Annotated in this window: 102 protein-coding genes and 1 tRNA gene (1 of these 103 only partly in view); 35 read left to right on the forward strand and 68 right to left on the reverse strand. The window is 71.3% G+C overall.

Annotation, left to right across the window (positions count from 1 at the left end; translation table 11 throughout):
• The 3 genes from ACAX67_RS10360 to ACAX67_RS10370 all read right to left on the reverse strand — a co-directional run.
• Positions 1-224 carry the beginning of a DUF4192 family protein gene (locus ACAX67_RS10360; RefSeq protein ID WP_370703768.1) on the reverse strand. It extends 574 nt beyond the left edge of the window, so the window shows 224 of its 798 coding nt (coding positions 1-224); it begins with the start codon at positions 222-224; its stop codon lies beyond the left edge, outside the window.
• Between the two features lie 23 nt (positions 225-247).
• Positions 248-628, reverse strand: coding sequence for a single-stranded DNA-binding protein (locus ACAX67_RS10365; protein ID WP_370703769.1), 381 nt, complete (start codon positions 626-628; stop codon positions 248-250).
• Positions 629-1684: 1056 nt separating this feature from the next.
• A complete protein-coding gene (locus ACAX67_RS10370; RefSeq protein WP_370703770.1) occupies positions 1685-2083 on the reverse strand; it encodes a hypothetical protein in 399 nt (132 codons plus the stop codon).
• Positions 2084-2370: 287 nt separating this feature from the next.
• Here ACAX67_RS10370 and mobF point away from each other — a divergent pair, with 287 nt between their 5' ends.
• From mobF to ACAX67_RS10395, 5 genes are all read left to right on the forward strand, one after another.
• Positions 2371-4221, forward strand: a complete 1851-nt coding sequence (gene mobF, locus ACAX67_RS10375; RefSeq protein ID WP_370703771.1) for a MobF family relaxase — start codon at positions 2371-2373, stop codon at positions 4219-4221.
• Between the two features lie 395 nt (positions 4222-4616).
• Positions 4617-11804: an RHS repeat-associated core domain-containing protein gene (locus ACAX67_RS10380; RefSeq protein WP_370703772.1), complete on the forward strand. Its 7188-nt coding sequence runs from the start codon at positions 4617-4619 to the stop codon at positions 11802-11804.
• Entirely contained in the window at positions 11801-12202 is a 402-nt protein-coding gene (locus tag ACAX67_RS10385; RefSeq protein ID WP_370703773.1) for a hypothetical protein, read from the forward strand. Before ACAX67_RS10380 ends, ACAX67_RS10385 begins: the two co-directional genes overlap by 4 nt.
• A gap of 20 nt (positions 12203-12222) precedes the next feature.
• Entirely contained in the window at positions 12223-12906 is a 684-nt protein-coding gene (locus ACAX67_RS10390; protein WP_370703774.1) for a hypothetical protein, read from the forward strand.
• Complete coding sequence (locus tag ACAX67_RS10395) at positions 12906-13217, forward strand: hypothetical protein (protein WP_370703775.1); 312 nt, start codon at positions 12906-12908, stop codon at positions 13215-13217. The genes ACAX67_RS10390 and ACAX67_RS10395 overlap by 1 nt, the downstream gene beginning before the upstream one ends.
• A 1015-nt stretch (positions 13218-14232) precedes the next feature.
• Here ACAX67_RS10395 and ACAX67_RS10400 read toward each other — a convergent pair.
• Together ACAX67_RS10400 and ACAX67_RS10405 are read right to left on the reverse strand one after the other, a co-directional pair.
• Positions 14233-14409, reverse strand: coding sequence for a hypothetical protein (locus tag ACAX67_RS10400; RefSeq protein ID WP_370703776.1), 177 nt, complete (start codon positions 14407-14409; stop codon positions 14233-14235).
• A 319-nt stretch (positions 14410-14728) separates the two neighbouring features.
• Positions 14729-15004 carry a hypothetical protein gene (locus ACAX67_RS10405; protein WP_370703777.1) on the reverse strand — a complete coding sequence of 92 codons (276 nt, stop codon included), beginning with the start codon at positions 15002-15004 and terminating at the stop codon, positions 14729-14731.
• Positions 15005-15476: 472 nt separating this feature from the next.
• Here ACAX67_RS10405 and ACAX67_RS10410 point away from each other — a divergent pair, with 472 nt between their 5' ends.
• Positions 15477-16034 carry a GNAT family N-acetyltransferase gene (locus ACAX67_RS10410; RefSeq protein WP_370703778.1) on the forward strand — a complete coding sequence of 186 codons (558 nt, stop codon included), beginning with the start codon at positions 15477-15479 and terminating at the stop codon, positions 16032-16034.
• A 397-nt stretch (positions 16035-16431) separates the two neighbouring features.
• Positions 16432-17028: a hypothetical protein gene (locus ACAX67_RS10415; RefSeq protein WP_370703779.1), complete on the forward strand. Its 597-nt coding sequence runs from the start codon at positions 16432-16434 to the stop codon at positions 17026-17028.
• Positions 17029-18021: 993 nt separating this feature from the next.
• On the opposite strand, the gene ACAX67_RS10420 is transcribed toward ACAX67_RS10415, so the two are convergent.
• Positions 18022-18342 (reverse strand): helix-turn-helix domain-containing protein, encoded by a 321-nt coding sequence (locus tag ACAX67_RS10420; RefSeq protein ID WP_370703780.1) that lies wholly within the window; start codon positions 18340-18342, stop codon positions 18022-18024.
• Positions 18343-18482: 140 nt separating this feature from the next.
• On the opposite strand from ACAX67_RS10420, the gene ACAX67_RS10425 reads away from it, so the two are divergent.
• Positions 18483-19904, forward strand: a complete 1422-nt coding sequence (locus ACAX67_RS10425; protein WP_370703781.1) for a hypothetical protein — start codon at positions 18483-18485, stop codon at positions 19902-19904.
• On the forward strand, positions 19901-21814 hold the full coding sequence (locus ACAX67_RS10430; RefSeq protein ID WP_370703782.1) for a hypothetical protein: 1914 nt from the start codon (positions 19901-19903) through the stop codon (positions 21812-21814). The genes ACAX67_RS10425 and ACAX67_RS10430 overlap by 4 nt, the downstream gene beginning before the upstream one ends.
• Before the next feature lie 265 nt (positions 21815-22079).
• Here ACAX67_RS10430 and ACAX67_RS10435 read toward each other — a convergent pair.
• The 6 genes from ACAX67_RS10435 to ACAX67_RS10460 all read right to left on the reverse strand — a co-directional run bounded on the left by ACAX67_RS10435 (position 22080) and on the right by ACAX67_RS10460 (position 27659).
• A tRNA-Met gene (locus ACAX67_RS10435) sits at positions 22080-22153 on the reverse strand.
• A gap of 63 nt (positions 22154-22216) precedes the next feature.
• Positions 22217-25234, reverse strand: coding sequence for a UPF0182 family membrane protein (locus ACAX67_RS10440; RefSeq protein ID WP_370703783.1), 3018 nt, complete (start codon positions 25232-25234; stop codon positions 22217-22219).
• A complete protein-coding gene (locus ACAX67_RS10445; protein ID WP_370703784.1) occupies positions 25231-25779 on the reverse strand; it encodes a PPA1309 family protein in 549 nt (182 codons plus the stop codon). Before ACAX67_RS10445 ends, ACAX67_RS10440 begins: the two co-directional genes overlap by 4 nt.
• Before the next feature lie 23 nt (positions 25780-25802).
• Complete coding sequence (locus tag ACAX67_RS10450) at positions 25803-26852, reverse strand: YlbL family protein (protein WP_370703785.1); 1050 nt, start codon at positions 26850-26852, stop codon at positions 25803-25805.
• 44 nt (positions 26853-26896) lie between these two features.
• Positions 26897-27196 (reverse strand): hypothetical protein, encoded by a 300-nt coding sequence (locus ACAX67_RS10455; protein ID WP_370703786.1) that lies wholly within the window; start codon positions 27194-27196, stop codon positions 26897-26899.
• Between the two features lie 34 nt (positions 27197-27230).
• Positions 27231-27659, reverse strand: a complete 429-nt coding sequence (locus ACAX67_RS10460) for a molybdenum cofactor biosynthesis protein MoaE (protein ID WP_370703787.1) — start codon at positions 27657-27659, stop codon at positions 27231-27233.
• 22 nt (positions 27660-27681) lie between these two features.
• Here ACAX67_RS10460 and ACAX67_RS10465 point away from each other — a divergent pair, with 22 nt between their 5' ends.
• Together ACAX67_RS10465 and ACAX67_RS10470 are read left to right on the forward strand one after the other, a co-directional pair.
• Positions 27682-29037: a zinc-dependent metalloprotease gene (locus tag ACAX67_RS10465; RefSeq protein WP_370703788.1), complete on the forward strand. Its 1356-nt coding sequence runs from the start codon at positions 27682-27684 to the stop codon at positions 29035-29037.
• A complete protein-coding gene (locus tag ACAX67_RS10470) occupies positions 29034-29597 on the forward strand; it encodes an NUDIX hydrolase (RefSeq protein ID WP_370703789.1) in 564 nt (187 codons plus the stop codon). The genes ACAX67_RS10465 and ACAX67_RS10470 overlap by 4 nt, the downstream gene beginning before the upstream one ends.
• Here ACAX67_RS10470 and ACAX67_RS10475 read toward each other — a convergent pair.
• The 3 genes from ACAX67_RS10475 to ACAX67_RS10485 form a co-directional block, all read right to left on the reverse strand.
• Positions 29574-30122: a M48 metallopeptidase family protein gene (locus ACAX67_RS10475; RefSeq protein ID WP_370703790.1), complete on the reverse strand. Its 549-nt coding sequence runs from the start codon at positions 30120-30122 to the stop codon at positions 29574-29576. The genes ACAX67_RS10470 and ACAX67_RS10475 overlap by 24 nt on opposite strands.
• 9 nt (positions 30123-30131) lie before the next feature.
• Positions 30132-31181, reverse strand: coding sequence for a PHP domain-containing protein (locus ACAX67_RS10480; protein WP_370703791.1), 1050 nt, complete (start codon positions 31179-31181; stop codon positions 30132-30134).
• A gap of 350 nt (positions 31182-31531) precedes the next feature.
• Positions 31532-32332: an enoyl-CoA hydratase/isomerase family protein gene (locus ACAX67_RS10485; RefSeq protein WP_370703792.1), complete on the reverse strand. Its 801-nt coding sequence runs from the start codon at positions 32330-32332 to the stop codon at positions 31532-31534.
• A gap of 140 nt (positions 32333-32472) precedes the next feature.
• Here ACAX67_RS10485 and ACAX67_RS10490 point away from each other — a divergent pair, with 140 nt between their 5' ends.
• Positions 32473-32631, forward strand: a complete 159-nt coding sequence (locus ACAX67_RS10490; protein WP_170126064.1) for a DUF5679 domain-containing protein — start codon at positions 32473-32475, stop codon at positions 32629-32631.
• Between the two features lie 162 nt (positions 32632-32793).
• Positions 32794-33660, forward strand: coding sequence for a hypothetical protein (locus ACAX67_RS10495; RefSeq protein ID WP_370703793.1), 867 nt, complete (start codon positions 32794-32796; stop codon positions 33658-33660).
• A gap of 25 nt (positions 33661-33685) precedes the next feature.
• Here ACAX67_RS10495 and ACAX67_RS10500 read toward each other — a convergent pair whose 3' ends face one another.
• From ACAX67_RS10500 to ACAX67_RS10520, 5 genes are all read right to left on the reverse strand, one after another.
• Complete coding sequence (locus ACAX67_RS10500) at positions 33686-33850, reverse strand: hypothetical protein (protein ID WP_370703794.1); 165 nt, start codon at positions 33848-33850, stop codon at positions 33686-33688.
• Between the two features lie 153 nt (positions 33851-34003).
• Positions 34004-34195, reverse strand: a complete 192-nt coding sequence (locus tag ACAX67_RS10505) for a putative WhiB-interacting protein (RefSeq protein ID WP_370703795.1) — start codon at positions 34193-34195, stop codon at positions 34004-34006.
• A gap of 38 nt (positions 34196-34233) precedes the next feature.
• On the reverse strand, positions 34234-34545 hold the full coding sequence (locus ACAX67_RS10510) for a WhiB family transcriptional regulator (protein ID WP_370703796.1): 312 nt from the start codon (positions 34543-34545) through the stop codon (positions 34234-34236).
• A 157-nt stretch (positions 34546-34702) separates the two neighbouring features.
• Positions 34703-34957, reverse strand: coding sequence for a hypothetical protein (locus ACAX67_RS10515; RefSeq protein WP_370703797.1), 255 nt, complete (start codon positions 34955-34957; stop codon positions 34703-34705).
• A 169-nt stretch (positions 34958-35126) separates the two neighbouring features.
• Positions 35127-37163 carry an ATP-dependent helicase gene (locus ACAX67_RS10520; protein ID WP_370703798.1) on the reverse strand — a complete coding sequence of 679 codons (2037 nt, stop codon included), beginning with the start codon at positions 37161-37163 and terminating at the stop codon, positions 35127-35129.
• Positions 37164-37264: 101 nt separating this feature from the next.
• On the opposite strand from ACAX67_RS10520, the gene ACAX67_RS10525 reads away from it, so the two are divergent.
• Complete coding sequence (locus ACAX67_RS10525; protein ID WP_370703799.1) at positions 37265-37522, forward strand: mycoredoxin; 258 nt, start codon at positions 37265-37267, stop codon at positions 37520-37522.
• Between the two features lie 16 nt (positions 37523-37538).
• On the opposite strand, the gene nudC is transcribed toward ACAX67_RS10525, so the two are convergent.
• Positions 37539-38465: an NAD(+) diphosphatase gene (nudC, locus tag ACAX67_RS10530; RefSeq protein ID WP_370703800.1), complete on the reverse strand. Its 927-nt coding sequence runs from the start codon at positions 38463-38465 to the stop codon at positions 37539-37541.
• Positions 38466-38506: 41 nt separating this feature from the next.
• Here nudC and ACAX67_RS10535 point away from each other — a divergent pair, with 41 nt between their 5' ends.
• Positions 38507-39010 (forward strand): OsmC family protein, encoded by a 504-nt coding sequence (locus ACAX67_RS10535; protein WP_370703801.1) that lies wholly within the window; start codon positions 38507-38509, stop codon positions 39008-39010.
• Here the strand turns inward: ACAX67_RS10535 and ACAX67_RS10540 are convergent.
• From ACAX67_RS10540 to ACAX67_RS10550, 3 genes are all read right to left on the reverse strand, one after another.
• Positions 38991-42224, reverse strand: a complete 3234-nt coding sequence (locus ACAX67_RS10540) for an ATP-dependent helicase (RefSeq protein WP_370703802.1) — start codon at positions 42222-42224, stop codon at positions 38991-38993. The genes ACAX67_RS10535 and ACAX67_RS10540 overlap by 20 nt on opposite strands.
• Positions 42225-42232: 8 nt before the next feature.
• Entirely contained in the window at positions 42233-45472 is a 3240-nt protein-coding gene (locus tag ACAX67_RS10545) for an ATP-dependent helicase (RefSeq protein WP_370703803.1), read from the reverse strand.
• Positions 45473-45596: 124 nt separating this feature from the next.
• Positions 45597-46268 (reverse strand): lysophospholipid acyltransferase family protein, encoded by a 672-nt coding sequence (locus tag ACAX67_RS10550; RefSeq protein WP_370703804.1) that lies wholly within the window; start codon positions 46266-46268, stop codon positions 45597-45599.
• A gap of 529 nt (positions 46269-46797) precedes the next feature.
• On the opposite strand from ACAX67_RS10550, the gene ACAX67_RS10555 reads away from it, so the two are divergent.
• Both ACAX67_RS10555 and tpx read left to right on the forward strand, forming a co-directional pair.
• On the forward strand, positions 46798-49284 hold the full coding sequence (locus tag ACAX67_RS10555; RefSeq protein ID WP_370703805.1) for an SCO7613 C-terminal domain-containing membrane protein: 2487 nt from the start codon (positions 46798-46800) through the stop codon (positions 49282-49284).
• A 44-nt stretch (positions 49285-49328) separates the two neighbouring features.
• On the forward strand, positions 49329-49820 hold the full coding sequence (gene tpx / locus ACAX67_RS10560) for a thiol peroxidase (RefSeq protein ID WP_370703806.1): 492 nt from the start codon (positions 49329-49331) through the stop codon (positions 49818-49820).
• Positions 49821-49836: 16 nt separating this feature from the next.
• Here tpx and ACAX67_RS10565 read toward each other — a convergent pair whose 3' ends face one another.
• Positions 49837-50148 carry an MGMT family protein gene (locus tag ACAX67_RS10565; RefSeq protein WP_370703807.1) on the reverse strand — a complete coding sequence of 104 codons (312 nt, stop codon included), beginning with the start codon at positions 50146-50148 and terminating at the stop codon, positions 49837-49839.
• A 193-nt stretch (positions 50149-50341) separates the two neighbouring features.
• Entirely contained in the window at positions 50342-51541 is a 1200-nt protein-coding gene (gene moeZ, locus ACAX67_RS10570; RefSeq protein ID WP_370703808.1) for an adenylyltransferase/sulfurtransferase MoeZ, read from the reverse strand.
• 188 nt (positions 51542-51729) lie between these two features.
• Between moeZ and ACAX67_RS10575 the strand changes: the two genes are divergently transcribed.
• The 4 genes from ACAX67_RS10575 to ACAX67_RS10590 all read left to right on the forward strand — a co-directional run bounded on the left by ACAX67_RS10575 (position 51730) and on the right by ACAX67_RS10590 (position 53929).
• A complete protein-coding gene (locus ACAX67_RS10575; protein ID WP_370703809.1) occupies positions 51730-52365 on the forward strand; it encodes a TetR/AcrR family transcriptional regulator in 636 nt (211 codons plus the stop codon).
• 45 nt (positions 52366-52410) lie between these two features.
• On the forward strand, positions 52411-52638 hold the full coding sequence (locus ACAX67_RS10580; protein WP_370703810.1) for a DUF3107 domain-containing protein: 228 nt from the start codon (positions 52411-52413) through the stop codon (positions 52636-52638).
• 89 nt (positions 52639-52727) lie between these two features.
• Positions 52728-53537: a PP2C family protein-serine/threonine phosphatase gene (locus ACAX67_RS10585; protein ID WP_370703811.1), complete on the forward strand. Its 810-nt coding sequence runs from the start codon at positions 52728-52730 to the stop codon at positions 53535-53537.
• A 53-nt stretch (positions 53538-53590) separates the two neighbouring features.
• The gene (locus ACAX67_RS10590) at positions 53591-53929 is read left to right on the forward strand and encodes a hypothetical protein (protein WP_370703812.1); all 339 of its coding nucleotides are present in this window, start codon (positions 53591-53593) and stop codon (positions 53927-53929) included.
• Here the strand turns inward: ACAX67_RS10590 and ligD are convergent.
• The 6 genes from ligD to ACAX67_RS10620 are packed head-to-tail and all read right to left on the reverse strand — an operon-like array spanning position 53926 to position 59169.
• The gene (gene ligD / locus ACAX67_RS10595; protein ID WP_370703813.1) at positions 53926-54831 is read right to left on the reverse strand and encodes a non-homologous end-joining DNA ligase; all 906 of its coding nucleotides are present in this window, start codon (positions 54829-54831) and stop codon (positions 53926-53928) included. The genes ACAX67_RS10590 and ligD overlap by 4 nt on opposite strands.
• Complete coding sequence (locus tag ACAX67_RS10600; RefSeq protein ID WP_370703814.1) at positions 54828-55769, reverse strand: ATP-dependent DNA ligase; 942 nt, start codon at positions 55767-55769, stop codon at positions 54828-54830. The genes ligD and ACAX67_RS10600 overlap by 4 nt, the downstream gene beginning before the upstream one ends.
• Positions 55766-56971 (reverse strand): L-2-hydroxyglutarate dehydrogenase, encoded by a 1206-nt coding sequence (gene lhgD, locus ACAX67_RS10605; RefSeq protein WP_370703815.1) that lies wholly within the window; start codon positions 56969-56971, stop codon positions 55766-55768. Before lhgD ends, ACAX67_RS10600 begins: the two co-directional genes overlap by 4 nt.
• On the reverse strand, positions 56968-57609 hold the full coding sequence (locus tag ACAX67_RS10610; RefSeq protein ID WP_370703816.1) for a response regulator: 642 nt from the start codon (positions 57607-57609) through the stop codon (positions 56968-56970). Before ACAX67_RS10610 ends, lhgD begins: the two co-directional genes overlap by 4 nt.
• Positions 57584-58780: a sensor histidine kinase gene (locus ACAX67_RS10615; RefSeq protein ID WP_370703817.1), complete on the reverse strand. Its 1197-nt coding sequence runs from the start codon at positions 58778-58780 to the stop codon at positions 57584-57586. The genes ACAX67_RS10610 and ACAX67_RS10615 overlap by 26 nt, the downstream gene beginning before the upstream one ends.
• Entirely contained in the window at positions 58777-59169 is a 393-nt protein-coding gene (locus tag ACAX67_RS10620) for a hypothetical protein (RefSeq protein WP_370703818.1), read from the reverse strand. The genes ACAX67_RS10615 and ACAX67_RS10620 overlap by 4 nt, the downstream gene beginning before the upstream one ends.
• A 163-nt stretch (positions 59170-59332) precedes the next feature.
• On the opposite strand from ACAX67_RS10620, the gene ku reads away from it, so the two are divergent.
• Entirely contained in the window at positions 59333-60238 is a 906-nt protein-coding gene (gene ku / locus ACAX67_RS10625) for a non-homologous end joining protein Ku (RefSeq protein ID WP_370703819.1), read from the forward strand.
• 84 nt (positions 60239-60322) lie between these two features.
• Here ku and rodA read toward each other — a convergent pair whose 3' ends face one another.
• The 14 genes from rodA to ahcY form a co-directional block, all read right to left on the reverse strand.
• Positions 60323-61543, reverse strand: a complete 1221-nt coding sequence (gene rodA / locus ACAX67_RS10630; RefSeq protein ID WP_370703820.1) for a rod shape-determining protein RodA — start codon at positions 61541-61543, stop codon at positions 60323-60325.
• Positions 61543-63672 carry a penicillin-binding protein 2 gene (gene mrdA, locus ACAX67_RS10635; RefSeq protein ID WP_370703821.1) on the reverse strand — a complete coding sequence of 710 codons (2130 nt, stop codon included), beginning with the start codon at positions 63670-63672 and terminating at the stop codon, positions 61543-61545. Before mrdA ends, rodA begins: the two co-directional genes overlap by 1 nt.
• Positions 63672-64241: a rod shape-determining protein MreD gene (gene mreD / locus ACAX67_RS10640; RefSeq protein ID WP_370703822.1), complete on the reverse strand. Its 570-nt coding sequence runs from the start codon at positions 64239-64241 to the stop codon at positions 63672-63674. Before mreD ends, mrdA begins: the two co-directional genes overlap by 1 nt.
• Positions 64238-65185 (reverse strand): rod shape-determining protein MreC, encoded by a 948-nt coding sequence (gene mreC, locus ACAX67_RS10645; protein WP_370703823.1) that lies wholly within the window; start codon positions 65183-65185, stop codon positions 64238-64240. Before mreC ends, mreD begins: the two co-directional genes overlap by 4 nt.
• Positions 65185-66216, reverse strand: coding sequence for a rod shape-determining protein (locus ACAX67_RS10650; RefSeq protein ID WP_370703824.1), 1032 nt, complete (start codon positions 66214-66216; stop codon positions 65185-65187). The genes mreC and ACAX67_RS10650 overlap by 1 nt, the downstream gene beginning before the upstream one ends.
• A 224-nt stretch (positions 66217-66440) precedes the next feature.
• Positions 66441-66848: a nucleoside-diphosphate kinase gene (gene ndk / locus ACAX67_RS10655; RefSeq protein ID WP_370703825.1), complete on the reverse strand. Its 408-nt coding sequence runs from the start codon at positions 66846-66848 to the stop codon at positions 66441-66443.
• Between the two features lie 10 nt (positions 66849-66858).
• Positions 66859-68070 (reverse strand): winged helix-turn-helix domain-containing protein, encoded by a 1212-nt coding sequence (locus ACAX67_RS10660; protein WP_370703826.1) that lies wholly within the window; start codon positions 68068-68070, stop codon positions 66859-66861.
• Between the two features lie 61 nt (positions 68071-68131).
• Entirely contained in the window at positions 68132-68773 is a 642-nt protein-coding gene (locus tag ACAX67_RS10665; RefSeq protein WP_370703827.1) for a response regulator, read from the reverse strand.
• A 59-nt stretch (positions 68774-68832) separates the two neighbouring features.
• Positions 68833-69462 (reverse strand): ribosome hibernation-promoting factor, HPF/YfiA family, encoded by a 630-nt coding sequence (hpf, locus tag ACAX67_RS10670; RefSeq protein WP_370703828.1) that lies wholly within the window; start codon positions 69460-69462, stop codon positions 68833-68835.
• A gap of 345 nt (positions 69463-69807) precedes the next feature.
• Positions 69808-70563, reverse strand: a complete 756-nt coding sequence (locus ACAX67_RS10675) for a ComF family protein (RefSeq protein ID WP_370703829.1) — start codon at positions 70561-70563, stop codon at positions 69808-69810.
• A 58-nt stretch (positions 70564-70621) separates the two neighbouring features.
• Positions 70622-72355, reverse strand: a complete 1734-nt coding sequence (locus tag ACAX67_RS10680) for an LpqB family beta-propeller domain-containing protein (RefSeq protein WP_370703830.1) — start codon at positions 72353-72355, stop codon at positions 70622-70624.
• Complete coding sequence (gene mtrB / locus ACAX67_RS10685; protein WP_370703831.1) at positions 72352-74028, reverse strand: MtrAB system histidine kinase MtrB; 1677 nt, start codon at positions 74026-74028, stop codon at positions 72352-72354. Before mtrB ends, ACAX67_RS10680 begins: the two co-directional genes overlap by 4 nt.
• Before the next feature lie 3 nt (positions 74029-74031).
• Positions 74032-74739, reverse strand: coding sequence for an MtrAB system response regulator MtrA (gene mtrA / locus ACAX67_RS10690; protein WP_370703832.1), 708 nt, complete (start codon positions 74737-74739; stop codon positions 74032-74034).
• A gap of 163 nt (positions 74740-74902) precedes the next feature.
• Positions 74903-76342 (reverse strand): adenosylhomocysteinase, encoded by a 1440-nt coding sequence (gene ahcY, locus ACAX67_RS10695; protein ID WP_370703833.1) that lies wholly within the window; start codon positions 76340-76342, stop codon positions 74903-74905.
• A 267-nt stretch (positions 76343-76609) separates the two neighbouring features.
• On the opposite strand from ahcY, the gene ACAX67_RS10700 reads away from it, so the two are divergent.
• Positions 76610-77560: a putative endonuclease domain-containing protein gene (locus ACAX67_RS10700; RefSeq protein ID WP_370703834.1), complete on the forward strand. Its 951-nt coding sequence runs from the start codon at positions 76610-76612 to the stop codon at positions 77558-77560.
• 16 nt (positions 77561-77576) lie between these two features.
• Here the strand turns inward: ACAX67_RS10700 and ACAX67_RS10705 are convergent, their stop codons facing one another.
• Genes ACAX67_RS10705 through ACAX67_RS10730 form a run of 6 tightly spaced genes read right to left on the reverse strand, consistent with a single transcriptional unit; the run spans position 77577 to position 82711 of the window.
• Positions 77577-78554 carry a DUF808 domain-containing protein gene (locus ACAX67_RS10705; protein WP_370703835.1) on the reverse strand — a complete coding sequence of 326 codons (978 nt, stop codon included), beginning with the start codon at positions 78552-78554 and terminating at the stop codon, positions 77577-77579.
• On the reverse strand, positions 78551-79657 hold the full coding sequence (locus ACAX67_RS10710; RefSeq protein ID WP_370703836.1) for an acyltransferase family protein: 1107 nt from the start codon (positions 79655-79657) through the stop codon (positions 78551-78553). Before ACAX67_RS10710 ends, ACAX67_RS10705 begins: the two co-directional genes overlap by 4 nt.
• 56 nt (positions 79658-79713) lie before the next feature.
• Positions 79714-80739, reverse strand: a complete 1026-nt coding sequence (locus tag ACAX67_RS10715) for an SIS domain-containing protein (RefSeq protein WP_370703837.1) — start codon at positions 80737-80739, stop codon at positions 79714-79716.
• A 16-nt stretch (positions 80740-80755) separates the two neighbouring features.
• The gene (locus ACAX67_RS10720) at positions 80756-80941 is read right to left on the reverse strand and encodes a Trm112 family protein (protein ID WP_527891012.1); all 186 of its coding nucleotides are present in this window, start codon (positions 80939-80941) and stop codon (positions 80756-80758) included.
• Positions 80938-82308, reverse strand: a complete 1371-nt coding sequence (locus ACAX67_RS10725; protein WP_370703838.1) for a phosphomannomutase/phosphoglucomutase — start codon at positions 82306-82308, stop codon at positions 80938-80940. The genes ACAX67_RS10720 and ACAX67_RS10725 overlap by 4 nt, the downstream gene beginning before the upstream one ends.
• A gap of 46 nt (positions 82309-82354) precedes the next feature.
• Complete coding sequence (locus tag ACAX67_RS10730) at positions 82355-82711, reverse strand: DUF3499 domain-containing protein (protein WP_370703839.1); 357 nt, start codon at positions 82709-82711, stop codon at positions 82355-82357.
• A 51-nt stretch (positions 82712-82762) separates the two neighbouring features.
• Here ACAX67_RS10730 and ACAX67_RS10735 point away from each other — a divergent pair, with 51 nt between their 5' ends.
• Positions 82763-83227, forward strand: coding sequence for a metallopeptidase family protein (locus ACAX67_RS10735; RefSeq protein ID WP_370703840.1), 465 nt, complete (start codon positions 82763-82765; stop codon positions 83225-83227).
• Positions 83228-83255: 28 nt separating this feature from the next.
• Here ACAX67_RS10735 and ACAX67_RS10740 read toward each other — a convergent pair whose 3' ends face one another.
• Genes ACAX67_RS10740 through ACAX67_RS10750 form a run of 3 tightly spaced genes read right to left on the reverse strand, consistent with a single transcriptional unit; the run spans position 83256 to position 87916 of the window.
• Positions 83256-84725 carry a DUF5719 family protein gene (locus tag ACAX67_RS10740; RefSeq protein ID WP_370703841.1) on the reverse strand — a complete coding sequence of 490 codons (1470 nt, stop codon included), beginning with the start codon at positions 84723-84725 and terminating at the stop codon, positions 83256-83258.
• Complete coding sequence (locus ACAX67_RS10745) at positions 84718-87603, reverse strand: glycosyltransferase (protein WP_370703842.1); 2886 nt, start codon at positions 87601-87603, stop codon at positions 84718-84720. The genes ACAX67_RS10740 and ACAX67_RS10745 overlap by 8 nt, the downstream gene beginning before the upstream one ends.
• A gap of 55 nt (positions 87604-87658) precedes the next feature.
• Positions 87659-87916 carry a WhiB family transcriptional regulator gene (locus tag ACAX67_RS10750; protein WP_149749477.1) on the reverse strand — a complete coding sequence of 86 codons (258 nt, stop codon included), beginning with the start codon at positions 87914-87916 and terminating at the stop codon, positions 87659-87661.
• Between the two features lie 236 nt (positions 87917-88152).
• Between ACAX67_RS10750 and cofD the strand changes: the two genes are divergently transcribed.
• The 3 genes from cofD to ACAX67_RS10765 are packed head-to-tail and all read left to right on the forward strand — an operon-like array spanning position 88153 to position 90930.
• Positions 88153-89163, forward strand: a complete 1011-nt coding sequence (gene cofD, locus ACAX67_RS10755; protein WP_370703843.1) for a 2-phospho-L-lactate transferase — start codon at positions 88153-88155, stop codon at positions 89161-89163.
• Complete coding sequence (gene cofE / locus ACAX67_RS10760) at positions 89163-90119, forward strand: coenzyme F420-0:L-glutamate ligase (RefSeq protein WP_370703844.1); 957 nt, start codon at positions 89163-89165, stop codon at positions 90117-90119. Before cofD ends, cofE begins: the two co-directional genes overlap by 1 nt.
• Positions 90120-90162: 43 nt before the next feature.
• Positions 90163-90930 (forward strand): DUF3105 domain-containing protein, encoded by a 768-nt coding sequence (locus tag ACAX67_RS10765; protein ID WP_370703845.1) that lies wholly within the window; start codon positions 90163-90165, stop codon positions 90928-90930.
• A 17-nt stretch (positions 90931-90947) separates the two neighbouring features.
• On the opposite strand, the gene ACAX67_RS10770 is transcribed toward ACAX67_RS10765, so the two are convergent.
• A complete protein-coding gene (locus tag ACAX67_RS10770; protein ID WP_370703846.1) occupies positions 90948-91475 on the reverse strand; it encodes a hypothetical protein in 528 nt (175 codons plus the stop codon).
• Positions 91476-91623: 148 nt separating this feature from the next.
• Between ACAX67_RS10770 and ACAX67_RS10775 the strand changes: the two genes are divergently transcribed.
• Complete coding sequence (locus tag ACAX67_RS10775; protein ID WP_370703847.1) at positions 91624-92856, forward strand: hypothetical protein; 1233 nt, start codon at positions 91624-91626, stop codon at positions 92854-92856.
• Entirely contained in the window at positions 92853-93494 is a 642-nt protein-coding gene (locus ACAX67_RS10780; protein ID WP_370703848.1) for a hypothetical protein, read from the forward strand. The genes ACAX67_RS10775 and ACAX67_RS10780 overlap by 4 nt, the downstream gene beginning before the upstream one ends.
• A gap of 6 nt (positions 93495-93500) precedes the next feature.
• Here the strand turns inward: ACAX67_RS10780 and ACAX67_RS10785 are convergent, their stop codons facing one another.
• Complete coding sequence (locus ACAX67_RS10785) at positions 93501-94595, reverse strand: mannose-1-phosphate guanylyltransferase (RefSeq protein WP_370703849.1); 1095 nt, start codon at positions 94593-94595, stop codon at positions 93501-93503.
• Between the two features lie 85 nt (positions 94596-94680).
• Between ACAX67_RS10785 and ACAX67_RS10790 the strand changes: the two genes are divergently transcribed.
• Complete coding sequence (locus tag ACAX67_RS10790) at positions 94681-95403, forward strand: TIGR03089 family protein (RefSeq protein ID WP_370703850.1); 723 nt, start codon at positions 94681-94683, stop codon at positions 95401-95403.
• A gap of 55 nt (positions 95404-95458) precedes the next feature.
• Here ACAX67_RS10790 and ACAX67_RS10795 read toward each other — a convergent pair whose 3' ends face one another.
• From ACAX67_RS10795 to ACAX67_RS10810, 4 genes are all read right to left on the reverse strand, one after another.
• Positions 95459-97570, reverse strand: a complete 2112-nt coding sequence (locus tag ACAX67_RS10795) for an FG-GAP-like repeat-containing protein (RefSeq protein WP_370703851.1) — start codon at positions 97568-97570, stop codon at positions 95459-95461.
• 239 nt (positions 97571-97809) lie between these two features.
• The gene (locus tag ACAX67_RS10800) at positions 97810-98604 is read right to left on the reverse strand and encodes an ABC transporter ATP-binding protein (protein WP_370703852.1); all 795 of its coding nucleotides are present in this window, start codon (positions 98602-98604) and stop codon (positions 97810-97812) included.
• 4 nt (positions 98605-98608) lie between these two features.
• Entirely contained in the window at positions 98609-99934 is a 1326-nt protein-coding gene (locus tag ACAX67_RS10805; RefSeq protein ID WP_370703853.1) for an ABC transporter permease, read from the reverse strand.
• Positions 99931-101964: a glycosyltransferase gene (locus ACAX67_RS10810; RefSeq protein ID WP_370703854.1), complete on the reverse strand. Its 2034-nt coding sequence runs from the start codon at positions 101962-101964 to the stop codon at positions 99931-99933. Before ACAX67_RS10810 ends, ACAX67_RS10805 begins: the two co-directional genes overlap by 4 nt.
• Before the next feature lie 176 nt (positions 101965-102140).
• On the opposite strand from ACAX67_RS10810, the gene ACAX67_RS10815 reads away from it, so the two are divergent.
• On the forward strand, positions 102141-103544 hold the full coding sequence (locus ACAX67_RS10815) for a hypothetical protein (protein ID WP_370703855.1): 1404 nt from the start codon (positions 102141-102143) through the stop codon (positions 103542-103544).
• Here ACAX67_RS10815 and ACAX67_RS10820 read toward each other — a convergent pair.
• Together ACAX67_RS10820 and ACAX67_RS10825 are read right to left on the reverse strand one after the other, a co-directional pair.
• Entirely contained in the window at positions 103528-104583 is a 1056-nt protein-coding gene (locus ACAX67_RS10820) for an iron-containing alcohol dehydrogenase family protein (RefSeq protein ID WP_370703856.1), read from the reverse strand. The genes ACAX67_RS10815 and ACAX67_RS10820 overlap by 17 nt on opposite strands.
• Complete coding sequence (locus ACAX67_RS10825) at positions 104571-105314, reverse strand: phosphocholine cytidylyltransferase family protein (protein WP_370704529.1); 744 nt, start codon at positions 105312-105314, stop codon at positions 104571-104573. The genes ACAX67_RS10820 and ACAX67_RS10825 overlap by 13 nt, the downstream gene beginning before the upstream one ends.
• A 77-nt stretch (positions 105315-105391) precedes the next feature.
• Here ACAX67_RS10825 and ACAX67_RS10830 point away from each other — a divergent pair, with 77 nt between their 5' ends.
• From ACAX67_RS10830 to ACAX67_RS10840, 3 genes are read left to right on the forward strand one after another with little or no spacing between them, the layout of a single operon-like run.
• On the forward strand, positions 105392-105637 hold the full coding sequence (locus tag ACAX67_RS10830) for a DUF6752 domain-containing protein (protein ID WP_370703857.1): 246 nt from the start codon (positions 105392-105394) through the stop codon (positions 105635-105637).
• A 13-nt stretch (positions 105638-105650) separates the two neighbouring features.
• On the forward strand, positions 105651-106766 hold the full coding sequence (locus ACAX67_RS10835; protein ID WP_370703858.1) for a hypothetical protein: 1116 nt from the start codon (positions 105651-105653) through the stop codon (positions 106764-106766).
• Entirely contained in the window at positions 106763-108349 is a 1587-nt protein-coding gene (locus ACAX67_RS10840) for a class I SAM-dependent methyltransferase (RefSeq protein WP_370703859.1), read from the forward strand. Before ACAX67_RS10835 ends, ACAX67_RS10840 begins: the two co-directional genes overlap by 4 nt.
• 33 nt (positions 108350-108382) lie before the next feature.
• Here ACAX67_RS10840 and ACAX67_RS10845 read toward each other — a convergent pair whose 3' ends face one another.
• Both ACAX67_RS10845 and ACAX67_RS10850 read right to left on the reverse strand, forming a co-directional pair.
• Positions 108383-109612, reverse strand: a complete 1230-nt coding sequence (locus ACAX67_RS10845; RefSeq protein ID WP_370703860.1) for a polysaccharide pyruvyl transferase family protein — start codon at positions 109610-109612, stop codon at positions 108383-108385.
• A gap of 30 nt (positions 109613-109642) precedes the next feature.
• Entirely contained in the window at positions 109643-110632 is a 990-nt protein-coding gene (locus ACAX67_RS10850; protein WP_370703861.1) for an endonuclease/exonuclease/phosphatase family protein, read from the reverse strand.
• 348 nt (positions 110633-110980) lie between these two features.
• Between ACAX67_RS10850 and ACAX67_RS10855 the strand changes: the two genes are divergently transcribed.
• Entirely contained in the window at positions 110981-111442 is a 462-nt protein-coding gene (locus ACAX67_RS10855) for a Calx-beta domain-containing protein (RefSeq protein WP_370703862.1), read from the forward strand.
• Positions 111443-111469: 27 nt separating this feature from the next.
• Here ACAX67_RS10855 and ACAX67_RS10860 read toward each other — a convergent pair whose 3' ends face one another.
• From ACAX67_RS10860 to ACAX67_RS10870, 3 genes are read right to left on the reverse strand one after another with little or no spacing between them, the layout of a single operon-like run.
• Positions 111470-112654 (reverse strand): hypothetical protein, encoded by a 1185-nt coding sequence (locus ACAX67_RS10860; protein ID WP_370703863.1) that lies wholly within the window; start codon positions 112652-112654, stop codon positions 111470-111472.
• The gene (locus tag ACAX67_RS10865; RefSeq protein WP_370703864.1) at positions 112654-113796 is read right to left on the reverse strand and encodes a hypothetical protein; all 1143 of its coding nucleotides are present in this window, start codon (positions 113794-113796) and stop codon (positions 112654-112656) included. Before ACAX67_RS10865 ends, ACAX67_RS10860 begins: the two co-directional genes overlap by 1 nt.
• 54 nt (positions 113797-113850) lie before the next feature.
• Complete coding sequence (locus tag ACAX67_RS10870) at positions 113851-115239, reverse strand: phospholipase D-like domain-containing protein (RefSeq protein ID WP_370703865.1); 1389 nt, start codon at positions 115237-115239, stop codon at positions 113851-113853.
• Positions 115240-115343 lie beyond the last annotated feature (104 nt).

Below are 115343 nucleotides of genomic sequence, written 5' to 3' on the forward strand. Positions count from 1 at the left end.
CAGACGATGGCGAGGCGGGCACCGGGCCGGGCGTGGCGGCCGTACGGGCCGCTGAGTGCATCCCAGACCTCCTCGCGATCGGCGGCGGTCAGGGGCAGGTCTACGCGTGTGATCGGCAGTCCGGGCTGGAAGGGCACCAGGACGATCGACTCCTCGGGCTTGAAGCCGAGGACGTGCGGCACCGCGGCGAGCAGTTCGTCCGGGGACTGAACGACGAGATCCATCGGAGCGAGTCTCCTCAACTGGCCTAGGCCGCGTGCGGGGCGTGGTCGATGCACGCGGACACGTACTTGAGCGGGGGGCCGACCTCGCCGAAGCGGTTGTCGACGACCACGACGTCCTTGATGCGTTTCTCGTCGGTCTCCTCGTCCGGCCAGCTCTCGGTGCACTCGAGGCCGTGGACAAAGGTCGGGTCACCGGATCCGCAGCTTTCGTGTACGCGGGTGGCCGCTGAGCCGACGATCTTGACGTTCTGGGAGGTGGGCTCGTCGTTGACCCACTCCCCCTGGTGGTCCTGGATCCGGCGGTTGACCCGGACGCGGCAGGTGACGAACGTCTTGCTCTCCCGGGTGTGGTGCAGCGCCGGTGCCTCGGCCAGGTTGTCGGCGAAGAGGACGGTAGGGGACATGGCTTCCTCCTAGGTGACTGCGAGACGTTGATCTCGCAGTCACCTAGGTGTCATCCGGGCCCGGCAGCGATCACATCGGCCGAAGTCGTTTGCACCGCTCGAGCTCGGCTGCCGGCTCGGCGGGAGATCACCCATGGCCCGAAAAGGCGCCCGATCGGCTCACGGGTACCGGATCGGGGCGCTGGGAAGCACGCGAGAGCGAGGTGCCGACACGGCTGCTGGCGTCGTCCTCGCCGGCTACCGGGCACGCCGGCGCCGCGGCGGCCGGCTGCTGAGCTGCAGCGGTGGCGGCGGCAACTCGCGGGCCAGCCGCTGGCGGGCCTCCCCGGCCCGACGATCACTACCTCCTGGGCGAACGCCGAGCGGGCAAGCATCCGGCCGAGCTCGCGACGGTCGGCTACGAGCGCGTCATCGACTGCCTCGATCGTCGATGCGGGCAGGTTGTGCGTATTGTTGAGCACTTGCGGGTCGCCCTGACCAGGGTGGGATGCTTGTCACCCGCGCTTGTCGGGCGAGCGCCGGGCGTGAAGCTCGAGCGCCTGGGCAAGCCAGCCGCCGAACGAGCCCGGTTAGTCAGCGTCGGTGTCCAGGTCAGCGACGTAGGACGATCGTCCGAGGTCTTAGCCGCCGGGTTTCCAATTGACCCCGACCGGGATCGTGTCCCGCTCGTCACCTGAACACCCCCTGGTCTCGTCCGCCCGCGTCGAGCTACGGGTCCTTACGCGCCAGGTTGCGCAGTTCCCGCGCCCGCCGTCGCGGCCCGCGCGGATCGGGCCAGCGGGCTGTCTCGCAGCCGCCGCTGCACCGACCACTCGGATTCTGCACCGCGCTCGACACCACGACGTGATCCGCTGCGAATCCGCTCACACAGCGGGTTGTGACACCAATGCCCGAGCAGCCGCGCCTCCGCGAGCGTGTCTACTCCGTCCATCACCGCGAACGCGTACGGGTGCGCGATAGTCACCCCCGTCGCTTCCCGGCACCGTGGCCGCCTCCCGGTACCGCGCGAGCACGGCCGGATCGGCATTCGCGGCAGCAACCGCAGCGGGACCGGCGTCATCCAACCGACGAACCGGCACCCGCTCGCCCACTCCCAGCGCCGGCGACCGATGCAGCGTCGCCGGTCTGCGCGCTGTCACGCTCGCGGCCATCGTCGGCCTGGGACTCACTGGCCAGTCGCCGCAGCCGCGTCGCCTCGCGCACGGTGATCGTCTCGCCGCACCACTGGACGGCCTCACCCAGCGGCATGCCCTCACGCTCGGTCAACTCCCGCAGCGCCTCGCCGGCACGCTTCTCGGTCGCAGCCATCGCCGCGTCGCGCTCACCGATCGCGACCATGACACGCTCGGCCAGGTCGATCACCCGGCGCTCCCGCTCCTCGCGTTGCTTGCGCCGCTTTTCGGCCATCTCCCGCGCCGTACGTCGCGCCTGCTGCTTGATCGTCTGCTGACTCATCCGGTCCTCACTCGCGTCGATATGGACTCTGACAGTCACCTACGGCATTTCCCGGACCCCGAGCGGTCACAGAACCGCAGAAACCTTCAGACCCGGTTCCTCGCCCCGTCCACCCCACCCGATCCGAAGCCGACGTCCCAACCGTCACCCACGCCCCTCAGATTGCGCGAATTTCCAAGTGCCACACACCTCTTGCATTCTCGGTTCGCCAAATAGAAAGAACACACCACAACTCCGGCCGGAAGTGATCGCAGCGCACGCCCGCGCGCACGTAGGTGACCGTGACGATGAGCCTTCACAAGCTGACGGCCGGGTCGGGGTACGACTACCTGACCCGCCAGGTCGCAGCTCTGGACGCCACCGACAAGGGCCACACCGGCCTGGCGAGTTACTACACCGAGAAGGGCGAGACCCCCGGCGTGTGGATCGGCTCCGGCTTGGAGGGCCTGGAGGGTCTCGACGCCGGCGACATCGTCACGGCCGACCACATGCAGAGCCTGTTCGGCTCCGGCCATCACCCGCTGGCCACCCAGCGGACCAAAGACCTGGACCTGCGCATCGGCCGCGACGGCGCCGACCAGCTGACCGAGGCCGACTACAAGACCGCCCGCCAACTCGGCACGCCCTACAAGGTCTACGAGAACGACATCAGCCCCTTCCGGATCGAGGTCGCCAAGCGCCTCGCGGCCCTCAACGAGGCCGTCGGCTTGCCCGGCGACTGGCCGGTCCCCGCAGCCGACCGGGCCAAGGCCCGCACCGAGGTCGCAGCCGAGTTCTTCCGCGCCGAGCACGACCGCGAGCCCATTGACGCGCGCGAGCTGGCCGCCACGATCGCCAAGCACTCCCGCCCCAAGACCAACGCGGTGGCCGGGTACGACCTGACCTTCTCGCCGGTCAAGAGCGTCTCGGTCCTGTGGGCGATCGCCGACCCGACAACCGCCGCGGTGATCGAGCGGGCCCACCGGGCTGCAATCAAGGACGCCCTGGATTTCATCGAGTCCAAGGCGCTGTTCACCCGCCAGGGCACCAACGGCGTTCGCCAGGCCGACGTCCGCGGCCTGGTCGCCACCGCGTTCACCCACCGCGACTCCCGGGCCGGCGACCCGGACCTGCACACCCACGTCGCCATCAGCGTCGCGCTCCACGAGCACGGCCGCGACCGCGTCAACGACGCCCTCAGATCTGGGCGCCGGATCCAGCTCGCGCAGAACCGCTCCCCCTACGCGATTGCCCCCACCGGTGTCTGGATCGACCGGATGTCGGCCTGCGAGAACACCGCCCGCAGCTACCTGACCGACCGATTCACCCGAGCCCTTTCCGGCGAGACACTGCTTCCCGTCGATGACCCCTACCGGCTCGCGCAAGCACTGGCCAACTGGGACATCCAGACCCACCGGGCGCTGGCCCGGGACCTCCAACCGTCCAACATTCTGCTCATCACCCGCACCCAAGGGTTGATCGCCGGCGCCAGCATGGTGCTCGTCGACGCGGCAGCTGCAGCCGGCGTGCTCGAGCGTTCCGAACGTCTGGTCCCTGCCATCGCCGAGGCCGGCCGGTCCTGGAGCAACCTGGCGAGCCGCTGGGCTGACCTCTCTCCCCCAGGAGCACGCCTTGAGGAACCACTGGCCCGCGCGGCCGCAGAGGTCCGGGCTGCGTATCGCCAGATCACGCACGACAAGACCACCCTGGCCAACCCCGAGGCCATTGCCGGCCGCCCCGGACTGCCCCAAGCCGTGCATGCCACCCTGCGCGCGATCGAAGCTGGATCCGAGCTCGCGCACGTCGTCGCCGAGAAGGCTGACGCACCCGGCCTCGCCGGCCCGGCCCGCGCCCTGTCGCAACGCGCCCACAACGACGTCGAGGCCCGTGTGGCCACAGCGCCGGCCGAGGGCGACGTCGTCTGGGTCTCCCCCGCCGACATCCTCGCCAAGCGCACCGTCCGCCTCCCCCCGCCTGTCGCGGAAACCCTGCACGCGGCCAGTTCTGCCGCAATCGACGCCACCAGCTCAGCTTCTGCGGTGGCAGCCGTGCACCGTCTGGACCGTGCCGACGCCGACCGACGTGAACCGGCCCAAGCGCGCCGACTGTGGCAGGAATCGTCAACGTCACCATCCAGTGCAAGCGACCACAGGAGATGAGCCGCACCGTTCCTCGCGGGATGCATGACGTACTCATCGACGTCTGGTCACCCGCACATACGACGGATTCCTGGCTCACAGAACCCTTCTAACCGATCGTGCCGCCACGCGATCTGCCAGGCGCTGGAATGCGATGGGGGCGACATCCTCACGATCACCTCGCCGTCGGCACCGACGCAGTCTTAGGCGGGTGGGGCTGGTGGACTGGTGCGCACCGGATTGCAGCCTGGTCGGCGAGATCCGGTGCGTCGTCTCGCCCACCGGCGCGCCCAGACTCCACCCAGTCGCGGCGGTCCCGTCAAGAGTGTGTTGACTACTTTCGTCATTCGGCTGCATGCAGCGGCTCGCGGCGGTAAAGGTTGGCGGCATCACTTTCTCATGGAAGGACTTCGCGGATGCGTCGTCGGCTTGCAGCGTCTTTGTCGCTGGCGGTAATCGCCGCTGGTTTGTCTGTGGCCGAGGACGTCTCTGGCGTCATGGCACCGGCGGCCTTTGCCGCGACGGATCCCACCGTTCCCGACCATGACGTTCCGGGTGCGACTGGAGTTCCAATTCAGGAGCTACCGGTCATCGACGACCCGGCCAACACAGTGGACTCCTTGTCGAATCAGTTGATCGATGTACCGGCGGACCAGGTGTCGCAGGTCGAGGCCGACCCGACGTGGACCGACGTCCCGGATCTGCCGATCGAGGTAAAGGTTCCCGAAGGAGCGGTGTCGGGGTCTTTGAACCCGACGACTCCGACGGAGGGGCCGACTGACACGCCCACCGACGAGCCGACCGACGGGCCCACCACGGAACCAAGCAATCCGGCTCGGGACCCGGCCGGACCGACGGACGTCCCCTCGACGGACAGCACAGACACTGCGGCATCCACTGACCCGGTCGTGCAGGTCTCTTGGGATCGCCCCGAGGACCTTTCTGAGGGTGATCTGCTGCTGTCGGTGACGCCGGAAGATGCCGCAGCAATGGCCCCGGGTGTGGCCGGCGCTAGCGTGCGACTGGACTACTCGAGCTTCGATGAGCTGTTCGGCGGCGGCTGGGCAGACCGGCTCGAGGTACGCGCCTACCCGGCGTGCTACGCGACTACACCAGATGCGCCCGAGTGTGCCCAGAGCGTGCCGGTCCCAGCGACAAACAACACTGCAGAGGAACTGCTGCACTTCGTCACGATCAGCGACCAGGAGCTCGCCGACTCGCTGGCCGAGCAGGCAGGGTCAACCAACGGAGACTCTGCCGACCCCGCGGGTCCCAGCGGCGCTGACGGCCCCGAGGGCTCGGGGTTCTCCGGCGGAGACTCGCTTCCGCTGAACTTCGATGCTCTCGCCACGTCGGCCGTCGCATCGGATCCGGCCGGTGGGGGAGTGGTGTATGCGGTGTCCTCCGCGCCGGGCGCGTACGGCCCGACGCCGATCTCGCCGGCAGGGGAGTGGCAGGTCGGTCCGGGGTCGGGGGAGTTCTCCTATTCCTACGGCTTCCAGGTTCCACCGAGCGTGGGCGGCGCAGCGCCGGACCTGAGCATGGTGTACTCCTCGGCCGCGGTCGACGGGCTGACCGAGGCGACTAACGGGCAGGCCTCACCGGCCGGCGTGGGCTGGACCCTGGACCCCGGTTACGTCTCCCGTTCCTACGCCAGTTGCCGTGACGATCACGGCCTGAACAGCTCCGACAATGACGACTTTTGCTGGCACACCGAGGGCGGTGCCTATGTCGATGAGTTGACGCTGTCCCTGAACGGTCAGGTCGCGCGGCTGATCCCGACCGGGGCTGGGGACCGATTCCGGTTGAAGTCGGACCCAGGCTGGCGCATCCAGCGGTTCAACGGGACAAACGGTCCTTCGAACAGCTCGGTCGACAACGCCGACAACGACGACGAGGGCTTCCGGGTCAACACCCCCGACGGAACGCAGTACTGGTTCGGCTACGCCGAGTCTACCCACTCGGTATGGACGGTGCCGGTGTTCGGCAACGACGTCGGCGAGCCCTGCCACGCCTTAACGTCCTGCTCGCAGGCGTGGCGGTGGAACCTGGACCGGGTAGTGGACCCCTCGGGCAACGTCATCAAATACAGCTACACCCCCGAGACCAACAAGTACTACCTCGGAGGCACCGTCGCCGCTCCGACCTCGTATGTCAGCGGCGGGCTGCTGGACACCGTGGAGTACGGCTTCAAGTCCACCGGAAGCACCCAGCAGCAGACACCGCACATGAAGGTTGTCTTCGACCATGGCAACCGCTGCACCCTCGAGATGCAGACCCCCCCGGTGGCTTGCACGGGCGGCAACGGCCCTACGCAGAACCCCGACGCGTGGCCCGACGTGCCGACAGACCTGATCTGCAACGCTCAGGGAGAACCCGGCTGCGCGACCGGTCCCTCGTTCTTCACCACCCAGCGCTACTCCAAGGTCACCACCAGCGTCCGGCTTCCGGACACGACTTGGGACACGGTGGATGTCTACGACCTTGGCTACAGCCTCCCGGACCCGGACGCAACTGGTGCCGGGACCAGTCCTGCGGACCTGTGGCTGAAGTCGATTACCCTCACCGGCTACACCGGCACCGGATCACAAGCCCTTCCCGCGCTGACGTTCACCGGTGTCGCGAAACCGAACCAGATCCGCGCTTCGGGGGCGGAGTTGTATGAGAAGTTCCGGATCGCGTCGGTGCGCAACGAGACGGGCGGACGACTCGACGTGACGTATGGCCACCAGACCACCAAGGCGTGCACTTGGGCGATCGTTCATCCCAACGGCGTCGACATCGCCCCGGACTCCCCCAACGCAACCACCCGGGAGTGCTTCGCTGAGTTGTCCCACGACCCGGACGCTCCCGCGAGTTCGAACGTGGTGACCAGCTGGTACCAGAAGTATGTCGTCACCCGCGTGGCTGTGGGTGATGACACCCTCGGGCTGAGGGTGGGGACTCCGACCAGCGCGGTGTCGCTGGGCAAGGTCGGCGTCTACGACTATGACTATCAGGGCTCTCCGGCGTGGCGGTTCGCCGGCTCCAAGAACGTTCCCACCGACGTGGAGTCGTGGAGCGACTGGCGCGGCTATCAAAACACGATCATCCACACCCGCGCGGCGAACAACGACGGAACCCTGGTCGGCGACGGCACCTCCGACGTCGCGCGACAGAAGATCACCCGGTTCCGGGGCATGAATCTGGCCCCTAAAACGGTCGCGCAGGTCAACAACCCCGCCTTGCCACGTGACAACGTGCATCTGGACACTGACGAGTTCGCCGACGACGGCACCGACGACGCCACCACCGCTGAGCCGCTCGATCGCAACGACTTCGAAGGCCTGACCGCCGAGACCTCCACCTTCAACGGCGACGGCACCCTCATCGAGCGGACCTACACCGATTACGACTTGATCCTCACCGTCGGCACCGACCAGACCCCAGCCACCGACGCCGCCAGGATCCGAGTGCCCAAGACCGTCAAGACCCACACAGCGGTCTATGACGAGGCTGGCGCGCGCGACGGCTCCCGCACCCACATCATCGACTACGGCTACTACCGCTACAGTTCCTCGGCGCCGGCGGGATGGCCGACGTCGTCACTGGACATCACTAACGGTGCGCTGCGGTCGGTGTGGGACCACGGCGACACCGGCGTTGCTGATGACCGCTGTGAGATGACCCGCTACCAGTCCAACTCGACTGCCTGGATCCGCGTCCCAAACGAGACCAAGGGATACACCGGCAACTGCCCCACCCTGGACACGAGCACCGTCAACATGGTCAGCCGATCCGCCGTCACCTACGACGACGGCACTTCACTGACCCGTGGCCTGCGGACCGCCACCGACACCTGGACCACCCCCAATGGCGATCCTGTCACCGGTAGCGACGTCATTCACACAACCGCCTCCTACGACACCTACGGTCGCCTCACCAAGACCGTCGGCCCCGGGGACACCGAGCATGAACTGACCACCCGCACTGCCTACAACCCCGACCCGAACGACACGGACCCCACCGACGACGACCCCGTCAGTCCCGAGGCCGTCACGTCCATGCGGGTCGCCCAGATAGCGGTACTGAACCCCGCACGGTCGAGCACCCACGAGGTCAGCGTCACGACGGTTGACCCCGGACGCGGCTTCCCGACCGAGGTGGTCGATGCCAACGGCAGCCACACCCAGATCAAGTACAACCCTCTGGGCCAAGCCACAGAGGTCTATAACCCTCGCCAGGTCGGCACCAGCAACCCATCCGTGCAATACATCTATACCAACTCCCCAGCCACGCCCTCGAAGGTCCGCACCCGCACGCTGCGCAGCGTCAACAGCTCCGGCGTCAGTACCTACGACGACTCCTACTCCTTCTACGACGGTTGGGGCCGTCAGGTCGAGACCCACCTCCCGCAACCGGAAGCACCGACCAACACCATCGTGACGGCCACCGGTTACGACGAACGCGGCCTGGCCCGCTACACGATGCCTGCTACCGACGGCGGCACCCACCTCACCGACATCTTCGACGCCGACATGTCCACCGTCGTGCGCTACACCCAAACCAGTTTCGACGGTGCCGGCCGCCCGACCCTCGCGCACGACAAATCCTTCAGCAGCGTCGTTGCTGCCAGCGGCACCCAGTACGGCGGCGACAAAACCATCACGGACCCGCCCACCGGTGGGAACACCCTCACGTCGGTCGATGTGTGGAACCGCCCGACCGCCGTGGAACTCCACGACACCACCGACGTCACCGACACCCCCGACGACGCCGCCAGCTACACCTACACCACCCGCGGCGAGCTCGACCACGCCACCAAAACCATCGATGGCGTGCCCTACCAATGGTCCTACGGCTACGACCTAGTCGGCCGTCGCATCTGGGCCCTCGACCCCGACACCGGCGTCACCACCACCACCTACGACGATGCCGGCAACCCCCGCACCGTGACCACCGGCGAGATCGGAACCAAGGAAGACGCCCTCAGCTTCCCGCCCAACGATGAGTTCCACCCCACGGTCAACCACCCCACATCGGTAATCACGACCAACTACGACGACCTTAATCGGCCCACCCGCGTAGTCGACGAGACCGACCCCAACGCCGACCCACTCCCTGTCCTCACGTCGTGGACCTACGACGACCCCACCGTCGACAACAGCGCTGGCCTGGTGACCAGCATCAGCCACGACGTCGCCGACAGCATCCGCCCACCCCTGGTCCCGCTGGAGACCGCACACACCCACACCAACCAGGTTCTCGAGTACAACACCGAGGGCCTGCCCACCTCGACGAGCGAGAGCTACGCCGGCTGGATCACCGACGAGAACCCCTCCGGCACCATCACCCGTACCACCACCACCACTTACAACGCAGCCGGGCAACCTACGCAGATCAACTACCCCGCCGTCCCGGGCCTGCCCGCGGCCAGCATCGGCTACACCTACACCATGGGCGCCCGCCTGCGCACCATGCGGCTCATCGAGTCCAGCGGCCCCCCGCTCCGGCTCGCGCAGTTCACCTACAGCAACGTCGGCAACGCCGAGACGATCACGTCCGGTGAGTACACCGACACCACCCAGACCGGGACATTGGTCACCGGTCTCACGAGGACCTACAACCTCGCAGCCGATACCGGACGTTTCGACTACATCGGAGCCACCGTGCTGACCCCACCAGACGGCGGCAAACCCAACGCCGCCAGCCTGGCGCTGTCGCTGTCCTACCAATACGACGCCGGTGGCAACCCGACCAGGATCACGGGCTACTCCGAAAGCACTCCTGACTTCGCCAGCCATCCTGGCGTGTGGTGCTACGACTACGACGGACTCAACCGCCTCACCCATGCCCGCACCGGCGCAGACATCAACTGCACCAACCCGCAGAACGCACCTGGCTCAGTAGTCGGCTACATCGACCCCACCATCCTCAACCCGGTGCCGGCCACCTACGACCTCACCTACGACCACCAAGGCGACAGGCTCACCAAGGTCATCGACAACCTCCACACCACCCTCCTCGGCTCCGATTCCCTCGAGGTCAACTACCTCGCCGAGGACGCCAACACCAACGACGATGGCCTACGGCCTCACCACACCACCAAACTGACCCACCAGACGCTCGGCGCAAATTTCAATTGGCCCAACGCCATGCCCATCCCCGGCGTCATCGTCAACGACGACAACGGCCGCATCGAGCACTGGTCACCCGACGAAGGCGCCGGCATCATCAGCGGCCTCCTCAACAACACCGCCTACGCCTACACCTACAACCATCTCGGACAACTCACACGCTCCCAAGCAGAGCGAGGCGTCAACGGCCTGCTCGGCGACGCCGAGTCCTACGCCTACAACGCCGACGGCACCCGCTTCGCCCGACGCATCTTCAGCCCCGACCTGGACGAGGTCGGCCGGGAAGCCACCACCGTCCATTTAGCCGACGGTACCGAGATCACCCGCACCACCGGCATTGGCAAGACCGAGAGTGTCCGGTCCTTCACCACCCCCGGCGGCACACCCATCGCCACCGAAACCACCACCACCGCCAGCAACGCCACCGGCGGCACCAACCACGACGCCCTATGGACCTGGCTCACCGCCGACGCCCAAGACAGCATCCGCCTCACCTACAACCACGGCACCAGCGGCACAGCCGACGGCGACATGGAGCGACCCACCTACTACCCCTACGGCGACCTAACCTCCATCAAGCCTCCTGTCACCGCCAATCAGACCGGTTACCTCAACCACACCCACGACCCGACCGGCGACCTACGCCTCGACCAACGCAACTACACCCCCAACCTCAACACCCTCACCACCCCAGACCCCATGCTCAACCCGGGCGATCCACAGTCGTTCAACCCCTACACCTACTCACGCAACAACCCCATCTCCGGATCAGACCCCAGCGGGCTCAACCGTGCCGAGAACCCCGAGGCGGCGGGAAGCCACCTTCGTTACTGCCGTCGCTTCCCGGCTCTCTGCGAAATCCACGACTCCCAGCCCCTCGGCGACCCGGGAGACTACTTTGGCAGCCTGGCTCAGAATCTCGTCGAGACTGCAGAAGACACCACCGGCATCGGCCTGACCCTTAAGATCGCCGACCTGGTCAACCCGTCCATCACGACGCCTAGCGAGAGGAGCGCCGAGCTCCTCGAAGAGCATGGCGTCGACTTCGACACTGAGTACGCAGACAATGCCCAATTGCATGTTTTCCTCGCCACTCTTGCGGTGCCTGGCGGCTTCGGCACCAAAGCCTCAAGAATGTTCGAAGGAGCCGTCCCCAAACTCGCCCGCATCCTAAAATGGGCACAGAGGTCATCGACCGAAGCGACCGCCGCAGAAACCGTTCCTGAGGCAGCTCAGGTCCTAAAGGGCCCCATCGCGGACGCAATCCCGAAGAACCTTCCCCAACAGATGGCGCTCGACGCCGCTAAGCAAGGCGCTGGTCGGGAGATCATGGACAATCTCGCCGATACACCCAGGCTCGTTGCCAACTACGGCGAGGGCACTTGGGTCAAGATACAGTACGTCCTTCGCGGGAACTATTCGAACGTCACGGTCCACTACTTCCGAAACCTCGACACCGGCCTCGACGTGGAGTTCAAGGTCAAATGATCGTTCGCTGCATCGCCAATACCGGCGCGTCTCTGCCCGCCGCCAACATCGACACGCGCCGTGGCTACGACCGCGCGACCGAGTTCCCCCTCACCATCGGAGACTCCTACGCGGTCTTCGCCTTCACAATCTTCCTCGGCACGGGGTGGTATTACGTCATCGACGACGACCGCCTCGACTGGCCCACCTGGATGCCTGCGAGCCTGTTCGATGTTGTCGACGGGTCGATTCCGGCGGGTTGGAAGCTCGGCTACGTCAGGCTCTCGGCCGATGACCAACGACCGATCGTGTCCTTCCCGGAGTGGGCCGATGATCCAGCCTTCTACGAACGACTTGTGGATCAAGATCCCGTTGCTGTCCAAGTCTTCGACCGCAGGCGCCGCGAGATCGAGGCGTAGTTGCGATGAGGCGTCTCGTCGTGTCCATCGCTGCGGCGCTGGTCGCTCTGTTCGGGCTGGTCGCGCCAGCAACGACGGCGATACAGCAAGCGGTCGGGCAGGTCCCGACCTACGTCTACGACAGCACCGCAACGCCGACGCCGGTGGTCGCCGACCTGCCGGCGCGCGGTCCACCTCGCATCACCGATGACTCCGCCGTACTGCCACCCGCCGTCGCTAATTCGTCGCGCGGCGCTTCCGCGCACCCGCAGTCGAGCTGGGCCTCGACCTACATCGCCTACGACCACCCCGTGCGGTCCGTCGAGACTGACAGCGGCAGCGGTACGACCTGGACGGCATCTGGCGATTCTGCCAGCGACACGCGCGTCGTTCCGACCGCGCGCGTTGCCGCAAACGCGGGTTCCAAGCTGCTGTCACCGAGTTCCCTTGCGGATGAGGTCGCCAGCGCCACTGGCGGAGTCCTCAAGACGAGCAAGAACGGCTTCACAGTCGAGATCCCCAATGGCAGCCGAGGGATCACTGTCCGCGTCATGGAGCGTGGTGGCGAGCGCACGAATTACAACCGAGCGAGCGTCCCAGGGAAGGCGACCTACACCGTCACGGGCGAGGCATCGACCGACGCGGCGCTCACTCACATTGACATTGGCGAATCGTCCTTCGACGACATCCTGTCGACCGTCCAGCGAATCCAGGGAGCTGGCTGATGACGACCACAGACGCCTTGTGGGGCGGTCAACTCAAATGCGTCGGCTTCGACCCGGTTACTCACGACCTAACGCTCGAAATCGAAGTTGTTAACCGGGGCGAGCGAACCACCTACCGCCTGGCCTGCTCCGGAGTGTCCGATCTCCGGTTCACCAACTCGATCCCGGAACCGTGGGCATACGCCGAGGTCACCGAAGTGCATGCCAGCAGGTCCGTCGAAGGGAAGTGGAAGATTGAGCTCGTCCTGTGGAGCGAGGACTGCGAGCTGCTCTGCACCTGCGAAGTGTTCGCAGTGACGGAGCAACCATGAGGCGCGTACTCCTTGTCCTACTCGCGATTCTGATCGGGTGGCTCGGGCTGCCGCACGCATCTTCGGTTACGGCATCGCAGCACTACACCTCACTCCAGCCTCCGACGGGCGGCGCGTAGACCGCGCCTACGGCTTCGGAGCCAAGTATCGGCTCACTCTGACAGAAGTGTCGGAGACATGCCTTGCGTGTGATCCTTAGCCCGGGCACATTGAGCCGTGTAACCGCTCACCAGTTCGAGTATTGTATATATAGACTATTGGCGGTGGGTATAGGTGACTCCTGGCCATCCTCGGCTGCCAGGTTCTCACCGGCTGCCTCGGGTGGCTGTTCCTGGATCGCCGAAGGGAAGACTTCCAGGCCTTCGCGATCATGTACTCCCCGGTCGTAAGACGCTGGTCGGGACCGTCTTGGCGTTCTACTTTAGCTCGCTCGGCGACTGACCTCACCCTCGCCTGGGTCCAGGTGGCTCCTACTGGGAGGGCATCGCGTTCGTGTGCGCACTCGGCTTGCGGGAAACCGGTGACGTCATGGTCCCGCGGCAGTCCGCACCGCTCCCCCGCCGCGACTTCGCGGTTGCAGTTCTCACTCATGTGGCCGGCGCTCCTTCCCGGGCAGGTGGTTCGTCCTCTCATCGTCGCTGACTGCGTCGCCGATGGTCACCGGCTTTCCACAGGCACCCATCGCCGTCCAATACGGCGCGGGATCGACGCCGCTGCGCCCGCACCCGCAAGAGCAGATTCGGTCGATCATCGGCACCGCGCGATCAGCGCATCCGGTTTTGTCGTGCTCGGGCACCGAACAGTTTCCATAGGTCACAGAGGCGCCTTCCTTACTGTCGCCGGGCGCGGCCGGGGTCGTGCTGATGCTTCACTGCTGCGCCATCCGCCTGCCCCGCCGAGGCGCCGCCGGCGGCGGTCCCCCGGGAGGGCCAGCTTGGGCGAGGCCGGCCGCCATCGTGACGCGGCCGTGCCCGGCGGCTTCCAGGGCAGCCGTCGCCGCCGGACTCAACTCAGATCAGGGCGCCTCGGCCGACGCCGGCTGCACCGGTGCGGTCACGGGCTGGGCTTGCCCTGCGAGCTCGGCGTTGACCTGGTCGAGTCGCTCTCTCGCGCTGACCAGGTCGGCGGCGAGGGGAAAGGGTCGGCCGAGCTTGGACTCGACGTCGGCGAGCACCCGGCTCGTTTCGGTCATCCATCGGCTGCGGCGTGTATGGGCAGCCCCGCTAGCAGTGGTGGTGTCCTGCGCCCGGTACGCCGTTGCCGCCACCCAACCCCCTTGCCCCGCGGCCATCAGGTCCTCCGGGCGGTTCGCCCGCCCGACCGTTCCCGACGCGCCGTAGGAGGCAGCCGCAGACCCGCCACCGGTGCCCGCCAGGGCGACCATCGTCGCCCCGGTGGCCAGCATCCCGACCGCTGCGCCGCGGAGAACGCCGGGGAGGAGCCCATCGCTGCTGGAGGCGCGACGAACTTAATCACGGTCGGCAACGCCAAGACGGCCATCAGGATAACTATCAGCCCGCAGATCGCGTTGAAGATCTGCTGTCGGTGTCCGCGCCGTCCGACAGCAGTCTGATCCCGACGCCGTAGACCAACGCGGCGACTGGTTTGTAGAGCACGAACCCCACAATCAGCATCCCGACCCGCTTGAACCGCAGCCAGCCTTGCGCACTCGCCGTTCCCGCGGCGGTCACTCCTTCGAAGGCGAGCAGTGTGATGATCGCCCCGCCGCGCACGATCATGAATATCACCTGCACGATCGAGCCCAAGTTCGCGAGCAGGTAGATCATCAGCAGCGCCCCGGATGCGCCGCCTCCCGGCCGCGAAGGAGAACAGCGCACTGGTCAGCGCCACGGAGGGCACTGGGTAATACAGGTGTCGCCCTATTTCTGGACAACCCTGAATCACAGCTTGAGGCAGGCGCGAATCCGTGTATGTCCAGTCCAGTCCGCCAGGTTCCACCACTATTCGAGCGAAACTTTCGTGGCACGCAATGCCTACAAACTGCCTACAGAGCATTCGCGAGAACGCAGTAGAGGCGGCTCCAGATTTCTCTGGAACCGCCTCTGACCTGGTCTTTCTCTTTGTCGGGTTCCCACACAAGGGTCTGACCTTGACGAACACGACCCGCCAACCCGGTCGGTCCCGCACTAACCACCTCGGCGTCCCCGATATGTCGATGTCGAGCCTTCCGTCGACACCAGGCCGGCCGCGGCGCGGCGGGAGGCTGCCCACGACGCTCGGTGCGACACCCTGGAAACCATGCCCACCGTCACCATCCGGCCAGCCCTCCCGTCCGACCTCCCGGACCTGTCGGCACTGGTGGCTACAGCGCTCCCCGAGCTCAAGCTCGTCAACACCACGCCCTGGTCGCGGCGGCTCGGGTCCGGCGAGCACTGGGACAGCAACCTCCTCCTCGTCGCCGTCGACCAGCAAGGCAGCCTCCTCGGCACCTGCTGGGCAGACTCCGCCATCTACCGCGACTACGGCTGCCCGGTGCCGTGGTGGTGCCTCAACGTGATCGCCGTCAGCCCCGTGACCCGCGGCCAAGGGCTGGGCAGCCGTCTGGTCGACGAAGTCATCGAACGCGCCCAAGCCGTCGGCGTGAGCAGCCTCTACGGACTGTGCGTTCCCGACGTCGTCGGCTTCTACGCCCGCCAAGGCCTCTCGGTGACAGCTCCCGGAGCGCGCCTGACCTCCGACGTCGCGCCCACTGACGCCCCCGACCAACCGCTGGAGCTCACCGCGCCCGAGGACCACTGCTGGTTCGTCACCGACGTCGGCACCACACCCCTCCCCCGGCTGTACCTGACGTCGTGAGACAGTCGACCCCCGAGCCCTACTGTCTAGTGGCAGGTAGACAGTAGACAGTGCCGGTAGACAGTAGGTGTCGCGCGGCTCCAGAAGGCCCCTACCAGCACACCGAGCGCAACACTCGCGGTCATCATCCTGCCAACGTTGGCAGCTTGTGGCACACGTCCTCCATGGGCAGTACTCCTACCGCGCGGGCCGCCGACACCAGGATCACCTCTCCCACGCCGCGCGTCTGTCGACGCTACTCGCAGGCACCTCCTGTGCGATCCGGCCCAGGTGCCGGACAGTTGCGAGAAGATCAGTCGACCGTTCCCCCACCCGAGAGGGCACCATGGCTCCCCCGGCCGGCCCCGGACAGCGCTCCGTGCTCAAGTCGCACTACGACCGCGTCCCCAACAGTCCGGTGGCCTACCTGGACGAGACCTACTCCCTGGAGGCCGGGCGACGTCGGTTCTACGTGATGGCTGCGGTCGTCGTCCTGCCGACAGACCTGGACCCGCTGCGCAACGAGCTCGACAACCTCGTTCCCGACGGCTGGTGGCACACCACAGAGGTGCTTCAAGCTGCTGACGGCCGCACCCGCACCCGCGAGCTCCTGCGGACCTTCCGCACCCCTGACGAGACCTGCATCGTCGTTGACAAAGTCGCCGTGGCCGACCACGACAAAGAAGGATTCCAGGCACGCGAAGCAGTCCTCCGCCGACTGCTGACGGTCCTCCACACCCCCGAAGGGGGAGTCCACCCGCCGGTCCGCCTGGTCATCACCGAAGAGCAGCGGGAGGCACGCAAGAACAACTGGGACCGCTCAGTCCGCAAGGCGCTCATCGAGGACCAGGCCATCGGCGCTGACATGAACATGGTGCACGCCTCCCCCGGGTCCGAGCACCTGTTGTGGCTCCCGGACCTGGTGTGCAGCGCCTACCGACAGAAGGCTTTGCATCAGCGGGGAGACCTCTTCAACGAGATCGAAGACCTGACTCGAGTCATCGAACTGCCCTGAAAAACAGCAACCCCCGGCTGCCGTAGCTACACCGGGGGCCAACCTCGCTCACGAACCTCTGGTAAGGAGCGGAAGCCTTGCTGCTTCGAGGATAGACAGTCCAAGCCCAGGAGTCCAGCGCAACCAGGGCCTGAAACCCGTGAGCGTCGTCACGCTCACACGCCCCGCCGACCAGCCGGTGCCAGCTTTGATCGCTCAGGCCACGTTAGCGGACCGGCGAGCCGCTGAGGACGCCGATCAGTGCTTGAGGCACGGTGTAGGCCACCCGAGGGCAGGAGGCACCCGCCCCCCACCCGCCGGAAGCCCCCGCCCTGTCCACCGGCAACGGCCTCGAGGTCCGCGGCCGTAAGACACGTCGTCAAGACTGCACTGAGCGCAGTCTCCGGCGCTCCTCTTACGGTTCAGTCCCCGATCGTCCAACGCCGGCACCTGCATTCCGACAGATGACCTTCGGCCGCCGCAAAAACAGTGAGGCCGGTCCGCCTCGGCGGGGCCCGGCCTCCGGGACCCCGTCCGCAGAGAGGGTCTCGTTGGTTGCCAAGGGCGCCCGTAGCGCCAGCTAGCCGCAAACGGTGAGCACCCTCAACGATCGCGACCGTGCGCGTTGGTCGGCTTCGGGCAACCCTGTTTCTGTGGCGCCCGTGCGACGCTCGCCCAGTCCTCGACGACGTGGGCACCAAGGTCATCGCCATCCCGTCGGCGGCACCCCCGACGCTGCCCGCCACCTCGCCGCCACCCGCACCCTGAACGACGCCCCGCGGACACCACTGGCAGGCAGTTGCGCAACAGGCTGTTGCGCAACTTCCGCCCGCCCCGCCCAGTTCGTCCAACAACCTGTTGGACACCGTCTGACCTGCAGTTATGGGAACCCAGAGCCACGCCAAGTCGGAAAACTGGAGCGGCCCTACGCGGAAAACTGGAGCAGCCGGCCGGCGGATCCCTGCGGGCTTGTACGGCGTACGGACCGTCGGGCGGCGTGTCCACCCAACCGAGCTACGCCGTCGCGTCCGGCAGTCCCCTGCCGTGCAGCCGCACCCGCGGCCACAGCGGCGTGTCGAGCTCGGCCGACAGCTGCGCCACGGTGGCGAAGTCCGGATACACGTCCCCGCGCAGCAGCGCATACATCGCTGAGCGCGACACCCCGGCCGCGTCGGCAACCTCTACCCGGGTGCGGCCCGAGGACTCCAACGCCTGCGCCAGCCGGCGCGCCACCTCCCGCGCCGCGAACGCAGCCGCCGGGGCGTCCTCGGCCACCTCACCGTCGAGGAACGCGCCTTCGATGAACGTCCGCGGCGAGTGTTGGGCCGGCCTCATGCCCCCAGCATGCCGCACCCGGCCGACCAGCTACCCGCGCCACACCTTGACGCGTGTGCGTTCTGGTGCACACCATCGAGGGACACCTGTGCGTTCTAGCGCACACCAGGCGCGGTCGGACGGGCCGGGAGGAGGCGGGCATGGCTGACACTCCCCCGACGCCCGCCACCCGCCCCACACCGGAGCAGGTCCTCGCCGGCGACCTGGAGGCCCTCGAGGCCACCACCGGAGCCCGAGTCCGCGCCGCACACGCCGAGCTCACACCGGCCGTCGCAGCCAAGGTCGCATCCTGGGCCCCGAACCTGACCGAACGAAGCCTGAGCAGCCGGCAGTGGGCCGCGTGGGCACCGCTGGTGCGTGCCGCCGTCACCCTCACGCGACCCCCGACCCCCACCGCGGCCGCCGCGCTGCTCGGCGACGCGTTGAGCCTGGTCGCCCACGCCGCCGCACGGCGCACCCCGCTGCGCTTGGAGTTCGTCTTCCGCGACACCACCGCAGCCGCCTACCTCACCTACGTGAACCCTGCGTCGGCCGCCACCATCCGCGGGCGCCTCACCACCCTGGTGGCCGCTGTCGCCGACCCGACCCGACACGACCCTGGGCCGGAGGACGCTGCGCTGCGCGACGCTGCACCGCCGAGCGCCACCAGCACCAGCACCAGCACCACGATCGTCACCGGCACGGTGGTCGTGACCGAACCGCTGCTGCTCGACCGGCCCATCGACCTGGCCGCAGTGACCACCGCAGGCCTCGACACACCCGCAGGCCGCGTCGCCCTTGAGGTGCTGCGCAGCATCCGCGGCCAAGTCCGCGTCGTCGAACCAACCGCGTTCACCCCAACGGACCGGCCGCGCGGCCGCGGCCGCGCCGTCCCCTACGGCGACGTCGAAGTCACCGCCCTGCTCGCAGCCGCAGCCTCGCTGCGCACCACCAAACGCCGCCTCCACACCGCTGCCGCCCTCTGCCTGGGCCTCGGCGCCGGCATCACCGGCGAACCAGCAGCCCGCCTCCGCGGCTCCGACATCCACACCGACGCCGACGGCGTCGTCGTCGTCACCCTCGACGGACGCGTCGTGCCGGTCCACGCCGCGTTCGCACCCGCCGTCGTCGCCGCCGCCGCCGCCGCCGGCCCGGGCGGCTGGGTCATCGGCGGCGGCACCGTGCGCCGCACCAGGATGGGTGACCTCGCCGAAGGACTCGCGACCCGCGACCCGCACCTGGTGCGCCTCAACTCCACCCGACTCACCGCGACCTGGCTGTGCCTGCACCTCACCGCCGGCATCCCGCTGCGCGACCTCCTCGAGGCCGGCGGCTGGACCAGCGCCGAACCCCTCACCGCCGTCCTCCCCTACCTGCCCGCCACCACAGCCGGCCGCCGGCTCCTCGCCGGGGCCGCCAACCCCGCAGCAGCAGTGGCAGCAGAAGCAGTAGCAGGAGCAGCAGGAGTAGTAGCGGCCGCTGACGAGGACCAGCAAGACCACGAACACGATGATGAGCAGCAACACGATGAGGATGTTGAACACGACGGCGTAGACCAGCAGCGCGGGCGGGTGGCGTCATGACCACCACCGGCATCGAGACCCCGCTGGAACCCCAGCTGAGGTTCACACCCGCCCAGGTCCGCGAAGTCGAGACCCTCATCGACGCATCCGGCATCGTCGCGCTCCTCGACCCGCTGCTCCCGACCGGCGGCCGGCCCCGCACCCTTCCGCTACGCACCCTGCTCGTCGGCATCGGACTGACCGCCGCCGGCAACACCGCCCTGTACCTCAACCGCATCCACACCATCCTCACCGCGCTCCCCGGCGCCGCCCGGCGACGGCTCGGCATCACCACCACCGACACCCGCGGCCGCGAACACACCCTCACGCTGCGCCAGGTCGAACACCTCTACGACCAGCTCGCCAAGCTCCTCGACGCCAGCCCCCACTTCCACGGCCGCCACCTCGACCACGCCGCCCGCACCGTCGCCGACGAACGGCTCCAGCTCCTCACCCAGCTGCTCCTCGGCGCCAGCCTCCCGCCGGAATGGACACCCAACGGGCACGTCGCCGTCGACGCCACCTTCATCGACGCCAACTCCCGCCCCGAACACACGCTGCGGAAGAAACAGATCAACAAGGCCGCCGCCCGCGCCGTGGCCGCCGGCCGAGCCCGCGACCTCGCATCCCTGCTCGCTGACGACTCCGAACTCGCGAAAGCGCTCGGCATCCCCGACTTCGGCGAAGACCCCGACATCGACGCCAGCCGCCTCAAACGCCTGCGCAAAGCCAGCCGACGCGTCGCCGACCCCGACGCCGCCACCATCGTCCACAAGCAGAACCTCCGCCACGCCTACGCCGCCCACCTCGCCGTCACCATCGGCTCGGAGAGCGACGTCGCCGGACGACTCGCGCACGAAGAAGACCTCCTCGCCGCCCTCGAAGAAGACCGCGACGTGCGGGTCACCCTCCCCGAACCCACCCCGCACCTCATCCTCGGCCTCGCACTGACCGCGTCCACCGCACCCGCCGCCGCGACCGCCGTCGACCTCACCCGCCGCATGACCGACGGCCCCCGCGCCCAAGCCGAGGCTGCTGACGTCGACGCCGGACTCGTCCCCGACCAGGCCGGGCTGCCGGCCGGCGACACCGTCGCGGACCGCGGCTACACCGAAGCCGTCCCCAGCGACTACCACCACCCGCTCCGCGCGATGGGCCGCCGCCTCGTGTTCGACCTCCACCAGAACCGACGCGGCGTGACCGGCACCCACCGCGGCGCCATCGTCGCGTTCGGCAACCTCTACTCCCCGGGCATCACCAACTACCCCGACCTGGTCACCAACGCCGCCCCCTCACCGTTCGCGGCCTGGGAGGAGTGGCAGCGCTACTTCCGCGACGCCCAGCTCCGCGCCGGGTTCAGGCTGAAAACCAACGGCCGCGCGGACACCGACGGCTACGGCCGGTTCGGCTGCCCCGCGCAGCGCCGCGGAGCCACCCTGGCCTGCCCGGTGCGCGACACCCTCGACCTGGTCGGCGGCCGCGGCCTGCTCGAGGTGTTCATCCCGCCGATCGAACCGCGCCCCGACGTGTGCACCCAGACGTCGCTGACCGTACCGCCGGACGTGACCGCGCGGTCGATGGACCTGGAATGGGGCTCCAAGGCCTGGTATGACTCCTACATCCGCCGCCGGCCTCGCGTGGAAGGCATGAACGGCATCATCAAGAACCCGACGTTCTCCGCGCTCGCGCACATGACGGTGCGGGTCCGCGGCCGCGCGAAGGTCGGGCTGCTCACCGTGTTCGCGGCCGCCATCACCAACCTGCGCGCCGGCAAACGGTGGCGCGCCGAGCTCGCGCGGGTCCGCAAGCTCAACGACGCCATCACCGGCGCGCGGAAACGGCGCACCCGGCGGCGCACCCACACCCTCGTGCAGCTGCTGCCCGCCAAGCACCGCGTCAAGAAGGAACCCGCAGCAGCTCGCGCGCCGTAGCCGGCCGCGCAACACCGCTCCCGAGTCCGGACCGCCGGACACCCCACACCTGCACAGTCCGCAGCGCAAGCCTGCCCGGACAGATCCACCAGGCCCTCACGACGACACCGTGAGGGCCTTCGTCATGCCCAGTCCGGCACGATCCAGCCCGGTCCGGGCCGCCGCAGCACGGTCCGGACCGGAGAACGTCAGAAGCCCGGCCCCGAGGAGTCTCGGTGCCGGGCTTCTGTAGGTGATCACGCCACCTTCTGTGGCCACCTGTTTGTAGCGGGGGCAGGATTTGAACCTGCGACCTCTGGGTTATGAGCCCAGCGAGCTACCGAGCTGCTCCACCCCGCGTCGGTGAACCCAACGTTACGGCATGGGGTGAGACCGCACCAAATCGCAGGGGCGCGCCGCGCATCACGGCGTCGCGGTCGGCTTCTGACCCGGTGCTCCCGGGTCGTCCATCAACGCGAGCGCGGCCTCGAAGTGTTCCTGGGCCTTGTCGATCAGGCGCGCCCACTTCGCGATGTTGCCGGCCGCCTTCGCCTCGTCAGCCTGCGTGAAGAAGCGGTCGGCGGCGTCGAGCTCCTCGGCGATCTGCTGCTTGACCGTCCCACCGTCGCCGTCCGGGTTGTCGTTGCCGTCGGGGTTGTCGGTGTTGTCGCCGTCCGGGTTGTCGGTGTTGCCGTCCGGCGGCGTGGTCGTCCCCTTGCTGACGCCCAACGAGTCCGACAGGGCCAGGGCGAGGTTCTCGCCGATCCCGACGTTGCCGTTGTAGCTGACGATGACGAACTGGATGATCGGATAGCTGGAGTCGCCGAGCGTCCGGACGGCGTAGACGGGCTCGATGTAGATCAGGCCGTCGTTGACCGGGAGCGTGAGGAGGTTGCCGTAGATCGGTGGCGTCTGGCCCGAGTTGGAGTACTTCAGCAGCTGCGTGCGGACGTCCTCGTCGGCGCTCATCGAGTTGGCGACCTGACCGGGCGCCGGAGCGTTGGGGTCGTCGAGCTCGAGCAGGTGGATCTTGCCGAACCCCTCGGTGTCGGTGGCATCGGAGTTGACCGAGGCGAACGACGCCACCGTGTCCTTGCCGCGCGGGGTGAAGACCGAGGTCAGGGACCACTCGCTACCGGAGCCGTTGACCGCCGGCGTGAACACCCGGTACGGCGGCTGGAAGCTGTTGGTGAGGTTCGGGTCCTTCGCGACCTCCCACCGCAGGCTGCCCTGGTAGAAGTCGCTCGCGTCGGTGACGTGGTACTTCGCCAGCTGGTAGCGCTGCACCTTGAACAGGTCCTCGGGGTAGCGCAGGTGCGCCATCAGGTCCGGCGAGATCGCCGACCTCGGCTTCACCGAGCCCGGGAAGACGTCCTCCCACGTCTGCAGGATCGGGTCGTCCTCGTCCCAGGCGTAGAGCGTCACGGTGCCGTCGTAGGCGTCGACCGTCGCCTTGACCGCCGACCGCATGTAGTTGATCTCGTCGGTCGGCACCGTCTGCAGTCCGGTGTTCTCCTGCAGCGAGTCGTCGATCATCGACTCGAACGACGCGCGCTGCGAGTTGGGGTAGCGGTCGGTGGTCGTGTAGCCGTCGAGGATCCACTGGATCCGCCCGTCGATCACGGCGGGATAGGGATCCCCGTCGACGGTCAGCCAGGGGGCGACCTGCTCGACGCGGGTCTGCGGGTCGCGGTTGTAGAGCACCTTGGAGTCGCTGTTGACTCGGCCGGACAGCAGGAAGTTGGGCTCGCCGAACTTCACCGCGTACATCAGCTGGCGGAAGGTGCTGCCGATCTCGACACCGCCCTTGCCGTCGTAGGTCGTCTTGTCCTCCGAGGCCTCGTCCTCCGACGTCGCGTCGCTGGGCAGCGTGAGCCCGAGCTCGACGTTGGGGTCGTCGGCACTGGCCTTGCCGACGATGGAGTACGACGGGCTCTGCTCGCCGTAGTAGATCCGCTGCTCGAACCCGCCGTCGGCCTCCGACAACGCGTTGTCGCTCTGCAGGCCCTCGGCCCACACGACCTTCCCGTTGCTGCCGGTGTCGTCGGTGGCGATCTCGTTGGCGTAGGCCGCGATGACGCCCTCGCCATGGGTGTAGACGGTGTGGAGGTTCGACCAGTTCTTGTCGTCGGCGTTGATGCCGCTCTGGTCGAGCTCGCGCACGCCGAGGACGAGCGGCTCGTCCTCGCCGTTGAGCTGGTAGCGGTCGACGTCGAGCACCGGGGCGACCGAGTAGTAGGCGAAGAGCTGCTGGCGCTGGTCGAAGGTGGCGTGCACCTGCTTGGGGTCGATGACCGGCACCTGCTTCAGCTGCGCGAAGAGCTGGTCGGCCGCTGCCTTCCGCTCGGCGGTCGTCTGGGTCGCGGTGGCGGTCTTGTCGGTGACGCCGGCGTACTTGTCGATCTCGACGGTGTCGTCGGAGATGTCGTAGGCCGAACGGGTCGCGTCGATGTTGTTCTGGATGTAGGTCTCCTCCTTGTCCGCCTCGGTCGGGTTGACCTGGAAGTTCTGCACGATGGCGGGCCAGATCATGCCGAGCAGGACGGCGGAGAGGACGAGCAGCGCGAGCCCGACCGAGGGCAGCTGCCAGGTGCGGCGCCAGATGTTGAGGAAGAACAGGATCGCGCAGATGACGGCGACCCCCATCAGGATGTTGCGCGCCGGCAGCAACGCGTTCTCCCCGGTGTAGTTCATCCCGGTGAAGAGGCTGTTGTCGTTGGTGACCAGGTCGAACCGGTCCAGGTAGTAGTCGACCCCCTTGGCCAGCACGAAGACGCCGAGCAGCACGGAGAGCTGTGCCTGGGCCGCGCCCGACAGCCGGTCGTGCTGCACCTGGAGCCGGATGCCGCCGTAGAGGTAGTGGACGACGGCCGTGGCGATGATCGCGACGACGGTCGCGGCCATCACGAAGTCGACGAGGAAGTGCCACCAGGGCAGGTCGAAGACGTAGAAGCCGATGTCCTTGTGGAAGTACGCGTCGGTCTGGTGGAAGGACTTGCCGTGCCGCCACAGCAGGTAGGTGCGCCAGTGACCGAGCGCCGACGTGCCGGCGAAGACGCCGACCACGACCCCGACGCCGGCGAGCAGCCATGCACGGATCGGCGTGACGGCGTCGCGGTAGCGGTCGACGCTGCCGTCGCCCCCGGGCAGCCGGAAGAGTGGGCGGAACCGGTAGGCGAGGTACATGCTCACCGTCACGGTCGCGGCCATCAGCAGGCCGAAGACGACGAAGAGGCCGACGCGGGTCCACAGCATGGTGCTGAACACCTGGCTGTAGCCGACCTCCTGGTACCAGAGCCGGTCGGTGTAGACCGAGGCGAAGGTGGTGAGGGCGAAGAAGCCCAGGATCAGCACGATCCCGGTGATCACCAGCGCGCGGGCGCGACCGCCGCGGCGGCGCGTCTCGATGTCGCCGGGCTCGTCGTCGAACAGCTCGCTCACGGTGTCTCCTCGTCCTCCAGGGTGGCGCGCAGCAGCGCGAGCAGGCTCGGCACCAGGTCGGCACCGCCCATCACCGACAGGTCGTCGTCGTGGGCCCGCAGGCGCAGGGCGCAGTACGACGCCCCGTGGCGGGTCACGCCCGCGACGATCCGGACCTCCTGGCGGTCCGGGTGCTCGCTGGCGAACTCCGCCGCCGCGGTCGGGTCGTCGGGGATCTGGCCGTCGGCCGCCGGCGGCAGCACGAGCCGCTCGACCACCGCAGCGCACCCCACGACGTCGTCGGGCCAGCTGATGGTGGGGAGGAACGCCTCGAGCTCCTGGTCGGCGGCCAGCTCCTCCTGCTCGATCGGCGTGATCGAGCCGCGCTCACGAGGCGTGTCGAGGCCGAGCATCCGGGCCAGGGCGGGCTCGCGCTCGACCAGCTCGGCGGTGTCGACCAGCGCGTAGAGCTTCGCCGGCTGGTCCCAGCCGGCGGCCGCGTGGTGCTGCTCGACCTCCAGCACGGCGGCAGCGAGGGCCGGATCGGTCTCGAGCTCGAAGTCCATGGCAGTCCCTGAAGTCAGCGCCGTCAGCAGCGCGGCAGCTCGGCGTCTCGGTCGGCGTCCCAGGCCTTCAACGACTCGACGGCGCCGTGCATCGTCGTGGCCTTGACCAGCTCCATGTCGGTGTCGACATCCTCGACGTCGTTGCAGTTGTCCTTCGGCACGAAGAAGAGCTGGGCGCCCGCGTCCTGGGCGGCCGCGATCTTCTGCGCGATGCCGCCGATCGGCCCGACCGTGCCGTCGTCGAAGAGCTCGCCGGTGCCGGCCACCGTCTCGCCGTCGGTGAGCGACCCCGGCGTGAGCGTGTCGTAGACCGAGAGCGAGAACATCAGCCCCGCGCTCGGACCGCCGATCGTGGGGTCGACCTGGATGGTCACGTCGAACGGGAAGTAGTAGCCCAGTCCCGGGGTGACGCCGATGCGCATCGCCCGGTCGCCCTGGACCACCGTCTCGACCGGCTCGATCTCCACGGTCAGTCGCTTGTGGTGGCGCTCGATGAGCAACGTCACCGGGTCGCCCTGTCCGTGCCGCTGGATGGCGTCGACGAGCTGCTGGCCGTCCTTCAACGGCTTGCCGTCGACCTTCAGGATCTTGTCGAGCACCCGCAGCTTGCCGTAGGAGGGCGAGTCCTTCTCGACGAAGGCGACCTGGATGCCCGTGGGCACCTTGTAGCCGAGCTCCCGCATCGCCACCGCGACGGCGGTGCCCTGGGAGTTGATCATCGAGACCTGACCCTGGCGCTCCTCGTCCTGCGCCGACTGGTCGTCGGGGTGGGCGCTGTCGTAGGGGACGACCGCCCGGTGCGGGTCGAACCAGGCGCTCATCGCCTCGAAGAGACGTTCCTTCTCCCCGCGGGGGGAGACCGACACCGTCGTGAACCGGATCTCGCCGTCGTCGCGGTAGGTCTTGTGGCCCACCACCTGGATGACCTCGGAGTCGTTGACGTCCTTGCCCAGCACGTTGAACGTCGGGCCGGGGCTGTAGACGGCGTAGGGCAGCGGCACCAGCAGCACCGCGACGAGCAGCAGGAACGTCAACGGCGCGGCGATGGCGAAGGCGGTCCAACGCTGCGTCATGGCGTTACCTTCTCACCCGACGCCAAGGCGCACGGGACCGGCTCTCAGGACGCCTGCCGGCCGCGCTCCGGCGGCTCCTCCGCCGCCGGCGCCTCGACCGGTGGTACGACGGCCGGCCGCACCTTCGACGGCCGGAGCGCCACACCCGTGGACCTGTCCGGCGCGCGACGCGCGACGGCGTAGCCCGGGCGGCGCTTCTGCTCGCGGCTCAGCGCCTCGCCGAGGCGGCGCGCAGCGGTCTCACGGTCGACCTCGCCCCGCCCCTCGCGGCCCCACCAGCCGACCCACAGCATCGTCACGAGCGTGACGACGGCCGCGGGCACGAGCCAGAGGAGGATGTCCACAGCGCGAGGGTACGTCGCCCCGCGGGCGGCCCGGCTACGGCGCGCCGACCCACTCCTCGGTGCCGTCGGCGAAGAGCTGGTGTTTCCAGATCGGCACCTCGGCCTTGAGGGTGTCGATGAGCGCGCGGCTGGCCTCGAAGGACGTGCCGCGGTGCGCGGACGTGGTGGCGACCACCACCGCGAGGTCGCCGATCGCCAGGTCGCCGACCCGGTGGACGGCCGCGAGGCCGCTGACGTCGTACTCCTCGGCGACGCGGGCACAGACGTCGTGCAACCGGTCGAGGGCCGTGGGATGGGCGGAGTAGGCCAGCCCGGTCACCCCCTTGCCGTGGTCGTGGTCGCGGACCCTGCCGACGAAGAGCACCAGCCCACCGGAGGCGTCGTCGTCGAGGCCGTCGACGACCTCGGCCACCGAGAGCGGGGTGTCCTGGATCCCGACGAGACGGACGGCTGGGTGGCTCACACGGGCAGAGTAACTTGGAGGCATGGCCAACGACCCCGAGCCCGACCCCGGATCCGACGAGGGGGCGGGCCAGCCCAACCCCTTCAAGGGCACGCCGTTCGAGCACCTCTTCGGCGCCGGCGGACCGCTCGGCGCCCTCGGTGGCCTGGGCGGAGCCGGTGGTGCCGGAGGCCTCGGCGGCATGGACCTCAACCAGATCATCGGCCAGTTCAAGGCCATGATGGAGCCTCACGACGGTCCGCTGAACTGGAAGGTCGTCAACGACCTCGCCCGCGCGGCCGTCGCCCAGCAGCACGACCCCTCCCCCGCCCGCCGTGACCACGACCGCGTCGCCGACGCGGTGCAGCTCGCCGACCACTGGCTCGACACCGCCACCGAGCTCTCCTCCGGCGTGACGTCGACCGCCGCCTGGAGCCGGGCCGAGTGGATCACCGAGACCCAGCCGGTCTGGAAGGTCCTCGTCGAGCCGGTCGCCGCGCGGTCGGTCGGCGGGCTCAGCAGCGCGCTCCCGCAGGAGATGCAGGCCGCGGCCGGCCCGCTCCTCGGCATCATCGGGCAGGCCGTGGGCGGCATGCTCGCCTCGCAGATCGGGCAGGCGCTCGGCGGCCTGGCCGGCGAGGTGCTCACCGCCTCCGACATCGGCCTCCCCCTCGGCGCCCCGGGCAAGGCGGCCGTCGTGATGACCAACGTCAGGGAGTTCGCCGAGGGCCTCGACGTGTCCGAGGACGACGTCCTCCTCTACCTCGCGCTCCGTGAGGCCGCGCACCAGCGGCTGTTCGCCCACGTGCCGTGGCTGCGCGAGCACCTGGTCGGCGCGGTCACCGACTACGCGCAGGGCCTCGAGCTCAACGTGAAGCAGATGCAGGAGCGCATCGAGGAGCAGATGCGCGGGATCAACCCGATGGACCCCGAGTCGATGGCCGGGCTGTTCGAGGGCGGGCTCTTCGAGCCGCCGGTCTCCCCGCAGCAGGAGGCCGCCCTGGGTCGGCTCGAGATCGCGCTGGCCCTCGTCGAGGGCTGGGTCGACGAGGTCGTCGGGGTGGCCACCGCCGAGCGGATGCCCGCGGCGGTCAAGCTCCGCGAGGCCGTACGACGCCGGCGCGCCGCCGGCGGCCCGGCCGAGCAGACCTTCGCAGCGCTGGTGGGCCTGGAGCTGCGCCCCCGCCGGCTCCGCGACGCCTCGACCCTGTGGGGCGGGCTGCGCAGCCGGTCGGGCGCCGAGGCGCGCGACGGCGTGTGGATGCACCCCGACCTGCTGCCGACGGCCGCCGACCTCGACGACCCGCTGAGCTTCCGCTCCGACGCCACGCCACCCGGCGAGATGACCGACGAGTCCTTCGACGAGGAGCTGCGCAAGCTCCTCGACGGCGAGCAGTGACGCTCCACGCCGACGCGCTCGCCACCCTGCGGGGCTGGGCGGCGCCCGACGCCGCCCAGGAGGCGCTCCGCGCCCGCTTCGTCGCGCACCTGGAGTCCGAGGGCGAGGGGATGTGGCGTTCGTCGTACCCCGACCATGTCACCGCCGGCGCACTCGTCATCGACAGTGCCGGCGAGCGGGTGCTGCTCAACCTGCACAAGAAGGCGGGTCGCTGGTTCCACTTCGGCGGCCACTGCGAGCCCGGCGACGCGACCCTGGCCGGGGTCGCGGCGCGCGAGGCCCGGGAGGAGTCCGGCATCGACGACCTGCACCTGGTGCCGGTGCCGGTCCAGCTCGACGAGCACGCCGTGCCCTTCTGCGACCCGCGCGGACCGGAGCACACCGTGCACCACCTCGACGTCCGCTACGTCGCGGTCGCGCCGGAGGATGCGCGGGAGCGCACGAGCGAGGAGTCGCTCGACGTGCGCTGGTGGCCCGTCGACGTGCTGCCCGAGCTGGAGCAGGGGATGGTCGACCTGGTCCGGATCGCGCGGGCGTCAGTCGGCGTCGCCGGCCGCTAGCTCGGTGCCGGGCGGCGGCTCGACGCGCGCGGCCTCCGACCAGCCGAGGAGGTAGCCCTTCGCCTTGTCCGTGTGCGGGTAGTGCCGGACCCATCCCCAGAACGCCTCGCCGTGCCCCGGTTCGAGCAGGTGCGCCAGCTCGTGCACGATCACGTAGTCGAGCACCCAGTCGGGCATCTGCTGGAGCCGCTCGCTGACCCGCACGGTGCGATCACCCGGGGTGCAGGAGCCCCACCGCGTGCGCTGGTTGGTGACCCACCGCACCGACGTCGGCTCCGCGAGCCCGCCGAGGTAGCGGTCGTTGAGCTCGAGGGCGCGCCGCAGCAGCGCCTCGTCCGTACGGCGGCCGCGCTGCTCGCGGCGCTGCAGCCGCTGCACCATCGTGCGCACCCAGTCGCGCTCCTCGGCGCGCGAGAGGTTGTCGGGCACGAGGACCACGATGTGGTCGTCCTCGACGTAGGCCGACACGGTCCGACGCCGCCGCCCGGAGCGGCGGACCTCGACCGGGGGCGTCGGCTCCGACATGTGGTGACGTTACCGCGCAGCCCACTCCAGGAGCCGCTCCACGGGCCACGTGTTGACGATGCGGTCGGGCTCGATCCCGGCCGCCTCCGCCCGCTCGCACCCCAGCTGGAGGAAGTCCAGCTGGCCCGGCGCGTGGGCGTCGCTGTCGATCGAGAACAGGCACCCGAGGTCGCGCGCGAGCGCGAGCAGCTCGCTCGGCGGGTCGCGGCGTTCGGGACGCGAGTTGATCTCGACGGCGACGCCGTGCTCGGCGCACTCCTCGAAGACCGCGCGCGCGTCGAACTGCGACGGCGGACGCTTGCCGCGGTTGCCCGTGACGAGACGCCCCGTGCAGTGGCCGAGCACGTTGGTCCAGGGGTTGCGGATCGCTCCGATCATCCGTCGCGTCATCGGCCCGCTCTCCGAGCGCAGCTTGGAGTGCACGCTCGCGACCCGCACCTCGAGCCGGCTGAGCATCTCCTCGGTCTGGTCGAGCCCTCCGTCCTCGAGGATGTCGACCTCGATGCCCTTGAGCAGCCGGAAGTCCCCCGGCAGCGCACCCAGGTGCGCGTTGACGGCCTCGACCACGTCGAGCTGCCGGGTGAGGCGCTCCGCGCTGAGACCCCGTGCGATCGTCAGCCGCGGCGAGTGGTCGGTGAGCACCAGGTAGTCGTGGCCGAGCTCGATCGCGGTCATCGCCATCTCCTCGATGGGCGAGCCGCCGTCGGACCAGTCCGAGTGGGAGTGGAGGTCGCCGCGCAGCGCGCTGCGGAGCTGCTCGCCCCCGGCGGCGGGCAGGGCGCCGTACTCCTGCTCCGCCTCGGCCAGGCGAGCCGGCACCCGGCCTGCGACGGCGTCGCTGATGACCCGTGCGGTGCTGGCACCGACGCCGGCGAGGTCGGTCAGCGTGCCGTCGCTCGCCCGCTGCGCCACCTCCTCGGCCGGCAACGGCAGGATCGCCCCGGCCGCCTTCCGGAAGGCCTGCACCTTGTAGGTGTCCGCCCGCCCGCGCTCGAGGAGGAAGGCGATGCGCCGCAGGGCGGCGACCGGGCTGCCGTCGTACGGATCGCCGGGATTCACCGCGACACTCCGAAAAGTTCCTCAGAAATGTTTTGTCCACAGCCGGTGGACGACCACGGGGCCGCGTTGTCGCTGGTCACACGGCGGTACGACGTCCCGGTCGGCCCTCGGCTCCCCAGGTCGTCCACAAGCCTGTCCCACGCCTCTCCACGGCGCTCGCGCATCATCCACATCCTTGTCCACAGCGTTGTCCACAGGGTGGGGCGCCGGCGGATTGACCGGGCTCTCGCGGCTGCCTAGCGTTGCGCGCAGATGGGACCCCCGGGGTCGCCAGGGCCGTTCGCAAGGGGAAGGCAAACGGCCGGAAGCGCTCCGGGGGTCTCCTCATGTCCGCCCGCGGCACGGGGCCCTCACCGCCCCTCGAAGACCGGCGCGCGCTTCTCCTGCACCGCCCGGATCCCCTCCTGCAGGTCGGCGGTCGCCATCGTGATCGGCTGCGCGAGCGCCTCCCAGTCCAGGCACGCCTCCACGCTCGCGTGACCGCGCGCCAGGGCCGTCTTGGTCAACCGGGACGCGACCGGGGCCGTGGCCGCGATCCCGGCGGCCGCGGCGAGGACCTCGTCGGCGAACACTTCGGGCTCGATGACGCGCGAGACCAGGCCGAGGCCGAGCGCCTCGTCGGCGTCGACCAGGCGACCGGTCAGCAGGAGGTCGCGGGCCGCCGAGGCGCCGACGACGTCGGGGAGGAGGTACGTCGTCGCCATGCCCGGGTGGAGCCCCAGCTTGGTGAACGGCACCCCCATCCGGGCCCCGCGGGCCGCGTAGCGGAGGTCGCACGCGAGGGCGACCGCCAGCCCCGCGCCGATCGCCGGGCCGTTGATCGCCGCGATCGTCGGCACCTCCAGCCGACGGATCGAGAGCCAGGCCCGGTAGAAGGGCAGCATCCGCGACCGGATCTCGTCGACGGTCGCGTCGGGCTCGCTCGCCAGCCAGGAGGTGTTGCCGCCGGCGCAGAACGCGCTGCCCTCCCCCGTGACCACCACGGCCCGCACCGATGCGTCGCCGGCGAGGTGGTCGACCGCCCGCACCCACGACGCCGTCATCTCGTCGCTCATCGCGTTGCGGAGCTCGGGGAGGTCCAGGACCAGCATCGCGACCCCCGGAGCGGGCCGTTCGAGCCGCAAATGGCGCAGATCACGGATTTCAGACATACCGGGCACGCTACTGCTCCCGTTGAGCGGCGTGCCGTAGGGTCGGAGAGGTCCGAAGCCACGAGGCGGAGGACCCCGGCGGGCTTCCCCAGTCCTTCCCGTCGCGACGACCGAAGATGAACATGAATGAGGAGGCCGTCATGGCGGAGACCTGGAGCGGTGAGTTCTACTGCGTGAAGTGCAAGGAGAAGCGCGAGGCGAGCGGCGAGGTCAAGGTCAACGACAAGGGCACCCGGATGGCCAAGGCCCAGTGCCCCGTGTGCGGGACCAACCTGAACCGCATCCTCGGCAAGGCCTGAGCACTACCACTCGGACTACCGCAGCGGGCGGCGCCACCCTTCGGGGAGGCGCCGCCCGCGCGTCGTTCCTGCGCCTCCCCGCCCTGCGCCTCCCCGCCCTGCGCTGACGGGTCCTGTGGATGACCGCCGCGCGAGCGGGCCGGTCCGTGCCAGCCTTCGGGCATGCCCGCACCTGGACCCGTGTCCGTCGCAGCGCCCACCGGGCTCCTGCTGAGGCCAGGTGTGCCGGTCCTGCGCCGGGACGCGAACACGATCCAGGTCGGGTTGCACCCGCCGCTCGCCGTACGCCTTCCGGACCGGCCGGAGGTGCGCTCCCTGCTCGATGCCCTGCAGGCGCGCGCCCCGCTGGCCGCTCTCGCGCCCGTGGCAGAACGGGCGCTCGACGCACTGCTCGCCGCCGGCCTGGTCTTCCCCGGCCTGGACGAGCCGGGGCGGCGCGGGCTGGCGGCGGCGCGCGCGCAGTTCGGCGTCGACGGCTCGCGGCGGGTCAGCGCACGCGCGGCTCACGCCGTCGGGCTGCTCGGCGACCCCCGGATGCACGCCACCCTCGCCCCGCTCGCGCTGGAGGCCGGGCTGTTGCTCGACCAGGACTCCCCCGCCGTCTGGGTGGTGGTGGGCTGCGGGCAGCTGTCGCGCGAGGGCATCGACGGCCTGGTGCGCTCCGGTGCGCCCCACCTCGTCGTCAGTGGCGGCGCGAGCGGTCGGCGCATCGGGCCGTTCGTCGAGCCCGGCCGGACGGCCTGCCTGCGCTGCGTCGACGCCCACGAGTCCGAGCCGGATCCCCGCCGGAGCTTCCTGGTGGAGCAAGCGGCGCGGACCACGGGGACCGACGTGCCCGTGGACCCGGTGCTCGACCAGCTCGCTCTCGCCTGGGCGGTGCGCGACGTGTGCCGCTACGTCGAGGGCGAGGAGCCGAGCACCTGGTCGGCCACCGTCGACCTCGGGCCCACCGACGCGCCCGAGGTGAGGCGCTGGCTGCGCCACCCGCACTGCGGCTGCGCCTGGGACCTGCTGCTCGACCTGCCCTGACCACCGCCCGGGAACGGCGCCGAGGTCACCACCACTCGGAGTCGAGCTTGCTCTCCATCGCGCGCAGGTGCTCCCGCGAGCACGTCTCGCAGAAGACCCGGGTGCGGCCACGCTCGACCGACGTGCTCCAGGTGAGCGGCGGGACCTCCTCGGGAGCGGTGCGGCCGCAGAAGTCGCAGGTCGTCGGCACACCTCCAGGCTACGACCGGCACGGGGCGTGCCGCGGGAGCGTGCGCCTGGAAAAAACCGAAGAGCCGGAGTGACGGGTTGCGTCACTCCGGCTCTTCTCCTTGTTCACCCGCGATCAGGTGTTCGGAGGAGGTCCTCCGAATCTTGCCTCTCGTCAGAGAGCGCGAGCGAGGGCGAGGCGAGCCTGCTGCGCTGCGCGCTCAGCCTTGCGGCTGAGACGCCGGGCGCGGGCCACCTTGGCCTCGCGCAGCTGCTGCGCCTCTCCCAGGCGCGCGTACATATGCGCGCGTGCCAGGTCTTCGTGCATGACGTTCATCTTGTTGCTCCAGTTCAGTTCTTGGTTCATCGAAAGATTTCTAGGATCGGTTGTCGGAGGTCGAGCGATTACGCAGCAGTGGCGTCCTTGCGGGGCCGGCCGCGGGGCCGCTTGCGGGGGATGACCGCTCCCTGAAGGAAGAGCTCACCGCCCCAGACACCCCAGGGCTCGCGCCGCTCGAGCGCTCCGGTGAGGCACATGGCCTGCACCGGGCAGTCCTTGCACAGCGCCTTGGCGAACTCCACGTCGTGGGGAGACTCCGCGAACCACAGCTCCGGGTCGTTGACCCGGCACGGCAGCCGGTCGGCCTGCAGCTCGACGAACAGCTCTGCCTCGTCGTGCAGGTTGCTCAGCGTCGGCTCGAGAACACTGGTCGTCATTTTTCACCTCCTCGTCTCTGACCTGATCGCGTTGGTCGTTTCATCGGATCCGGGTCTGCGGCTTTCGTGCTGCTCAGGTGTCCTGAGAAACAAGAAGGCCGCGGATCCCGGTTGTCGGGTTCCGCGGCCTGGAGGCTGCCGAGCTGAGTCTTGTGGACTAGATCGGTGGGCTCCAGGTCGATGAACCCCGGGTGTAGCCGGTAAAACCGACGTGACCCATGCCAGTGGTGGCAGCGAGCTCGCGCACGCGCTTGGCCTGCGGGGCCGGCGCCTGAATCGCCACGTCACCCGTGCGCACGTCGATCCGGACGTCGGACGTCCGGAGATCCGTGACCGGGGTGGCGCACAGGAGCGCGAGCGCGCGCGTGGACCGTGCCGGTGCTGCGGCTGCGATTCGCATGATGTTCTCCACTGTGGCCACCTCCTTCGGGGCATCGGGCGCGGGCCTTGCCAGGGCCTGGTGCGCGGTCTGTTCAGTACGTGGGTGACACGCTATCGGGAGCGCGATGTAATGAGCAAACCATTTTATGACTATTTCTGAAGTTTCTTCGGAAATGGTCTAGAGCGCTGCTCCTCTCGCGCTAGGAAGTCGTGTCGACGAGCGCGATCACGGCGTCGCCGTACTTCTCGATCTTGCTGGGGCCGACACCACTGATGGCCCGCAGCGCCGTCTCGTTGCTCGGCTTGTGCTCGGCGATCAGCTCGAGCGTGGCGTCGGTGAAGACGACGTAGGCGGGCACCTGGTCGTCGTCGGCGCGCTCGCGGCGCCAGGTCTTGAGCCGCTCGAAGAGGTCCTCGTCGTAGCGGACCGGGTGGTGCGCGCACCGGCCGCGCTTCTTCTCCGCCGCCGACCCGAGCGGCTGGCTGCACTCCCGGCAGCGAGCCACCTTGCTCCGCGCCCGACCGCCGGCCGCGGGCTGCTCGCGCTCCGGCAGGAGCGGCGCGAGGAACCGGGAGGGCTGCCTGCGCGCCGCCTGGCCGGGGTTGCGGGCCGCGGCCCAGCTCACGGTGAGGTCGCGGCGGGCGCGGGTCACGCCGACGTAGAGCAGCCGGCGCTCCTCCTCGACGGCCGCCGGGGTGTCGGCGTAGACGATCGGGACCGTGCCGTCCTGGACGCCGGCGCAGAACACCGCGTCCCACTCCAGCCCCTTGGCCGCGTGGAACGTCGCCAGGGTGACCCCGTCGGCCGCCGGGGCGTGCTGCTCGGCAGCGCGGCGGTCGAGGTCGTCGACGAACGCGCCCAGGTCGGACCCGGCGTGCTCGGCGTGGAACTCCTCGGCCTGGGTCGCCAGCGCCTGCCACGACTCCCACCGGTCGCGGACCTGGCCCCGGCCCGTCGGGGGCACCTCGGTCCAGCCCATCCCACCCAGCACGCCGTGCACCGCCTCCACCCACGGCAGGTCGGTGGTCTCCCCCGACCGGGCCGCTCCGCGCAGCCGTACGACGGCCTCGCGCACCTCCGGCCGGTCGAAGAAGCGGGCGGCGCCGCGCACCACGTAGGGGATGCCGCGGTCGCTCAGCGCGTCCTCGAAGTGCTCGGACTGCGCGTTGATGCGGAAGAGCACCGCGACCTGGCCGGGCGCGGAGCCCTTGCGCTGGAGCGCGGCGATCCGGTCGGCGACGGACGCCGCCTCGGCGACCTCGTCGGGGTGCCCCTCGAACCGCACGGCGGCCCCGGCGGGCTGTTGCGAGCGCAGCTCGACCCCCGCGCTGGCACTGCCCGCGAGCAGCGTGTTGGCGGCCGCGACGATCTGCGGCGTGGACCTGTAGTTGCGCACGAGCTCGACCGAGGTGGTGCCGGGGTAGCGCTTCGGGAAGTCGAGGAGGTAGGTCGCGTCGGCACCCGCGAACGAGTAGATCGTCTGCGCCGGGTCGCCCACCACGCAGAGCTCGTCGCGACCCCCGAGCCAGAGGTCGAGGAGCGCCGACTGCAGCGGCGAGACGTCCTGGAACTCGTCGACGACGAACCACTTGTACTGCCGCCGCACCTGGGCGGCGACCCGCTCGTCGGAGGCCAGGACACCGGCGGTCAGGAGCAGGACGTCCTCCATGTCCATGCGACCCTGCTCGCGCTTGACGTCCTCGTAGGCGGCGAACACCTTGCCGACGGTGTCAGCGGGCTGGTCGGAGACGCTGCGCGCCTGCTGGCCGGCGATCCGTGCGTAGTCGTCGGGGCCGACGTTGCTGACCTTGGCCCACTCGATCTCCGAGGCGAGGTCACGGAGCAGCGCCTGGTCGGCCCGCAGCCCGAGCCGGCGCGTCGCCGCCGCCAGCATCGCGAGCTTCGACTCGGTCAGCACCGGCAGGTCGGCCCCGTGGACGTGCGGCCAGAAGTAGCGCAGCTGGCGCAGCGCGGCGCTGTGGAAGGTGCGCGCCTGGACCCCGGGCGCCCCGAGCTGCCGCAACCTCTGCCGGAGCTCGCCCGCCGCACGCGTCGTGAAGGTCACCGCGAGCACCTCGGTGGGGGCGTAGACGCCGCTCAGCACGCCGTGCGCGATCCGGTGCGTGATCGCCCGGGTCTTGCCGGTGCCGGCGCCGGCCAGCACCCGCACCGGCCCGCGCAACGCCTCGGCCACCTGCCGCTGCTCGGGGTCGAGCGCGGACAGCAGGGCCTCCACGGGTGAGCCGTGACTCGTGCTGATCGGGAACAACTCCTCGGACGTGCGGGTTGGGCGGGATGTACGACGGGGACCTTAGACCTTGGAGGCGACACTTCCCGATGAGCTCGTTCACGATGTACACGACCCCCTGGTGCGGCTACTGCCACCGCCTGAAGAGCCAGCTCGACCGGGAGGGCATCGACTACCAGGTCGTCGACATCGAGCAGCAGCCGGAGGCGGCCGCCGTCGTGGAGTCCGCCAACAACGGCAACCAGACCGTGCCGACCCTCGTCTACAGCGACGGTACGGCGATGACCAACCCCTCGGTCGCCCAGGTCAAGGCGCACCTCGCCCTCCTGGAGGAGCGCGCGAGCTGAGCCGGCGGCGTCCCGCTCACCAGCTGCCGGGGAGCGGGCCGCCGTACCAGTGCTCGATGAGGGACCGGCTGATCGAGACGCCGCCGGGAAGCACGAGCGTGCCTGCCTCCGCCTGCGCACGCATCTCGGCGCGCGTGAGCCACCGCGCCTCGGTCACGTCGTCGTCGTCGAGCCGGATCTCCTCGGTGAGCGCGCGGCCGTGGAAGCCGAGCATCAGGCTGCTCGGCAGGGGCCACGGCTGGTTGCCGAAGTACGTCACGTCGCCCACGACGACGCCGGTCTCCTCCAGCACCTCACGGCGCACCGCGTCCTCCAACGTCTCCCCCGGCTCGCAGAAGCCCGCCAGGGTCGAGAAGCGCCCTTCGGGCCACTGGGCACCGCGGCCGAGCAGGCACCGCTCGTCGTCGCTGCCGGGAGCACCCGAGGTGATCAGCATGATGACGGCCGGGTCGGTGCGGGGGAACTGCGGCTTCCCGCACTGCTCGCACACCAGCTCGTGACCGGCGGCACGGGGCACGAGAGTCCCTCCGCAGCGCGGGCAGAAGCGGGTGACCCAGTGCCACTCGGCGAGCCCGAGGGCGTGGAAGACGAGGGGAGCCAGCCCGGCCTGCTCGCCACCGAGGCTCTGCTCCTGAAAGAGGGCGAGCAGGCCACGCAGCGGGAACCACTGTCCCTGCTCCTCCTTGGCCGCCTCCGGACCCGTGATGACCGCCCACCACGTCGTCGCGTCACGCTCACCGAGCAGCACGCGGACGCCGTCGGGCGCCTCGTCGGCCGACACCCACTCCAGTGCTCCGTCCTTGGGCCGCACCCGGGTGCCCGACACCACGAGCACCCGCGCGCCGGACCGGGTCCACCGGTCCTCGAGCCAGGCGTCGTCCGTGCGGTGCAGGCCGAGACGGTCGTGCGGGTCGCGGGCGAGGGCGAGGTGCGCGAAGTCCACGAACCGAGCGTAGGCGGTGCCGCACGCGCCATGATCAGGGCATGGACGCCGCCACCCTGAAGGCCGCTCAGGCCCCGGTCAAGGAGAAGTACCGCACCGACCCCGCCTCCGCGCGTACGCCGACGGCGGCCCGCGGTGACTACCGCGACCCGGACGTCACGGCCACCGTCGAGGGCTTCGCCGGGCCTGTGCGCGCCGGCTTGCACCCCGCTGCAGGTGGCGACGGCTCCGACGCCTGCTCGGCCGACCTCCTGCTCGAGGCGCTGCTGGCCTGCGCTGGGGTGACGCTGCGCGCCGTCGCCACGTCGATGGGGGTCGAGCTCCGGAGCGCAGCGCTGGCGGCCGACGGGTGGTGGGACGCCCGCGGCACACTGGGCGTCGACCGGTCGGCCCCGATCGGTGTCCAGGACATCGTGCTGACGCTGACCCTCGACACCGACGCGTCCGACGCCGACCTGGAGCGGCTCGCGAAGGCCACCGAGCGCTACTGCGTCGTCGGCCAGACCCTCGTGAGTCCCCCGGCGGTCAGGGTGCTGCGGGCCTGAGCAGCGCGGCGAGCTCCTCGCGTCCCTGCAGCCCGCCGGGCTCGACGAGCTCGCCGGTGCGGACGTAGTAGAACGCGGCGCGGACCTGCTCGATCGGCACGCCGGTGAGCTCGGCCCACGCGAGGCGGTAGAGCGCGAGCTGGAGCGGGTCGGCCGTCTGCCGCGCGTTGGTCTTCCAGTCGACGACGAGGTAGCCGCTCTCGCCGTCGTCGTAGACCGCGTCGATGCGTCCTCGGACCACCTGGCCGCCGAGCACCACCGCGAACGGCGCCTCGACGGCGTGCGGCACCCGGCTCGCGAAGGGACCGGCCTCGAACGTCTCGATCAGCTCCTTGAGGTCCGCCTCGTCCTCGATGCCGGCGTCGGCGCGGCCGGCGAGGTCGTCGGGGTCGAAGAGGCCCTGCTGGCCGAACCGCGTCTCGACCCACGCGTGGAACCGGGTGCCGAAGCGGGCCGACGCCGAGGGCTGCCGCGGCATCGGTCGCGCCAGGTCGGCGGCGAACCCCGCCGGGTCGTCGCGCAGCCGCGAGACCGCGGTCGCGGACAGCGCGTCCGGCAGCGGTACGACGACCTCCGCCCCGCGGTCGCGGCGAGCCTCGGCGAGCAGCCGGTCGATCTCGGTGTCCCACTCGGCGACCCGTGCGGCCGCCACGAGGTCGAGCTCGGGATCCGGCGCGGTGGGATCCGACCCGCGCACGAGGTCGGCGGCCGCCAGCCGCAGGCGCGCCTCCTCGCCCCGGCCGTCGACCGGCCACGGGACCGACGGGTCGTCGTCGGCGTAGGGGTGGGGCGCGCCCTTCTCCGGCTTGGCGAGCCACTCCTCCGGCGGCTCGCCCCAGGCGTCCAGCAGGTCGCGCACGACCTCCTGGTAGGCCGACGGCCCGAAGGGCGTCTTGCGCGCTCCCCACAGGTAGGACGTCACCGACAGCCGGTGCGCCGCCCGGGTGAAGGCGACGTAGCCGAGCCGCAGCTCCTCGGCCGCCTCGTGCTCGTTGGCGCGCCGTCGGTAGTCGTCGAGGGCGGCCTTGTCGTAGCCCTCCAGCTGAGGGAGGTCGGCGGCGTCACCGCGCAGCGGAGCAGGCAGCACCGAGGGCGAGGAGGTCCACAGCGTGCGGCCCTGGGCGGAGGGGAAGCGCGACTCGCAGACGCCGACACAGAACACGGAGTCCCACTCCAGGCCCTTGGACCGGTGGACCGTCAGCAGCTTCACCGAGTCGGCCTCCGAGGGCGTGGCCACGTCGAGGCCGTTGCCCTGGTCGTCCTCCGCGGTCAGGTAGGCGAGGAGCGCCGGCAGGGTCACGTCGCCGTCGACGGCGCGGAAGTCGGCCACGGCCTTCACGAAGAGGTCGAGGTTGTCGCGCCGCGCCGCGGCGGCCGGACTCACCGCGGAGGAGAGCTCCACGTCGACGCCGGTCGTGTCGATGATGCGACGCACGAGGTCGAGCAACGGTTCGCCCACAGCGGAGCGCAACGACCGGAGCTCGGCGTGCAGGAGGGCGAAGCGCTCGCGCGCCTCGGTAGAGAACTCGCCCTCCCCCGGGTCGGCGAGAGCGTCGTCGAGGCAGGGGATCTCGGCCGGGTCGATGCCATCGGCGATCGCGACGAGGTGCTCGGAGAGCGAGCCCGCCTGCTCCCCGCGACCACGGCGGCCGGCGATCTCGCCGGCCCGCTGGCCGAGCAGCCGCAGGTCGCGAGGACCGATCGCCCAGCGCGGGCCAGCGAGCAGGGTCAGCAGGGCGGCGTTGTCGGTCACGTCGTGGAGGAGCCGGAGCGTGGCGACCACCTCGGCGATCTCGGGCAGGCGCAGCAGGCCGGAGAGGCCGACGATCTCGACCGGCACCCCGGCCGAGGTCAGCGCGTCGAAGACGTCCTCGGCGTGCGCGTTGTCGCGGGTCAGCACCCCGATCCGTGCCCAGTCGCCCGGCTCGCCTCCCCACGCCTCCTTGACCGCCGCCGGGAGCCAGGCGAGCTCCTCGCGATGGGTCTCGAAGACGCGGACGGTCACCTCGCCGGCCTCGGCCTCCGCGGGCGCGGCGAGGCGCGCCACCTGGACGCCGCGGGCCTCGAGCGCGCCGTAGAGGGGCGCGGCGAGCTCGTTGGCGACGTCGAGGATCCGGCGGTCGGAGCGCCGGTTGATCGTCAACGGGTAGGACTCGACCGCACCCGACGCGGCGGGGAACGTCTCGCCGAAGTTGAGGATGTTGGACACCGAGGCGCCGCGCCAGCCGTAGATCGCCTGGTTGGGGTCGCCGACCGCGGTGACGGCGTGGCCCTCGCCGAACAGCCGCGACAGCATGATCGCCTGAGCGACGGAGGTGTCCTGGTACTCGTCGAGGAGCACGACCTTGTACTTCTCACGCTCGAGCGCGCCGACCTCCGGCCGCTCGGCGGCCAGCCGGGCACCCAGCTCGATCTGGTCGGAGAAGTCCATGAGGCCGAGGTCGGCCTTGAGGCGGCGGTAGGCCGCCACCAGCTGGAGCAGCTCGGCGCGTCGGTCGATGGCCGAGATCGCCTTCTCGATGCTCTCGACGTAGGTCTTGCGCGCCTTGCCGGCCAGCTCCTCGGATCGCGCGCGCTCGAAGCCCCGCCGGGTGTCGGCGTCGAGCTCCAGCACCCGGGCCGGCGTCACGAGGTGCTCGCTCATCGCCGAGTCGAGCGCGAGGAGCGCCTGGATGACGGTCTCGGGGTGGTCGCTCAGCTGCGTGATGTCGCCGGTGAACCGGGCGACGGCGCGCGCGCCCAGCTGGTAGCGCGCGGCATCCGTGACGACCCGGGTGTCGGGCTCGTGCCCGATCCTCAGCCCGTGGTCGGTCAGCAGGCCGGCGGCGTAGGCGTTGTAGGTCGACACCGTGGGCTCGAGGACCTCGTCGCCGTCGTCGCCGACCTGGAGCAGGTCGAGGGCACCGGCGTCGAGGAGGGCCGTGCGGATCCGCTGCCGCAGCTCGGCGGCGGCCTTCGTGGTGAAGGTCAGGCCGAGCACCTCGTCGGGGCGCACCTGACCGGTCAGCACCAGGTGGACGACGCGCGCCGCCATCAGCGTGGTCTTGCCGGACCCGGCGCCGGCGATCACGACCGCGGGACGCAGGGGTGCCGCGATCGCCCGCCACTGCTCCGCGCTCGGCGGGAACTTCGCCCCCATCGCCGCCTGGAGATCGGCCGGCGTCTCGATGCGGATCGCCGGACCGCTCGACGGACCACCCACCCGGCCACTCATGGGGCGACTCATGGGGCGATCACCGATCCACTGCTCCTCGCCGGGCAGAGCGGCACGAACGTGCAGGTGCGGCACTGGACCCCGGGGATCGCGGGGAAGCGCTCGGCCCGCACCATCTCCGCGGCTCGGCCCAGCCGCTCGCGCAGGTCGTCGCGCTCCGGTCCGTCCTCGGCGTGCGCCGGCTGCGGCTGCACGGTGGCCGCGTCGGCCCCGTCGACCAGCCCGAGCTGCACCAGCTCCGCGCCACCGGCCCGGTGCGGCTCACCGCTGCCGTCGGGCTCATCGAGCGCGCCGTGGTCGACGGCGTACTGGTAGAGCGCCAGCTGCACGTGCGTCTTCACCGAGGTGTCGCTCGGCTTGCTGCGCCCGGTCTTGAGGTCGACCACGACCACGGCGCCGGTCGCGGGATCGACCTCGACCCGGTCGGCGTAGCCGGTGATGCGCACCTGCTCGCCGTGCAGGTCGACGACCGTCGCGAACCCCTCCTCGAGGCCGAGGATCGCGCGGGGGTTGGCCTCGTGCCAGTCGACGAACCGCTCGAGGGCGGCACGCACCCGATCGTGCTCGCGCTGCTTGGACCAGGGCGTGCGGAAGTCGAGACGGTCCCAGACGTCGTCGACCAGCGCGAGCAGCGCGTCGGGGTCGGGCGGCGCCTCGCCGCTGGCGACCCGCTGCGCGAGCGCGTGGACCAGCTCGCCGAGGTTGGCCGACTGGTGGGCGCGGGCGACCCCTCCCGCCTCCCGGGTGAGGAACCACTGCGTGGGGCACGTCGCGAGCCCCTCCAGCAGGCTCGCGGAGACCGGCACCGGACCGTCGACCGCACGGATCGGCGTCGGCGACAGCGATGCCGACCGGGTGCCCCACCAGTGCGCCGGATCGGCCGCCGGGACGAGCGCGCGGTGCCCGTCGGGTGTGGTCTCGGCCGCGAGCCGGGCCAGTCGCCGGGCGGCGGCGGCCCGCAGGCCCTCCTCGGAGCCGGGGTCGGCGACGGTGCGGCGGAGCTCGGCCACCAGGCCGGTCAGCGACAGCGGCCGGGGCGGGCGTCCCACGACGTGGCGGACGTCGACGCCGAGCTCGTCGAGGAAGCGCGACGGCTGCTCCCCCTCGTCGTCCGGCGACCGGACCGCGGTGACGTGGAGCTGCTCGCGCGGGCGCGTGCACGCGACGTAGAACAACCGCCGCTCCTCCATGAGCAGCTCGCGGGCGGTGGCCGGCGGGACGAGGCGACCCTCGCCGATGCGGTCGGCCTGCAGCAGCGTGGTGCGGCGGCGCAGGTCGGGCCAGCCCTCGGCCTGGACGTGGGCCACCACGACCAGGCGCCACTCCAGGCCCTTGCTGCGGTGCGCGGTGAGCAGTCGTACGGCGGAGCCGCGCACCCCGCGCTCGGCCAGGGTGTCGGCCGGGATCTCCTGCTGCACGAGGCTCTCGAGGAACGGCGCGACACCGAGGTGCTCGCGCCGGTCGGCGGCACGGCCGGCGACGTCGAACAACGCGCAGACGGCGTCGAGGTCGCGGTGGGCGCGCCGTGCCGCGCCGCCCCCGGCGTCGACGGCTCGCCGTAGCCGCTGGGGCCAGGACGTGCCCGACCACAGCGCCCACAGCAGGTCCTCGGCGTCGGCGCCCTCCTCGAGGCGGGCGCGCGTCGTGGCCAGGAGGCCGGCGAGGGCCCGTGCCCGCTCGGCCTCCGGCCCCGTGATGCCCTCGAGCGTCGCGGGCTCGACCACTGCCGACCGGATGAGCGTCGCCGACGACCGCGGCGTGCCCCCGTCGGCCTGTGCCCGGTCCTTCTCCCGGCTGCGCAGCCGACGGGCGAGGCGTCGTACGTCGCCGGCGTCCAGGCCGCCCAACGGGCCGGTCAGCAGCGCCTCCGCCCGGCCGGCGTCGACGTGGCCGATGTCGTCGACGTCGTCGTTGTCGAGGTTCACCACCGCGCGCAGCGCCTCGATCAGCGGCAGCACCGCCGGGTCGCGGACGAGCGGCAGCTCGTCGCGCGCGACCTCGACCGGCACGCCCGCTGCGCCGAGCGCGCGCCGCAGGGGCGGGATGCTCCCCCGCCCCGAGCGGACCAGCACCGCCATGTCGTGCCAGGCGATGCCGTCCTCGAGGTGCGCGCGCCGCAGGAGGTCGGCGAGGTGCTCGGCCTCGGCCCGCTCGGTGTCGAACGTCCGCACGGTGACCCGGTCGCCCGTCGCGCCGCCGACGGCGACGGGAGCGAGGAAGGCCTCACGCGCGGCGGCGTCGATCGAGCCCGGGAGCCCGATCCGACCGGCGACACGCTGCGCGGCGACGAGCACGCGCGGGCCGAACCTGCGGGTGGTGCGCAGTGCGACGACCGGTGCCGCCGATCCGTCGGCGGCCGGGAACGCGGTCGGGAACTCCAGGATGCCGCGCACGTCGGCGCCCCGGAAGCCGTAGATCGACTGGTGCGGGTCTCCCACCACGACGAGGTCGCGCCCGTCGCCGGCGATCGCTCGCAGCAGCGCGACCTGTCCCGGGTCGGTGTCCTGGTACTCGTCGACGAAGACGTGCTGGTAGTCGGCACGAAGGACGTCGCGGTGCACCTCCGCCTCGATGCGGGCGCGGCGGATCAGGTCGGAGTAGTCGGTCGCGCCCTGGCTGTCGAGGGAGTCGAGGTACTGCTCGAGGAAGAGCCCGGCAGCGACGTACTCCTCGACGCCCTCGGCCTCGCCCAGACGCCGCAGGTCGTTGCCGTCGAGGCCCTTCTCGCGCGCCCGGGACAGCACCGCGTGCACCTCGCGTGCGAAGCCGCGGGTGCCGAGGGCGTGGCGGAAGCGGTCGGGCCACGTCACCGACTCGGGGTGGTCGACCAGCAGCTCACGCAGCACGACGTCCTGCTCCGGGGCGGACAGCAGCCGCAGCGGGCCCTCGTAGAGCTCGGCCGGGGCGAACCTGCGCACGAGCCCGTAGGCGAAGGAGTGGAACGTCGCGCTCAGCTGGGTCGCCGTCGTGCGGCCGAGCCTCGCGGTGATCCGGTCGCGCAGCTGCTCGGCGGCCTTGCGGGAGAACGTGAGGGCCAGCACCGAGTCGGGGGTCGCGCCGCGGCGCTCGATGCGGTCGACGATCGCCTCGACCATCGTCGTGGTCTTGCCCGTGCCGGGGCCGGCGAGCACGAGCAGCGGTCCACCGGCGTGCTCGACGACGCGCCGCTGGTGCTCGTCGAGCGTCGGCGGCGCCGTGGGCGGCGCGGGCGCGGCGAGGCGGTAGGTGGTGGTCGGCGAGGCGGTCATGTCGTCGGACAGCCAACCATCCGGGTCCGACGGATCACCCTGGGGTGCGCGATCCCGGCCTCACCTGGGCCACCTCGCGGTGCCGCTCGCGAGCCAGCGCGCTGCCGGCACGAGCACCTCCGCGTCAGTCGTCGAGCACCGGACGGTCGTTGTAGACGCCGGCCGGCTCCTGCCCGGACAGCTCCGCGACGGCGGTCATGATGCGGTCGGTCAGGTCGCGCCGGGCGCGTCCGGGGGCGAGGCCGTCGTACTCGCCTGCAACGGTGATCGGCTCGCCGAACGCCACCGTCACCTTCGCCAGCCGCGGGACCGTCGTGCCGATCGGCTGCAGCCGCTCGGTGCCGACGAGACCGACCGGTACGACGGGCGCACCCGACGTCAGCGCGAGATGGGCCACGCCCGTGCGACCGCGGTAGAGCCGGCCGTCGCGCGAGCGGGTGCCCTCCGGGTAGATGCCGAAGGCCTCGCCGCGGCCGAGCACCTCGAGCGCGGTCACTAGCGAGCCCATCGCCGCCGCGGAGTCGTCGCGGTCGACCGGCAGCATGCCGAGCCCGCCGAACCAGGCCTTCGACAACGCTCCCTTGAGCCCGGTGCCCGTGAAGTAGTCGGACTTCGCGAGGAAGACGACCTTACGCGGCACGACGATCGGGATCACCACGGAGTCGACGAAGCTGAGGTGGTTGCTCGCAAGGATGACCGGCCCCGTCGCCGGCACGCGGTCGAGACCGCGCACGTCGGGCCGCCACACGGCCTTGGCGAGGGGCGGTACGACGGTGTGGAGCGCCTGGTAGAGCACGGCGACGACGCTAGGGGTTACCGGCGGGTCCACCCAAACCGGGTGCCGGACCCCTCCTCGCCGAGGCCGAAAAAGGTGAAGGGCCGTCGTGAGTATGAGTCACAACGGCCCTTCGGTTTGATCGGTACTTGGTGACGCTCCCGATCGATCCGGCCGGCTTGCTGGGATCCCACCGACCGCGTCACCCGGCCCGTGCGGTGCACTCCCCCGTGAGGGTTCGTGCTCCGTGTGGATCCTCGCCTTCCGGCTGATCCCGATCTCCCGGAGGAGCTCGTGGGAGAAGTTGTATGCCCGTTCTCGCAGGGCGCGCAAGGGGTTCGGAGGAGGAAACTCGACGAGTTTCCTGGTTCCGGCGTGTCGTCCACAGCGATGCGCGCAGTGTCCACAGGACAGCGGCGCTTCATCCACAAACTGTGGGCTGGGCTGTGGATGATGGGCGGAGCACTCCGCGGGTTGAGTACCAGTACTCAGCACGGGTCGAGTAGCGCCGCGATGGGCGGCCCGGGGGATTCATGGGGAGATGGATGACATGCGCTACGCCGATCCGTTCCTGTGCCCGGACTGCCGGTCCCCGTTGCCCCGCGGGGCGGCCTCGTGCCCGACCTGCTCCCTCCCCGTGCGGCACCCGCTGGCGGTCGAGCTCTTCGCGACGCTGAAGCACGCCGACGTCCTCGTCGGTCAGCTCCGGGCGACGGTCGCCGAGCCGCTGCCCACTCCGCCGGTCAACGCGCCCGCGGCTCCCGCGCCCGCGGCTCCCGTGATCGGCGGCGTCCTCCCACCCCCTCCTCCCCCGTCGAGGCCTGCGACCGCGCCGGCACCTGTGCCCATGCCCGTGCCCGTGCGCAGCGGCATCGGCATGGCCGCCGTACCGAAGATCCTGCTCGGTCTCGGTGCGCTGTGCCTGCTCGTCGCGGCCATCGTCTTCCTGGCGGTGTCGTGGTCCGTGCTCGGCGTGGGCGGCCGCACCGCCGTGCTGCTGACGCTGACCGCGGCGACCGCCGGCTCCTCGGTCCTGCTCAACCGCTTCCGGCTGCGGGTGGCCGGCGAGTCGATGAGCGTCGTGGCCCTCGGCCTCCTCGGGCTCGACGTGCTCGGTGCGCACGCGGCCGGCTGGTTCGGCGACTCGTCGAGCGGCTGGGCGGTCGCCGCGACCGGTCTGGTGGTGGCGCTCGGCGGCACGGCGATGGCCCTGCCCCGGTTCGACGACGGGCCGCGCCTGGTCGCACCGCAGGTCTTCGTGGGCATCGGCTACCTCCTCGGCTGGACGGGCCTGGTCGCCGCCACCGGCCACGGCCTGGTCGTCGGCAACGGCCTGGTCGTGGTCGGCGCGGGCGTCACCTGGCTCTCGCGCCGGGCGCTCCCCGTGCGGGCGTGGAGCGTCGGCATCGCCACGGCCACGGTCTGGGGTGCCACCGTCCTGCTCGCGATCGGCACCGGCCTGACCGACCTGACCGTGCGCGGCACCTGGGTCGAGGGTGCGGGATGGTCGCTCCTGGTCTCCGCCGCGACCGCCCTCGCACCGGGGCTCGTCACGCGGCGGCGCGACCTCCTCGTGGCCGGCGGGTCGCTCGGCGCCCTGCTCGTCACGATCGCCGCGGTGCTGCCCAGCACCGACGAGTCCGCCGCTGTCGGAGGCGGCGTCGCGCTGGCCGTCACCGCCGCCTGGGTAGTCGCCTACGCTACCCTCCCGGCAGCCGTCCGCGCCGTCGCGCTGGCCCCTGCGGTCGTGGGCTCGTCGATCCTCGTCGCCCTCGACGCGACGGCCGGCGTCGTCGCCCTGCTGCGCATCGCCTCGCTCGATTCGAGCAGCCCGTTCGACGTCGTGCTCCACCGGCCGGACGCGCTCACCGAGCCGCTGCTCACGGTGCCGTCCGCCCTCGTGCCGCTCGCCCTCCTCGCGCTGGTGGTCGCACAGGGCCGGCCGGGCCGCGGTTGGTGGGACACCGGCCTGCTCGTCACCGGCCTCGCCGCCGCGGTCACCCTGGCGTCGTACGACGTCGCGCTGGTCTCCGTCATCGTCACCCTCGACCTCGTGGCGGTCGCAGCGCTCGTCGTGGCGCTCACCGCCCCGGGCACGCGCCACACCGTGCTCGGCGTGGCGGCGCTGGTGGTGGGCTGGGTGAGCGTGGTGCTGGCGCTGTTCAGCACGCCCGTCGTGGTCGTCGCAGCAGTGACGGTCACCGGCCTCGCCGTGGTCCTGCACCTCGTCGGTCGGTCCGCCCAGCTGCGGGCCCTCGGCGCCGTCGCACTGTCCCCCGCTCTCGCGGTCCTGGTCTGGTCGGCGGGCAGCGCGGCCGGTGTCGACGCGGCGCTCCTGGGTGGTCCCCTCCTGCTGCTCCTCGGCGTCCTGGCCGTCGCCCGGCCGCGCCTGGAGATCGAGCTCCCCGCCGCCGCGGTGGCTCTCGTCGCCGTGCCTCCCGCGATCTTCGCCGCCGACGACCCCGACGGCTCGCTCGCGCTGCACCTCGTGGTGCTCGGCGTGGTCCTCTCGGCCTCGGCGCTGCTCCACGAGTCGCGCCGCGCGCTGGTGTGGGCGGCACTCCCGGTCTTCACGCTCGCGTCGTGGGTCTGGTTCGGCGATCAGGACGTCAGCGCGCCGGAGCCGTACCTGCTGCCGTTGGCGGTGGCCCTCACCGTCATCGGGCTCGTCCACCTGCGCCGCCACCCCGACGCCGGCACGGAGCTGGCGCTGCTGCCCGGGCTGCTGCTCGGCACCCTCCCCTCGCTGCTGCTCGTCCTCGGCGACCCGCTGTCGACCCGCGCGCTGGTCCTCGGTGCCGCCTGCCTGGTGCTGACGGTCGTCGGCGCGGCGCTGCGGTGGAGCGCGCCGCTGCTCGTCGGTTCCGCGGTCGGTGCGCTGGTCGTCCTCCGCGAGCTCGGGCCCTACGCCGGCGAGGTGCCGCAGTGGGTCTGGATCGGTCTCGCCGGTGCGCTGCTGACGACGGTCGGCATCACGTGGGAGCGGCGGCTGCTCGAGGTGCGGCAGGCCGTGGGGCAGCTCGGCCGCCTGCGGTGACCTGGCGCCGAGGCGCCGGGCACCGACCTGCTAGGAATGGCGCCATGGCTACCACTGCACTCGGCGGCAACCCCGTCACCACCGTCGGCGACCTCCCCGCGACCGGCTCGGCCGCGCCCGCGTTCGAGCTGGTCGGGTCCGACTTCAGCACGATCACCCTCCCCGAGGGGCAGCGTGCCGTGCTGAACATCTTCCCGAGCGTCGACACCGGCGTCTGCGCGGCGAGCGTCCGCCGCTTCAACGAGCTCGCGTCCGGCCTGGAGAACACCACGGTCATCAACGTCTCCCACGACCTGCCGATGGCGCAGGCCCGCTTCTGCGGCGCCGAGGGCATCGACAACGTCCAGGTCGGATCGGCCTTCCGCTCCAGCTTCGGCCAGGACTACGGCGTCACCCTCCAGGACGGCAAGTTCGCGGGCCTGCTGGCGCGCGCGGTCGTCGTCGTCGACAGCGACGGCACGGTCGTCCACAGCCAGCTCGTCCCTGAGATCGGCACCGAGCCCGACTACGACGCGGCCGTCGCCGCCCTGGGCTGACCCGACCGCAGCCCGATCACTCCTCCGGCACGGCCGGGTCCCAGAACGCCTCGCGCATCCGGACCCGGCCGTGTCCGTTGCGCGGCGTGCCCTCCTCGGCGTAGTGCCCGTCGGCGGTGCCCTCGTGGCACGGCGGCGGTGAGCCGTCGGCGCGCACCACGCGCCACCACGGCACCGGGCCGCCGTGGTGCGACATGACCCAGCCGACCTGGCGAGGTCCGCCGCCGACGTGCGCAGCGATCGTGCCGTAGGTGGTCACCCGGCCGGGCGGGACCGCCTCGACGCACGACAGCACCTGCTCGACGTACTCCGCCCTCACCCGGTCCACGCCGTCCATCCTGCCCGGAGCCACCCCCAGGTACGCCGAGAGCCCCGTCGCTGTGGCGACGAGGCTCTCAGGTGCTCCCTCGGTGCGGTGTACGACCGGAGATCCAGGACGCGGTCCCGGGGACACGAGAAACCGCAGTCATCGAGGTCAACGACGACCGCACCGACCGGTTACGGGTGGGGCTCCCGTGACGTCAGTACGCCGGCTGGCTGGGGTCGATCTGGTTGACCCATGCCACGACGCCCCCACCGACGTGGACGGCGTCGGCGTAGCCGGCACCCTTCACGATGGCGAGCGTCTCGGCCGATCGGACGCCGGTCTTGCAGTACATGACGACCTGCTTGTCGGCGGGCAGCTTCTCCAGCGCGGACCCGTTGAGGAACTCGTTCTTCGGGATGAGCACCGAGCCGGGGACCTTGTTGATCTCGTACTCGACCGGCTCCCGCACGTCGACGAGGACGAAGTCGCGGGTGCCCTCCTCGCGCTCCTTGAGCATGTGCTCCAGCGTGCCGACCGAGATCGTCGAGTCGGCGGCCGCGTCGGCGGCCTCCTCGGAGATCGCACCGCAGAAGTACTCGTAGTCGATGAGCTCGGTGACCGACGGGTTCTCGCCGCAGAGCGCGCAGTTGGGGTCCTTGCGGACCTTCAGCTTGCGATACTCCATCTCGAGGGCGTCGTAGATCATCAGCTTGCCGATGAGCGGGTCGCCGATGCCGGCCAGCAGCTTGATGGCCTCGTTGACCTGGATCGAGCCGATGCTCGCGCACAGCACGCCCAGCACGCCGCCCTCGGCGCAGCTCGGGACCATGCCCGGCGGGGGCGGCTCGGGGTAGAGGCAGCGGTAGCAGGGAGCGTCGTCGGCCATCGTGGGCGCGAAGACCGAGGCCTGGCCGTCGAAGCGGTAGATCGAGCCCCAGACGTAGGGGATCCCGAGGAAGTACGCCGCGTCGTTGACGAGGTAGCGGGTGGCGAAGTTGTCGGTGCCGTCGACGATCAGGTCGTAGCCCTTGAAGATCTCGAAGACGTTGTCGTTGTCGAGGCGCTCGTTGTGGACCACGACGTTGACGTAGGGGTTGACCTCGGCGATCGACTCCTTGGCGGACTCGGCCTTGGGCCGGTCGATGTCGCTGACGCCGTGGATGATCTGGCGCTGGAGGTTGGACTCGTCGACGGTGTCGAACTCCACGATGCCGAGCGTCCCGACCCCGGCCGCCGCCAGGTAGAGCAGCGCAGGGCTCCCCAGGCCGCCGGCGCCGATGACCAGCACCTTGGCGTTCTTGAGCCGCTTCTGCCCGGCCATGCCCACGTCGGGGATGATCAGGTGGCGGCTGTAGCGACGGACCTCGTCGATGGTCAGCTCGTCGGCCGGCTCGACCAGCGGCGCAAAGCTCACGGTGTGCTCCTCGTCGGATGTCTGCGGATGCCGCTGCTCGCGGCGGTCTGGGCTTAACAGCGGCGCCAGCCCTCCTGTTCCCCCCGCGCTCCATCGTCCCTGGCGGCCCCGAGGCGGCCCGACACGTCCCGTCATCCGGACCCGGGGGGTTGCCGGGTCCCGGACCTACTCGGGAGTAGGGTTGCGGCGTGGTCAGCAGGTCGTACGGCGTCGAGGACCCGCGCCGCCCCCGGGGAATCAGGCTGCCGCGCCGCGAGCGCCGCGCCCAGCTGCTCGCCTCCGCGCTGGAGGTGTTCGTCGCCCACGGCTACCACGCCGCCGCGATGGACGACATCGCCGAGCGCGCCGGCGTCTCCAAGCCCGTGCTCTACCAGCACTTCCCGGGCAAGCTCGAGCTCTATCTCGCCCTGCTCGACGACGCCTGCGACACGATCATCGCGAACTGCCGCGCGGCGCTGGAGTCGACCAACGACAACAAGCAGCGGGTCGCGGCCGCGATGGACGCCTTCTACGCCTACGTCGCCCACGACGCCGGTGCCTTCCGGCTGGTCTTCGAGTCCGACCTGACCAGCGAGCCCGCCGTGCGCGAGCACGTCGACCGGGTCACCATCGAGTGCGCCGGGATGATCACCGAGGTGATCTCCGAGGACACCGGGCTCCCGGCGGCCGCCGCCCGCCTTCTCGCCGTCTCGCTCGTCGGCATCAGCCAGGTCAGCGCGCGCTTCTGGCTCACCGACTCCGGCGGGCTCTCCCGCGAGCAGGCCGTCGAGCTCGTCTCGGGCCTGGCCTGGCGCGGCATCCGCGGCTATCCGCTCACCGACTAGGCTCGGTTCGACGGGCGACAGCCCGGCCAGGCAAGTGAGAAGGAGATGACCGTGGAGGTCAAGATCGGCGTGCAGTACGCCGCCCGCGAGCTGACCGTCGAGACCGACGAGACCCCCGACGCGATCGAGAAGCTCGTGACCGAAGCGATCGGCACCGGTGGGGTCGTCACGCTCACCGACAACAAGGGCCAGCGCACCGTCGTGCCTGCCGAGAAGATCGCCTACGTCCACATCGGTCGCAGCAGCGCCGGGCAGGTCGGCTTCCGCTCCTAGCCCGAGCTGATCCACCGGGAACTCATCGCCCTCCCCTAGCCGTTGGACAGGCAACACGGGCACACTCGGGCGTGGAAGGGGTGAGGGAGATGCTGCAGTTCCGCTACTCCGCCGAGAGCGACACCGGACGGGTGCGCGACAACAACGAGGACGCGGGCTTCGCGGGTCCCTACCTCCTGTGCATCGCCGACGGCGTCGGCGGCGCGGCAGCGGGCGAGGTGGCATCGGCCACGGCGTCGTACGTCGTCAGCGCGCGAGCGCTCGCCCACCCCGGCTTCGACCCGATGCGCCTGCTCGAGGCGGCCACCGAGGAGGCCCACCACCAGCTGGTGATCGGCGTGGAGGCCGACCAGCGGCGGGTCGGGATGGCGACCACCCTCACCGCGATCCTCACCGACGGGGAGCGCACCGCGCTCTCCCACGTGGGCGACTCGCGCGCCTACCTGCTGCGCGACGGCGCGTTCAGCCGCCTCACCCACGACATGACGATGGTGCAGGCCGCCGTCGACGCCGGTCGGATGACGCCCGCCGAGGCGGCAGCGTCGCCCTACCGCAACGTCGTGCTCCAGGCCGTCGACGCGACCAGCGCGCCGATCCCCGACCTGCTCTGGCTCGACCTCGAGCCGGGCGACCGGCTGCTGCTGTGCAGCGACGGTCTCACCGACTACCTGCCCGAAGGGCTCATCGCGCAGCTCGCCGCCATCCCGTCGAGCCGGCTGGCCACCGCCAACCTCGTGCGCGCCGCGCTCGACGCCGGCAGCCGCGACAACGTCACGGTGATCGTCGCCGACGTCGTCGACGAGCCGGCCGTGGTGGGCAGCGGGGCGGTGCTCGGCGCCGCCGCCGATCCCGGCAACCTGGTGGACCCCGCGGCGATCCGCCCGCTCCGCTCCGCCTGATTCCAGCGGGAAACCCTGGCGCCGGTGTCCTGGGTCGGTCCTATGCTGGAGGCATGAACACGTCGTCGTACGAGTACGCGCGCCTGTGGCTGCCGCTCTATGACGCCAACACGCTGTCGGTCGCGCGACCGGTCTACCTCATCGAGGGCGCCGACGGCTTCGAGGGCATCGTGTCCGAGAAGAACACCACGCTGATCGGCGTGCTCAACGAGCTCGGCCGCGAGGGCTGGCTCGTCGACACCACCCCGATCCGGGTCACCGCACCCTCGCCGGAGTTCCAGCTGCTCATCGACGCCACGCTCGACGAGGTCGACGGCGGCTCGCTCAGCGAGGCCGACTCCGGCGCCGTCAGCGAGTTCGACGTCTACGGGATGCGCAGGCAGCTTTCCTAGTCGAGGTCGGGGGCGAAGAGGTCGCCGTACTCCTCGACGCGCTGCAGCACCTCGGTCATGCCGAACTGCTCGAGGCCCAGCTCGTCGTCGGCACCCGCCGCGACCTCGTCCCAGGTGACGGGCGTGGCGACGGTGGGACGGTCGCGGCCGCGGAGCGAGTACGGCGAGATCGTGGTCTTCGAGCCGGCGTTCTGCGACCAGTCGAAGAAGACCTTCCCCCGGCGCTTGGCCTTCGTCATGGTGGCCGTGACCAGGGAGCCGTGGGCCGCTGCGAGCTCCTCGGCGATCTCCTTGGCGACGCCGCTGACCTCCTCCGAGGGCAGGTAGGAGGACAGGTCGGCGTAGAGGTGCAGTCCCTTGCTCCCCGACGTCACCGGACGCGGGTCGAGGCCCCGGGAGGCGAGCACCTCGCGGGCGACCAGCGCGACGCGGCAGCACTCGTGCAGGCCGGCGGGCTCCCCCGGGTCGAGGTCGACGACCAGGCGGTCGGCACCGAGCGGCTCGTCCGAGGAGTCGACCGTCCACTGGTGCACGTGCAGCTCGAGCGCCGCGAGGTTGACCATCCACATCAAGGTGGCGAGGTCCTCCACGATCGGGAAGACCAGCGTGTCGCCGTGCCGGCTGGTGCCGCGCGAGCCGGTCGTCGGCACCTCGGCGGTGCGCACCCACGACGGCGTGCCCGGCGGCACGTTCTTCTCGAAGAAGCTCATCGTCTGCACACCGTGCGGCCACCGGATCCGGGTCACCGGGCGCCCGGCGAGGTGCGGCAGCAGGACCGGCGCGATGCGGGCGTAGTAGTCGAGGACCTCGCCCTTCGTGGTGCCGGTCGCCGGGTAGAGCACCTTGTCGAGGTTGCTCAGCTTGAGCGTGCGTCCCTCGACGTCGACGTGGACCTCGGTCATCCCTCCACCAGCTCCTCCGGGGTCAGGTCGCTGCGCACGCCCTGGTACGACGGCTGGCGGAGCCGCTCGTAGCCGGCGCCGTGGGTGTCGACGTCCACCACCAGGACGGGCTCCAGCCACGAGGTGCCGGCGGCGTCGACGCGCGGCACCTCGTCGGCGAACGGGCTGGTCGTGCGGGCCAGCCCGGCGACGAGCTCGGTCAGGACCCTCGACTGCTTCGGCCCGATCCCGCTGCCCACCCGACCGCGGTAGAGCAGGCCGTCCGGCGTCGGTCGGCCCACGAGCAGGGAGGCGAGGTGGGTGCCGCCGGTCTGCGGCCGCCAGCCGCCGACGACGTAGGACGCCCGGTGGCGGTGCGCGAATTTCAGCCAGTGCGGGCTGCGCTCCCCCGGCCGGTAGCGCGAGTCGACGCGCTTGCTCACGATGCCCTCGAGCCCCTGCGCCTTGGTGGCGTCGAAGAGCATGCCGCCGTCGTCGTACTCACTCGGCACCTGCCAGCCCGAGCCGCCGAGGTCCAGGGCCTCGAGGCGCGCCCGGCGCTCGGCGAGCGGCAGCGCGGTGAGGTCCTCGGCGCCGAGGCGGAGCAGGTCGAAGACCATGTAGGTCGCAGGGACCCGCTCGGCGAGGCGCGCCACCGCCGTGGCCTTGCGGACGTGGATCCGCTCCGCCAGCACGCGGAAGTCGGGGAGGCCGCGCTCGTTGAGCGCGATGATCTCGCCGTCAACGACCAGGTCGCCGGTGCCCGGCCGCCTGATGAGCTCCGGCCATGCGCCGGAGATGTCGTTGCCGTTGCGGCTGACCATCCGCACCCCGCCGCCGCCGACCGTGGTGATCGCGCGGACGCCGTCCCACTTGACCTCGTGGCGCCACTCCTCTCCGGCCGGCACGTGGGTCCCGGGGGTGGCGAGCATGGGCAGGAGCACGGGTCCAGTCTTCACCAGACCATCCGATCCACGACGTAGGCCGCGATGGCGAGGCTCGAGGTCGCTGCCGGCGAGGGCGCGTTGCGCACGCTCGTGACGCCGGCTCCGGCCACGATCGCGAAGTCGTCGAGGAGCGCGCCGTCGCGGGCGACCGCCTGGGCCCGTACGCCGGCCCCGGCCCGCTCGACGTCCTCCGGACCGATGGCGGGCACGTAGCGCTGCGCGTCGCGCAGGTAGGCACGGGTCGAGAGGGACCCGCGCACCTCGCGGACGCCGGTGCGCCAGTGGGTGCGCGCCATCCGCCAGAACCCCGGGTGCGCCAGCGTCGCCGCCGCGTCGCCGAGCCGGACATGGGGGCGGACGCCGTACCCCTCCCGGTCGAGCGCGAGCACGGCGTTGGGTCCGACCTCGAGCCCGCCGCCGGTGCGGCGCGTGAAGTGCACGCCGAGGAACGGGTAGCGCGGGTCGGGGACCGGGTAGACCATGCCGCGCACGAGGTCCTGCTTCGCGGGCGTGACGCGGAGGTACTCGCCGCGGAAGGGCACGATGCGCGGCTCGCGCTCACCGTCCACCCGCCGGCCGAGCCGGTCGGACTGCAGGCCGGCGCAGAGCACCACCTGGTCGACGTGGTGGACCTCGCCGCGGTCGGTGACGACCTGGAGGCGGCTGCCGCGGCCGGAGCGGTGCACGTCGGTCACGGCGGTCGAGAGCAGGACCTCTCCCCCTGCCGCGACGACCTCCTGAGCCATCCGCCGTGCGATCGCGACGTAGTCGGTGATCGCCGTGTGCGGGGAGTGGAGAGCAGCCAGGCCGGTGGCGTGCGGCTCGATCTCGCCGATCTGCTCGCGGCTGATGCGGCGCAGGCCGGGGACGCCGTTGTCGGCGGCCGTGCGCTCCAGCGCGTCGAACCGCCCCATCTCGGTGGGGTCGACCGCAACGACGAGCTTGCCGCACTCGTCGTAGGGCAGCGCGTGCTCCGCGCAGTAGTCGCGGAGCAGCACCCGTCCGCGTGCGCAGAGCTCGGCCTTGAGGCTGCCGGGGCGGTAGTAGATGCCCGCGTGGACCACCCCGGAGTTGTGGCCGGTCTGGTGCGCGGCGACCCGGTCCTCCTTCTCGAGCACCGTGACCCCTACGTCCGGGAAGCGGCGGGTGATCTCCCGCGCTACGGCGAGACCCACGATGCCGCCGCCCACGACGGCGATGGTCGACGCACTCATGACGCCTCGGTGTGGAGCCCCGCCTCCCGCGCGAGGACGATCGCCTGCGCGCGGTCGGCGACGGCCAGCTTGACGAAGATCCGGCTGACGTAGTTCTGCACCGTCTTCACGCTGAGGTAGAGCTCGCCGGCGATCTCGCCGTTCGTCCGGCCGAGCGACATCAGCCGCAGGGTGGCGCGTTCGCTGTCCGTGAGCTCGGGGAAGGAGCGCGCGTCCGAGGTCCGGTCGAGAAGCTCGGCGAGCCGATCCGCGACGTCCCGTCCGATGACGGCGTCGCCACGCGCGACCATGGCGATGGCTCTCACGAGCTCGTCCGGCTCCAGGTCCTTGAGCAGGTAACCCCGCGCCCCCGCGCGCAGCGCCGTGCGCACGGCCGGCTCGTCGTCACGCATCGTGAGCACCAGGATCGCGGCCCCCGGCGCAGCCGCCCTGACCCCCGGGATGGCCTCCAGGCCGGACCCGCCGGGCATCTCGAGATCCAGCAGGACCAGGTCCGGCTGCAGCGCGCTTGCCGCGGACACCGCTTCGACGCCGCTCGCCGCCTCGCCCACGACCTCGGCTGCGTCGATCGTGTCGACCAGCGCTCTGACCCCGCTGCGGAACAGGGCATGGTCATCGACGACGAGCACCCTGATCATGGCCACCTCCGCACGGGATCTCTGCCGCGACGCGGGTGCCGCCACCGGGCACGGCGCGGATCGTCAACGAGCCGCCCAGCTCCTCCGCGCGTTGCCGCATCGAGGAGAGACCGACGCCCGCAACCGTGTCCGCGCTCAGCCCGATCCCGTCGTCGTCGACCACGACCAGAGCATGCCCGTCCTCGACGCTGATCCGCACGGCGACCCGGCTCGCGGACGCATGCCGCACGGCGTTGCGGATGGCCTCGGTGGCGATCCGGAAGAACGCGACCTCGATCGCCGCGGGGAGATGCTCCTCGGTGCCGGCGACGGTGACGCGCGTCGTCTCCACCGCTGCCGCACCTCGTTCGAGGGCTCCTCGGAGCCCGAGGTCGTCGAGCAGCGGCGGCCGGAGGTCGTAGACGATCCGGCGCAGCTCGCTCGAGGCCTGCTGCATGCTCTGCAGCAGGAGCTCGATCGATGCCTCGATCGCAGGATCCGGTGCGGTCCTCCTCTGAAGAGCCTTCAGCTGGAGGTTGATCGATGCGAGGGACGGCGCGAAGCCGTCGTGGAGATCGTTGCGGATCCGCTGCCGCTCCTCCTCTCGCGCGGTCACGAGGTCGGTGCGGGCCCGGGCGAGCTGCGCGGTCGCCTGCTCGGCGATCAGGCGCAGGGCGACCTGGCCGCCGAGGTCGCGCAGCAGTCGTCGGTCCGCCGCGGAGAGCTGGGCACCGGGACGCCGGGCGCAGGTCCGGAGCGTGCCCAGCACCTCCTCGCCGTACCGGATCGAGAGCACGACCGGGTCGGCACCCGGGACCGGGACGCCTACCCGGTCGACCGACCCGTCCACCTCGACCTCCACGAACGGGAGCCCCACCGCGTGGGCGATGGCAGCAGCCGCCGAGGTCGTGCTGGGCGCCGGGGTCGAGAGCGCGACGATGGTCTCGTAGGGCTCGCGTCGTTGGTCGAGCAGCTCGTGCACCCCGGGCACCAGCCACCTCCGCAGCGGCTCCTCCGCCAGCACGACGGCGCCGAGGGCGACGAGGTGCGGCCACCGGAGGTCGATCGGGCCGTCCGCTCCGAGCACCGCACCGACGACGACGTACGTCGTCAGCAGCGCGGCCACGAGCAGCGCCACGACGAGCAGCAGGCGCACCGCCCGCTGACTCGTCGAGACGAGCGCTGTCGTCATGCCTCGGCAGGTTCCCGGACGTCCCGCCGCAGCAGCAGGTAGATCACCAGGACGGCCGCCACCACGCTGAGGATGGCCAGGGAGCGGAGCGTCAGGTCCGACGCGGTGACTCCGAACAGCGATCCGAGGCCGTCGAGCGCACGGACGCCGATCGTCAGCAGCGAGCCCCAGCGCTCCCCGCGCCAGATGCCGATGCTGCCGACGAGACCGAGGACACCGAGCACCACGCCGACGACCAGTGCCGCGAAGGGCGGCTGGTCACCGCGGTCGGCGACCCCGTCGGCGCCGAGGGACAGGGGCGCGATCGAGACGGCGAGCCCGACCATGCTGATGATCGCGTTGATCACCGCGGCGGCCGCCTTGGAGACGGAGATTCGCAGAGCAGACATGACGGACCCACTTTCGCATCGCGAGACCCGGTCGGTCTCGACGTCGCCAAGACTCGCGAGGCACCCTTCCCACGCACAGGAGGGCAGGTTCCTCCGCCGCCGGGAGATCGTGGGGGAAGTCGCGAGGCAGCGGCACGTCGGCGCTCACGCGTACCCTGGAGGCATGCGTGCGATCTGGAAGGGTGCCGTCTCGTTCGGCCTCGTGAGCGTGCCCGTCAAGCTCTACTCCGCGACGGAGAGCCATGACGTCTCCTTCCGGCAGGTGCATGCCAAGGACGGCGGGCGGATCAAGTACCAGCGGGTGTGCTCGATCGACGGCGAGGAGGTGCCCTACGCCGACATCGCCAAGGGCTACGAGACCGAGGACGGCGAGATGGTCGTGCTGTCCGACGACGACCTCGCCGAGCTGCCGCTGACGTCCTCGCGGGAGATCGCCGTCGAGAAGTTCGTGCCCAGCGAGCAGATCGACCCGATGCTCTTCGAGAAGTCGTACTACCTCGAGCCCGAGTCGACGGGCGCGAAGCCCTACGCGCTGCTGCGGCAGGCGCTCCTCGACGCCGACCGGATGGCCGTGGTCACCGTCGCACTGCGCCAGCGCACGACCGTGGCCGTGCTGCGGGTGCGCGGTGACGTGATCGTGCTGCAGACGATGATGTGGCCCGACGAGGTCCGCGAGCCCGACTTCACCATCGAGACGGGCGAGATCAAGGACGCCGAGGTCAAGATGGCCCACATGCTCGTCGAGACCCTGGCGGGGGACTTCGACGCCGACGACTTCGAGGACGACTACGCCGCCGCCGTGGAGGCGGTCGTCAAGGCGAAGGTCGAGGGGGGCGAGGTGAAGCGCACGCCGACCTCGACCAAGACCGGCGGCGAGGTCGTCGACCTGCTCGCAGCCCTCCAGCGCTCCGTCGACGCGGCCAAGACCGCGCGCGGCGAGAAGCCGGCCGAGGAGAAGAAGAAGCCCGCGTCCAAGAAGGCGCCGGCCAAGAAGAGCGCCGCGAAGAAGAAGCCCGCCGCCAAGAAGACCGCTGCCAAGAAGAAGCCGGCCGCCAAGAAGGCCAGCTGACCGACCTCGGTCGGCTGGCGTCCTACGGCGGTCGCTCCTGCGGTGGGCAGGTCCCCCGAGGGATGAACCCGCGCAGGCGGCGGGTCAGCCGCGGACGAGGACCCGCTGGGCGGGCTGCATCCGGGAGGCGGGCGCGGTGAGCGTGCGGAGGTGGATGTTCTGCAGCAGGCCGACGGCGAGCATGCCGGCGAACATCGAGGAGCCGCCGTACGACACGAACGGCAACGGGACACCCGTGACGGGCATGATGCCGACGCACATGCCGATGTTCTGGAAGGCCTGGAAGCCGAACCAGCACGCGATGCCCGCGGCCGCGATCCGGCCGAACACGTCGTCGGTCCGGGCGGCGATCCGCAGCGCCCGCCAGATGACGATGCCGAGCAGCAGGATGAGGAACCCCGCGCCGACCAGGCCGAGCTCCTCGCCGGCGACGGTGAACACGAAGTCGGTGTGCTGCTCGGGCACGAAGCCGGAGTTGGTCTGCGAGCCGTCGAAGAGGCCCTGGCCGAAGAGGCCGCCGTTGCCGACCGCGATGCGGGCCTGCTCGACGTTGTAGCCGGCGCCCTTGGGGTCGCGGCCGGGGTCGGTGAAGGCGAGGAACCGGTCGATCTGGTACTTCTCGAGGAATCCGCTCACCACGGCGAACGCCGCGACGCCGACCCCTCCGCCGGCCAGGATCACCAGCCAGCGCCGGTGGGCGCCCGACGCGGCGATCACACCGAAGACGGTCGCGCTCAGCACGAGCATCGTGCCGAGGTCGGGCTGAGCGAGGATGAGCGCGGCGGGGACGGCGGCGACCGTCAGCATGAGGAGTACGTCGGCCGTGCCGACGCGGTCGCGCCAGCGACCCTCGCTGCGCTCGGCCACCACGAGCGCCATGCCGACGACGACGGCCAGCTTGGCGAGCTCGGAGGGCTGCAGCGAGAGACCGCCCAGCATCAGCCAGGACCGCGAGCCGTTGACCGTGCTGCCCATCACGAGCACCAGCACCAGCCCGGCGATCGCGCAAACGTAGGCGACGGGCGCGAGGATCCGCACCCAGCGGTGGTCGGTGGCCGCGACCGCCAGCATCAGGCCGAGGCCGATCCCCAGGTTGACGACCTGCTTCGCCAGGAACGCCTTCGGGTCGCCGCCGGTGAGGTCGTCGCGGTGGATCGTGGCCGACCACACGAGCACGCAGCCGAGCATGCCGAGCAGCACCACGGCCCCGAGCAGGACCAGGTCGAGGTCGCGCCACGCGAGCCATCCGGCGCCGCTCGTGCGGCGCGACCGGGTCGAGGTCCGGGTCACCGGTGTGGTCGCCATCAGTCCTCCTCACGGGCCGGCGGGAGGATCGACCCGTCGCGGCCGAAGACCGGCAGGTGGTCGGGCGGCGTCACCCCGTCGATCACCGACCGGTTCGGGTGCACGGTCTCGCCGTCGACGCCGTACAGCGCCTCCCAGATCTTGCGGATCGCGTCGCCGTTGGACCCGGACCCGGTGCCGGCCTGGCTGATCATCTGCACGACGACGTAGTCCTCGTTGTAGGAGGCCACCCAGCCGGTGGACTGCTTGCCGTAGACCTCGGCCGACCCGGTCTTCGCCCGGATCTGCACCCGGTCGAGCGGGAAGCCGATGAGCTTCCAGTACATCGTGCCCTCGCGCGAGACGCCCTTCAGCGCCTCGTCGATGTAGTGGAGCACCGATGCGGGGAGGTGGACGCGGCCCTGCTTCTCCGGCTCGATGCGGTGGATGACCTCGCCGTCCGGGGAGACGATCGCCTTGCCGACGCGCGGCTCCCACAGCGTGCCGCCGTTGGAGAGCGCGGCGTAGGCGCGCGCCAGCTGCAGCGGCGTGACGACCGTGTCGCCCTGGCCGATGGCGAAGTTGGCGGCGTCGTACTCGCGGTACATGTAGCCCTCGAGGCAGAACTCGCGGGCGAACTTGTAGACGAAGTCGCTGGTCTTGGAGTCCTGGGGCTTGTCAGCGAGGCCGCAGTAGTAGGACTTCATCGACTTCCAGTAGGCCAGTCGCCACTTCCGGTCGGCGACCCGGCCGGAAGCCTCTCCGGGGAGGTCGATGCCGGTCGGGCTGCCGAAGCCGAACTTCTCGGCCTCCGCGACCAGCGGGTCCTTGGCCTTCACGTCGGAGGGGTCGGAGCCGTACTTCAGCCAGAAGTGCATGCCGACCTGGAAGAAGAAGGTGTTGCAGGAGACCTCGAGCGCCTTGGCGAAGCTGATCGGGCCGTAGCCCGCCGACTCGTGGTTGTGGAAGTCGCGGTTGCCGATCCGCACCGAGGAGGAGCAGTTGAGGATCGTGTCGGGAGAGAAGCCGTGGGTGAGCGCGCCGGCCGTCATGAACGGCTTCCACGTCGAGCCCGGTGCGAACTCGCCCTGGAGCGCCCGGCTCAGCAGCGGGGTGCCGGCGGCCTCGGAGTAGAGCCGCTTGAGCTGCTTCTGGGTGATGCCACCCGTCCACACGTCCGGGTCGTACGTCGGCTCGCTGGCCATCGCGATGATCCGTCCGGTCTTCGCCTCCATCACGATCGCGGCGCCGGAGTCGGCGGCGAAGTGCCGGCCGGTCACCGGGTCGACGGTGGCCCGCGCGGTCATGATGGACTGGTGCAGCCCGCGCTCCACGATGCCCTGCACCCGGGCGTCGATCGAGGTCACGAGCGTGTCGCCGGGCTGGGCCTTCAGGTCGCTGTCCTCGCCGATCACCTCGCCGTTGGCATTGACCTTCACCCGCTGGTAGCCGGGCTGCCCGCGCAACCAGGCGTCGTACTCCTTCTCGACGCCGGCGCGGCCGACGACGGACGCTCCGTTGACGGAGGTGTCGCCACCGTCCTCCGCCGCGTCGAGCTCGTCCTTGGTGATCGGGCTCAGGTAGCCCAGCAGGTGGGCGGCGTTGATGCCGTAGGGGCTCGGGTAGGCGCGCACGCTCTGCTGCTGGACGACGACGCCGGGGAAGTCCTCGGGCTGCTCGTTGATCCGCAGCGCGGTGGCGTCCTTGAAGCCTTGGGCGATCGGGACCGGCTGGTAGGGCGAGCCGTTCCAGCACACCCCGTCCTTGGCGCCCTCGGTGCCGCAGAGCACCAGCTTGCGGGCGATCTCGCGGGGCTCGAGGTGGAGCACCCGGCCGACCCGCCCGAGCAGCCGGTGCCGTTGGTGGGGGGCCATCCGTCCGAGCAGGGTGCGGTCGAGCGAGGCGACCCAGGTGAGCCGGTTGGTCACGAGCGGGCGGCCCTCGGCGTCCACGATCAGGCCGCGCTCGGGTTGGACCACGATGTCGCGTACCGACTGGGAGGCCGCCTTGCCGCGGTACTCCTCCCCCGTCACGACCTGCAGGTAGTAGAGCCGCGCACCAAGGGTGGCGAGCAGCGAGAAGACGAGTGCCTGGATCACGATCAGCCGCAGCCGGCTGCGGCGCGACGAGGTGCTGGGCTGTGCGGACATCAGGCAGGCGCCCGCCGTGGTGCGCGCGGGGTGACCTTCGGCGATCGTGAGCCGGGCTCGCGGGTGAAGGCCCAGACGGTGAGCGGCACGGCGACGAGGGCCGCGAGCACGTCGTAGGCCAGTGCGGCGAGGACCACCTCGAGGAGCTGGCCGACGTCGACCGCGGGGTCGCGGAGGACCAGACCGGTCAGCGCGTAGACCGAGCTGCCGATGAAGGCACCGCCGGCACCGGCCACCACCATCAAGGGGTACGACGGCCGCACCCCCGCCTGCGCGGGCTGGTGGTCGTGCGCGAGGCGGCCCACGACGTAGCCGACGACGAGCAGGGAGAGCGCCCAGCGCCCGGCGACGTGGTCGGCCGGCGGAGCGATGTCGAGGAGCAGGCCCGCCGAGAACCCGAGCAGGGTGGCGAAGCGCGGGTCGGTGACGAGCGCGGCGCCCACCACCGTGAGCAGCACCAGGTCGGGGACCACGCCGTCCCACGCGAAGTGCGGCATGACGGTGACCTGCAGCAGCAGCGCCACGACGACGCCGGCCGTGGCGACGATCAGTCGCGAGGTGCCTCTCATGAGCACGCTCCCGGCTCGATCACGCCGGCCCCGCCGGCCCCGCCGGTCGGCACCACCACACCGACGTCGTCGAGCGAGGTGAAGTCGACGTACGGCTCGAGGACCGTGCGGTAGGTGCCCAGCCGCAGGTCCTGGAAGACCTTGCTGACCTCGCCGATCGGGACGCCCGAGACATACGGCGCACCGCCCTCGCTGCCCCAGGTCACGACGGGCTGGCCCTTCTGCGGCACGATCGTGTGGTCGATGAGCTGGAGCTCGAGCGGCTGGTCGTCGGCGAGCCCGCCGTGGCCGCTGACCATGCCGTTCTCCATCGTGTCGCCGACCCGGCCGCCGACCGTGGAGCTGGCGTCGATCACGAGCAGCACGGTCGCCGTGTGGCTGGAGACCTGGATGACCCGGCCGACGAGGCCGTCGGGGTTGACCACGGTCATGTCGGCGTGGAGGCCGGCGTCGGTGCCCGCATCGATCGTGACGGTGTTGGAGAAGGACTGCGCCGAGCCGTAGCCGATCACCCGCGCCGGAGCGACGGCGTAGCCGGTGTCGTCGACGAGGGCGCACATCCTGCCGAGCTCGTCGGCGCGGTTGGCGAGGTAGCTGTCCTGGTGGTTCGCGGCCTCCAGGTCGGCGATGCGCCGCTGGGCGTCGGCGAGGTCGCCACGCAGCCCGTCGTTGGTGCGGAACCAGCCCGGGATGCCGAGGATCGGGTCGAGGAGGTTGCTCGCGCCGGCCTGGACCGGGCCGAGGACCTCGCCCGCGAACCGGCGGACCGGGTCGACCGGGGAGGCTGCACCGCTGGAGGCGTCGACCACCATGAGCGCGACGCAGGCGAGCACCAGCGCGGACAGCAGCGAGCGGGTCGGCAGGCCGCGCTCCTCGTCGCGCTCGCGAGGCGTCGCGACCCGGCGGACCGGCGTCTGTCGCGGCGGGCGGGTGTCGAGGGACATCAGAAGCGCCTCGGGTTGGTGATCAGCACCTGCTGGAGCGCCTCGAACTCCTCCACGCAGCGGCCGGCGCCCAGGGCGACGGACACGAGCGGGTTCTCGGCGACGTGGACGGGCATGCCGGTCTCGTGGCGGATCCGCTCGTCGAGGCCGCGGAGCAGGGCGCCGCCGCCCGTGAGCACGATGCCCCGGTCCATGATGTCGCCGGCCAGCTCGGGCGGCGTCTGGTCGAGGGTGACGCGGACCGCGTCCACGATCGCGTGGAGCGGCTCCTCCAGCGCGTGACGGATGTCGGCGGCGCTCACGGTGACCGTGCGCGGGAGGCCGCTCACCAGGTCGCGGCCGCGGACCTCGCCCTCGGGCTCGCCCGGCGACGGGAACGCCGAGCCGAGCGTCATCTTGACCTCCTCGGCGGTGCGCTCGCCGAGCATGAGGGCGTGCTCCTTCTTCATCCAGGCCACGATCGCGGCGTCGAGCTCGTCGCCGGCGGTGCGGATGCTGAGGCTGGTGACGATGCCGCCGAGGGAGATGACGGCGACCTCGGTCGTGCCCCCGCCCACGTCGACCACCATGTTGCCCGTCGGCTCGTGCACGGGGAGCCCGGCGCCGATCGCCGCTGCCATCGGCTCCTCGACGACGTACACGCGGCGCGCGCCGGCCTGGTAGCCCGCCTCCTTGACCGCGCGCTGCTCGACCGGGGTGATCGCGCTCGGCACGCAGATCACCATCCGCGGCTTGGCGAAGTAGCGGCGCCGGTGCACGCGCGCGATGAAGTGGCGCAGCATCTGCTCGGTCGCCTCGAAGTCGGCGATGACGCCGTCGCGCAACGGGCGCAGCGCGGTGATGTTGTCGGGGGTGCGGCCCATCATGGCCTTCGCCTCGTGCCCGACGGCGATCACGTCGCCGGTCGAGTCGTTGAGCGCGACGACACTGGGCTCGTCGAGGAGCACGCCCTTGCGGCGCACGTAGACCAGTGTGTTGGCGGTACCGAGGTCAACGGCCAGGTCGCGGCCGATGATGCTGTTCGCCCTCAACGTGTGCCCTCGCAGACGTCCCTCGGTCCGACCGCGGCGGTCGGCCCAGCCGTGCGCGACGGGGAAGCCGGGAGCACCCCGCGGGGGCGGTGCGACCGGGGCGGACCCCGAGCGCACGATCCGGGACCCTCCGCCTGCGAGCGTAAGGAAGGGTCAGCCTGTCACCCGGGAGGCACGCCGAGACTCGTGTTGCGGATGTTACGGGTGTGGTGCTACTGCCGCCGTCAGAGCGAGGGGAACCAGAGGGCGATCTCGCGCTCGGCGGACTCGGGCGAGTCGGAGCCGTGCACCAGGTTCTCCCGGTTGGAGAGGGAGAGGTCGCCGCGGATGGTGCCGGGAGCCGCCTTGCGGCCGTCGGTCGCGCCGTTGAGGGCGCGGACCACCTCGATCGCCTCGTCGCCCTCGAGCACCAGCGCCACGAGCGGTCCGCTCGTGACGAAGGTGCGCAACGGCGGGTAGAAGTCGCGCTCGACGTGCTCGTGGTAGTGCGCGTCGGCCTGGGCCGCGTCGATCAGCCGGTGCTCCATCGCGACGATCGTGAGGCCCTTGGCCTCGAAGCGCGACAGCACCTCGCCCACGAGGCCGCGGCGGACCGCGTCGGGCTTGAGCAGGACCAGAGTGCGTTGAGTCACGCGGCGCACCCTATCCGGTCGGCGCGACCGTCCCCTGGGCGACCTCCGCGGCCAGCGCCGTTGCCAGGTCGCCGCGCGGCGCGACCACCACGTCGTCGAGCCCGAGCCAGCCGGCCAGCCGCCACAGCTCGGCCGCCAGCTCGGCCGCGGTCTCCGGCGGCGCGCCCGGCTCGGCGAAGCTGCCGGGCACGAGCAGGACCCGCCCCGCCCGGTCGGCCTTGAGGTCGACCCGCGCGACCAGTCGGTCGCCCAGCAGGAAGGGGAGCACATAGTAGCCGTGCACGCGCTTCGCCGCGGGCGTGTAGATCTCGATCCGGTAGAAGAAGTCGAAGAGGGCCTCGCTGCGGTCGCGCTCCCACACCACGGGGTCGAACGGGCTGAGCAGGGTGCGGGCCGCGATGCGCCGTGGCAGCCGCGCCTCGCGGTGGAGGTACGCCGGCCGCCCCCATCCTTCGACCGTGACCGGCTCGAGCTCGCCCGCCTCCACCAGCGCGGCCACCGCCTCCCGGGCCGGGCCGATCCTGATCCGGTAGTAGTCGGCCAGGCAGTGCACGCTCGCCACGCCGTGGGAGCGCGCCGCCCGCCGTACGAGCTCGAGCACGGCCTCGCTCTCGCCCACCTCCGGGGCGTCGAGCACGGCGGCCGGCAGCACCCGCTCGGGGAGGTCGTAGCGCACCTCGAACTGGCTGTTGCGACCGGCGATCGCGATCTCACCTGTCATGTAGAGGATGTCGAGCGCCTTGCGCTCGTCGGACCAGTTCCACCCCCAGTGCACCTTGTCCCGCGGCGTGCCGTCGTGGAGGTCGCGCGCGGTGACCGGTCCGCGGTCGGCGACCTCCTTCATCACCCGCTCGCGCACCGCGGGGTCGATGCCCTGCCACCACTTGAACTCACGCTCGGCGTAGTGCCGCATCCGGAAGCGCATCACCGGCCACAGCTCGACGGGCATGAACGCCTGCACGTGCGCCCAGTACTCCACCACCCGGCGCGGCCGGACCTCGGACGCGCGGCGCAGCAGGTCGACGTCGTAGGGGCCCATCCGCGAGTAGAGCGGCATGAGGTGCGCCCGCTGCAGCACGTTGACCGAGTCGACCTGCAGCACCCCCGTGCGCGCCAGGGTGCGCTGGAACGTGCGCATCGTCGGCACCCCGTGGGGCTTGTCGGCGAACCCCTGGGCCGCCAGCGCGACGCGACGCGCCTGAGCACGGGAGAGGGACTGCACCTGCAGGACCCTAGGCGACACCACCGACACGGACGCGGGTCGCGCCGGCTTCAGCTCACGACTACTCGAGCTCGACCAGCTTCTCGCGGACGGCGTACATGACCGCCTCCATGCGCGAGTGCAGCTGCAGCTTCTCGAGCATGTTGCGCACGTGGTTCTTCACCGTGTTCTCACTGATCGCGAGACGGTGGGCGACGTCGCGGTTGGACAGGCCCTTGGCGACCAGGCGCAGCACGTCGAGCTCGCGCTCGGTCAGCTTCAGGGCGGGGCCGGTCGAGCGGTCGGGCCGCGACATCGTCTTGAACTCGTCGATCAGCTTCGCGGCCATCGACGGGCTGATCAGCGACTGGCCCTCGGCCACGACGCGGATGCCCTGCGCGACCTCCTCGATCGAGGAGTCCTTGAGCAGGTAGCCCGAGGCGCCGTTCTTGACGGCCTCGTAGAGGTCGGCCTCCTCGTCGGAGACCGTGAGCATCACGATCTTCGTCGTCGGCGAGGCCGCCTTGATCGCCACGCAGGCCTCGATGCCCGACTGCTTCGGCATCCGCACGTCGAGCAGCACCACGTCGGGAGCCGAGCTGATCGCCAGCGCGGTGCCCTCCGCGCCGTCGCTCGCCTCGCCGACGACCTCGATGCCCGACTCGACACCGAGCAGCATGGTCAAGCCGCGACGGAAGAGCTCGTGGTCGTCGACCACCAGCACGCGAACAGGCTCGTTCCCACTGGCCACGCGAGCATCATGGCACAAGCGGGCCGGGTTCTTTACTCCCCCAGGTCGAGCGAGATCACGCCGTAGTCGTAGCCACGACGCCGGTAGACGACCGCCGGGCGCTCGCTCTCCTTGTCCACGAACAGGTAGAAGTCGTGGCCCACGAGCTCCATCTCGTAGAGCGCCTGGTCGAGCGTCATCGGGCTCGCGGGGTGGGTCTTCTCGCGCACCACCAGGGGGCCGTCGCCGGTGACCGTGATCGGTCCGACCTGCCGCTCCTCCACCCCGTCGGACTCCGTCAACGTCGGGCTCGAGCCCACACCGTCGACGGGCACGCCCGCCAGCGCCTGGCCGACCGAGACCGGGGCGCGGCGACCGCGGTGCACGCGGCGCCGGTCGGCTGCCTTCCGCATCTGCGAGGCCATCTTGTCCAGCGCCAGGTCGAGCGCCGCCATCTTGTCGTCGGCCGCCGCCTCGGCGCGGATGACGGGCCCCTTGGAGAAGGCCGTGAGCTCCACGTGGACCGCGTGGTCGTGCTGGCGAGGGTTGGGTTCGCAATCGACCTCGACGTGGACCCGCTGGATCCGATGATCGTGCTTCTCCAGCCTCGTCAGCTTCTCGGCTGCGTGACTGCGGAAGCGGTCCGAGATCTCGCAGTGCCGTCCGGTGACCACAACGTCCATCAGGACCTCCAAATGGTTGGTGATGGGACTGTTCTTCAGCGGTCCGCCCGGTCAGGGGCGGCGATCTGGGTGGAGCCGCCCGGCCGACCTGGTCTTCGTCCCCACACCCGCCTGCTGGGGCTTGGCAGCTTGGTGCCACGCCACCCTCTCCCGGGGAACGGCCATGTCTGATGGCCGTCCGGGGCAGGACTGACGACTAAGCCGCACCGTGCTCATCGGCGCGAACGCCGACTTACGTGGACCGTTTCGCCTGCGACTGGCATCGGCTTGCCGTGGGGCGCTCGGGTCGAGCCCGTGCGTCCCGACGACGCAACCACGGACCCGGGCGGACTCCATGTTGAGACGTTACTCGGTGCCCGGTGGTCCCGAAAGGGGGCCGCCCCGATTGCCTCCCCCGACGGCGGGCGGACGGCGACGGACCGTGGCCGCGACGGCCGCGATCCCGAGCACGGGCACGCCCGCGGCCTCCAGTGCCCGCTGCGCCTCCCGTGCCGTGGCACCGGTGGTGATCACGTCGTCGCAGACCACGACGTGGGCACGTCGGCCGGACAGTCGTCGTACGGCGGCCGGCCGGGCGGCCATCGAGCCGTCGAGGTTCGCGTGGCGCTCCCCCGCGTCGAGGCCGGCCTGGTCGGCCACGCCCGGCCGCGTGCGCAGCAGGCGGGCGGCACCCGCCTCGCGGCCATCCGCGCGCAGCAACCGCGCCGCACGGCGGGCCATCGTGAGGGTGGGGTCGTGCCCACGCGCACGCACCGCGGCGGGACGCGACGGGACGGGCACGAGCAGCAGCGGGGCGTCCGCGACCTCCGCGGTCACCGCAGCCACGGACACCGCCAGCAGGTCGCCCAGCGGGCGGCCCAGCGCGAGGAGCCGGTGCTCCTTGTGCCCGAGGACCATCGCTCGCAGCGCGTCCCCGTAGGCACCCGTCGCGTACGGCGGCGCCAACCCGTCCGGCGTCGGGCTCGGCCACGCCGCGGACGCCGCGCCGGGCAGCGCGGCCCGGCAGTCCGGGCAGAGCACGCGGCCGGCCCGCGCACAGCCCACGCACGCACCACCGAGGAGGAGGTCGGCGGCAGCGTCGAGCAGGGCCGGGAGGAGCACGCCTCGATGCGACCATGCGGACGCCGGTCCGCCAAGGCGGTCGCCGACGCCTGTGGACTCAGCCGGCGAAGTCGAGGTCGCGGACCGGCGCCATGTCCGGGAGCTGCTCGCCGGTGGGCACGTCGACGAGCGAGGTCCGTCCGACCGCGTAGACGGGCGAGTCGGCGTACGGCTCGGAGGCCAGGCCCAGGATCCGCCCGGGCACCATCGTCGACAAGGTGCCGACCCCGACCGTGGCGCCGTCGACGGAGACCGTCTCCACGCCGAAGAGCGCACCCGGGCGGGCCGGGGTCAGCACGGCGAGCTCGGCCACGCCGGTCCACGCGACGTCGACGGCGTGCAGGGCACGGGTCGACCAGATCACGGTCGGCTCGATCACCTGGTCGACCCGGCCGCGGTTGTCCAGGACGACCCGGACGGCCACCAGCCGCTCACCGCGCCTCCCGTCGACGAGGGCGACGAGCCGGGTGCCGTCGCGCGAGACGAGGATCCGGCGCACCTTCTCGCCGCTCACCTGCGGGATCGCGACCTCGCGCACCTGCGCTCCGTGGCTCACCACCACCACCCGCGCTCCTGTCGCGGTCCGGTCGAGCAGCCACAGCCGTCCGGACGCGTCCCAGGTCGGCCGGGCGAGGTTGTCGCCGGTCGTGAGCACCTCGATGCCGGCGTCCCGCCGGAGCGCGCGCAGCGGCGCCGTCAGGACCTCGCGACGGTCGGCCGTGACGGCGGCGACCCGGTCGCCCCGGGGCGAGACGGCGAAGGAGGAGAGATCGTGCGGGGTCCAGCCGAAGGGACCGTCCACCGGCCGCAGGTCGCCGACGTCACCGACGACGAGCCGGCCCCGGCGCAGGCCGTAGAGGACCCCCGTCGAGGCGGTGTCGCTGGGGTCGAACGCATCGGCGGACTCGACGTCGTACAACGACGTCCCACCCGAGACGTCGAGCTCCTTGCCGCCGATGCTGACGCGCAACGCCGAGATCGACGGCTCCTGGCGCAGCGTCGCCGCGAGCTGGGCGAGCAGCCGCAACGCCTGGTCGGACCGGATCTCGGGGGCGTCGCCACCCAGGTCGAGGGTCGCCACGCCGTCGTCGACCGGGACGGACAGGCCGACCGTCAGGTGCGGCGGCACGTAGGTCGTGACGATGTCGCGCAGCCGTCGCGGCGGCCCCGCCAGCAGCGCCGACACCAGGCTCGTCGCGAACGTCCGGCCCACCGGCACGAAGACCGGCTCGGGGACGAGCACCTGCGCGGTGGGGTCGAAGAAGTAGAGCGACGCCTGCCGGTAGCGGTCCTTGAACCAGGAGCTGCTGACCGCGAGGGAGTCGGGCGGGTCGATGATGCGGAACTCGCCGTCCTCGATCGTGACCTGGAAGCGCAGCACGCTCCGGTCGGGGGTCAGCCGCGACTCCCAGCCGCCGGACTCGTCGAGCTGCGCGGCGTCGCGCATCCGGATGCGCACGGTGCCGACGTCCTCCCGCGGCTTGCCGAGGTCGGAGTAGACGACCGTCGACTCCGGGTCCCACTCCTCCGCGGCGTCGTCGGTGAGGTACTCCTTGGCCACGCTCGTCGAGATCGGCCACGCCATCATCGCCTCGAGGAAGCCGTTGACGATCTCCAGGCGCGACTCGCCGGGCTGCGGTGGGGGCGCGTCGATGGTCGAGGCCCGGTCGGCGTCCTGCTCCCCCGACAGGTCGGCGTCCACCACGGGCCCGGAGTCGGGGAGCGAGACGACGCACCCGCTGAGGAGTGCGGCGACCAGCAGCGCGCTCGCGCCGAGCAGGAGTCGCTTCACGGAAGGATCCCCTCGCTCGGCAGGACCTCGGGCTCCGTCGCTTCGGCCAGGTCCGCGCGTGCCCCGTCGACCGGCGCCAGCGGGAGCGGGCTGTGGCGCAGCGGGGTGCCGGCCCGGCGCGGCAGGGTGAGCCGGAACTGCGCACCCTCTCCCGGGCGGCCCCAGGCCTGCAGCCAGCCCCCGTGCAGGTGGGCGTCCTCCAGCGAGATGGCGAGACCGAGGCCGGTGCCACCGCTGCTGCGCGCCCGCGCGGGGTCGGACCTCCAGAACCGGTTGAACACCATGGCCGACTCGCCGGGCGCGAGGCCGACACCGCGGTCGCGCACGGTGACGGCCGCGGCGTGGTCGTCGGCCGCCATGCGTACGACGATGGGCCGGTCCGGGTCGTCGGGGAACGCGTGGTCGATGGCATTGGTCACCAGGTTGCGGAGGATGCGCTCGACGCGGCGCGCGTCGGCCTCGGCCCGGACCGGCCGGTCCGGCTGCTCGACGACCACGAGCACACCGCGCTGGTCGGCGAGCGGGCGAGCGAAGTCCACCACCCGGTGGGCGACGTCGAGCAGGTTGATGTCCTCCGCGTCGAGCACGGCGGCCCCGGCGTCGAAGCGGCTGATCTCGAGCAGGTCGACCAGGAGGGTCTCGAACCGGTCGAGCTCGGCCTGCAGGAGCTCCGCGGCGCGGGCGGTCGCCGGGTCGAAGTCGCGCCGGGCGTCGTGGAGCACGTCGCCAGCCATCCGCACCGTCGTCAGGGGCGTGCGCAGCTCGTGCGAGACGTCGGAGACGAAGCGTCGCTGCACCGAGCTCAGCTCCTCCAGCTGGCGGATCTGGCGCTGGAGGTTCGACGCCATCTGGTTGAACGACGACGCCAGCCGCGCCAGGTCGTCCTCCCCCGTGACCAGGAGGCGCTCCTGGAGCCGGCCGGCCGCGAGGCGCTCGGCCACGCGACGGGCCATCCGCACCGGGGTGACCACCTGCCGGGTGACCAGCCAGGTGAGTCCAGCGACCAGGACCAGCAACAGGCCGGCCGCGGTCAGCAGCGCACGGGTCACCAGGCCCAGCGTCTCGTGCTCCTCGGTCAGCGGGAAGAGGAAGTAGATCGTGTAGGTCTGCCCGTCGGCGGGCAGCCGGACCTGCGAGCCGACGACGATGCCCGGCTCCCGCTCGACCGACCCGTCCGGCAGGGTGCGCACGATCTCGGTGTAGGTCCAGGCGGTCGAGCTGGGCACTCGCTCGAAGTGACGCTCGAGGCTGGCCGGGATGCTCTGGAGCTCCAGGCCACTCGTGCGCTGGGCACCACCGTCGGTCAACGTGACCTGGTCGCCCTCGGGACCTCCGAGCACGACGCCGTACCCCCGGCTCTCACCGGCCTCGATGATGGGGTCGATCAGCTCCGCGCGCTGCTCGCTGGCGTTGGCCTCCGTGCCGGTCGCGGCGGAGAGGTGGTCACGGGTCTCGGAGACCTCGGCCTCCACCTCCCCCACGACGATGTCCACGCGGTGGCGCAGGAGGCCGTCGCGGGTCTGCTGCAGCAGCAGCCAGCCGACCGCGCTGATGACGATCGCGGAGAGGAGCAGGGTGCTCACGACGACCCGCGCCTGGATGGAGCGGCGCCAGAAGGTCAGCGCCCGCCGGATCCCGGTGGGCAGCGCGATCCGACCGACCCGGACGACCACGCGCTAGCTGCCCGCCTTGTAGCCGACCCCACGGACGGTCAGCACGATCTCGGGGTGCTCGGGGTCGTGCTCGACCTTCGAGCGGAGCCGCTGGACGTGGACGTTGACCAGCCGGGTGTCGGCGGCGTGGTGGTAGCCCCAGACCTCCTCGAGGAGGACCTGGCGCGTGAAGACCTGCCAGGGGCGGCGGGCCAGGCAGAGCAGGAGGTCGAACTCCAGCGGGGTCAGCGGGATCTCCGACCCGTCCCGGGTGACGCTGTGGCCCGCGACGTCGATCTGGAGGTCCTTCAGGGTGAGGGTCTCCGAGGCGACCGAGTCGGTGCGGCGGACCCGCGCCCGGATCCGGGCGATGAGCTCCTTGGGCTTGAACGGCTTCACGACGTAGTCGTCGGCGCCGGACTCCAGTCCGACCACCACGTCGACGGTGTCGCCCTTCGCGGTGAGCATCACGATCGGCACGCCGGACTCGGCCCGGATCTCCTTGCACACGTCGATGCCGTCGCGTCCGGGCAGCATCACGTCGAGCAGCACCACGTCGGGCCGGTAGTCGCGGAACGCCGCCAGCGCGGCGTCACCCCGGGCGCACACCTGGCTGTCGAAGCCCTCCTGGCGCAGCACGATCCCGAGCATCTCCGCGAGCGGAGCGTCGTCGTCGACGACGAGCACGCGACCCTTCGTCGCGTACGACGCCGCTGCCCCCGTGGTGTTCACGTCCTCCATCGTATGCGCGGCACAGCACAGACCCCCGCACCCGGGAGGGGTGCGGGGGTCGGTGTGCTCGTCGAGCGGTGCCGTGCACCGCCGGTCGACCTCAGGCGGCGTCTACGACGAGTGCGGCGCGCCGCACCCTCTGCGACACGCTCGCGTCATCAGATCAGTAGCGGTACCAGTCGGACTTGTAGGGGCCGGCCACGTCGACGCCGAGGTACTCGGCCTGCTCCTTGGTCAGCTCCGTGAGCTCGACGCCGAGGGCGTCGAGGTGCAGCCGGGCGACCTCCTCGTCGAGGTGCTTCGGGAGGACGTAGACGCCGATCGGGTAGTCGTCGGTCTTGGTGAAGAGCTCGATCTGCGCCAGCACCTGGTTGGTGAAGGAGTTCGACATGACGAACGACGGGTGGCCGGTCGCGTTGCCGAGGTTGAGCAGACGCCCCTCGGACAGCACGATGATCTTCTTGCCGTCCTCGAAGATCCACTGGTGGACCTGCGGCTTGATCTCGTCCTTGACGATGCCCGGGATCTTGGCGAGGCCGGCCATGTCGATCTCGTTGTCGAAGTGGCCGATGTTGCCGACGATGGCCTGGTTCTTCATCCGCTCGAAGTGCTCGACCTTGATGATGTCGAAGTTGCCGGTCGTGGTGATGAAGATGTCGGCGAAGTCGACGACCGACTCGAGGCGCTTGACCTCGTAGCCGTCCATCGCAGCCTGCAGGGCGCAGATCGGGTCGATCTCGGTGACGATGACGCGCGCGCCCTGGCCGCGGAGCGACTCGGCCGAGCCCTTGCCCACGTCGCCGTAGCCGCACACGACCGCGACCTTGCCGCCGATCATGACGTCGGTGCCGCGGTTGATGCCGTCGATCAGCGAGTGGCGGCAGCCGTACTTGTTGTCGAACTTCGACTTGGTGACGGAGTCGTTGACGTTGATCGCCGGGAAGAGCAGCGAGCCCTCCTTGAACCGGTCGTAGAGACGCAGCACGCCGGTGGTGGTCTCCTCGGTGACGCCCTTGATGCCGTTGGCGACGTTGGTCCACCGCTGCGGGTCGTTGGCGACGGAGCGCGCGAGGACCCGGAGGACCTCCTTGTACTCCTCGTTGTCGGTCGAGTCCTGGCTCGGCACGGCGCCGGCCTTCTCGAACTCGACGCCCTTGTGGACGAGCAGCGTGATGTCGCCGCCGTCGTCGAGCAGCATGTTGGGGCCGACCTTGTTGCCGTCGGCGTCGGTGAAGTCGAAGACCTTCTCGGCCTCGTCCCAGTACTCCGCGAGCGTCTCGCCCTTCCAGGCGAAGACCGGCGTGCCCTGGGGGTCCTCGACGGTGCCGTTGCCCACGACGATCGCCGCCGCGGCGTGGTCCTGGGTGGAGAAGATGTTGCAGGTCGCCCAGCGCACGTCGGCGCCGAGGGCGGTCAGCGTCTCGATGAGCACGCCGGTCTGGATCGTCATGTGCAGCGAGCCGGCGATGCGAGCGCCGGCGAGCGGCTTGGAGTCGCCGTAGCGGGCACGCATCTCCATCAGGCCGGGCATCTCGTGCTCGGCGAGCGACAGCTCCTTGCGGCCGAACTCGGCCAGGCTCAGGTCAGCAACCTTGTAGTCCATGAAATCTGCTTCCTCAAATGACTTCCGGAGGCTGTCTCTGCGGCGCATCTGCGCTTCTTCGGGATCTCCCGCACAGGACTGCGGTCCAGCCTACAAGCGGGTCGCGACCCCCGCTCAATCGTCGCCGAACTCGTCCGGGAGAGCTGCAGTCACCCGGTGACTGCGGACTTCCCCGCTGGGTCGCCACGCTCTCCTCCACAGGTCCACGCGACGCCCCTTGCGGCCACCGGTCCTCTCCCGGACGGTCGTGGCGTGGACGGACAACGGGTGAGGGAGCTCCTCGAGGTGCAGGCGGGCGTGGTCAGCCGTGCGCAGATGATCACGGCAGGCGCCACGGACAACGACCTGCGCCGCCTCGTGCGGCGCCGCCGACTCGCTCGCGTGCACCCGCGGGTGTACGTCGACCACACCGGCCCGCTCACCTGGGCGCAGCGCGCCTGGGCCGCCACGCTCAGCTGCACGCCGGCCGCGCTGGCGGACGAGTCCGCGATCCGCGCCGCGGAAGGTCCGGGGCGTCGGCGCCACGACGACGGTCGCCCGATCCTCGTGGCCGTCGACCACACCCGCCGCGTGCGGGCGCCGGTGGGTGTCGTCGCGGTGCGCACGGTCGGGCTCGACGACAAGGTCCTCTGGAACGCCTCGCCGCCGCGCATGCGCACCGAGCACGCGGTGGTGCGGATGGCGTCGAAGGCATCGAGCGACATCGACGCCGTCGCCTTCCTCGCCGATGCGGTGGGCGCCCGGATGACGACGGGTTCCCGGCTGGCAGACGCGCTCGCGAGCTGTGCCCGGATCGGCCGCAGACCGTTCCTCGAGGCCGTGATCGCCGACGTCACGGCCGGGACCTGCTCGACACTCGAACGCGGCTACCTCGACCGCGTGGAGCGGCCGCACGCGTTGCCGACCGCCACGCGGCAGTTCCGCGACTCGGTCAACGGCCCGCTCTACCGCGACGCCCTCTACGTGGACCTCGACCTCGTCGTCGAACTGGACGGGCGGATGTACCACTCGGTCGCACGGCGTCACGACGCCGATCTCGAGCGCGACCTCGACGCGGCGGTCGCCCGGCTGGCGACCATCCGGCTCGGATGGGGCCAGGTCTTCGACCGGCCGTGCCGCACCGCCGCGAGCCTCGGCAGGATCATGGCGGCTCACGGGTGGGCCGGCGAGGTCGCCCGCTGTCCGCGCTGCCCACCGACCTACCCGATCGCAGCGTGAGCCGGGAGAGCCGCAGTCACCCGGTGACTGCGGACTTCCCGCCTGTGTCGTGGTCGTCGCCGAGGGGCAGGAGGTGGACGGCGAGGACGACCACCGCACCGACCACCAGGCCGATCACCGCCGAGATGGCGGTGTTGACGAGCCAGCCGACCAGTCCCTCGACCACGCCGACGGCGTGCGCGACGTGGTGCTCGAGGTCGTGGACGTGCTCGTAGGGGGCGTCCCACCAGTCGGCCTCGTGCAGGTTGACGAGCAGGATGTGGCCGCCGACCCACAGCATGGCGACGGTGCCGACCGCGGAGATCACCGCGAGCAGGCGGGGCATCGCGGCCACGAGACCACGGCCCACCTTCTGGGCCAGCGCGGAGCTGCGGGACGCGAGCGCCAGGCCGGCGTCGTCCATCTTCACGATGAGGGCGACGACGCCGTACACCGCGACGGTGATGACGATCGCGACGGCCACCAGGATCGCGAGACGCGCCCAGAAGCTCTCGTCGGCGACCTCGTTGAGGGCGATCACCATGATCTCGGCGGACAGGATCAGGTCCGTCCGTACGGCGCCCGCCACCATCCTCTTCTCGGCGTCGGGCCCGTGCTCGACGATCGGCGTCGGCAGGTCGCCGACGTGGTCGTCGTGGTGGGAGAACCGCTCCCACACCTTCTCCGCGCCCTCGAAAGCGAGGTAGGTGCCGCCGACCATCAAGATGATGGGCAGCGCACCCGGCAGGAACTCGCTGAGCAGCAGCGCGGCCGGGAGGATGATCAGCAGCTTGTTGCGGATCGACCCGATCGCGATCCGCTTGATGATCGGGAGCTCCCGCTCGGCGGCGATGCCCTGGACGTACTGCGGCGTGACGGCGGTGTCGTCGACCACGACGCCCGCTGCCTTGGTCGTCGCGCGACCGGCTGCCGCACCGACGTCGTCGACGGAGGCTGCGGCGAGCTTCGCGATCGCAGCGACGTCGTCGAGCAGGCCGAAGAGGCCCGCACTCATCGGGTGGCGGCCGTGGCCGGCTGGGTCTCCATGGCCGGAAGGCTACCGGGGACCTGCACCGCTGCCGCCTCGAGCGTCAGCTCCACGGCCTGCGTCACCTGCTGCTCGGCGCGCCCGAAGGGGTCGACGAGGAGGAGCAGCCGCTTGCGCACCGGCGGGGAGGCGAGCGTGAGCGAGAGCAGCACGCCGCCGACGAACGTCGCGAACGCGGCGGCGAGCACGTGGTCGGCCGCCCAGTCCGGGTAGTCGGAGTAGGCCAGCCCGCGCACGACGAACCCGTGGCACAGGTAGACGACGAGGGTGGCCGAGCCCATCCGCGCGAACCAGCCGCCCACCCGCGGCACGAGCGCGAGGAAGGCCGCCGCGCCGACCACGCCGACGGTCAGCAGCACCAACCGGGTGAGCACGCCCTCGCTGTCCGAGACGCCGAGGTCGGCGTACGGCGTGGAGTAGTAGAGCCAGTCGGCGTTGCCGAGCGCCGTGTCGAGGCCGGTGAGGAGCCACAGCACCACGAACGTCCCGGCCGCTGCCCAACGCATGCCTGCTCCGCGCAGCACCTCGAGCCTCTCGGGCGTCGTGTGCAGGCCGAGCACGAAGAACGGCAGCATCCCGGCCGCACGGGTGAGGTCGAAGTACTCCGAGATGTCGCCGGTGACGACCGCCGACGCGACGCTCACCCCGACCGCGAGCGCGATCGCGGAGGTGAACGGCATCGACCGGAAGAGCGGCGTCAGCAGTCGCCACGCGATGAGCGCGGTGAGGAACCAGAGCGGCCAGTGGGGGTCGGCGAAGAGGTCCTGCAGCTGCTCTCCTCCGAGCCACTCGCGGAAGAACGCCATCAGGCACTCGAAGACCACGTAGGGGACGGCGACCGTGCGCACCAGGTTCCACATCCGGTCGCCGGTGAACTCGAAGCCCTTCGACAGGTACCCGGTGACGAAGACGAACGCCGGCATGTGCCAGGAGTAGAGGAAGTGGTAGAGGTGCCCGAGGATCCCGTCCCCGGGGAGGAGGGCCCAGGCGTGCCCGACGACGACCAGGGTGACCAGGGCCATCTTGGAGTTGTCGAGCCAGGGGTCTCGACCCGTGCGTGAGGAGGACATCGCGCGGATCGGTACCCCCATCGCCGCTCGCCAGACCCCGGGATCGGCCCCCGACGTCAGTCCTCGACGAGCCCCAGCCGGAGGTACTCCGCCGCGTAGGTGCCGTTGAGAAGGAGCGACGCGTAGCGTGCGACCTCGCCGTCGGCCTCGGTCGTCACGGCCTCGACCCGTACGTCGCGCGTCCGCGCAGCCTCCTCGAGCCGCCCGCGCTGCTCACGGCCGACGTCGTCGTCGCTGTTGTCGTCGAGCACGATCAGCACCGGCCGGCGCTCGCCGCTCCCGTCGGCGTAGGGGTCGGCGAACACGTTGCGGGGGCGCGCCGCCTCGATCACGGGCAGCAGGTGCTCGGCGTCGCCGGCGAGCGCGGTGCGCCCGGAGGTACGGCGGATCGACTCCGCGACCCGGCGCGCGGCCCGCGCCGCGAGGACCGACCCGCCCCAGACCAGCGGCGCGGCGTCGGCGAGCGAGATCGCCAGCATCTTGGCGGGGTTGATCGAGATGTCGCGCTGCGGCGAGCACGCGATGGCGACGCCGTCGAGCGCCTCGGCGACTGCCGCCGGGTCGGACGACGGCCCGAGGGCCACCTGGTGGAGGAACGACAGCATGACCACGGCGGTCGCCAGCTGGTCACTCGTGCTCGTGGGCAGGATCGTGGTCCAGCGACCGGCGGCGTGCTCTGCGACCATCGACTCGGCCGGGCAGGCGACCACCACCTGACAGCCGCGGCGGGCCGCTTCGGCGACGGCCGACGCGGTGCCGGGGTCGGAGCCGTCGGGGGCGAGCACGACGACCAGGTCGAGGCTGCCCGCCCAGCCCGGCAGGCCGGCCGACGGCCAGGCCACGAACGGCACCGGACACCACGGCTCCAGCACGGCGCGCAGCAGGCGGGAGTCGGGGCCGGCGGCGATCACGGCGCGGGGTCGCGCGTCGGTGGCACGACCGACGGCCTCGGCGATCGCGTCGATCGCCGCGCCGGCCTCCCGCCGTACGCGGGCCCCCGACTCCGCCAACGTGCGCAGGCGGAGGTCCGTGCTGCCCAGGGCGATCTCGTCGTCGAGGCGGGACTCGTCGAACCAGGTCATCGCAGCGGCCGCCCGGCTAGCGGGTCGACCGGGCCTCGTCGACGAGCAGGACCGGGATCCCGTCGCGGACGGGGTAGGCGAGTCCGCAGCCCTGACAGACGAGCTCGGGCCGGTCGGCCTCGGCCAGCGCGAGCTCGCCGTGGCACGCCGGGCACACGATGATCGCGAGCAGCTCGGCGGACACGCCCGCGCCCCCGGTCACTTGCCGCTCCTGATCACCGCGAGGACCTCGTCCCGGATCTCGTTCATGGTGCTGACGTCCTTCCCCTCGGCGTTGAGCCGCAGCAACGGCTCGGTGTTGGAGGCGCGCACGTTGAACGCCCAGTCGTCGCTGACCACGCTGAGACCGTCGAGGTGGTCGACCTCGACACCCTCGCGGCCGCCGTACGTCGCCTCCAGCGCGGCCAGCACGGCGGCCTGGTCGGTGACCTCGGAGTTGATCTCGCCGCTCATCGGGTAGCGCTCGTAGTCGGCGAGCAGGCTCGACAGCGGCTGGTCGGTCTCGGCCAGTGCCGCGAGCGCGTGCAGCGCCGCGAGCATGCCGGAGTCGGCACGCCAGAAGTCGCGGAAGTAGAAGTGGCCGCTGTGCTCGCCGCCGAAGATCGCGTCGGTCTCGGCCATCGTGGCCTTGATGTAGGAGTGGCCCACCCGGGTGCGGACCGGCGTGCCGCCGCGCTCGGCGACGATCTCCGGGACGGCGCGGCTGGTGATCAGGTTGTGGATGATGGTCGAGCCCGGCTCCTTCGCGAGCTCGCGCGCGGCGATCAGTGCGGTCAGCGTCGACGGCGAGACCGCCTGGCCCCGCTCGTCCACGAGGAAGCAGCGGTCGGCGTCGCCGTCGAAGGCGAGTCCGATGTCGGCCCGTTCGTCGAGCACGCGCTGCTGCAGGTCGACGAGGTTGGCCGCCTCGATGGGGTTCGCCTCGTGGTGGGGGAAGGTGCCGTCGAGCTCGAAGTACATCGGGACCAGGTCGACCTGGTCGGCGAGCCGCTCGAAGACGGCCGGCGCGGTGTGGCCGGCCATGCCGTTGCCGGCGTCGACGACGACCTTGAGCCGGCGACCGGAGACCGGGGCGAGCGAGAGGAGGTGGGCCGCGTAGGCGTGGAGGACGTCGTGGCTCGAGATCGAGCCCGTGCGCCCGGACGGCGCCGGGGCCTCCTGGAGGACCAGGTCCCTGATCTCGGCCAGGCCGCTCTCCAGGCCCACCGGCTGGGCGTGCGCGCGACACATCTTGATCCCGTTGTACTGCGCGGGGTTGTGGCTGGCCGTGAACATCGCGCCCGGCAGCCCGAGGTGACCGGAGGCGAAGTAGAGCTGGTCGGTCGAGGCCAGCCCGATCATGGTCACGTCGGCGCCGGCGCTAGTCGCGCCGTCGGCGAACGCGCCCGCCAGTCCGGGCGAGCTGGGCCGCATGTCGTAGCCGATCACCATCGACGTCACGCCCAGCACCCGCACGTAGGCCTGGCCCGTCGCGCGGGCGAGATCCTCATCGAGCTGGTCCGGGACGACCCCGCGGACGTCGTAGGCCTTGAAGACCGCGTTGACGTTGCCCGGCGAGATCGTCGACATGGCGCAAACGTAGTAGATGGCGCCGCTCGCCGGCACGGCGCACGGGTCAGTCGCTGGTGAGGACGCGGAGGTGACCGCGGCGGGCCACCTCGCGGCCGGTCTCCTGGACCGGCGGCGTGGCCGGCGTCAGCGGTCGTGCCGCCTCGCGGACGGCGTCGGCGAGCGCGAGCAGGTCGTCCTCGCTCGGGCCGGGCACCGCCTGGTCGAGGGAGAGGCGCAGGACCTCCCAGCCCCGGGGCGCCGAGAGGCGCTCGCTGTGGAAGCCGCAGAGGTCGTAGGCGTGCGGCTCGGCATAGGTGGCGAGCGGGCCGAGCACGGCGGTCTGGTCGGCGTAGACGTAGGTGAGCGTCGCGACCGCGGGGCGGGCGCAGGCGGTGCGCGAACAGCGCCGGGCGAGACTCACGCGGCAGACGGTACCTCCTGTCCGGCGGTACGGCGGATAGGCTCGCGGCTCGTGGAGGACTCCCCTGCCGGGCCGGGCGGACCCGACCGACGCTCGCGCCGCGACCGCCGCGGACGCGGCCAGCGCGGACCCGCGGCGCTGGGGCACCCCTCGATGGGACGGCCCCCGCGACCGCGCTCGCCCGGGGAGCGCTTCGACCGGCTGGTGCTCGACGTGGTGACCGACATCGACGCCCGGTGGTCGGACCGCCTCGGTCTCGTCGAGTACGTCGTCGAGGACATCCCGCAGCTCCCCGACGACTGGGACGCGGAGTCGGTGCCCCTGTCGTCGTTGGTGCGCGGCTCGGGCACGACGCCGAGCCGGCTGGTGGTCTTCCGGCGGCCGCTCGAGCACCGGGCGGCCGACCGCACCGACCTGGAGGCGATGGTGCTCACGGTCGTGGTGGAGCAGGTCGCCGAGCTCCTCGGGATCTCCCCGTCGGAGGTCGATCCGCGCTATCCCGACGACGTCGACTGAACCGGCGGCTCGACGGGCCGCGGCCCGATCACTCCGGACGGACGACCGGCACCTCGGCGTCGACCTCGGCGGGCCGCACGCGGAGCACCCCGATGCGGTCGCCGGTCAGCACCACCGTCCCGGCCACGGCGGCGTTGCGCGCCTCGACCGTCACCGCCACCGCGGCGTCGGGCAGCTTCAGGCCGGCGCCCCGCTCGGCGCCGATCTCGATGCGCTTGCCGTCGAGCAGCACCTTGCCGCGGGCGTCCGTCGCGGTCACCCGCACCGTGCCGGCGCCGGTGGCGCCGCCGAGCACCAGGGACTTCGGACCCAGCGGCACGATCGTGGTCGCCGGCCGGCCCGGGTCGATCGCGGTCACCGGTGCGATGAGGCCGAGGTCGTCGCCGAGCAGCCGCACCGAGGCCACCACCGGCGTGGCGGAGACGACCTCGAGCCCGAGGGCACCGGCCCTCGCGCGCTTGGTCAGCACCTGGGAGAGGGGCACCTGACGCACCGTGCCCGCGGGCACGACGACCTCGTCGAGCCCCGCGGGGGTGAACGTTGAGGAGTCGGAGACGACGCGGACGGTCGCCCGTACCTCGCTCGCGCCGGGGTTGAAGACGTTGATCTCGCCGGAGCCGTCCGCCGGCACACCGAGCAGCAGGTTGTCGCCGGACGGCTCGGCCTGCGCCGGGAGGAAGTCGACCCGCGGCGTGCCGCGTCCGAGCGGGTCGTAGGTGTGGCGCACGGTCGGCACGACCCGGCCGCGCGTGACGGTGAGGTGCGCGGCGAGCGTGCCGCGGCGCGGGGCGACCTTCGACAGGTCGAGCCGCACCACCTGGTTGCCTGGGACGGAGATGCCGTGGAGCTCGTCCTCCTGCACGAGACCGTGGCGGCCGTAGAGCGCGATCTCGACGACGGCCGGGCCGCCGTCGGGGTTGGCCAGCTCGATCGTGGAGGACTGCTTCGCGGCGGCTCCGATGCCGACGTACCACTCGTCGAACGCCGGCGCCCGGCACTCGGCCGCCGCGCGCGCCTCCCCCGTCCGGCCGGCGACGAGACCGGGCGCCGCGGCGTCCTTGCCGCGCACGACGACGTCACCGTCGGTGCCGATGGTGGTCAGCGCATCGGGTCGTACGTCGACGGGCGAGCGTGGTGCGAGATCCGCCGCGCCGCCCTGGGCGACGCGCACGGCGACCTTGCCGGCCCGCGTGTCGGGCACCCGCGTGACGACGACGTCCCCCGCGGTCGTGCTGCCGGCCGCGGCACAGACGACGGACGCGTCGGACAGCGGCGCCGACGACGGCGGCGCGTCGGCGTAGGGCGAGGAGTCCTCACCGCGCACCAGTGCCAGGCTGCCGGCCACGACGACCGGCAGCAGCACACCGAGGACGACGACCAGGTCGACCCGTCGCCGTTGCGCGCTACCGCGCCTGCCCGGCGCGATGCTGCCGGCGCGGTCGGCACGGCGGCCCGAGCCACCGGCAGCGGTGGGGGGGGTCTGCTGGTCGTCACTCATGACGGCTCCTGCGCAGGGTCGGCAGGGCGAGCACCACGACGACGGGGATCGCGATCGCCTGCAGCACGAGGAGCGCGATCCGGGCCCACGAGCGGGGCCCCTCGACGGAGTCGGCCGTGGGCTTGTCGATCACCAGCCACGCCCGGGTCTCACGGTCCTCCGCGCTCGCGCGGACCAGCCCCTCGGTGGCATCGAGCCGGGTCGCGATCTGGCCGTCGGCCGGCGCGGGCTGGACGACGTAGCGGATGCCGCGCTGCGTCAGCTCGGCGACCGCCTTGTCGGAGGGCGCGGTGGTGAGGTCGGCGACCAGGTCGGTCGCGCTCGTGTCCTCGCTGGTCAGGGCGGCGATCTCGTCCTCGCCCACCGTCGCGCCGTCGCCGCGCTCGACCCGGTAGGTGACGCCGTGCGCAACGCTGCCGCGGATGACGAGGATGCCGTTCTGGTCCGCGGCCTCGGCCTCCTGCGACATGTAGACCGGGATCCCGTTGTCGGTGTGGGCCTCGAGCTCGTCGCCGCCCCAGCCGGCGAACCAGACGAGCCCGGCGACCGGCGCCGCGACCGCGACGAGGCCGACGACGGCCGTGACGGCCTGCGCCACGCGTGGCAGGACGACGGGCGTGGGAGAGCGTTCGGTCAGGGCGAGGCCGCCGAGCACCGCGGCGGTGATCCAGCTGCCGTGCACCACGAGCAGGACCGGTCCCAGTCCGGGCTGCTGGGTCGCCGCACCGGCCAGGTCGACCTCGAAGACACCGAGGGGCACCGCGACGAGGGCGGTCACGGCGGCGACCAGCCAGCAGAGCACCACGCCGATCCGCGTCGCGCGCGGGATCACGGCGAGCAGCGCGACCACCGGGAGCACCAGACCGAGCCACCACGGGGCGCCGAGGTCGCCGAACCGGCCGACGAGGAGGTCAACGCCGTCGGTCGCGGCGGTCGGCCACCGGCCGACGTCGAGGAAGAAGCCTCCCGCAGCGCCCTCCCACAGCGCCGGCAGCCACCAGGGCGCGAGCAGCAGCAGCGGGACCGCGAGCGCCGTCGCGGGCGGACCCCACGCGGAGCGCGCGCGCACCGCGCTGCGCACCACGGCCCCGGCGGTCGCGATCACGACCGCGCCGAGGACGGCGCACAACCACCACACGACCGGCGCGAACGCCGTGAGCAGGGTCAGGAGCAGGCCCACCCGCCAGGCCGCGCGCCACCGGCGCGGCTCCTCGGGGTCGGCGAAGTCGAGGGCTGCGCGGGCCAGCCACGGCAGCAGGGCCGCGGCCACGACCACGCCCCACCGCCCGCTGCCCCAGGCGCCCGCCACCAGCGGCACCAGGGCGTAGCTCACCGACCCCCACAGCAGCAGCCACCGCGGCGCGCCGAAGCGGCTGATGAACCGTCCCACGACCCGCAGGAAGCGCCAGGCGCCCCAGAGCGCGATCGGGCCGGCGGCGACGAGGAGCAGCGTCATGGTGCCCTCGGTGCCGAGGACGGAGGCGAGCAGCGCCAGCGGCAGGACGTACGGCGGCGCCGGCACCGCGCTGCCGAAGCCGATCGGGTGCCAGCTCTCGTACTGCAGCCGCCACCAGTCACCGGCCCCGGCCGGCACGGGCGAGAGCGAACCGCCGCTCACCGCGCTGAACGCCTCGCGCGCGCCGATCACGAAGGCGATCGCCGCGACGGCGAGGCCGACGGCAACGGGGTCGGTGAGGAACCGTGCGAGCAGGCCGGAGTCGACGAAGTCCTCGTCGTCGTCCTTGTGCCGCGCGACCGGTGGCGACGGATCGCGCTCCGCAGCCGCGATCCGGCGGCGGTCGGCGACGTCGGCGGCCTGGTTCGCGGCCGCCGCGACCAGGTCGGTGACGAAGTCGAGGCCGTGGCGGTAGGGCAGCCACCACGGGGCGAGCAGCCGGCGGAGCCGGTCGTGGTCGGGCGGCGAGGTCCGGCGCTCCCGGCGCTCGCGGCGCGCCGCCAGCAGCGGTCCCGGACGGCCGTGGACCGACACCACCGCGGCGAGCTCGTCGAGCGCCTCGCCGACCGAGCGCACCACGAGGAAGCCGAGCATCCGCAGCACCGAGCCGAGCGCGAGCCGCACCGCCTGGAAGGGCAGCGCGGCCGGCCGGCAGTTGGCCAGGATCGTGAAGAGCGCGGCGCGGCGCTCCTGGTAGTGCGTGTGCCGCCCGGTGAGGGCGGTCCGGCGGATGCCGCGGTGGGCGGCCTCGGCGTGGAAGACCACGGCCCGCGGCACCACCACGGTCGCGTGCCCCGCCGCGGCCGCACGCCAGCCCAGGTCGACGTCGTTGCCGAACATCGGCAACCGCTCGTCGTACCCGCCGAGGGCCTCGAAGGTGGCCCGGCGCGCCAGCATCCCGGCGCTGTTGACCGCGAGCACCTCGCGGACCTGGTCGTGCTGGCCCTGGTCGTACTCGCCGCGCTCCAGCCCGGTCTCGCGCCGGCCCGTGCCGCTGATGGTCACCCCGACCTCGAGGAGACGCTTCAGCGAGGGCCACTCGCGCAGCTTGGGGCCGAAGAAGGAGGCGTCCGGCCGGACGAGGGCCGCGGCGGTCAGCTCGGCGAGGGCGTCGGGAGCGGGGTTGGAGTCGTCGTGGAGCAGCCACACCCAGTCGGTCTCGATGCCGTGCTGCTGCAGGCCGGCCAGGGCGATGGCCACGGCTTGCGGGAAGGAGGTGGCGCTGCTCTCGCGGAAGACGGCGAAGGGGATCCGCGCGGCCTCCAACGTGCTCGCGATCAGCTCGGCGCTGCCGTCCTTGCTCCCGGTGTCGACGGCGACGACGCCGGCGATGGGCGCCGTCTGACGACGGATGCCCTCGAGGACGGCCGGCAGCCACGACGCGCCGTCGTGGCTGACGAGCACCACCGCGACATCGGACACGAGGAGCGAGCCTAGTGGGGTCGCGGTCGCGCTCCGAATCCCGCGCGGGGAGCGGTCAGACGGCCTTCTTCTTCAGCTTGCGCCGCTCCCGCTCGGACAGCCCGCCCCAGATGCCGAAGCGCTCGTCCTGCATGAGCGCGGCCTCCAGGCACTCGACGCGGACCTCGCAGGTCTGGCAGACCTTCTTGGCCTCGCGCGTCGATCCGCCCTTCTCCGGGAAAAATGCCTCGGGATCGGTCTGCGCGCACAGCGCGCGCTCCTGCCATCCCAGGTCCTCGGTGTCCACATCCTCGACCAGGAAGAGTTCTCTCACCGTTCCGCCCCTTTCGACCCCCATTTGATGGCCGCCCACAACATCTCGACGCCCCGAGATCGGCGACCCGATCCGACCCTGACGCCGCTGCCTGAAGATCTGAACGACACTAGTGGAATTACATGCATGTCATACACGCTGAGTCAAGCCCGAATCTGCTATATGCGGTTCCGTTATCACCCCCGGCAAACGCCCCCGCGACCAGGCGCGGGCAGCGAACGGGCAGAGTTCACCCCATGAAGAAGCTGACGGTGCTGTCCGGCGGGATCGGCGGAGCCAGGTTCCTCCAGGGGCTGCTGCACGGGATCACGACCGGCGCGCTGCCCGGCGTCGACGCCGACGCCGAGGTCACCGTGGTCGCCAACACCGCCGACGACTGGTGGATCCACGGCCTCAAGGTCTGCCCCGACCTCGACACCGTCATGTACGACCTCGGTGGTGGCATCGACCCGGACCGTGGTTGGGGACGGAAGGACGAGTCCTGGAACGCCAAGGAGGAGCTGGCGGCGTACGGCGTCGAGCCCACCTGGTTCGGGCTGGGCGACCGTGACATCGCCACCCACCTCGTGCGCACCCAGCTCATCGACGCGGGCTACCCCCTCTCGAAGGTGACCGAGGCGCTCTGCAAGCGCTGGCTCGCACCCGTCTGGGGCGAGCGGGTGCGGCTGCTGCCGATGACCGACGACCGCGTCGAGACCCACGTCGCCGTCGCCGACACGGCATCCCCGAGCGGACGCCGCGTCGTGCACTTCCAGGAGTACTGGGTGCGGCTGCGCGCCGAGGTCGCCGCCGAGACCATCGTGGTCGTCGGCCTCGACGACTCCTCCCCCGCTCCTGGTGTGCTCGACGCCATCGCAGGCGCCGACCTCGTCGTGCTGCCGCCCTCCAACCCGGTCGTCTCCGTCGGGACGATCCTCGGCGTGCCCGGCGTGCGCGACGCGCTCCGGACGACCCCGGCCCCGGTCGTCGGGCTGTCCCCGATCGTGGGCGGCAGCCACGTGCGCGGCATGGCCGAGCAGCTGCTCGCCACCATCGGCGTCGAGGTCAGCGCGGCCGGCGTCGGCCGCCACTACGGCGCGCGCAGCGCCGGCGGCGTCCTCGACGCCTGGCTCGTCGACGAGCGGGACGCGGCCGAGGTCGCCGCGATCGAGGAGGCCGGCATCCGCTGCGCCGCCGTGCCGCTGATGATGACCGACCACGACGCCACCGCCGCCATGGCCGCGGCCGCGATCGCCCTCGTGCGCTGATGCCCACCCTGACCGTCATCGCTCCGGACGGCGTGCCCGAGGTGGCGGCCGGGGCCGACCTCGCCGACCTCCTGCTCCCCCTGGTGACACTCGAGGACGGCGACATCGTCGTCGTCACCAGCAAGGTCGTCAGCAAGGCGGAGGGCCGGGTCGTCGAGGGTGACCGCGAGGACTGGATCACCGCCGAGACCACCCGCCTGGTCGCCCGGCGCGGGCCGACCCGCATCGTGCGCAACCGCCTCGGCCTGACGATGGCCGCCGCCGGGGTCGACGCCTCCAACGTGGCCCGCGGGGCCGTCGTGCTCCTGCCGGCGGAGCCGGACGCCTCGGCCGCCCGCCTGCGCGCGGCGATCGCGGAGCGCACCGGTCGCAACGTCGGCGTGGTGGTCACCGACACCGCCGGCCGGGCGTGGCGCGAGGGGCAGACCGACATCGCCATCGGCGCCGCCGGGGTCGTCGTCCTGGAGTCGTACGCCGGCCGGCTCGACGAGCACGGCAACGAGCTCGCCGTCACCGCGCCCGCGGTGGCCGACGAGGTCGCCTCCGTCGCGGAGCTGGCCCAGGGCAAGCTCGGCGGGCGGCCGTTCGCGGTGGTCCGCGGGCGCACCGACCTGGTGCTCGCACCGGGCGACGACGGCACCGGCGCCAGGGCCCTCATCCGCGCGGACGGGGGCGACCTCTTCGGCTACGGCGCCCGCGAGGCCGTCGTACGCGCGGTGCTGGGCGACCCTTCGGACGCGGCGCCGTTCGGCGCTCCGTCATCGCCCGACGAGCTGGCCGAGCTGCTCCGTGCGAGCGGCTTCGCGGCGGCGGTCGAGGGCGACAGCGTGCACTGCCCGAGCGGCCCGGACGCGGGGCAGGCTGCCCGGGCGACGGTCCTCGCCTTCGCCCACGGCTGGCTCCCCCGGCCGACCGCGGACGGCGGCGATCTCCGGTTCCACAGGTCGAGTCCGTAGACTCACCGCGATCCCGTCCCACGACACCGAGGTAAGCCGCACCGTGGCCAAGACCACCAAGTCCGAGAAGTCGGAGCGCCAGAAGGTCATCGACGACATCCGGCGCAAGCAGAGCCGCGCCGACCAGCGTCAGGGCCGGATCATCGTCGGCGTCTGCATCGCCGTCGCCGTCGTCCTCATCGGAGCCGCCGCCTACAACCCGGTGCGCACCTGGTTCGAGCAGCGCAAGTACAACGACGAGAAGCTCGCCGACATCGGCGCGCCCGCCTCGGTGTGCGGCAAGGTCACCACCAAGGACGCCACGGGCAGCGGCGACCACCGCCCGACGGGCGAGCAGATCAAGTACGACGACGCCCCGCCCGCCTTCGGCCCCCACTGGAACGAGAACGGTGTCGCGCCGGTCCCGATGGAGGACCGCTTCTACACGAAGGACACGCGGCCCGAGCTCGAGGCCCTGGTGCACAACCTCGAGCACGGCTTCACGATCCTCTGGTACGACCAGACGGCTGCCGACGACGCGACGATGCTCGGCGAGATCAAGGCGATCGCCAAGAAGCTGAGCATCAGCGACACCAACAACCGGCTCGCCTTCAAGGCCGTGCCGTGGACCAAGGACGACGGAAAGGCCTTCCCCGACGGCCAGCACATCGCCTTCACCCACTGGAGCGCCGACAAGGACGACACCAGCAAGTCGTTCGGGTCGTGGCAGTACTGCTCCGAGCCCAGCGGCGCGGCGCTCGAGACCTTCATGAAGGACCACCCCTACTACGACGCCCCCGAGCCCATCGGCGGCTACGTCGGCAAGCAGTGAGCGGACAGGACTCCTGATCAGTACGGGTTGTCGATGATGCGCGAGCGCTTCTGCGACTCGCACGCGATCCCACTGACGTCCGGGTCCTCGTAGCACAACAGCATCTGGACGGCGACGATCCGCTTGTCGGCCGGGTTCGGCACCGAGTGCGTGCCGAAGCCACTGGGTCCGTCGTTGGTGCATCCGTTGAAGTCCCCGAAGAGGTACTCCAGCTTCCGGCTACCGTCGCCGAAGTCGATGTCCGCGTAGAGACCGGCACCGAGGCCGTCGCCCGGGTTGTGGTCGCACCAGTCGGTGACGGCGGCCTGGACGGCCGCCCGCCTCCGACTCTCGAAGGCGACGTAGCCGTCGGCCGTGGCGTAGCCCTTGAAGATCAGCTCACCCGTCTCGAGCGAGAAGTCCCGGTGGATGCCTTCCAGGCAGCACCCTCCTCGTCGTGCCTCCGCGCTCGCGGACGACGGGGCTTGGACCGCCGGTCCGAGGGCAGCGACGCTGGCGAGCACCACGACGCCGGCACGGATCGAGCGTTGGGACGCGAAGGACATGAGACCACCCCGAGATGCGAACTGAGCTGAGGGCGGGAAACGTACCGTCTCCCCTGACGTGCGGGAAGTCGTCCTTTGTGACTATTGCCCGGCCGGCGGGGGTCGCTCTACGTTTCCGAGCCTCACAACTCTCGGGAAGGACTCGGCCATGGCTCGAGCGAAACGTGTCCTCGGCGTCACCAGCACCGCCCTCACCTTGGCGATCAGCGCGCTCTCCATCAACGCGAGCGCGGTCGATCCGGCCCAGGCGGCCGGCGTGGCCACCACCACGATCATGGCCTACCCGACCGACCAGATCATGAGCCAGGACGAGATCGGCGACACGATGACGATGTCGCTGGTCCAGGGCACGGTCACCAAGAACGCCGACGGGACCTACGACGTGGCCCCGACGCGTTCGTCCGTGCCGGCGCGCGTCGTCTCCTCGGCGCAGGTCGTCGACTTCTACGTCCAGGTGCTCGAGACGGACGGGACGGTGAGCGAGACCGCCTTCTCGCTGGTCGAGGACCCGACGTCCGGCGACGGATGGATCGACGGCGGCTGGGCGATCGAGGCGACCAGGGCACGCGAGCAGCTCGAGCGCGGGGTCCGTCGCTCCCCGGCCCTCCGCAAGGTGCGCAGCCACGGCTCCCCGTCGGTGACGGTGCGGATGTTCAACCACCCTGCGACGTCCGACGACCGCACCGCGCTCAAGGGCCGATGGACCGAGCTGGTCAACGCGTCGGCGATCCAGCCGACCCATGGGGTCGCTTCCCAGCGCACCGGCGGTGGGGCGGCGGACTGCGATCTCTATGCGAGCGACCCGGTGTCGACGACTGTCGCGACCAGCTATCCGACACAGGGCGACAATTCCTGGCTCACGTATTCGTCCTCGGAGCACACGACCACCGGGATCGCCGTGACCACCGGCACGGCGGGCAACTTCCACGCATCCGGCACGACGTCGACCGACGACGAGTGGGGAGAGGACTTCAATCCTCGCGCGATCAACCGTAGCTACCGGATCGACATCAACTACGGCCTGTACCACTGCACCAACGTGATCACCGGATACCGGTGGAACCAGGTGGCGCCGCGCTACCAGCCGGGGTTCACGGACATCAACGAGCTGGACAAGTCGGACCGTCCGGACTGGAACGACCACGACTTCTGCGGCAACGTCGCCAACGGCAACTGGTGGCGAGGACACGTTCGCGGGTCGGACTACTCGTTGTCCTACGGCGTCAAGATCTCCTCGGCCATCGGCATCGACCTCTCCTCGAGGCACGTCTACAGCAGCGGGACCCGGCTCTACTACGGCGTCACCGGCGGCAACAAGCGCATCTGCGGTAACAACGCGGAGCCCTCCAAGGCCGCGAAGATGATCGAACGGATCAGGTGAGTCCACGGCTCCGCGGAGCCGTCGTCCTCCTCCTCTTCGTCGCCTCGGGGTGCGCGACGCACGACGGCGGAGGCGGATCGAGCGATCCCAGCCCGCCACGCGCTCCCCGTGCGGACGACGGTCCGCTGCGGATCGACGACGACCCCGTCGGCATGTCGGTCCGAGCCCCGGAGGGTCGTCACCCGGTGCGCTGGACGGCGTCGTTCGGAGCCCGTCACCTGTGCGCCGAGCGGCCGGTGACGGTCACCGCCGTCGAGCCGGACTGGGATGCGGCACCGATCTCGGCCTCGTTCCTCATCGACACGCTCGACGCTCACGAGGCCGAGCAGGAACGGTCCGACTTCTACAGCGCGCTGGGCGCGGCCCCCGACTTCTCCGAGCGCTACGCCACCGAGGAGCCGCTCGTCAGCACGACCCGCGCGGTCGGCGCGACGGTCGATCACCCCTGCAGCGCGTCGCCGTCCGCCGTCGGTCGCCAGGAGCTGGTCGTCGTCCTGCGCGTCGACGAGGGCGGTGCCGACCTCCGGCGGATCGACGTCACCTACGAGGACGAGGCCGGCGACCGCTACGTCGAGCACGTCCGGCGCTGGCGGATGGCGGTCTGCGGCACCCACGTGCCGCCTCACCTGTGCCGCTGACCCGCCTCAGGTCAGGTCCGCGCGCCCCTGGTCCTTGAGCTCCGCGACGACGGCCTTCACGTCCTGGGCGCGCTCGCGCGTGGTGACGAGGAGCCCGTCGGGGGTGTCGACGACGACCACGTCGTCGAGGCCGATGACCGCGACGACGCGCCCGGATGCGGGCACGACGAGGCCGGTCGACTCCTGCGACAGCACGAGGCCGGGGTCACCGAGCACGTTGCACTTCTCCGGGTCGCCGAGCAGCGCGGCGAGGGAGTCGAAGTCACCGATGTCGTCCCAGCCGAAGCTGCCGGGGACGGTGGCGACCCGACCGGCGGCCGCGGCCGGCTCGGCGACGGCGTGGTCGATCGCGATCTTCGGCAGGCTCGGCCACAGCTCGTCGAGGCGCTCGGGCGCTGCGGCGATCTCCCGCAGCGCGGCGGTGAAGTCCGGGTTCTCGGCGGCGAGCAGCTCGAGCAGCACCGTGGGCCGGCAGACGAACATCCCCGCGTTCCAGCGGTAGGAGCCCGAGGCGACGTACTCCTCCGCGACGCTGACCGACGGCTTCTCCACGAACGCCTCGACCACGCACGCCCGCTCGTGGCCGTGCAACGGTGCGCCCTGGCGGACGTAGCCGAACGCCGAGCTCGGGAACGTCGGCTCGATGCCGATGGTGACCAGCCAGCCCTCGCGGGCTGCGACGACCGCCTCCTGGACCGTACGGCGGAAGCCGGCCGGGTCCGGGATCACGTGGTCCGCGGCGAAGCTGCCCATCACGAGGTCCTCGCCCCGCTCGGCCTCGCGCCGCTCCAGCACGGCCGCGGCCAGACCGATCGCGGCCATCGAGTCGCGCGGCGAGGGCTCCGCGATCACTCCGTCGGGCCCGAGCGCGGTGAGCTGGGCGCGCACCGCCTGCTCGTGGTTGCGGCCCGTGACCACGACGAACCGGTCGTCGACCAACGGGGTCAGCCGGTCGTAGGTCTGCTCCAGAAGCGTGCGGCCCTGGCCGGTCAGGTCGTGGAGGAACTTGGGCGACGACGACCGCGACAAGGGCCAGAGCCGGGTGCCGGCACCGCCGGCCGGCACCACCGCCCAGAATCCGTCGATCGAGCCGTCCACCACGCGTGACCCCCTGGTTCGGTGCGATTGCTGCTGCGCGAGCCCGGCCAGAGTAGACCGTGCGGTCCGGCGCCCTATCCTCGGCACGGTGACGACCTTCGCCGCCGTGCTCTCCGATCGCCTGCGCCACGAGCCCGGGCGTCCGCTCGTGACGTTCTACGACGACGAGACCGGCGAGCGGGTCGAGCTCTCCGTGACGACGTACGCCAACTGGGTGGCCAAGGCGGCCTCCCTGCTGGTCGACGAGCTCGACCTCGAGCGCGGCGACACCCTGCGTGTCGACCTCCCCCCGCACTGGCTCGCGCCCGTCTTCCTCGGGGCGGCGTGGAGCGCGGGCCTGGTGGTCACCGACAGCGAGAGCCCCGACGCGGTGGTCTGCGGCCCGGACCGGCTCGACCACTGGGCGCCGTCGGCTGCCGAGCGCACGGTGCTCGCCTGCTCGCTCCTCCCGATGGGCGTGCGTTTCGCCGAGCCGGTCCCCGAGGGCGTGCACGACGTCGGCGTCGAGATCTGGTCCCAGCCCGACGGATTCACCGCCTGGGACCCGCCGATCCCGGAGGACCCGGCGCTGACGGTCGACGGCGACGAGCAGACCCACCAGGAGCTGTGGGAAGCGGCCGCCACCGGGACTCTCGTCACCGACGGCGGCCGCCTCCTGGTGGCCGCGGACCCGGCTTCCCCACCGGCACCCGCGACCTTCGGCGAGCCGCTCAAGAAGGGCGGCTCCCTCGTGCTGGTCACCCGGGCCGGGCAGCAGCGGCTCGAAGCGATCGAGATCGCCGAGCACACGACCGCCCGCTTCCCCGCCTAGGCGCCAGGCTCCCTCACATCTTCAGTTGTCGTGCCCGCGGGCCCACCCCCGCGGGTCAGCCCGCCAGGTCGTAGTCCGACGTGTCGCCCGCGATCGCCACCGGCGCCTTGAAGCCGCCGGCACTGCCGGGGATCACCCACAGCTGGTCGGTGCTCGACGTCCGCGCGACCAGGTCGCTGTGGCCCGTCAGGTCGACGTCGCTGACGCCGAGCAGCCAGTCGTAGCCGCCCACCGGGATCGCCAGGTTCTTCTCGGCCGTGAAGCCGCCGGGGCCGTTGCCGAGGAAGAGCTGCAGCTGGGTCCGCGTGCGCACCAGGCTGTCCGGCGCGCCGTCCTTGTCCCAGAGCCCGATCGGGATCTGCTTGCGTCCCTTGATCGGCGAGTACGCCGCGTAGGACTTCTTGAGCCCGTCGGTGCCGTTGCCCGGGTAGATCTGCATGGAGCCGCCGGCGGGCTGGCCCATCAGGTCGGGCTGACCGTCACCGGTGAAGTCGCCGACCGCGGCGAGCTTGGTGACCCGGTCGAAGCCGGTGCCGAGCTGCGTCGGTGCCGCGAACTTCCCCTTCCCGAGGCCGCGGTAGAGCGAGAGGGCGCCGCCCTGCTTGACGATCAGGTCGCCGTACCCGTCGCTGTCCCAGTCCCCTGCCTTGAGGATCAGGTTCGCGTCCGGCAGCACCAGGTTGGTGCGGACCGCCTTGCCGAGCCGGTAGCCCGTGGTGTCGGTCGGCACGATCTGGCGGACGAAGACCCGCCCGTCGCTGGTGCGCCGCAGCACCAGGTCCGGCCGGGCGTTGCCGACCAGGCTCGACTCGAGCTGTCGTCCGCCCCACCCCTGCTGGGTGGCCGCGGCGATCTCCCGGATGCGCGGGATGCGGTTGTAGAGGTACTGGCCGGGGCAGGCGGTGGCGTCGGCGTCGCGGTGGCCGTTGATGGCCTGGAAGTAGCGCGAGGTGACGTACTGCTTGGTCGACGAGGCGTCGACACCGTGTAGGCCGAGCTTCCACGCGAAGAGCGCGCCGTAGGCCCGGATCATCGCGCGGCTCGGGCGGGCGGTCTCGTAGTTGCCGATCGCCGACGCCGCGAACGCGTTGTCGTTGTAGCCCAGCGTGTGCGCGCCGACGACGGGACGGTCGACGCCGCCGTAGCGGCCCTCCCAGATGCGGCCGAACCGGTCAACGAGGAAGTTGTAGCCGATGTCGCTCCAGCCCCGGGACTGCACGTGGTAGGCGTAGATCCCGCGGATGATCGAGGGCACCTGGGCGCGGGTGTAGTCGTTGGCGTTCACCGTGTGGTGGACGAAGCCAGCGTGCACCTCGTAGTAGTGCAGCGAGGGCGCGTCGCGCAGGTGCTCGTCGGCGCCCCACTGGGCACGGGAGTAGATCTTCGGCTTGGGTGCGCTCATCGACGACTGGAGCGCCAGGTCGCCCTCGCTGCTGGACGAGGTGGTCGTGCCGGTGTCCTCACGAGCGCCGCCGTCGAGCGTGGCGGTGTCGATGGCGGGCCGCTCCCGCGCGGTCGAGGTCTCGTGACCCGGGTCGACCACCGCGAGGAGCATGTCGGCCGGCGCCGAGGAGTCGGTGTCGACCCGCACCTGCACCCGGTCGACGTCACCGACGAGCAGCGGGTCGGTGCCGGGACGCGCGTGGCGTCCCTCCCGGCTGTCCGGGTCGGGCGCGTGGTCGTCGTGGTAGGGCACCGTCGTCCACCGCGACCAGCGGCCGCCGTCGTACGTGCGCGCCTGCACCGCGAGCGCGCGGTCCGGGACGGCGAGCCCGTGGCCCCAGGTGACGCCCACGGCGCCGTACCCCTTGACCGGTACGGCGTCGCTGGTGATCTCCTGGCCCCCGGTCGCCGTACGGCGGCTGGTGGCCCGCAGCATGCCGGGCGCCAGTCGCGCTCCGGCCGGTGCGGTGAGGCTGTACTCCGCGACCTTCGGGTCGACCGGCGCGGTCGCCACCCGGCTCGGCACGGTCGCGGCGCGCAGGTAGGCGGCCTCGCCGCTCACCTTGCCGCCTGCGGGGGCGGGACGGACGTCCATCGTGATCGTGCGCGCAGCCGGCGTCAGCGCCGCCAGCACGAGCGCGAGTGCCAGCAGCTGCTGGCACCCGGACACGAACCGGTTGCGCCGGGCGGCGCCACGGGGACTCGGGATGAGGCTCGCAAGCATGTGATCGTGCTCCAGTCGTGTGCGGGGAAGGTGTCACACGAGTAGCAACTTTCACATGAGTCACACGCGCTGAGAAGAGGTTCTGAGTAACTACAAACGTGTAATTACCAGCCGACACGCCGACGGTTCAGAGATTTGTCAAGTCCGCTCACTGCGCGCGTCAGCGCGCGGCCGAAGGCCGCGAGGGACCGCCAGCGGCGACGCGCTCGCGCGATCCGACGCCGCGCCCGCGCAGGAGCTCAGATGTCGTCGCCGGTGTCGAAGTCGCCGTCGTCGTCCTCGAGGTCCTCGCCGTACTCCTCCTCGTCGTCGTTGTCGTAGTGGAGGAACTTGATGCCCTCCTCGACACCGCCGTCGAAGGCGAGCCGGCCGGCCTCGAGCACGAGGACCCGGTTGCACATCTTGCGGACCTGGCCGGTGGCGTGGCTGACGTAGAAGATCGTTCGGCCGCTGTCGCGGATCTCGCGCATCTTGGCGAGGCACTTGCGCTTGAACGGCTTGTCACCGACGGCGAGCGCCTCGTCGGCGAGGAAGATGTCGGACTCGACGTGGACCGCGATCGAGAAGCCCAGCCGGGCGTTCTGGCCCGAGGAGTAGTGGCCGACCTGGGTGTCCAGCCGGCTGCCGAGGTCGGCGAACTCGACGATCTCGTCGAACTTGCGGTTGGTCTCCTTCTCGGACATCCCGAGGATCGCGGCGTTGAGGTAGAGGTTCTCGCGACCGGTGAGCTGCGGGTGGAACCCGGCGCCGGTCGCGATCAGGCCGGCGATCCTGCCGCGTGTCAGCACGCTGCCCTCGTCGGGCTTCATGACGCCGCTGATCACCTTCAGCAGGGTGCTCTTGCCCGAGCCGTTGAGGCCCATCAGGCCGATCGACTCCCCCTGCTCGACGGTGAAGGACACGTCGTCGACGGCACGGAAGGACCGGCTCGTCTCGAGGCCACGCGCCTTGGCGACCGACATCTGCTTGATCGTGCGGTGGTAGCGCAGGGTGAACGTCTTGGTGACGCCGTCGAGGACGATCGAGGTGCTCATCGACTCACAACCGCTCCGGGATCTTGCTCTCGAGCTTGCTGAAGACCAGCTGGCCGATCGTCAGCATGACGATGCCCAGCCCGACCATGCCGGCGCCCCAGATCAGCAGGTCGGGCGGCAGGTGCTCGGCCTCGGTCTGGTGCAGGTCGGAGGTCGTGCCGACCCAGAAGGCGCGCTGGATGAGCAGCACGCAGTCGGCCAGCGGGTTCCAGAGGTAGTAGTGCGCCGCCTGGCCGAACCGCTCGTGCACGATGCTGTAGGGGTAGATCATCGGCACGCTGAAGCGGATGAACATGTGCAGGATGTTGACGACGTTGCCGAAGTCGCGGAAGTAGACGTTGGCGGCGCTGAAGAGCAGCGCGCCCGCCGTGCCGAGCAGCATCGCGATGAGGAAGCCCAGCACCATCGCGAGCATCCCCGTCGGGTCAGGGGTCCAGCCGAGGGCGATGCACCCGGCGATGAGGATGACCATCTGCGGGAAGACGTGGAACAGCGAGACCAGCATCGAGGCCACGGGGAACATCTCGCGCGGCAGCGCGAGCTTCGCCACGAGCGACTTGTTGCGCACGATCGACCGGGTGCCGGCAGCGAAGGTCTCGGTGTAGAAGTGCACGACGACGAGGCCGCAGAAGATGTGGATGCCGAAGTTCTCGACCGACTTGTGGAGCCCGAGGATCGTGCCGAGCACGAACCAGTAGATGAAGAACTGGCAGGCCGGGCCGATGTAGGACCAGATGAGGCCGAGGAAGGAGCTCTGGTAGCGCGCGCTCACCTCGCGCTTCACCAGCAGCTTGAGCAGGTAGCGCTTCTGGAACACCGCGAGCAGGCCGTTGTTGGCGCTCGGCGGCGTCAGCGGCACGTCCTCGATGCGGGCGGCGTGCTCGGCGGCCGCCACGGCAGCGACCTCCTTGCGGTCGCGCTGCCGCACCTCACGACGGCGGCGCCGTTCGCGGCGCCGGTCCTCCTGCGGCAGGTCCGACAGCGGTACGTCGGCCAGCGAGTCGTCGTCGAGGTCGAGCTCGGGCTCGTCGTCGCCGGGCTCTTGCTGGGCTTCGGGCTCGGGCTGGCGTTCGGGCTGGTCTTCGGGCTGGGCTTCGGGCTCGGGCACCGGCGGGTAGACCCGCTCGGCGGTCGACTCGACCTCCCGCTCCGGCTCGACGTCCCGCTCCGGCTCGACGGGCGCGACCGGCTGGACGGGCGCGACCGGCTGGACCGAATCCGTCGGAGCGGGGCCGTCCTCTACCTGCGGCGGGAGCTGCGGAGACCGTCCACGACGGTTCCGGTCCCCCGCGTGCTTGCCTGCCGCCCGACGCCGAGCGCCGAATCTCATTCCTCGTCGATGCCTTCGAAGGTCAGCTTCCAGCGCTCCGGCGAGGTGAGCTCGGGCAGGGCCGTGCGCCAGCGCTCCGCCAGCTCGTCCCACTCGCGGTAGAGCTTGGCGTGCATCTTCAGCGACCGCGACATCTGGTCACGGAACTGGGCGGGGTCACGGCGGTACCACGACGCCGCGACGCCGTCGGCCGACGAGACGATCGCCGAGTCGAAGTGGGCCAGCCGGTACCACCGCTGGTCGACGTGGGGCACGATCCCCTCGGGGTGCTCCTCGGCGAGCTCCCGGGTCGGGAGCGCCTGGCGCAGCAGGCCGGTCGCGGCCATCTTCGCCTTGCCGACCGTGGTCGACGGCACCGGGATGCCCTTGCCACGCTTCTCCAGCTTCTTGCGGCGCGGGGCCGGGAAGGCGTCGAGCTCGGGCTTGGACTGGCCGTCGTCGTAGTCGTCGCGCAGCGCGCGGACCTCGCCGAGGCGGTGCAGGATGTCGTGGTGCATGCGGTCGGGGCCGTCGAGCACGTCCTGGAGCGCGAGCAGGATGGTCTCGCCCGTGCCGTACTGCATCGACATCAGCCGCTTGGTGTGGTTCTCGAGGCTCTCCCGGACGAGCTTGCCGCCGTGCGGGTAGGGCGAGTGCAGCAGGGCCGACACGAGGCGGTTGCGCTCGTGGAAGTAGGCCTGCCAGTCGAGGGTGTCGTCCTTCTCCGTCCACGGCACGTGCCAGACCGCGACGCCCGGGAGCGTCACCGTCGGGTAGCCGGCAGCGCCGGCCCGGAGGCCGAACTCGGCGTCGTCCCACTTGATGAACATCGGGAGCGACAGGCCGATCTCGCGGATCACCTGGGTGGGGATGAGGCACATCCACCAGCCGTTGTAGTCCACGTCGATGCGGCGGTGCATCCAGGAGGTCGCGCGCAGCGACTTCTTGGCGAAGTCGTGTCCGTGGACGCTCGGCGCGACCGGGCCCCAGAACCACCGGTACTTCGCGATCGCCTCGCCGTAGGCGTGCATGACCGAACGGTCGTAGAGGCTGAACATCTGGCCGCCGACGAGCGACGGCGTCTTCACGAGGTCGGCGAACGCGACCGCGCGCAGCATGCCCTCGAGCTCGCAGACGACGTCGTCGTCGAGGAGCAGCACGTAGTCGGAGGCGCCCATCGAGGTCGCCTCGTTCATCGCGCGGGAGAAACCGCCGGAACCACCGAGGTTGGGCTGCTCGATCACCCGCAGCTTGCTGCCGAGACCGGCGGCGGCCGCCTCGTAGCCCGGGTCGTCGACGATCTTGTTGGTGCCCTGGTCGACCACGACGATCTCGTCGATGATCTCGAGGACCGCCGGGTTGGAGGCCAGGTTGACCAGCTGCGGCACGCAGAAGTCGGGCCGGTTGAAGGTCGTGATGCCGATCGTGATGCGGCCGGAGCGCACCTTGTCGGTCTCGAAGCCCCAGTGGGCGTCCTCGAGCACCAGCTCCCCGAGCCCGCCCTCGAGGTCGAACCAGTACCAGCCGCCGTCGATGAACGGCTTCAGGGGGAGGTCGAAGGTGATCGTCTCGCCGGTGTCGCTGTCGAGCCGGTGCGAGTCGGCACGGACGACGTGGCCCTTCGCGGTCGAGCGGTAGACGATGACGGACCCGTGGCCCCGCAGGCGGACGGTGAGCCGTACGGCGGAGAACTCCGTCCACCGGCGCCAGTAGCTGGCGGGGAACGCGTTGAAGTAGGTGCCGAGGGTGACCCGCCGGTGCGGGTCGACGGCCACACCGGAGGCATCGGTGATCCGGCCGAAGCCGGACATGCCCGAGCCCTCGGACTCCGACTCGTCGTCATCGTCGTCCTCATCGGCGGAGGCGCTCTCGAAGTCGCCACCGGACTGCCGCGACATCGAGTCGCCTCCCGAGGAGAAGCTGGTGATCCCGCTGACGTAGAGCGACTGGACGTCGAGCTCCTGGTCGTTGGGGAGGACCAGCCGCTGAACGACCCGGAAGCCCTCGTCGTCGTTCGACGCGGACGGGGTGACAGTGGCGGCTTCGCTCACGTGGCCTGTATTCCTTCGACTCGCCGGTGGGACGGAGATCAAGGTAGCAGCGGGACGGTGGTGAACCGGGAATCCAGCACGGGGCTCCGGCCGTGCCTGATTGGTCACATCTCGCGCCGGGGACCCCTCCCCACACCCTGATCTGCGCGCCGATGGTGGCTGCTAATGTCCGCCGCATGCCTCCCCGATGGCTGGACCGCGATCGGCGTGACCAGCCGGCACCGATCTACCTCCACATCGGCGGACCGAGCACCGGGACGACGTACCTCCAACGGCTGATGGCGGCCAACAGGGACGTCCTCGCGAAGGACGGCTACCTGCTCCCCGGCCGCAGCTGGCGCGACGTCGTGCTCGCGACGCACGACGCCCTGAGCACGCCGCAGGAGACGGACCTCACCCGGGCCGCCGACGGCCGGTGGCACCGGTTGGCCGAGGAGATGGTCGCCCACCGCGGCAAGGCGACCGTGCTCTCGATGGAGTTCCTCTGCTGGGCGAAGCCGCAGGCGGCCGAGCGGATCCTCGCGTCCCTCGACGGCGCCGACGTCCACGTGGTGCTGACCGTCCGCGACACCCAGGCGGTGCTGCGCTCACAGTGGCAGACCAACTGCCGCAACGGCGCCGAGGTGCCGCTGCGCCGGCTCATCTGGGGTCTGCGCCAGACGGTGGAGAGGGGTGACGGCACGCCCACGACCCGGCCCGAGCGGATGATCGATCGCGCGATGGGCGTCCCCCGCATGATCGACACCTGGGTGCCTCTGGTCGGAGCCGAACGGTTCCACGTCGTGACCGTGCCGCTCCAGAGCGACGACCCCGACCTGCTGTGGAAGCGGTTCGCCAGCGTCGTCGGGATCAACGCCGGCAGGTGCCGCGAGCGCGCGGTGGAGAGCAACGCCTCGCTCGGGCTGCCCTCCAGCGAGCTGATGCGGCTGCTCAACATCGAGCTCGGCCCGGTGACCCGCACCGACTACCTGCGCACCATGAAGTCGCTCCTGGCGCGCGACATCCTGGGCGAGCGCGCCGCCGAGGAGCGCAAGGTCACCCTCAACCGTCCCGGCCGCAACCACTCGGCCCGTTGGAACGAACGGGTCCGCGCGGCGATCGAGACGAGCGGCGTCGACCTGGTCGGCAGCCTGGACGACCTCCCCACCGAGAAGGTCGGGAAGTCGGTCACCGCCCAGCTCGACACGCCCACCGACGAGGAGCTGCTCCTCGCCGCGGCCTGGGCCCGACGCGGCCTCGACGAGGCGATCACCTCCCTCGAGGCGAGGATCGCGGCGTTCCGCGAGGAGCACGGGTACGGCGACGAGCCGGTCCTGCCGACCGACGGCTCCTCCGACGACGATCCCGACAGCGAGGACGACGGCGGCGAGCAGGACGACGACGGGCCCGACGACGACCCCGAGGACGAGGGACTGGACCGGCGCGGCCTGCTCGAGCGGCAGCTCAGCGACCGCGCCCCGGAGGTCGGGCTCGCCCTGACCGCGATCGCCGAGCAGGTGCGCGTCGCGATGCCGCTCGGCGCCGAGCTGGCCGCGCTGCGCGCGCGGGCCGCTGCCGAGGCGGCTACGCGAGCCGGCTGACGAACGCCGCGACCTGCTCGCGGACCAGCGGCTCCTCGAGCGCGAGGTGCTCGAGGATCGTGTAGCGATCGGGCCGGGTGGCGGGCGCCGCCATCACCGCCGCCACGAACTGGTCGTCGGACAGGCCGATCTCGCCGGGCGTCCTGGCGAGGCCGTGCCGGCCCAGGCAGGCCGCGATCTGCTCGAAGCGGGCGTCGTGGCCGCGCAGGTGGGTGGCGAAGAGGGCGCCGATGCCGGCGAGCTCGCCGTGGTTGGAGACGCCCGGGTAGAGCTGGTCGATCGCGTGGATGATCTCGTGGCACGCACCGCTGCAGGGCCTCGAGGTGCCCGCCACCGACATCGCCATCCCCGACAGCACGAGCGCCTCGGCCAGCGCGATCAGGAAGTCGTCGTCGGCGATCGTGTCCGTGCGGTGCAGCACCGCCTCGGCGGCCGTGCGCGCGAAGGCCAGCGCCAGCCCGTCGACGAGCTCGCCCCGCTCGCGCTCAGCGAGGAGCCAGTCCTCGATCGCGGAGAGGTTGCTGATCGCGTCGCCGATGCCGCCGAGCACCATCGCCGGAGGCGCGCCGCGCACGTAGTCGAGGTCGACCACGACTGCCAGGGGAAGCGCCACGCCGTAGGAGCCCTTGCCGTGCGGGTGCTCCAGCGACGCCACCGGTGAGCAGATGCCGTCGTGCGCAAGGTTGGTCGCCACGGCGACCATCGGCAGCGCCGCGCGGGTCGCGGCGTACTTCGCCACGTCGATGGTCTTGCCCCCGCCGATCGCCACCACGGCGTCGTACCCCTGCTGGCCGAGCGCCTCCTGCAGCGCGCCGGCGGAGGCGAGGTTGGCCTCCCAGACGTCGAACATCGTCGCGTTGGGCAACGAGGGCTTGATGCGCTCCCAGATCTCCTGCCCGTGCCCGGTGCCGACGGCGACCATCACGGTGCCGCCGCTGGTGATGGCACGCTCGTGGAGCAGCTGAGCGAGGTTCGCGACCGCGCCCGCCCGGATGTCCAGGTGCAGCGGGCTCGCGAGCATCCGCGCTAGTAGCGGCATGCGATCTCCCTGGCCTTGGCCAGGTCGTCGTGGTTGTCGACCTCGACCCATGCGGTGCCGGACGGCAGCGGGGCGATGTCGATGCGGAAGCCGCGGTGGACCATCTCCTGGTAGCCGTCCTCGTAGTAGAGGTCGGGGTCGCGCTCGAAGGTCGCCTGGAGCGCGTCCTTGAGGTGCGGCACCGCAGCCGGCTCGATGAGGGTGGCGCCGATGTACTCGCCGTAGGCCGTGGCCGGGTCCATCAGCTTCGTGATGCGGGTGAGCGCCAGGTCGTCGGAGACCTGGATCTTCATCTCCTCGTCGGCGAGCTGCTTCTCGGCGTCGATCGCGAGCAGCACGTCGGGACCGCGGTGCTTGAGCAGGGTCTCCTCGACCGCGACCGGGTGGACCGTGTCGCCGTTGACCATCAGCACCCCGTCGGTCATGTCGTCGCAGGCGAGCCACATCGAGTAGGCGTTGTTCCAGATCTCGGCCTTGTCGTTGTGCACGAGCGTGATGTCGACGCCGTAGCGCTTCTCCAGCGCCGCCCTGCGCTCCTCGACCGCGCCGGCGGCGTAGCCCACGACGATCAGCACGTCGCGCAGCTCCACCTCGGCCAGGTTGGCGAGCGCGATGTCGAGGATGGTGTCCCCTCCGGCGGTCCCGTCGCCGTCGCGCACGGGCACCAGAGCCTTCGGCAGCGTGTCCGTGTAGGGCCGCAGCCGACGTCCGGCCCCGGCCGCCAACACCATCCCGATCACAGGTGATCCCTTCGGTCGATCGAGTCCCCGCACCTGCGAGGACGACGCGCAAGGCTATCCTGCCCGGCATGAACGACCGACTCCGCGACGCCGGACGAAAGCTCGGGCGAGTGGCTCCGGGGTCGACCCGCCAGGAGGTCGACGCCCTCCGCGACCGGGTCGCCGAGCTCGAGGCCGAGGTGCAGGAGGCGCGACGACTCAACAGGCGCGTCGCCGAGCTCCTCGACATCGTCGAGGAGCTGCTCGTGCCGCTGACCCTGCGCGACGAGGAGAAGGTAAAAGCCTTCCTCGAGGCGCACTCCCTCGCACCGTGACCGGCGCGCGCTGATGGCCCGCACGGTCTACCTCCACATCGGTCTGCCCAAGACGGGCACGACCTTCCTGCAGACCACCATGTGGGAGAACCGCGACGCACTGCGCAAGCAGCGGTTCCTCTACCCCGGCACCAGCCGGATGGACCACTACCACGCCTCCCAGGAGGTGCGCGGTGCGTCACCCGCCAGGATGGGCCGCAACGCGGGCGTGTGGCGGCGGCTGGTCGACGAGCTCGCGGCGTGGGACGGCGACGGCCTGGTCTCCCACGAGTTCATGAGCATGGCCACGGCGGAGCAGGCCCAGGCTGCTGTGGCCGCGCTGGCGCCGGCCGAGGTGCAGCTCGTCGTCACCGTGCGCTCCTACGTCCTGCAGTTCCCGGCCGTGTGGCAAGAGGCCCTCAAGATGAACTCCGACCTGGGGTTCGACGAGTTCATGGACCGGGCGCTGGCCGGCAAGCTGCGCGGTGGCTGGAGCTGGCAGTCGCAGGACATCCCGAAGGTGCTGGGGAACTGGGCGGCAGCGGTGCCGCCCGAACGGATCACCGTGGTCACGGTGCCCCCGCCGGGAGCCCCCCGCGGTCTGCTCTGGGAGCGGTGGCGCGAGGCGATCCACCTCGACGACTCCGCCTTCGACCTCGACGTCAGCTACGCCAACGAGTCGCTCGGCGCCGCCCAGGCCGCGCTGCTGGAGCGGGTCAAGCCGCACCTGTCGGGCCCGCTCGAGATCGGCACCGTGCGGCACCGGTGGGTCCGCAAGTACTTCGGGCACGAGGTGCTCGTCCCCCAGCGCGGCGAGCGTTTCGGGCCGCGACCGCACCACGTGGCCGAGCTCGCCACCCGGTCCGCCGCGGCCAGGGACTGGATCGCGGAGCAGGGCTACGCCGTGGTCGGCGACCTCGACGACCTGCTCTCGACGGCCACCCCCGACGGCACCCACCCGGGGGACGTGCCCGACAGCGAGATCGTCGACGTGGCAGCCCGCGCGATCGAGCGGATGATCCGCGACGTGCGCGAGCTCACCACCGAGCGCGACCGGTTGAAGGCGAAGCTGCGGCGCCGCTCGCGCCGCCAACCGGTCGGCGGCACCCGCGCGGTGGCCGGTCGCATCCGCAAGGCGCTGGGCAAGTGAGCGGGCCGGACGACACGGAGCCCGCGGAGGCCCTCGGCACCCTGCGCGTGCGGGACGCCCGGCTCGTGCTGCCCACCGGCCTCGACCCCGCGTCGACCTACGACGTGCTGCTCAACGAGCGCCACGTCTGGTCGCTCCAGCCGCAGAACGACACGTCGGCCGGGCGCAACGGCCCGGTCGCGAAGTGGCCCGCCTCGCTCGAGCGCTACCTGGTGGGCCGGGCAGAGGTCGTGCTGCGCGAGCACCTCAGCGGCACCGTCGTGGCGCGCGCCCACCACGTCTTCAAGGGCGCCGCCGACGAGCAGGTCGACGTGGTCGACCGGGCGGGCAACCCGCTGATCATCGACAAGTACGGCAAGCTCATCCGCCCCCTCTCCGCCGAGGGCACCGACACCCTCGACGAGCTGATGGACCAGGTCGAGGACCTCCTCGCGTGCATGAACGAGAAGGCCGGCGTACCGACGTTCGTCGCCTACGGCACGTTGCTCGGCGCGGTCCGCAACGGGCGACTCATCGGCCACGACAACGACCTCGACATCGCCTACTTCAGCGAGCACGCCCATCCGGTCGACGTCATCCGCGAGGCCTACCGCATCGAGCGGGTCCTGCTCGCCGAGGGCTGGTCGGTCCGGCGGGGCTCCGGCGCCCGCATGAACGTGCGGATGCGGCTCTCGGACGACTCGGTGCGCTTCGTCGACGTCTTCACGGCGCACTGGGTGGAGGGAGTGCTCTACATCCCCCAGGACACCGGCTTCCGGCTCCCGCGCGAGACCATGCTGCCGCTCACCACGGTCGAGCTCCTGGGCCGCCGGGTGCCCGCCCCGGCTGACTACGAGACGCTGCTCGCGGCGACCTACGGCGCGGGCTGGCGCACGCCCGACCCGTCGTTCAAGTACGAGACCCCGCGGTGGCTCTCGCGCCGCATCGGCGGCTGGTTCGGCGGCCTGCGCACCCACCGCAAGCAGTGGGACACCTTCTACGCCGCCCACCGCTCGGCGGTGCCGACGAAGCCGTCGCCGTTCGCGCGGTGGGTGCAGGACACCTACCCCAGCGACCGTCCGCTCGTCGACGTCGGCGCGGGCAACGCCCGCGACGCCCGCTGGTTCGCCCGTACGACGGGCCGGCCGGTCACCGCGATCGACTACACGATCGGCGCGATGCTGCGCGCCCAGCGCCGCGCGTCCGACGCGCTGCCACTGTCCTTCGAGGTGCTCAACCTCTACGACGCACGCGAGAGCCTCGGCCTCGGCGTGCGGTTGAGCCGCTCGGAGCAGCCTCCCGACGTCTACGCCCGTTTCCTCCTCCACGCGCTGGAGGACGTCGGCCGCGAGAACTTCTGGCGGGTCGCGTCGATGGCCCTCCGCGCGGGCGGGCACCTCTTCCTCGAGTTCCGCACCGATCAGGACCGCAAGCGTCCCCACTTCTTCCAGCAGGCGGGCCGTCGCTTCCTCGCGCCGGCCGACGTGGTCGCCGAGATCGAGGCGGCCGGCGGCCGGGTGGTGCACCAGGAGGCCGGCACCGGCCTGGCGCCGTTCCGGACCGAGGACCCGCACGTGTGCCGGATCGTGGCGACCTGGTCGTGACGCGGTCGCCGTGACCCTGGCGGACCGGTCGTCTCAGCGGCGGCCGAAGCCCTTGGCGCGCGGGGGCGCGGCCGCCGGCGTCACGGGCTCGCGCGGCGGCTGGGGAGCGCGCTTGCGCGGGTAGAGCGCTTCGGCCTCGTCGAGCTTCGCCCGGTGGAGCCGGCCCGCCTTGATCCGGAAGTCCGGGTCCATGGCGGGCTCGGGCACCTCGTCGAAGCCGACCGGCGCGATCGCGAAACCGGTGCCGAGCTCGGCCAGCGACTCGTGCTTGGTGCGGTAGTAGTCGTCGTCGATCTCGAACGCGATGCCCTCGGCACCGACCGCCGCGGCGAGCTGGTGGAAGTGGTAGCGCGTGGTGAGCCAGGTCTGCAGCGGCCGCCCCGGGAAGCCCTCGTGCCAGAGCCGGACGAAGGACATGAAGTTCTCCTCCGGGATCAGGTCCGCGAGGAGGTCGTAGGCCTTGCGGTCCCGGTCGCGCCCGGGGATCGACTCGAGGTAGCGGATCGTGCGTCCTTCGAACCGGCCGCTCTCGATCATCGCGCGGACGGAGGCGACGATGGCGTCGAAGACCTCGGGCTCTGCGAGGTCGTGCTGGATGCTGATCCAGACGTCGCCCGGCCGACCGGTGGGGTCGGGCCGCGCACCGAACCCGGGGAGCGAGGGGAGGTTGAGGAAGGCGTCGTTGACGCCGAGCTCGACGCCCGCCATCTCCGCGCTCGCGCGGTCGCGCACCGACGCGTGGTCGCAGGCGCCGAGGTCGTCGCGGATGCGCTCGGGATCGATCGGCGGCATCAGGCCGAGGCCCGTGGCGACGAACCGAGCGTCGCTGAGCTCGGAGAGCCGCCGCGCGGCCCGGACGAGTCGACCGTGGTGCAGCCAGTTGGCGGTCACGTGACCGCCGCCGACCAGGTGCACGGTCGTCGCGCGGCGCGCCTCGAGCAGGCCGAGGTCGTAGAGCGGGGTGCCGAGGTCGCGCATCAGCCCGTCCACGGCAGCGTCGCCCTCGTCGGGGTCGGCGTCCATGGTCGCCCAGCTGACCCGCCACAGCATGTTGGTGAACTTCACCCGCGGGTGCAGACCCTCGAAGAGGTAGGCCGCCAGGCCAGGCTCCGGACAGTCGAGCACCACGTCGGTGTCGGGCTGCCGGTCCGCCAGGAACCGGAGCCACGACGCGGCGATGAACTCGTCGCCGAAGTTCGGGTGCCCCGCCGTCGAGACCAGATGGATGGTCGGCTGCTTGTCGTCTCCGCTCCCCTGTGACACGCCGTCAACCTAGCAGGGGCGCCCGCCCGGTCAGCAGACGAGTTCGCCCCGCACGTAGCAGCCTTTGCCGGTCACCTTGAAGTCGACGATCAGCGGCCGGTGGTCGGAGTGCAGGCCGGTGACGATGCGCTGCCCGGTGGCGATCACGCGACGGGTCGGCTTGTAGAGCACGTAGTCGATCAGGCGCTCGTCGAAGCCGTTGGGGAGCACGTGGGTGCCGGTCGCGGGCTCACCGAGCTTGTAGTAGCTGGCCCGCAGCTGACGCGTGCCCAGCGCGGCGTAGGGGAAGATCGGGTCCTGCTTGATCTTGTCCTTGCGGTAGTTGACGTTGAAGTCGCCGGTCAGGAAGACCAGGCCGCCCCCCTCCTCGGTGCGCACCTTGTCCACGACGGCCTGCAGGTTGGCCATGTGGAGCGCGTAGAGGCGGGTCCGGCGACGGTTGGCGTTGCGGCCACCGTCACCGCCCTGGACGGTCGGCACGAAGTGGTTGTTGAGGATCCAGATCGTGCGTCCGGTGAGGTTGTCGAGGAGGCGGACGCGGACGACGTACTTCGCGTGCATCGTCGAGGGGCCGGCCCCGCGGCTGCCGACGAAGGTCTCGGGAGCGAGCTCGATCCAGTCGCGGCCCAGGAACGTGAACTTGTCCGAGCGCCACAGGATCGGCTGGCCACCCTGCACGGCCGGCACCGGCATCCAGCCGTCCCACTGGCAGGTGGCGCAGTCGAGGAGGCGCTTGCGGACCTTCTCGCGGCGCTGCCAGCTCGACATCTCCTGGAGCGCCACGATGTCCGGCCCCTGCGCGAGCAGGTCCTTGACGTCGTTGAAGCCCTGGCGCGTCGTGGACATCGCAGCGGTGTTGAAGGTGGCGATGCGCACCGTGTCGGCCACCGGCGCGGGGTCCTGGGCCGCGGCCGCGCGCAGCGGCGCGGCACCGGCCGTCGGACCGATGCCGAGGGCGAGGGCGCCGACCAGGGCGAGGACTCCGCCGCGAACGAGGAGCTGTCGTCGAGGGTTCCGCACGGAGAATTCCTCCTGATCGGCGTGTCGCAACCGGATTTGCGATCACTGGTGTGCCAGGGTGCGAGTTTCACACCAGTTACTTGCATCACGCAAGCCCCCTGGCGTCCCAGTGGTCCCTCCAGCGACTTCCGGTGACCTCATCAGGCCATCTCGCGCGGTCCGAACGGACGTCGCCGCCCATGCCGGAGCGGCCTTCCGTCGTGACAGGGCGGCCTCACCCGAATTGACCAGGAGCACCGGTCGATCGGTCAGGAGGTCCCGGTTCGGGTCCCGGGTCCCTCCTCGCTGCGCAGACTGGTCGGCGTACTCCCCGCCACCAACTTCAGCACCTCGACCGGAGAAACCGACATGACCAGCTGCACCACCCCGGCTGTCCGCCGCATCGCCACCCTCTGCGCCGCCTCGGCCATCGCCCTCGGCGGCTCGATCGCCGGCGCCGCGACCACCTCGCCGGCGCACGCCGCCACGCTCCCCCAGATCTCGGTGGCCCACGACATGGTCAAGCCCGAGCTCGACCGGGCCAAGTCGATGTTCCTGCAGTTCGTCCGCACCGGCGACGTCTCGGCTCCGTCGTCGATGAAGGTCACGGTCACCGACGGCACCGCCACGGCCGGCAGCGACTACACCGTCGTCCACACCGTCTGGACGGTCTACTTCCGCGCCGGCAGCCGACTCGCGACCGTCGCCGTGCGGATCCTGGGCGACCGCGTGGCCGAGCCCGACGAGAGCTTCACCTTCACCGTCTCCGACGCGGTGGGCGCGACCATCGGCGACGACGCCGGCACCTACACCATCGTCAACGACGACTGAGCCGACCCCGCGAGCCGCGGGGGCGAGCTAACGGCCGCGTGCCTTCGCGCGACGGTAGGCCCCGCGCAGCCTGCGCAGGAGCGGGCGGTTCTCGGCCGCCTGCACCAGCGCGAAGCGCACCGGCTTCTCGCGTGCGGTCTGGGCCAGGTCGTCGGCCTTCGCGACCGCCGAGCGGCGCTCGTTGAGCACGGTGAGCAGGTCGGCGATCGTGGCGACGCTCTCCGCCAGGAGGGCGGCGTCGGACGGTACGGCGTAGGGGTCGGCCTCGGCGCCCGACGGTGGCGTGGCGACGTCGGGCACCAGCTCGTCGAGGTCACCGACCACGTCGGCGCCCATCGCGGCGATCCGGTCCGCGATGCCGCGAGCCGCCCGGGCGGCGTACTGCTGGTCCTCGACACCGAGCGCCAGCCGGGTCCCGGTGCGGGGCTCGAGGATCCGGTGCGCGAGGACGTTCTTCACGACCAGCGGATAGGGGCCGGGCAGCGGGAGCCGCTCGCCGAGCTCCGCGTTGACCCGACGCAGCAGCTCGGCCTGCTCCGCGCCGAGGGAGCTGTTGGAGCGCTCCAGCTCGGTGTCGAACACGGCCGGGTCGACCCCGAGGAGCCGCGCGAACCGGTCCCAGAGGATCGCCGGGTCGGCGCCCGAGGGCGGCACGGTCACGACGTGGACCTGCTCGGCCGGAAGGCCGGCGCCCCAGCGCTCCAGCACACCTGCGTAGTCCTGCACCTGCCAGAACCAGCTCCGGCCGGCGGTGTCGTCGCGCACGCTGCGGACGAAGCTGCCGAAGGAGGCCGCCGAGCGGTGCTTGACGTGCTCCTGCCACTCCGCAGCGATCTGGCGCACGTGGTCGCGCGCCGTGATGACGACGTGCACCTCGGCGCGGTCGGCGAGCGAGGCGACCGCCCGCGCGGCCTGCTCGGCGCTCGCGCCGGCGAAGAGCTCGTGCGAGACGAGCACCGTGCCCTCCCAGGCCAGCGACTGCTGGACCAGCCGGTCCCACATGCCCCGGGCCTCGGCCGGGTAGTTCTCGTCCTCCGCGAGGCCGCGCACGTCGAGCGTTGCGAGGAAGTGGTCGTGGAACCGCTTGCCCGGCAGCAGCAGCCCCTGCTCCCGCGCGGTCTCCCGCTGCGACCAGAGCACGTCCTGGAGGAACGTGGTGCCGGTCTTCGGGCTGCCGACGTGGAGGAAGACGCGAGGTCTCCGGGCGGCCATCACGATGCGTCCCCGGCCTGGGCGCGCGCGAGCCTGCGGCGCAGCCGACCGCCCACGCGACGCGCGGTCGGGACCAGTCCGGGCTCCGGCTCGACCACCGTATCGGGCTCGGCGCGGTCGACGAGCAGCTCGCAGATCGCCGAGACGGCGGCGGAGGCCTCGAGCTCGGGCGCGACGGCGTCCGGGTCGATCCACGGACCGTCGGGCGTCACAGGAACCAGCTCCTCGAGGTCGCCGTGGATCCGGTAGCCGCGCTTGACGAACCGCGCGTTCTGGCGCACCGCGATCTCGGCCAGCCGGCCCACCAGCTCGGGCGGGCACTGAGCGGGCGCCGAGGACTGCCCGGCGAGGATCGACTGCGCGAACACCCGCTTCACGACCTTGCTGTACGCCGGCTGCGGGATCCGCCCGCCGAGCTCCTCGTTCACGCGCCTCAGCACGGCCACCTGCACGGCGCCGAGCGTCTGGTTGGCCTTCGGCTCGTCCGTCGTCGGGTCGATCGCGGAGGCGTCGAAGCCGACGGCGTCGCCGAACCGGCGCCAGAGGACGTCGGGCGCCGCGCCGGACGGGGGGCCGACCACGAGGTGGACGTTGTCGGGCGGCAGGGCCCGGGCCCAGCGGTCGAGGATGCCGATCAGGTGCTGGTTGCGCCAGAACCCGTTCTGCCGCTCGAGCCCGACGTTGGCGCAGAAGTCGGCGAAGGTGACGGGGTTGCCGTTCTTCACGCGCTCCTGCCAGTCGGAGGCGACCTGGCGAGCCAGGTCGCGCGCGCTCACCACCAGGTGCACGTCGAGGCCGTCGAGCGCCGCCAGACCGCGGTCGACCTGCTCGCGCCTCGCCGCGCCGAGGAGCTCGTGACTCATGACCGTGGTGCCGGGGAAGGCGCGCGCACCCTCGCAGAGACGGTCCCAGGTGCCGTCGATCTGCTCCGGGCTGCGACCCCAGAAGTCGTGGGACTGCCGCAGCTCGATCGCCGCGTGGAACATGTCGTAGTGGCGGGTGCCGGCCGCGATCACGCCCATGGCCTCGAGCTCGTCGCGGTTGCGCCACAGCGCGCGCTGGAGGAAGGTGGTGCCGCTCTTGGGGGTGCCGACGTGCAGCACCACCCGCTGGGCTCGTTCAGTCGTACCGGTCACGCTCATGTCTGGGCAGACTCTAGTGCTCCGTGCCGCAGGCGTACGACGCCGTACCGCCGCTCAGCGGCCGTAGATGCTGTAGGGCAGCCGCCGCGAGTGGTCGCGGATGTTCTGCCAGTCGGCGAGGTAGGCGTCGTACGCGGATCGCAACCCGATGTTGAGCGAGGTCTCGTCGCTGCGCGACAGGGACCCGGCGACCCAGTTCTGCGACCCGGTCCACACCCGGTAGGCGCGCCGGTCGTGGCCCACGTGCCCCTTCACCAGGACGTACTTGGCGTGGGTGCGCACCTCGCTCCAGCCGTCGTCGTTGTAGTCCCAGCGCGAGTCCCACAGGCTGATCAGGTGGTGCTTCGCCATCGCGCGCATCCGGGAGGCGATCCTGCGCGACGGGGCGCCGTAGACCACCCGCACCTTGCAGCCCTGGCGGGCGAGGGAGGCGACCTTGTCGAGCAGGTAGTCGCCGCGCTTGCCCTTCCAGTAGAACATCGAGATGTTGATCCGGGTCCGGCCGAGGGGGCCGTGGCAGCGGATCTTCCTGAGGTCGTGGAGCGTCGGGTCGGTCCGCCTGCTGGCGTTGCGCATCGGGAAGAACCGGGCCACGAACGGCCCGTCGGAGATCTGCACCTTCCGTGACGACGCCCGGACGTCGTCGGTCATCAGCCGGTGCATCGCCTTGAACCCTCGGTAGAGCTTCTTGCGACCCTTGATGACGTACATGTCGTTCCACCCCAGCTCCGCACCCCCGCGGTTGAGGTTGGAGGAGCTCACCATCACCACGTGGTGGGAGTGCCGGGTGTTGCTGAACAGGTAGAACTTGCTGTGCATGTTGCCGCCGAGTCCGCGGCAGCTGCCGTCGCAGACCTTGACGTAGCTGCCGTCCTTGCCCCACGTGACGGCGCTCGCGTGCGGCTGCTGCACGCTGCGCAGCGCCCGGCGCACGCTGTAGAGACCGAACTGCTCGTCCGCCGAGTAGGAGTCCGGCCGGGTGCCCGGCTTGGTCCGCAGCCCGCCGTGCTCGGCGTGCAGCGGGCGGTTGCAGCGCCCGGCACGCGGGTCGCCGTCGGCCACGCCGTCGCGGTTGCGGTCGCGCACGTTGTCGGAGTTGAGCGCCGTGATCAGGCGGCGGGAGTTCTTGTTGTCGATGTCCTCGTCGAGGATCACCCGCACCTGCACGCCGCGACGGCACGCGTCGATCAGGGCGTTGACGGCCGGCGTCCAGTCCATGAGGTACGTCGAGATGTTGATCACCGGTCGCGGGTGCTTCCGCGTGCGCACCGTGTTGTTGATCGCGTGCTTGACGGTCTTCACGATGCGGTAGTTCGCCTCGTTGTCGCCGTACGGCTCGGGCACGTTGAAGCGTGCCCCGCCCTTCGGCCCCATCGCGGAGGCCGGCACGAGCAGGAGGGTGGTGGACAGAACGGTGACGAGCAGCAGCGGGACGCGGCGCACGGATCTCCCCGGATAGACGACAGGTCGGGATCGCGGAACAACGTTCACCAGCAGGATAACCAAGGGGGTGGTGCGGGTGGGGGTGGTGGGGCGCGGCGTGGCGC

The organism is Nocardioides candidus, from assembly GCF_041321175.1.
Classification (GTDB): Bacteria; Actinomycetota; Actinomycetes; order Propionibacteriales; family Nocardioidaceae; genus Nocardioides.

Coding starts and splice junctions, on each gene's coding strand:
- ACAX67_RS10425 (WP_370703781.1), top strand. CDS start 18,483: ATGGCTGACACTCCCCCGACGCCCGCCACCCGCCCCACACCGGAGCAG.
- ACAX67_RS10430 (WP_370703782.1), top strand. CDS start 19,901: ATGACCACCACCGGCATCGAGACCCCGCTGGAACCCCAGCTGAGGTTC.
- ACAX67_RS10475 (WP_370703790.1), bottom strand. CDS start 30,122: ATGTCGGAGCCGACGCCCCCGGTCGAGGTCCGCCGCTCCGGGCGGCGG.
- ACAX67_RS10815 (WP_370703855.1), top strand. CDS start 102,141: ATGCCTCCCCGATGGCTGGACCGCGATCGGCGTGACCAGCCGGCACCG.
- ACAX67_RS10545 (WP_370703803.1), bottom strand. CDS start 45,472: ATGACCGCCTCGCCGACCACCACCTACCGCCTCGCCGCGCCCGCGCCG.
- ACAX67_RS10450 (WP_370703785.1), bottom strand. CDS start 26,852: ATGACGCAGCGTTGGACCGCCTTCGCCATCGCCGCGCCGTTGACGTTC.
- ACAX67_RS10860 (WP_370703863.1), bottom strand. CDS start 112,654: ATGGCCGCCCGGAGACCTCGCGTCTTCCTCCACGTCGGCAGCCCGAAG.
- ACAX67_RS10370 (WP_370703770.1), bottom strand. CDS start 2,083: ATGAGTCAGCAGACGATCAAGCAGCAGGCGCGACGTACGGCGCGGGAG.
- ahcY (WP_370703833.1), bottom strand. CDS start 76,342: ATGGACTACAAGGTTGCTGACCTGAGCCTGGCCGAGTTCGGCCGCAAG.
- ACAX67_RS10580 (WP_370703810.1), top strand. CDS start 52,411: ATGACCGTGGAGGTCAAGATCGGCGTGCAGTACGCCGCCCGCGAGCTG.
- ACAX67_RS10610 (WP_370703816.1), bottom strand. CDS start 57,609: ATGATCAGGGTGCTCGTCGTCGATGACCATGCCCTGTTCCGCAGCGGG.
- ACAX67_RS10830 (WP_370703857.1), top strand. CDS start 105,392: ATGAACGACCGACTCCGCGACGCCGGACGAAAGCTCGGGCGAGTGGCT.
- ACAX67_RS10400 (WP_370703776.1), bottom strand. CDS start 14,409: ATGACCGAAACGAGCCGGGTGCTCGCCGACGTCGAGTCCAAGCTCGGC.
- ACAX67_RS10805 (WP_370703853.1), bottom strand. CDS start 99,934: ATGAGATTCGGCGCTCGGCGTCGGGCGGCAGGCAAGCACGCGGGGGAC.
- mreC (WP_370703823.1), bottom strand. CDS start 65,185: ATGTCCCTCGACACCCGCCCGCCGCGACAGACGCCGGTCCGCCGGGTC.
- ACAX67_RS10380 (WP_370703772.1), top strand. CDS start 4,617: ATGCGTCGTCGGCTTGCAGCGTCTTTGTCGCTGGCGGTAATCGCCGCT.
- ACAX67_RS10770 (WP_370703846.1), bottom strand. CDS start 91,475: ATGTCCTTCGCGTCCCAACGCTCGATCCGTGCCGGCGTCGTGGTGCTC.
- ACAX67_RS10620 (WP_370703818.1), bottom strand. CDS start 59,169: ATGTCTGCTCTGCGAATCTCCGTCTCCAAGGCGGCCGCCGCGGTGATC.
- ACAX67_RS10505 (WP_370703795.1), bottom strand. CDS start 34,195: ATGAACCAAGAACTGAACTGGAGCAACAAGATGAACGTCATGCACGAA.
- mreD (WP_370703822.1), bottom strand. CDS start 64,241: ATGAGAGGCACCTCGCGACTGATCGTCGCCACGGCCGGCGTCGTCGTG.
- tpx (WP_370703806.1), top strand. CDS start 49,329: ATGGCTACCACTGCACTCGGCGGCAACCCCGTCACCACCGTCGGCGAC.
- ACAX67_RS10795 (WP_370703851.1), bottom strand. CDS start 97,570: ATGCTTGCGAGCCTCATCCCGAGTCCCCGTGGCGCCGCCCGGCGCAAC.
- ACAX67_RS10825 (WP_370704529.1), bottom strand. CDS start 105,314: ATGGTGTTGGCGGCCGGGGCCGGACGTCGGCTGCGGCCCTACACGGAC.
- ACAX67_RS10465 (WP_370703788.1), top strand. CDS start 27,682: ATGGCCAACGACCCCGAGCCCGACCCCGGATCCGACGAGGGGGCGGGC.
- ACAX67_RS10445 (WP_370703784.1), bottom strand. CDS start 25,779: ATGGACTTCGAGCTCGAGACCGATCCGGCCCTCGCTGCCGCCGTGCTG.
- ACAX67_RS10540 (WP_370703802.1), bottom strand. CDS start 42,224: ATGAGTGGCCGGGTGGGTGGTCCGTCGAGCGGTCCGGCGATCCGCATC.
- ACAX67_RS10365 (WP_370703769.1), bottom strand. CDS start 628: ATGTCCCCTACCGTCCTCTTCGCCGACAACCTGGCCGAGGCACCGGCG.
- ACAX67_RS10615 (WP_370703817.1), bottom strand. CDS start 58,780: ATGACGACAGCGCTCGTCTCGACGAGTCAGCGGGCGGTGCGCCTGCTG.
- ACAX67_RS10490 (WP_170126064.1), top strand. CDS start 32,473: ATGGCGGAGACCTGGAGCGGTGAGTTCTACTGCGTGAAGTGCAAGGAG.
- lhgD (WP_370703815.1), bottom strand. CDS start 56,971: ATGAGTGCGTCGACCATCGCCGTCGTGGGCGGCGGCATCGTGGGTCTC.
- cofE (WP_370703844.1), top strand. CDS start 89,163: ATGCCCACCCTGACCGTCATCGCTCCGGACGGCGTGCCCGAGGTGGCG.
- ACAX67_RS10385 (WP_370703773.1), top strand. CDS start 11,801: ATGATCGTTCGCTGCATCGCCAATACCGGCGCGTCTCTGCCCGCCGCC.
- cofD (WP_370703843.1), top strand. CDS start 88,153: ATGAAGAAGCTGACGGTGCTGTCCGGCGGGATCGGCGGAGCCAGGTTC.
- ACAX67_RS10835 (WP_370703858.1), top strand. CDS start 105,651: ATGGCCCGCACGGTCTACCTCCACATCGGTCTGCCCAAGACGGGCACG.
- ACAX67_RS10740 (WP_370703841.1), bottom strand. CDS start 84,725: ATGAGTGACGACCAGCAGACCCCCCCCACCGCTGCCGGTGGCTCGGGC.
- ACAX67_RS10855 (WP_370703862.1), top strand. CDS start 110,981: ATGACCAGCTGCACCACCCCGGCTGTCCGCCGCATCGCCACCCTCTGC.
- ku (WP_370703819.1), top strand. CDS start 59,333: ATGCGTGCGATCTGGAAGGGTGCCGTCTCGTTCGGCCTCGTGAGCGTG.
- ligD (WP_370703813.1), bottom strand. CDS start 54,831: ATGACCGAGGTCCACGTCGACGTCGAGGGACGCACGCTCAAGCTGAGC.
- ACAX67_RS10555 (WP_370703805.1), top strand. CDS start 46,798: ATGCGCTACGCCGATCCGTTCCTGTGCCCGGACTGCCGGTCCCCGTTG.
- ACAX67_RS10725 (WP_370703838.1), bottom strand. CDS start 82,308: ATGTCGACGATCTCGCCGGGCAACGTCAACGCGGTCTTCAAGGCCTAC.
- ACAX67_RS10800 (WP_370703852.1), bottom strand. CDS start 98,604: ATGAGCACCTCGATCGTCCTCGACGGCGTCACCAAGACGTTCACCCTG.
- ACAX67_RS10715 (WP_370703837.1), bottom strand. CDS start 80,739: ATGACCTGGTTCGACGAGTCCCGCCTCGACGACGAGATCGCCCTGGGC.
- mobF (WP_370703771.1), top strand. CDS start 2,371: ATGAGCCTTCACAAGCTGACGGCCGGGTCGGGGTACGACTACCTGACC.
- ACAX67_RS10585 (WP_370703811.1), top strand. CDS start 52,728: ATGCTGCAGTTCCGCTACTCCGCCGAGAGCGACACCGGACGGGTGCGC.
- ACAX67_RS10710 (WP_370703836.1), bottom strand. CDS start 79,657: ATGTCCTCCTCACGCACGGGTCGAGACCCCTGGCTCGACAACTCCAAG.
- rodA (WP_370703820.1), bottom strand. CDS start 61,543: ATGGCGACCACACCGGTGACCCGGACCTCGACCCGGTCGCGCCGCACG.
- ACAX67_RS10410 (WP_370703778.1), top strand. CDS start 15,477: ATGCCCACCGTCACCATCCGGCCAGCCCTCCCGTCCGACCTCCCGGAC.
- ACAX67_RS10820 (WP_370703856.1), bottom strand. CDS start 104,583: ATGCCGCTACTAGCGCGGATGCTCGCGAGCCCGCTGCACCTGGACATC.
- ACAX67_RS10525 (WP_370703799.1), top strand. CDS start 37,265: ATGAGCTCGTTCACGATGTACACGACCCCCTGGTGCGGCTACTGCCAC.
- ACAX67_RS10705 (WP_370703835.1), bottom strand. CDS start 78,554: ATGAGTGCGGGCCTCTTCGGCCTGCTCGACGACGTCGCTGCGATCGCG.
- ACAX67_RS10775 (WP_370703847.1), top strand. CDS start 91,624: ATGGCTCGAGCGAAACGTGTCCTCGGCGTCACCAGCACCGCCCTCACC.
- mrdA (WP_370703821.1), bottom strand. CDS start 63,672: ATGTCCGCACAGCCCAGCACCTCGTCGCGCCGCAGCCGGCTGCGGCTG.
- ACAX67_RS10420 (WP_370703780.1), bottom strand. CDS start 18,342: ATGAGGCCGGCCCAACACTCGCCGCGGACGTTCATCGAAGGCGCGTTC.
- ACAX67_RS10590 (WP_370703812.1), top strand. CDS start 53,591: ATGAACACGTCGTCGTACGAGTACGCGCGCCTGTGGCTGCCGCTCTAT.
- ACAX67_RS10865 (WP_370703864.1), bottom strand. CDS start 113,796: ATGAGCGTGACCGGTACGACTGAACGAGCCCAGCGGGTGGTGCTGCAC.
- ACAX67_RS10395 (WP_370703775.1), top strand. CDS start 12,906: ATGACGACCACAGACGCCTTGTGGGGCGGTCAACTCAAATGCGTCGGC.
- ACAX67_RS10535 (WP_370703801.1), top strand. CDS start 38,507: ATGGACGCCGCCACCCTGAAGGCCGCTCAGGCCCCGGTCAAGGAGAAG.
- hpf (WP_370703828.1), bottom strand. CDS start 69,462: ATGGACGTTGTGGTCACCGGACGGCACTGCGAGATCTCGGACCGCTTC.
- ACAX67_RS10510 (WP_370703796.1), bottom strand. CDS start 34,545: ATGACGACCAGTGTTCTCGAGCCGACGCTGAGCAACCTGCACGACGAG.
- ACAX67_RS10405 (WP_370703777.1), bottom strand. CDS start 15,004: ATGATCTACCTGCTCGCGAACTTGGGCTCGATCGTGCAGGTGATATTC.
- ACAX67_RS10495 (WP_370703793.1), top strand. CDS start 32,794: ATGCCCGCACCTGGACCCGTGTCCGTCGCAGCGCCCACCGGGCTCCTG.
- ACAX67_RS10485 (WP_370703792.1), bottom strand. CDS start 32,332: ATGTCTGAAATCCGTGATCTGCGCCATTTGCGGCTCGAACGGCCCGCT.